A 114,441-nucleotide genomic window follows, 5' to 3' on the forward strand; every position below is an offset into this window, starting at 1 on the left:
ACACTACGGCACCGCCATCAACTGGAACGAGTTCCACACACCAGTCAGATACCCCAACACCACACTCTGACCAACACACAACCAAACCCACACACAGAACCTAAAACAACGCGTTTAGTTCCTATAGGCCTATTTCATGCATCTATCGTTCAGGACAACTGTCTGGCCACCCAGTCGACGATGTAGGGCGCAGTGTGCTCGATCTGATCGATGGCCACCTCGAACTCATGGGGGCCGCCATACCAAGGGTCAACCAGGTCGATTTGGCTCTCCCGTCCCGGTGCCGGCTTGGGCAGGTCCGGGTCGAAGCTGCGGTACAGGTGAACAGCGGATCGCTTGCCGGAGGGCAGCAGACGGAGAAGGGCTCGCATATGGTCGGCCGTCATGGGCAGCAGCAGGTCGGCATCTTCGGCCTCCTCCCGGGTGATCCGGTGGGCGAAGTGGTCAGCCGGCACCTCATAGCCCCGCTCGCGCAGAACTTTCTGAGCACGTCGATCTATGGGGTTGCCGAACTCCTCGTCACTGACTCCGCTGGATTCCACCCTGACCTGATCCTCATCCAGTCCGCGATCTTGGAAGAACTTGCGCAGGATGACCTCAGCCATGGGCGACCGGCAGATGTTGCCGGTGCAGACGGTTATGACGTTGTAGGGACCCCGTGAGGCCTTTCCTTCAGAATCCTGGCCCATCAACGCACCTTCCCATAGGTGATGTACCGGAACCGCGGGATGGCAGCCGCCTGGTCTGGTTTGGCAGGGTTCATCCACTGGCTCTCGTCGCGCACCTGCCAGAACCGCTTGCTGACCAGCTCCTCCATATCGGGCACAAAGACATCAGCTGGAGTCCGCAGATCCAGGTCGGTCACATAGGCGGCATCAGCCAGCGGAAAGAAGGTGCTGAAGACCCCTGCGCCGCCGATGACCCAGATTTCGCTGCGATCCATCCCATCGTCGGGAATGGCTTCCTGCCTGGCCAGCTCCAGAGCATCGTCAGCCGCAGATACCACCGTGGCGCCTGGTGCCCGAAACCCTGGATCACTGGACAGAACGATGTTGTCCCTCTTGGGCAGGGGCCGCTCCCCCATGGAGACCCAGGTCCGCCTCCCCATGATGACAGGATGGGATACGGTCAGTTCCTTGAAGTGCCGCATATCCTCGCTCAGATGCCAAGGCAGCGCATTGTGGTAACCGATGGCGCCACGCCGACCGTCAGTGGCCTGCGCCTGCGCCCAAATCATATTGACCGATGAGCGGCGGCCTATCTCTTCTTCCTGATGCCGCCAATCCTCATCGCCTAGAAGCCCGGCCTGACCGGGCTCGGGTTCGTGATAGCCGCTTCGACTATTGTCATGCTCCATCTGTTGCGTTCACTCCTCATAGTGAGTAGATATACCAGAACATTCTAATCTTCGGATTCGACGGTGCCCGTATTCGGCTCAGCGCACCATCAGACAGCCACTGGGGCCTTGATGGCGGGGTGGCATTGATAGTCCACCACCTCGAAGTCTTCGTACTGATAGGAGAAGATGGAATCGGCCTTGCGTATGCGCATGGTCGGATAAGGATAGGGTTTGCGCGACAGCTGCTCCAGAACCTGCTCCACATGATTGTCGTAGATATGGCAGTCGCCGCCGGTCCAGACGAACTCCCCCGGCTCAAGATCAGCCTGCTGGGCCATCATCAGGGTCAGCAGGGCATAGGAGGCGATGTTGAAAGGCACCCCCAGGAACATGTCACAAGAGCGCTGGTAGAGCTGGCAGCTCAGCCTCCCATCGGCCACATAGAACTGGAAGAGCGCATGGCAGGGTGGCAGAGCCATGCTGTCAATCTGGGCTGGATTCCAAGCAGTGACGATCATTCGACGGGAGTCCGGATGGGTTCGTATCAGATCCAGCACCTTGGCGATCTGGTCGATGGTGTGATGGGGGTCCTCTGGCGTCGGTGCGGGCCAGCTGCGCCACTGGACCCCATAAACCGGGCCCAGATCCCCGGTTTCCGGGTCGGCCCATTCGTCCCAAATATGCACGCGATTCTCCTGTAGCCAGCGCACATTCTGCGACCCCTTCAGGAACCAAAGCAGCTCGTAAGCAATGCCACGGAAGAAGACCTTCTTGGTGGTGATCAGGGGGAAGGAATGCGACAGGTCGAAGCGCATCTGCTGCCCGAACAGAGATATGGTTCCGGTGCCCGTCCTGTCGGACTTCAAAGTGCCCCCGCGCAGGATGGTGCGCACCAAGTCCTCGTAGGGAGTGGGAATGTCCGAGTCGGGACGATCAGGGATACGTGTACGAATACGCTGCAGTTCTTCGGGAGTCAAGGCCATGCGGCCATACTATCAAGTCCTCGGTCAGCTGAGCGCGCCCCGGTGACGAATCGCACAGTCCGGGTTAGATTGGAGGAACAGGTCCGGCCACAGGGTCGGATCCGGATGACGCACCCGGCTGGGTGTGGACAAGGAGGAACAGATGGGCAAGAGACTTTGGGTCGAACGCGACAAGGATGGCACCTGGAACGCCTATGGCGACAATGGGGCCCACATCAGCTTCGGCAAGGGCGAGGATCAGTTCAACCCCGGCGATCTGATGAAGATCGCTCTGGCCGCCTGCGGAGCCCTCTCCAGCCAATTCGCCGTGGAGAGCGCCCTGGGCAAGGGCAAGGGGGCGAAAATCGTAGTGGACGGCACCTATGACTCCGACGACGACGCCTACCTGAGCTTCGACGAACAGGTGGATGTCGATGCCACCTCGGCCAGGCTGGCCCAGGAGGATGCGGACAAGCTGGAGGAACGGATCCGCCGCCATATTGCCAAGTCCTGCACCGTAGCGCATACCTATCAGCGGGAGACCCCGGTCAGGGTCTCCGTCAAAGTTCGCCACTGATCTGACGGCGATAAAGGAGCGGGGATCCCCAGGTTCATTGAACTTCGGAAATCCCCGCTCTTCGTCGATGTTGCCGTTGAATCGACCGCCTTACTCCTTATGCTCGGGATCGATGGTCGACTCCAGATCAGCCAGCTGCTCGGGCTTGGCCAAATCCACAGAGATCTGCTCCACTCCGGTGATATCGGCCACATCCTTGCTTTCAGCCGCGTCGGCTGCGGCTTTGAGACCGGACTCCTCGGCCTCCACGTACTTGCGCGGCACCACGTAAACGGGGCTGACCGCATGCTGCAGGAGACCCTGGCTGGTAGATCCCAGCAGGAGCCCGGTGAAGCCACCACGGCCACGCGAGCCGACTACTACCACGTCATGGGTCTTGCTGGCCTGAGTCAAGGCTTCTACGGCAGACCCTGGCACTACGGTCTTGTTGATGCGCAGATCCGGGTAAGTCTTCATAAGCGGAGCGATTCTGGTATTGAGGTCATCCAGATAGGAGTCCATGACGCTGCGCTCCTCAGCCGAACCTGTGCCAGTCAGTCCGGAGATGTTCGGCACTGCGGACATAACATCAAGTTCAGCATTCCAGCTATCGGCGAAGGCCGCGGCGATCTGCAGTGCCTTAAGACCCCACTTGGACTCGTCGGAACCCACGGCAACACGCTTGATATCGTTGCTCAGATGCATCAGATTGCCATCGTCGTCGGTGTAGGGAACGACCACGATAGGGCAGTAGGCATAGGCAGGCAGGCTGGAGCTGGTGGTCCCCAGCAGACGCTCAGCCAGGCCGCCCTTGCCACGGTTGCCGATGACTATCAGCCGGTAATTGCGGCTTAGCTCTACGAAAACCGACGAAGGATCCCCTGTCACAATCAGCGTGGCTGCCCCCACACCCTGCTCATCGGCGATTGCTTTGGCCTTGGAGAGTATCTCCTGGGCATCGTTGTGAGCCGCTACGTCGTCTCCCATGGTGGTATAGGTCGCATCGAAGGAAACGGCCGCATACGAGGGAAGTGAATAGGCGCAGACGATTTGCAGGGTCAACCCTGCATGCTTAGCGTAGTTGGCGGCCCACCACGCCGCCTTGTAGCTGGCGTCCGAGCCATCGACGCCTACCAGAACAGCCTTGTCGTTGCTCATCCGACGACCTCCTTTAAACTTGGCGATGACAAACCGACACCGCTCTTTCTGTCAGAATATCGCATGCAGACCTGATCAATAAGTTGGCAAGGGCCAACACGCGAGGAACTTCAACTCTGAATATGCAAAACGCCCCCGTAGGGGCGTTAAGTCTGCATAAAACTCTGCCTCAGACCAGACGGCGATAGTTGAAGGTCTGGTAGACAGCCTGAACCTTGACGCTCTGGCCGGGGGACGGGGCGTGGATCATGCGTCCGCCGCCAACGTAGATTCCCACATGGCTGCCATCTGGGGCCACCATCAGGTCGCCAGGGGCTGGATCCGTAACCGGCACGCCAGTCGAACCCTGGGCAGCGGCTATGCGGGGCAGACCGATGCCGAAGTGGGCGAACACATACTGGGTGAATCCAGAGCAGTCGAAGCCCGTGGCGGGATCGGTCCCTCCAAACACATAAGGAATCCCCTGGAACTGAAGGGCGTAGTTGACCACATCTGCACCCGTTCCGGAGACCGGCACATCGGTAACTGTGTTGGGGGTGCTGGCACGAGCAGACGAACGACTGACCTGCTGTGCGGACTGACGCCGACTGGCTGCAGCCTGAGCCTGTTCCTGAGCCTGCTGGGCTCTGGCTTCAGCATCTTTCTCGGCTTGAGACTTAGTGGCAGGAACGTTCAAAGACTCGATACCACCCCAGCTGCTGTCCTTTTCGACGGTGGTAGCCGTCGACTCAGTCAGCAGGTCGGCACGAACCTTGCTGCCAGGAGTGAATGAACGCGACGAAGTGACTGCGGCTTCACTGCCGTCACTGGCCTGGGCCACGGCGGGTATACCGATGGAAAGCATGCCACTGATTGTGGCCGCTGCCATCATGCTCACATACTTGCGTGTTTTTTTCATCGGGCACAATTCTATCACGTATTGGGAACAAGAACCAAGTACAAGAGGACACGATCCGCGCAGTCAAGGATCAGTAGTGGATGTAGTTCAAAGCGTGCACATTGGACAAGGTGCGAGAGTAAGTCTTTCCGTTCATGATGGCACCACACTCGGAGGTGACGATGGAACCGTCGGGATTGATTTTCTCGACGATGGCCACATGGCCATAAGTGGGATCCGAACCTTCCTGGCCGGCCTGGAAGACCACGATATCGCCGACATTGCGTGGCGTGTTGTCCACCCAATAGCCCAGGGAGCGAGCAGAACCGGACCAATCCTTGGCATTGCCCATGTGTGAACCCACCGGCAGACCCAGCTGGTGACGACGGACATAGGCCCACCAGGTGCACTGGCTGAACTCGTAGGCATTGCCCGCATCTCCAGTGACATGGTTGGGATTGAATCCTGCCGGCAGCACTGATCGGTTGGCATCCATCAGCACAGCCACGACCGGATTGTTGGCCGGGGATTTGGACATCTGTCCGGCATCGGGTTCGGATTCGCCCAGCTCCCAGCTGCCCTCGTTGCGTTGTGAAGCCGTTGCCAGGGGCTGACGGTAATCAGAACGAGAGACCCTTGCGCCACCATTTGCTCCAGAGGAGCCAGCGGAGGATGAGGGAGTAACCAAATTGATGGCGACACTGTCGGCCAAGGGAAGGGACCAGTCGCCCCGAGCCTGGCTGACAGCCATGGAGGAAGCGGCAGCACCAACCAGGACGGTCAGAGCAGAACCGGTCATGATATGAGAGCGACGAGCTGAGGCCTTGGCCGCTAGACGGATGGAACGACGGGTCCGAGGGGCTACCTCGTTGAGCTTGGCTGTCAAGGCACCATCAAGACCCTCAATGCCTGCTGCCTGGGTTATGCCCGACGATCGGCCAGTCGACCGACTGCCGACACCTGCGCCCCGCCTGGCCGAAGCCCTGTGCGCAGCATGCTTCATCTAGAATCACTCCCGTTTATGTTCCGACGCGACTTTCGTGCCGTACCACGAACCATCACAAGGGAACACCATAACGCAAACGAAGACCCGGGCCAAATGACCTGAATCGTCCATACTGGTGTACTCAAGCATGGCTTCGGTGGTCGCTCATCTTCGACAACCACGGAATACGCTAGGATTATACGGACATATGGCGGACATGAGCAAACCCGCATGCGTGCCGTCCGCCACGGCGTGTCCCACAGTTTTGACCCCTGCATTGTCCACCCTAAGCGAACCGCACTCATACGAGGTCAGACCGGAGTGGAGGCCAGGAGGAAAGATCCGCCGGCATCGTTGGAATCTTGGGGCATGGTGATGTCGACACGGCCATCCTCGGAGGGAATAAAGAGTGCCCGCCCCTGGTCCAGTACACAGGACTGTTCAGCGGCCGTGCAACGGATCCGGCCATCAGTACAGACGATGATGCGTGGTCCACGGCGGGGAATCATCAGGTGGCGCGGCCCCAGACGCTCTATCAGATCCCCGTAGCGCTGCTGAAGCCTATTGAGTAGGGGCCAAGTGGCTCCACCCTCCTCCACGTGCCCGTAGACAAGCATGTATTCATTGATCTTGGGCCGGTAGGTCACCATATTGTGCATGATCAGGGTGGCGATCATGGAGCTTGATGGGTCAATGGGGACCGAAGGCTGGCAGTCCAGACTGTGCAGGAGGTTGGGAATGTCCCGATGCTTAGGTGTCATGCCGGCCCTGAGCACATTGTCGGAGTTGGTCATGATCTCTGCCGCGGTGCCGTGGATGTATGCGTGAGGGGTCCCGGCCGGGATATAGACCGAATCGCCCTCCTCCAGGTCCACAGGGTTGAGCATAAGCAAGCAGAGCACAGCGGGGTCATCCGGAAAGGCTCGAGCGGCACACAGGGCATGGTCCAGCACAGATCCCGCCCGCTTGGATCGCAGCCGCCCAGCAGCAGCCTCCAAGGCTTCCTCCAGACCTCGGGCCGCCTCTGGTTCAGCAGTAACAGCGGCGTGGAAGGCCCGGAAAATACGTCGGCGGGAGTCCGGCCAGATCAGAGAGGAGACCGGCATCATGGCATCAGCCGCGGCAAAGCGGGCCGGGGGAACCCCCAGGTGGAAGGTGCGGGCGGTCAACGCCTCGGTCATCAGCTCGGCCAGAGGGTGGTCCACGGCGCGTAGGAGAGTCAGCTGCGTAGAGATGGTCGCGAAGCCTACACAGGCCTGGAAGGGCTCCAAGGCCACCACCATCTCGTTCTTGGCCAGACTGTCGTGAAAGGAGCGGCTGGGATCGTCGTCAGGTACCCCCAGGGCATTCTCACGGTTGAAACCGGCACGGGCCTCGAAATCCAGGGGATGCACCTGCAAAGACAGAGGAATGCGGGCCGAGATGATCTTGAACAGGTAGGGCAGGGTGGGGCCGAAGAGGCGGGAGTCCCGCTCCCCTAGCATGGCCATGGGATTGCGGCGAATGGCCACAGTCAGAGGCAGCAGCGAGCCATCGGGCAGGGTCAGGGGCGAGGGGGATTCGGTGTGTCCGCTGAACCACATCTCCGCCAAGGTGTCCCCCTGGCGTTCGTCTGACTCATGCAGATGGAACATGCGCTGCAGTCGGTCATGTGAGCCCCAGGCGTAGTGCTTCTCCACAGCTTGGATCGGATACACGCACTCCCCTTTCCACGGGAAATCCCTCCATGGGCCGGTGCATACGAACCCACCAATCCCCGTCATGATAAGACAAGGGCCAAGGCCTGGGCAAGGCGCGGGGGTCGCCGCATGTCATCGCGAACGGTACAGTAGGGGTATGAAGCTGGCTCCCATTTTCGACCCGGCCGCCCGCAGACCATCGCCTCGGCCCGTGCAGGTGGACCTGCGACGCATCTTCCTGCTCGGCACTGTTGCATGGATTCTGGCGCTGGTTGTGGTAGGCATTCTGGCCTTGACTGGAATGACGATCACCAAGCCTTTGATTGTCTGCCTGTCCGGGGTTGGGGTGGGCATCCTGCTGATGATCTGGGAGCATTTCAATCGCTGGGATTATCGCCGTCTTGCCCAGCAACCGGATCCTGAGCCAGAGGAAGCATCAGCGTAAAGGTGCTCCCCTCTCCCGGCGCACTCCACACAGTGACCGAGCCATGGTGGGTCAGGGCCACATGCTTAACGATTGCCAGCCCTAGGCCGATGCCCACAGCAGTTTCCTCGTTCTGATTGTCGGCGCGGTAGAAGCGCTCAAAGATCCTGCCCTGGTCGGCCTTGGATATGCCTCGGCCGTGATCGACCACTCTGATTTTTGCGTAGTGCCCATCCTTGGAGGCCTGAGCCGCCAGGGAGACGGTAGAGCCTGAAGGCGAATAGGAGATAGCGTTCTCCACCAGCTTGGCCAGAGCCACTCTGATCTGTTGCCCGTCGCCATGAATCGTCAGCGGCTGGTCGCATCGCCATCGCAGGGTCACATGGGCCTGATCCGCTCCATTCTGCTCATCCTGCACCACTGCCCTTATCTGCTCAGCCACGTCAAGCACGTTCTCCCTGCTGGGCTTGATCCGCTCCTGAGCCCGGATCAGCAAAAGAAGATCCTTGAGCACGTGCCCCAGATAGGCGCTGTAGCGCTGGACCGAAGAGGCATCCTTGGAAACGCTACGCAGGTGACTGCGAAGAAGCTCTGGGTCATCCCCTTCCAGATGGGAGGTGGTTTTGAGCTGTGCCGCCAGCTCCTCCAGGGCCTGGACCGGCTTGAGCATCTGCTCGGATACATTGGTCATGAAAGCGTCCCTGGTCCGAACAAACCTGACCGAATCGCTCACATCATCGATAAGCACCACCACCAAGGACTGGTCGATGCGCCCTAGCGTGACCTTGAGCCAGTTCCTTCTGGAAACCGCCTGGGCCTGAACATGGGTCTCGTCCCCAGGATCCTCGGCCTCGTCAATATCCCAATTATCGGATTCAGTGCTCTCAGCTGTGACATCCAAAGCGAATTCGGTAGGCGTTCGCGTGATCAGATTAAAGCTGCGTCGACCGCCCGAACGCCGTACCTGCACGATGGCCTCGATGATCTTCGGATTGGAGATCTCGTCGTTGCTGACGATTCCCAGCCTGTAGGCATCCGGGCTGGAGCGAACAACCTCGCCATCGCCATCGACCACAACCGTGGCGGCGGGGATGAGTGCCAGCAAGGCCTGGGTCGAGCCCTCCAAAGCCTCGCCATCGGCCTGTTCACCATCCTTGCTCCGGTTGCCCATAAGGCTGCGTAGGCGGTTCATGAACCGTCTCATAAGGACTTCCCTCCAGTCCGGCGCCGACCCCGGACACTGCGACATCAACCAAGTCTCGTCGGCCGTTCCGGCTTTATTCTCGCATATCCGACATTGATTGCCGCTCCAATGGCCCGACATTGTTCGGAGATGGCTTTTTCTTGCCACCCTGGTCACATAGACTGTAGTCATATCGTTGACCGAGGCCGAAAGGGAAGAACAATGCGCGTGATTTTCAACGAGGAGCTGGGGCTGGTGGCCGACGATCTCGATCGGATGGCTGCCAAGGTTCGCGATGCCATCAAAAAAGCCGGACGATCCCTGATGGACTGCGACGTAGAGACGGCCCAGGAAGTCATCGACGGGGATGCCGATATAGACAACCTCCAAGCCAGCATCATCGATCAATGCATCAGGCTCCTGGCCAAGCAGAGCCCTGTGGCCACTGATCTACGGGTGGTGGTCTCCACGCTGAGCCTGTCAGCAACCTTTGAACGTATGGGGGACCTGGCCAGGCACATTGCTGAGACTGCAAGGCGCTCTTACCCCGAACCGACCCTGCCTGCCGAGGTCATCCCCCTGTTCAAACAGATGCAGGACTTTCTGGATGTCATGGCAGACCGTCTGGTCGAGATGCTCTCCGACAGGGACACGACCATAGCCGAGCAGATCATTGTCAGCGATGACCAGATGGACAGGCTCCACCAACAGACATTCGGCTATGCCCTCTCAGACGACTGGAAGGGAACCAGGCAGCAGTTAATCGACCTGGTCTTGGTGGCACGATTTATGGAGCGTCTGGGAGACCATGGCGTCTCGGCAGCCCGGCGCGTGGTCTACATCGTCTCAGGCTTCGACCCTTCCAAGGATCCCAAGGATCTCGACCTCGATCTGGACTGACCGGACAACAAAGAGGCGGCCCGTCACCTGACAGCTGGTCGGGTGGCGGGCCGTTCCTCTTCTACGTAACGGTATTGAACCCAGATTCGCCTACTTTACAGAGCCGCGCACTACTCCGGAGATGACCCACCGCTGAGAAAATATATAGACGATCAACAAGGGAGCCATAGCCATCAGATAGGAAGCAAAGGCCACGGTGTAGTTGGTGTTGTATTGTCCCTGGAATACGTATTGGGCCAAAGGCAGAGTCCTGGCACCGGGGTCAGTAAGCACCACCAGAGGCATGATGAAGTCGTTCCATGCCCATACGCAGGTAAGTATTCCCACGGTTGCATTCATCGGCATCAAAAGCGGGAAAATAATCTGCCAGAACACCCTCCAGGTCGATGCCCCATCAACCCGGGCGGCCTCTTCCAGCTCCATGGGGATGGAATGCAAGTAAGTCGTGTACAGAAAGATGTTCATCGAGAACCCGTATAACGTATACAGCACAATCAGTCCTGCCTGATTATCAAGACCAAGCAATCCCGTTTCCTTGACGACCGGGAGCATCACGATAGGGAATGGAATGAACATGGCTGCCAAGAAGTAGTAATAAGCAATCTTAAAGAAGGGCCTGTGCATGTTCCGGGCTAGTGCGTAGGCCAAGACCGAACTGGTCAACAGAGTCAGCACAACTGAGCACACCGTAATCATGGCCGTGTTCATAAGCGCTCTGGGAAAATTGGTCCGGGCCCAGGCCTCTGCAAAATTGCCCCAATGCACTGGATTAGGCCATTCAAAGCCTGTCCCTTTAGCCAGCTGTTCAGGACTCTTAAGCGCGACCGCCACTGCAAAATACAGCGGTACAAGAACAGTTAATGAGCATACTGCCACCAGGGCTGTCAACCACCAATTGACCCTATGGAGACGCCTTCCATGACCTTGTTGTGTATGTGGATTCATGCCTGAAGGCTTTGTCGGAATGGCATTCATAACTTGACTGGAGGTCATAGCGCTTAATCCTCCTTCGGATTAAGGTAACGAAGCTGTATAACTGAAAGAGCCGTAATGATAAGGAAGAGAATGGCTGCATCGGCAGACTGGTAGGCGAATTCGCCGCCTGTAAATCCACCTTGATAAATCTGCAGAGTCACCGATTCAGTAGCCATTCCTGGCCCACCATCGGTCAAGGCCACTATCTGATCGAAGGCCTGCATGAAGTTCTTGATATTGAGCACCACGTTTATGGTCACGTAACCCATGATCAAAGGCAAAGTGATGGATTTGAACGCCTTGAACCCTGTGGCTCCGTCGAGCGAAGCCGCCTCATAGATATCGGCAGGAATAGTCTGTAGGCCAGCAAGATAAATGATGATCGCAAAAGCGCAAGCCTGCCATACCGTCACGATAACGATAGGCACCCAGGCCCAGTGCTCATTGGTCAGGATATTGTCCCTGAGCAGAGGAACCGCTGAGAAGATCTTCGGCACTGACTTGGAAAAGAAGAATTGGAAGACATACCCGATGATCAGCATGGACAGCACATAAGGAATGAAGAAGATGCCCCTGAACAGATTCCTGGCCTTGATCCTGGCATTCAAAGCCAGGGCGATCGCCAAGGAAATGACATTGGTCAGGATTGTAGCTACCAGTGAAAAGAAGATGGTGAACAAGTATGAGTGGAGAACCCTGTCATCCCCAAAGAGATTGACGTAGTTCGACAAGCCCACCATGTGCCATTTTCCGTAACCGGCATAGTTGGTGAAGCTGAAGAAGATACCTGCCAGCATGGGAATGGTGTGGAAGATAGCAAAAAGGATGATAAAAGGCCATACCATCCAGTAATAAGTGGCTTCAGCAAATCGACGATGCTTGTGAGTGCCCGCAGCCACTGTTGTCTGTGTCGTAGTCATGCGTTTGCCTCCGATCACTCGATGGTCCTGGCTGCAACCTTGCCCCACTCTTTGTCGAGTGTGGTGAGGGCCGAATCCAGGTCGCCGTCCAGCATTGCTTTGTTCAATATCGGGTTGTAGCTGATGCTGGAGGGTATCTGGTGATCCGCATATCCCTGGATCCTGCCAGAATCTATCCAGTATTTGGCCGGCTTCATGGCCGGATTCTCGTCAACAGGAATTGACGAGAGTGAAGGAATGAGCTGCTGCGACTTTACAAAGCGACGTTGAACCTCGTCCGAGTACAGATAGTTGATAAAGGCCATGGATTCCTTCTTGTGCTTGGGATGCGCACCCATGGTGATCGCCACATCTCCACCAGAGACGAGAATGGCCTTGTCGGCCTCGTCCGTCGGATATGGGAAGAAGCCTATATGCATTTTGGGGTTGATCTGCAGGACCGGCGCCATAGACCAGTTCCCCGCCAAGAGCATGGCTCCCTCACCCCGTGCGAAAGCGGAAGTTCCGTCCTCATAGGTCATGGTTCTCACGTCTTTGGTCGAGTGCTGATAAATCCAATAGAGCCGTTCCATCAGTGGTTTAAAGTTTTTCTGGAAAGAAACGGGCGAATCCGGCCCTACCTTTTTACCTTCAGCACGCATTTTGTCCCAGAACCCGTTGCTGTCGTAGTAAGGAGCCAGACCATCGAAAGGCGTTGAAACACGATTGGGGTCGCCCAATGTGCCAATGAAAGGGGCAACGCCGTCAGCTTCCAGAGTGGCAACTGCCTGCTCAAGATCCTTCCAGGTCTTGGGCACCTTGATGCCATGCTGCTTGAACAAATCAATGTTATAAGTGATGCCGCATACGTTGCCGGCATAAGGCACAATATTTATCTGCTTGCCATCTCGTCCCAACCCATTGATCACGGATTGCATGACCGGGCGGATCCTATGGCTTATAGGCGTGTTGCTGAAGTCATAAAATACCCCTGCCTTGGCCATCTTTCCCATGCTTCCGTTGGGATTCAGCGCTATGACATCAGGCGTGCGATCTTTGACCAGAAGAGCCCTCAAGGCTGTGTCGGCTGAAGAGACCTGATTCTGTACCACTTTGATGTTCGGATGCAGTCTCTCAAAATCCGCGATAATTCTGGAGTAGTCTTCTACCGCCTCTGGTTTGGTCTGGAAGAAGCTGAGCGTCGTCACATTGGCGCCTCCGGATCCACCGCATGCCGACAGAGGTGCCAGAGCCGCGGCAGTAAGAACTGCCGCAAGCACGCGCACAAATTTGTTTTTCGTCATCTTCATTGACGTTTCTCCTCTGCCCCGTTCAAGCCGCCACGCTGCAATAAGACGGCTCGACCTGTGGTTAGACCAGCCGAAATGGAATATATAGAAACCATCATTGGCATTCCGACCAGCTGATGTAAACGTTAGCACGCAAGTTATCGCCCTGCAAGTTCTTTAATAGCCAGTCATTCAGTCAATTTTCTGTATATTAGCTTTAACCCGCGCTTATAGACCCAGTTCAAAAAACAAGTGTCTCTTGTAAAGAATAAATATATGATGTATACGTATCCATTATTTGAGCAGCCGTGATAAGATTTTGCAGGCAAAAGCCCCAAGGAAAACAGGAGGGCATTGTGGGTGCATCCATTCAAGACGTTGCAGATCGTGCCGGGGTTTCAATAGCAACGGTGTCCCGTACTTTTACCCTCCCCGACAAGGTTCTCCCGCGGACAAGGGAAAAAGTCCTTAAAGTCGCACAAGACCTGGACTACACCATTTCACGATCTGCTTCAGCATTGAAATCGGGCAAGTCGGCACGAATCGCCTTCCTGACTGGCGGAGAATTGGACTCCTGGTATGACTCGCATGTTCTGGCTGGCCTCAATTCCGTCCTCCATGACGCAGGGTATGACATCGCTCTATACGCCGTTTCAGATGAGCAGGAACGCCATGCATTCTTTTCGGATATGTCCATTAAACGGAATGCTGATGCCGTGCTTGTGGTATCTTTCCAAATACCCTGCACAGAGGCCGACAAATTAGCCACGACAGGCATCCCGCTTATCGGGATCAACACTGAGCCAATTTCTGAATTTTCGGCAACCATAGGCATAGATGAAACCAGTTGCATGGAATTGGTCATCAACCATCTGGTCAACCTTGGGCATCGCAAAATCGCCTATGTCTGTCTGGACCCAGAGACTGAACATTTCAAATGGAACGGTCAGGCGCGTCTGCAGGCATTTCGCTCTATATGCTCCAAACTAGGAGATCGGGTGAACCCCACAGTAGTATACGCTCCCAAGGACGATACCCGAGCGGACTTCGCCCTATCCCAGTTGGTCAGGTTGGACCAGCACCCAACAGCCATAATCTGCATGAATGATGAATACGCCCTTCCTCTGCTTTTCTGCATGCAGCGTTCGGGATACACAATCCCCCGAGACGTATCGGTTGCAGGTTTCGACGATTCGACTTACGCTCATGAAATCGGGTTGACCACTATTCATCAGGATCCCTACGAGATGGGAAAGTCATCCGCTCAGACGCTTCTCAAATTGCTAGAGGGCGAAAACCCTGACATGAACATGCAAATTCAGCCATCCTTCCTGGCCGTGCGCAATACAACCGCCCCTCCAGAACACTGACACTCAGCCGCCATATCAAAAGTTGAGTTTTCATAGGACCAGTGCTCACAATTCCAATCCATCCGAAACACATGATGCGGCAGCTGGTTCATAAGGTCTTTGGCCTTTGCTGATGTATACGTTATCATGTGCTTAGAAGCATGGATATAACCATGTGGACTCCATGACCATGGATGGGCCATCGAGCATGCTGTGAAGCGATACCCGCGTCCCACAAACTTGCTGAAAGGAGCAGTTGATGCCGTCGCCAACCTCGGATCAACAAGAAAATAAAACGGAGAAAACCTTGATGGGATTCAATGCGAAAGGTGCCGCTGGCAATCGTGCTAGCTTCTTTGCCGCAGCAGGCCTCGAATGGCCTGACGACATGGTCATGGAATACGATCTTGGCAGATACACTGATTATCCTTTCAGTGTCGATATATCCAACAATCGCCTTTTGGCCGCCCTAGACAGAACTGGACAGGTACGACGCGCAGTTGTAGCAATAGGACGCGAGGACGTGCGAGGCAAGACCATTCCTGGTGTCTACGTGTACAAGAAGCTGGCTTTCTGCCAAGGACACATTGGAATGCAGATTAATTGCATGAACCGTCAATGTCCATCACCTGCGCTCAGTTTCATCGACGATCTCATACCTGTCTTCGATGCCTCGATAGGCAATCTGCACAGCCAGACCATCGTCTTCGTGCCCCAAGAAGGCGCCAGCAGACCTTTGTGCCTTATTCAGCTTTGCCAGCTCGCCAATCGGGGGACCACGCCTTTAGACGTAAACGTATCGATTTTGTCGTCAACACGGGGCAAGGATGGGACAGTTGCTCTGCCCTTGAAATTCAATCTTTTGAGCGAATCAGACAGCCCTATCACAAGCGGCACATCCAAGACTATGCTCAGGCTTGATCCAGGAGAAAGTCGGAGCGTGGCCAGTGTCTTCGATTTTTCAGAGCAAGAGGATGGCCTTCAGATATTTAACACCATTCATGGATGCCGGACAGCTCTGAAAGCGACCTTGAAAGCCCGTAAGGGCAGCTTGGGCAAGGTCCAGATTCCGGAAGACCCATGGTACGGTGATCTCATCACCCGGTCGGCTGAACTAGCCCGACAAAGTCTTCTCCTGCAAGCAGACGGCAAGGCAGCTGGTTCATTCTGGGGATCCAACGCCAATCCACTCCCCGACGTATGGACCAGAGACTTCGGCTACTGCGCCATGGGGCTGGTCGACAGCAATCCTGACCTGGCCAATCCCATGATCGAATTTCTTGCGCAGTATGGCATTCCTGACCAGGCTTGGGAACGCGAGGCCCGAATGCATCCAGAAGCAAGCGGATTCGAACACTCCTTAGGCAATTCCTGTCTCGCCGTAGTTCTGGCTTCTATGTTGGTTCACCGGCATGGCCGCACAGCATTCGCTGTGAACCAAAAAATATTCGCCCAATACGTCCGTAGGCTGGCCGCCAATCTTATCGCTGAACGACCTGAGCAAGGGCAGCTTTATGAGACTCTTTACATTTCGGACGGGCCGTCACGCGGCGACTACCATACCGGGTCCAACATACTAGCCTGGAAGGCAGCCACGGTCATGGCCGAGGACTTTTCGGATCTTCTGGATGCCGATCAGACGAGACAGCTGAAACAGATCGCTGAAGAACTTCACCAGTCGCTTGGTCAGAAATGCGTCCGCAGCATTGATGGCAAGCCCATGTATGTGGAAGGAACCAACAGGGATGGGAGCATCATCGGCGTCCATGACGGAGAGGAAAGCGACCTGACACTGGCCTCCGTTTACGGATTCACCAGCCGTGACGACGAACTCATCCGCAATCACGCCAGATGGGCCCACAGCACCAGAGACCCGTATTATGCGCCGATCACAGGAGGGATCGACTTCTGGGATTTTGACGACAGCAACGGAATTACCTATCCTGGCCATATCCATGGGCTCTGCAGGGCAAATACGCGGGAAGAACTCAAAGATGCCCTGCTTGAGCTCCGCAGAACCACTGATCTGGATGGATCCTTCTGGTGGTGGCCATTCGAGCATGCTGAGCAGGAACCCACCAAGGTCAAACGAGGTCTGGGCAAGTGCGGCTGGTGCGCGGGTGAGTTTGTCAGTTTCTTCCTGCATGACATCATGGGAGTCGAACGCGATCAAGAGGCACGAAGCATCAGAATCGCTCCTTATACGCCCTGGCGTCATTTCAGCTGGAAAGGACTGGCCTTCTGTGGTGGTCAGGTGGACTTCGAGCAAGTAGACGACACACTTCACTTCACCAACAGGACCGATGAGACCCTGCATGCCTATTTGCAAATCTCCATGCAGCCGGACACAATGTTGGAAGATGTGACACTCAATGGTCAAAGTAGACGATACCAAGCCAGCGTCATCCATCTTCACGATGGATCCGCAGTCGGCGTAGAGGAAGAGGTCGAGCCCGGACAAAGTGTCGCCTTGACCATCCGGACCAGATAGGCAGCAAGATTATCAGGGGTGAGAGCATCGTTTTTTGCTCTCACCCCCGGCTCAAAAGGCATCAGGAATATGAAAGGTGGCGCCCACCACAAAAGTAGAGGGCACCACCTCTAATGACTTTGGACACTCTGCGCCCAAAGTCCGATTCACATCATCGGATAAATTATCTATAGAATTTCACTTCTGGCCCTGGGCCGCCACAGCAGCGGCACCGGCGGCGGCTGCCTCCGGATCCAGATACTCGCCACGAGGCTTGATGGGCTTGAAGTTCTCATCAAGCTCGTAGACCAGAGGAATGGCCGTGGGAATGTTGACCTTGGCAATCTCATCCTCAGTCAGGTTGTCGAGCATCTTGACGATGGCCCTCAGCGAGTTGCCGTGAGCGGCAATCAGAACGGTCTTGCCAGTCTTGAGCTCCGGGACAATGTCGCTCTCCCAGTAAGGGGTGACGCGCTTGACCACGTTGGCCAGTGCCTCGGCGCGAGGCACTGGGGCTCCGGCATACCGGGGATCATGGGACTGCGAATATTCGTCGTCAGGGTCGATCTCGGGCGGCGGGGTGGCATAGGAGCGGCGCCAGAGCATGAACTTCTCGTCACCGTACTTCTCACGGATCTCAGTCTTGTTCTTGCCCTGCAATGCTCCGTAGTGACGCTCGTTCAGCCTCCAGTCGCGCTTGACGGGGATCCAAAGGCGGTCAGCCTCATCCAAGGCGATGTTGGCGGTGTTGATGGCGCGGCGCAGCAGCGAGGTGAAGACGATGTCCGGCAGAACACCCTTATCCTTGAGCAGCTTGCCGCCCTTGCGGGCCTCCTGCTCGCCCTGCTCGGTCAGCGGGACGTCCACCCAGCCGGTGAACTGATTGGTGTTGTTCCATGCGCTCTGGCCGTGCCTGAGCAATACTAGTTTGTAGGTCATACTGAAAATTCTAAGACCTGAGAGGGACTGTTTCGCGGACCTACAGCTCCCCCTATAGAACAGTCTCTTAAAGCAGGCAGACACCCAGCCAGCAGAACCCTGTCAGCAGATCCGTATAGCCCGAGAGCGCGAATGCCCTGCTGAAGCGATTCCGACAGCTGGCCACAGTAGTGGCAATGGCCAGCGCCACGACAGGCAACAGGCAGAGCAGGCGCGGCCAGACGTCCGCAAAGGAGCCGTCAGACAGGGACCATGACTCGACCGCACCCAGGGTCACAGCCAGGGCATAGCAGGACCCCATCAGAATCAGTGTGCCTTTGGCTCCGATGAATGAAGACAGCGTGTACTTGCCGGCCAGCGGGTCTGCATCAATGTCTCGATAGTTGTTGATCTCCAGAACTGGAATGCAGATAAGACCGCCGACCAAGGCACCGATAAACCCGTGACGGTCGATACCGCCAGTCTCCAGGTACTGGGTGGCCAGCACGCCCACCAGGCCGAAGAAGATCATGATGCTCAGCTCACCCATGGCTCTATAGCCATAAGGATGTTTGCCTCCCGTGTAAAACCAGGCTCCCAGCAGACAGAAGATGCCGATTAGGATCATCCACCAGTGGCCAGTAACCCAGCAGAGGATCAGACCGGACAGGCAGGCCATAAATATATTGAGATAGGCGGAAAGCAGGACCTTGCGAGGCTCCACGCCACCGGCCACGCCTCTTCTGGGCAGATCAGGCACCGAACCGTCGGCACCGGCGCTGGAGAGGCTGCTCCGGCCCTCGTCGGTACCCCTGATTCCGTCAAAGTAGTCATTGGCAAGATTACAGGTGCTGTGAATGAACACAGCCGTCAGACAGCATAAAAGAGCGATTAGCCAGAAACGAACATCTGGCCCCAGCCCTTGGTTGAACAGCTGCCTGAGAGCCACCGCCGTGCCAATCAGAACCGGCGTGGGTGAGCAGAGCAATGCCGAGGGTCGCAACGCGTCCTTGTATTCCCGAAGTGTGATGAACATAATTGCCTGATTATCCACCAAATCGCTTGAAGGTCGGACTGCTCTCTTATGAGAGTATCAAGATTTTCATAGCTGCAGGAGCAGGCCCGCCGACCAACACAGGGCGGAGACCAGGGTGCCTTTACCCGCCATGCCAAAAGCCTTGGGCACCTGGCCACGAGCAAAGTCTCGACAGATCAGCAGAAAGACAACGGCCACTGGCAGGAGGATCAGCACAAGAGGGAAACCGGGCAGGCCATGTCGCATGACAGCAGGAACGAACTGAATCAGGCCCAGAATCAGGCTCAGGATGTAGACCAGGTAAATGGAGATCGCCGCTGCGCGCGCCCCCACAAGAACTGCATATGTGTGCTTGCCGGCAAGGCGGTCGTCGTCCAGGTCACGGTAATTGTTGAGCATGAGCAGGCCCACGGCATTGAGCCCGCATGCGCAGGCACCCAGGATGCCGGCGGCATCGACCCTATTAATAAGGAAGTACTCGGTACCCAGGGTGGCCACCAGACCGAAGAAGATGAAGACGCTGACCTCGCCCAGCCCGTGGTAGCCATATGGGTGCGGGCCGCCCACGTAACACCAGCCAGCGATCAGGCAGCAGACCCCGACCAGGATCATCCACCAGTGACCGGTCAGTGCCATGACGGCCAGACCCATCAAGCAGGTGAAGGCCGCCGAGATCATGGTGGCGTAAAGCACCTTCCTGGGCGGCACTCCGGCAGCCACAAGACGTCTGGGTCTGCCGGAGGTGGCCTCCTCGCCGCCACGGCCGGAATCAGTGCCGCGAACACCATCGGCATAGTCATTGGCGAAGTTGGCTGCGATCTGCATAGACAGGGCAAGCAGGACCAGCAAGACCACGATCAAGGCCAGTCGTCCCGGTGTGGCCGCTTTCAGGGCAGGGTCGACAGGCGTGGGCGAGCAGGAACTGGTGCACTGTTCCAAGAGCCGTGACCGCTCCAAGAGTGCAGCCGAAGCGCCCACGCAGACAGGTGCCACCGAGGCAGGCAGCGTCCGGGGACGCATGCCATCCATCCACAGCCTGATATTCATGACCGTCCCTCCCCTCTTATCATTTCAGACCAGCGGCTTGACCAGGGGGAAGGTGATGGTCTCGCGGATGGATGCACCGGTAAGGGCGATCAACAGACGATCGATGCCCATGCCCATGCCACCAGCCGGAGGCATGCCTACACCCAAGGCCTCCAGGAAGTCCTCGTCAATGTCCATGGCCTCGACATCGCCGCGGCTTGCCATCTTGGCCTGCTCGACGAACCGCTGCCGCTGGACCACCGGATCATTGAGCTCGGAGTAGCCCGTGGCCAGCTCGAACCCGCGAACGTAGAGGTCCCACTTCTCAACAACGCCCGGCTTGGTGCGGTGGGCCTTGACCAGGGGCGAGGTCTCGACCGGGAAATCACGAACAAAGGTCGGCTCATACAGCTTGTCCTGCCAGAAGTGCTCCCAGAGGTGTTCGACCAGCTTGCCGTGGTTTTCGGCCGGCTCCTCCTCCAGACCCAGCCTGTCAGCGATGGTCCGCAGATGGTCCACGCTGGTTTGCGGGGTGATCTCCTCGCCCAAGGACTCGGAAAGCGACTCATACATGCTGATCTGGCGCCAATCACCGCCGAAGTCATACTGGCTGCCATCCTGCAGGGTCACCTTCAACGATCCAGCCGTGGCCATGGCCGCCTTCTGGATCAGTTCCTTGGTCAGTTCCCCGATGGTGTCATAGGTGCCGTAGGCCTGATAGGCCTCCAGCATGGTGAACTCCGGGGCATGGGTGGCATCCACGCCCTCATTGCGGAAGTCGCGATTGATCTCGAAGACCCGCTCAATGCCGCCCACCAGGCAACGCTTGAGGAAGAGCTCAGGGGCGATGCGTAGGTAAAGGTCGATGTCGAAGGCGTTCATATGCGTCGTGAACGGCCGGGCCGCAGCGCCGCCATGCACGGTCTGAAGCATGGGCGTCTCGACCTCCATGAAGTCGTGGTCCTCGAAGGTGCGCCTCAGCGAGGAGACGGCCTTTGAACGGCGGCGGACCATGGCCCGCACATCCTCATCGGCGATCATGGCCAGGTAGGGCTTGCGGGTGCGCTGCTCCTCACTCAGTTCCTTATGCAGGGCTGGCAGTGGCTGCAGGGCCTTGGCCGCGATGTTCCACTCAGTGGCGAAGACGGAGAGCTCTCCGGTCTTGGAGGCAACCACGCGGCCGCGCAGGTAGAGGTGGTCGCCCAAGTCGACCAGCTGCTTGAATCGCTTCAGAGAATCAGCACCTATCTCACGCTTGGAGATCATGCCCTGGATGCGGGTGCCGTCGCCCGCCGCCAGCTGGACGAAGCAAAGACCGCCGCCGTTGCGCAGGAAAAGGACTCGGCCGGCGATGCCAACTACATCCTCGGTCTCCTGACCCGGCTCAAGGCGGTCCTGATACTTGCGGCGCACATCCTCGATGCGGTCAGTCACATCCAGATGGACCGGGTAGGGTTCGATGCCCTCCTTGAGCATGAGCGCCCTCTTGGCCACACGCATGCGCACCTGTTCGGGATGGCCTTCAGCGCCGTCCGTCAGGTTGCCGGGATCGATGGCGTCATCCAACTGGGCGCCCTGATCAATCTTCTCCGTGATGGCCATATCCTGCTCGAGCAGTGCCTGAGCGCGCTCGACCGTCGTCAGACGAGGGGTTTCTTCCGATGAGTCATTCATAAATCGCTATTTTACGCATGAGCCGGTACTTGGCCCTTGTACCGCCGAGCGGCAAGCAGTTGGGGCTCCGCGCCGCGCAGTCGATGGCGTTTGGCCGACGGTACGTGTACTATATAGAACGTTGTCACGGGGTATAGCGCAGCTTGGTAGCGCGCTTCGTTCGGGACGAAGAGGCCGGGGGTTCAAATCCCCCTACCCCGACAATTATTCCGGTCTCTATGGGCCGGAATTTCTGTTTCTCGCAGCTGTTAGATGCCAATGCATATGTTAACAAGAGCTCCGCGCTTGTTTCCTAAACATTGTTGACGATCCTTATCCGCATTGTCCAGCGTTTATATTTGAACCGACCGTTTTCATCGATTACATAATCGATGGCTGCGCTAGTTTTTGCGTTTATTATTCTGGTTTCGATAGCGTTTGGAAACGATCCGAACTCGTGTTGCACATAAAGTAAATACGTTCTTCAGAAGTAGTCCTTTTCAAGGCAATAACACTAGATGTGACCTAGGTGACATCCCCGACTGAAATCCATCAAAAGCCATCAGTCTAGACTGGTGATAGTAGCAACTAGGACGTTAGGGCTCCACGAGGAACCCGTACCTTCAGATACCCTGACAGCAAGGGAGCCAAATGAGCCAGGACCAGATACCGATCACAGGCAGCAAGCAGAAAGAGCCTCAACAGTCCTACATGCAACCGGACGGCAGCTTCGACACCCAAGCTTTCCTGGACGGACTGGATGCCATCTTCAACGCCGGCAAGGCCCGCGATCAGGCCGAACCATACTTGCAGCAGGCGCTGGTGGATGCGGAGAATGCAGGAGACGATGCCGGACTGCTGGCCGTGCTCAACGAAACCATGGGCTTCTACCGGTCCCAGGGTCGCCACCAAGAAAATATGTGGATGATTCAGCGGGCCATAGAGCTGGCCTCACGAATGCGCATCGAAGGGTCCGAGGCCTGGACGACCACCCTGATCAATGCGGCCACAGGTCTGCGGGCAGCCAAAAAGTACGACCAGGCTGAGGACCTCTACCGTCAGGCGCTTGCTTCTGCAGCCAAGACCCTTGGGCCCAAGGACCGGCGGCTGGCGGCCCTGCACAACAACCTGTCCATGCTCTACAGCGAAACCGACCGGCCCGACCAGGCCGAGCAGGAGCTGCGCCAGGCCATGGACATACTGGAAAATTCCAGCACCGATCCTTCCCGGGATCTGGACCTGGCCTCCACCCACACCAATCTGGCCCTCCTGCTCATGCAGCGCAACGACAATCCGCAGGCTCTGCAAGAAGCTTGGGACCAGGCTCGCACAGCCTTGGACATCTATCGAACCGGCCATCTGGAGAACAGTGCACACTATGCCTCGGCCCTTGCAGGCTTTGCCCAGGTCTGCTATATGACCGGCCGCTTCAGGCAGTCGGCAGACACCTACCGCAAGGCCCTAGCCATCATTGAGGACCGGTACGGCAAAGGCAGCGACTACTACCAGATCACCAAGGCCAATCTGGACCAGGCCCAAGCCGCTGCTGAGAAAAACGCGGACGAGGACCAACCCGATCAGACTGACGAAATAGCACCCAACCAGCCGAAGATCAGCTCAATCCAAACCTCAACCAGGAATCAGAACGATGACAACGATCAACATGACTCCCGCTCGGATATTCAAGGGCTGAGCCTGGCCAGGGCTTATTGGGAACAGGTGGGCCGCCCCATGCTGGAGGACCGTTATCCCCAGTATCGCAACCGGATCGCCGTGGGCCTGATGGGCCATGGATCGGACTGCTACGGCTTTGACGATGTCATCTCCCGGGATCACGATTTCGGCCCCGGCTTCTGCCTGTGGTTGACCAGCGAGGATTACCAGACCATCGGCGACCAGCTGCAGAAGGACTATGAGGCCTTACCTACTGAGTTCATGGGATTCGGTTCGCGGACCGACAGCGTCAGGGCAAAGGGAGCCAACCGCCGCGTGGGCGTCTTCGAGATCGGCGCCTTCTTCGAATCTCTGACCGGCTACCGGCAGGCGCCCCCGGAAGATCACCCCCACGAGTGGCTGCTCCTTGACGAGGCCACGCTGGCGGCAGCCACTAATGGCAAGATTTTCGCGGATCCTCTGGGACAGATGCTGGCCACCCGGCAGGGGTTCAAGGCCATGCCCGACGATGTGCGCCTCTGTCTGATCTCCCGCCGGCTGGGCATGATCGCCCAGGCGGGCCAGTACAACCTGCCGCGGAGTCTGCATCGGGGCGATGGGGCCGCAGCTATGCTGTCGATTAACGAATTCGTCAAAGCCTGCGCCTCACTGATCTTCCTGATCAACAATCCACTGACAGTCGGTTATTTGCCCTATTACAAGTGGACATTCGCGGCCCTTCGCCGACTGAGCGGACGAATGGCTACCAGGCTGGCTGACCTGACCGAGCAGCTGGAGGACATCCTGCGCCTGGCTTCGGCTGCCTGCTACGGGGGGCAAGGCTTTGGCGAAGGCGGCAAGGGAGCTCGGCCAGCTGTCGAACGCATTACCAAGCTTGTGGAATCCATCTGCGCAAGAATCGTAGAAGAGCTGCAAGCGGAAGGCTTGACCAACAGCCCGGAAACCTTCCTGGAATGGCAGCGCCCCTATGTCGAGGCCCACATTTCCAGCGACGATCCGGTTCTGCACAGCATCTGAAAGGAGCCAAGGATGGCTAACGACGAGCAATGTCAGGATGAGGAATCCCTGCGCGAGCGGATCGTCCGCCACGAATGGGAGCAGTTCCAGCAGGTCAACAACGAGGGTGGTCCGGCCAACTGTCAGGGCAACTGGCCCATGTTCCACCAGATGCGCCTGAGCCAGTTTCTGACCTGGCCACACCCCCTGCTGACCAGCTATGCGGACGACCTGGATCAGGCCGACAAGGTGGGACGCAACCTGCTGACCGAGAAGTACGGGCGGATGATGGAGTCCACAGCCCCGGACCAGTACCACAGCAGCATCGCCCCCTACCTGCCCAGGCTGGGTCTGGATCGCCAGGAGCGCCAGGAGCGCATCATCGACAGACAGGTGGCCTGGGCCAAGGACTTCCGCGAGCGCTACCCCCGTCTAGGTCAGGAGATGCGAGTCCTGCGCACCAGTGAAGACACTCCGGAGGCCACCTCCTTCGAAACCTATCTGCGTGGCGAACTGGGCACCTATTCGGCCAGGACGCTGGATCTCTACCAATCCATGGTGGACCAGATCGAGGCCCGGGGCGGCAACCTGACCGAGGAAACCATCCTGGCCACGGTGCAGATGAACGGCTTTGAAACCCTCGACGAAGCCGAACAGGCCCAGAACTGACCACCTGAACCACAATCATGAGGTTCTTCTCTGCAACCAGTCGCGCGGTCGGGTAGAGTTGACGGGTGCAAAAGCTGAAACGGGCGGGTTCCACCGCAGCCTTCTTTATCGTCATTCTGCTTGTCATGCTCCTTTTGGGCCAAGCCATGACGCCGGACTGGCAGGTGGAACCCTATCGCGACCATCTGCAGGTCTCGACTCGGTCTACTGCCGTCGCTTCAAAACTGGGCCCCACCACTCCTGAGGGCACCCACCCAGTCAGGGAGCAGAAAATCAGCATCACTTTGGCTGGCGGAGTTCGCATCCAGGCCATTGTCAGAGAGCCGAGTGACCGCAAGGGCACAGGACCAGCCTGCCTGTTCATCCATGGCGCCGGAACAGGCAAATCCTCCGAAGTATTTGGCGACCTGGCTTCAGCCATGGCCTCAGCTGGCATCACCACACTGGTGCCCGACAAGCGTTTGGACACCTACACCACCTTCCACCGCGACTATCAGGCCATGGCCGCCGACTACGGGCGTTCCCTTGACCGTCTGCGATCCTGGCCGGGCGTGGATCCAAACAAGGTGGGCTTGTACGCCGAGTCCGAGGGCACCTGGATATCGTCCATCATGACCGCCAAGGACCCCAGCATCGCCTTCTCCATCCTGACTTCACCTCCCGTCTACCCGGGACGACGGCAGATGGCCATGGCGGCCACCAGCTATTTGGACTTGATTGGCACGCCTAAGGGGATTCGCAACGTTATACCGCGTCTCATGGGCATGGACCTGTCCCTGCTGGGCCTGGAGTACGCCGACTTCCCCTCTCTGCCCTATCTGGATCAGCTGCGGATGCCGGTCATGATCAACTTCGGCACCATGGATGTTTCCATGCCGGTAGAGCAGGGTGCGCGCGAGATCATCCGCAGAACACATGCGATCGGCAATGACAACGTGACCCTGCGCTACTACCCTACCAACCATCAGATCCGCACCGGCAGCCGGCTGGCCAAGGCCGGGTTGCCCCTTGAACCCAGATATACCCATAATCTGGAAGACTGGATCAACGCCGTGGCTATGGGCACCAAAGCCGATCAATGGTCAACGCCTATGATTGCCGGCAGCCAGCCCCATCAGCTCAATCAAGTGCCCAAGCACACGAATATAGGGTTGATACCTTCGCTGACCGCCCTGTTGACTCTGATGGCCAGTGGTCCCATTCTGCTGGCTGTCGCCCTTCTATCTGCCTTGATTGGAGCCTTGAGCTCACATCTGCGGGCTCGAGGCAAAGACCACCGACAGTCAGGTTTCAGCAAAGGCCTGACCGGACGGCTCTGGTCGCTAGGCCTGCTAGCCGCAGGACTTATGGCTGCCCTGCTGGCCTATGCCTTTACTGTGGTCCGCCAGGCGCTTGGCCTTATGCATCTGTCCTCGATGATGGCATCATGCTGGTCCCTGTTGTCCGTCCTGTGCCTGGTACTCATCCTGCTCTTGGCGAGCACCCTGACCTCTATCTTCAGTCGATCTGACGGCAAGCCAGCTGTTGTCGGGGCTGGCCACTGGTTGACCCTGGCCCTGACCCTGCTGGGGTCTCTGGCCATCCTTGGCAGCCTGATCTTCTGGAATATCCTGGTCTTTTAAGACAGATCGGGTGCGCCTTGCTGATGCCAGCCAGGCTAATACAGACGCGCCAATCAGCACCACGCCCAGGCCGGCAAAAATCAATGGAATAATCCGCTGCCAGGGTATGACTATGGTCAGATCCGTACCGTAACGCAGAAAGACCAATCCTAAAGCCAACATGGTCAGAGCCAAAAGTCCAACCAGGGCGCCAAAAATGATGGTCGGCAGGCTGGGGCCGCTAGGACGGACCGGCTCCGGCGGCTGCATCCGAACCTGATATATCGGAGGTGCCTGCGATTCAACCGGCATGACCTTGGTGGTGCGCTCCTGACGATCCAGCGGCTGGGGCTGGCCTCCTTCTGGTTGCTGCATATCAGTCATCTTCCTGATCCTCCCCAAACTGCCATGGATTGTAGCTATAATCCCAATATTCATTGATCGAGCCGCTGTAGAGCTGCGCCCGCTTCGGCTGGGTAGCACTCCCCTGGGCTTGCACGGTGACCCGTGCACCGTCCATGAGATTGGCTTCGACGATCAATTCGGGATCGTCGGGCATATGCCACTGATCCTCCTTGGATGCTCGCAGGGCTTCCTCCCAATTGCGTCGTTCAGCTGCTGACGACGTATTGCCCCACCACATCCGGTTTCCCTGTTCCGTCTCGGTTATCCAGTCAGCCGCGCCTGATCCCAAGACCCTGTAGAGGTCGGCGTGCTCCCTGTAGGACAAACTGCATCCCTTAGGAATGAGCAGGCGAACGTCAGCATAGGCCACAGCCAGGCGGACGGTGCCCGTCGGGCAGCCTGAGACTGTGCTCACCGCATCATCCATAATCTGAACACGATGGGTGCCGTGTTCCCGCTCATAACCAGTCAGGTCAATGACGGCACTTCCCTGATCCTGTGGGTCTCCGACCAGCGCGGTGCCACGGCGATAACGCCTCATGTCCGCACTGCTCGCCCCCAACGAGCGCCCATAGTTGCTGCCGTTAACTTGAACTGTGGCGTAGTCGGCCAAGATCCTGCGGTTCTGGGTTTGCTCAATGCCTGGTATGGCCGAACCGGTAGCCAGAATCAGGACAACCAGGCAGGCCATCAAGGCAATGGGAGTCAATCCTCCTGACCTGCGGCCCATCAAGCCCAGGATCAGTATGACCACGCCAAGTGTCAGCGTGACGCCTCCAGCCCAGATTAGAGCGTAGGCCAAGGTCGCATTCAATCCGCGATAGGGGTTCGTGGCCATCCACCAGACACCTGCTCCGGAGACCAGGATCAGTCCCGACAGAAGACTGACCAGCATAGGTCCGGCGGGACGACGCCTCAGCCGGGGCGGAACAGACGGACCCTGACGGGCTATTCCCGGCCCTGTCGAGAATGACCCGGCTGTGCCATAGCCCGGCCAGGCACTGAATCCATACGACTGATTCTTGTTCCCAGCAGGGTCTGCAGGGCCTTCTGCCCCTGTCCAACCTCCGGGAGCTGCACCAGCGCTGGGATTGCCCCCATCTTGCGTATTATTCGAATCGCTGCCGGCGTTTGCCGAATCCTCTGCCTCAGAGATGGGTCCAGGAGAGGCTACCCCCCCTTGTTGCTCCGAAGTTCCATACGAATCGGAATGCTCTGGCTGATCCTTACGTTCTTCCGAACTCGCATCACTTGCTGTCTGTGCATTGCTTCGCGTCCCTGTGTAATCCTGGTATCCCTCATACCCTGAAAAGCTCGGATACTCAGGCTGATTCGAATACCACTGCGAACCTGCACCACTCGGCCGTTCCGAATACTGCGGTCCCATCACCCAAGGATCGCCCGAAACCGGCCTGCCGGCATCCGGTCCAGCCCAGTACCCTCTCTGGTACTCCAGGGCCTTATTGCGACTCCACCGGATAAGGAGATACAAAATCAACGCACCCAAAGCCAGGGAAACGATTCCGACTCCAGGAATCAGGATGGCCAGCAGCCAGTAAATGATGATACCCACCATGGAAGCATGCCAAATCCCGTGAATCAGCTCCTGGGCAATAATGACCCCACGCTGATCCGGCAAGACGAACCAGGCAAAACCATAGAAGGCGGCACCAGTGCCGAAGAGAAAGACCGCCAAAATCATCAGAGCTCTGACCAGGGTTACGCTCCAGCCCAGCCGACGGGCCAAGGCTACGCAGACGCCGCCGATCCATCCCTGGTCGCGGATCAGATAGGACTCCCTGCAGGCGCGGAAGAACTTGTCGGACTTCCACCGCCAGCCGTTATCAGGGCCATTGCCGTTCATGTCGCTACTCATGTCTTCATTACAACACCCAGCGAGCGCAAATCTTATGGGGGAACACCCTGATTCGACCCTGATTTCTTCCGTTTATCGCCTTATCGGCACCATCCGAAAACGATAATGGAAGCATGAACGCACCCATGCAGGAACAGCGAATGCTGAAGGAACCACCTCCTCTGCACCCTGCGCGCATGCCCCTGATGAGGCCGCGCAAGGGCAGGATCCTGTGCGGAGTCTGCAAGGGCATCAGTTTGCACCTGGGTATTCCCGTCTTCTGGATACGCCTGGTCATGGTGCTCCTGGCCCCCAAAATGATCACCTGCGTGGTCTACTGCTTCCTTTGGTTGATACTGCCCCAGGGCGATCCCACCCAGGCGGTCCAACCGAATGACCCGCGGTCGGCTCCGCTGGCACCCAGCATTCTTACTGGGCAATCGGGTCAAAAGGAGGACCACAACATCACCCCCGGGCGGATAACCAGACTGCTGGCAGGCCTGGGCATCATCCTCCTGCTGACCACGGTTTTTCTGCTCAACAGTGGTATGCGTCCCGCCTTTGTCGTCCCCTGTCTGCTTTTCTGCGCCGGACTGGTTCTGGCCTGGCTGAGGCCGGAAAACCAAGGAACCGGCTACCACCTGCCGGCCCTGATCGGCAGCCTGGTCCTGATTCTGTCTGCTGCGATAATCTTCCTGCTCTCCACACAGGAATTGCATTGGGCCCTGACCCTGATAGTCCTGGCCGGACTGCTGCTTGTGGGCGTGACAGCAGTGGTTGTACCCTGGGTCGGCTCAATTATTAGCCAGCTGGGCGATGAACGAGCCATGAAGGAACGCGAGGAGGAACGGGCCGATATGGCAGCCCATCTGCACGATGGCGTCCTGCAGACCCTGGCTCTGATTCAGCTGCATGCCGATGACCCGCATACCGTCTTCACCCTGGCCCGATCCCAGGAGCGCGATCTGCGCAACTGGCTCTATCAGGAACGCACTCCCTCAGACCGGTCCGTCAGCACTGGGCTGAGCCAGATAGCCGCACAGGTGGAGGATGATTCAGGCAAGCCGATCGAGGTGGTCACCGTGGGCGATGCCATGCCCTGCGCGCAGACTGATGCCCTGCTCAACGCGGCCCAGCAGGCCCTGGTCAATGCGGTCACCCACGGTGGCGAACCCATATCCGTATATTGCGAGGCCCGCAGGAATCAGGTTGAAGTCTACGTGCGTGACCACGGCTCGGGCTTTGATATGGATGCGGTTCCAGCTGACCGTCTCGGAATCCGAGAGTCCATCATAGGTAGGATTCGTCGGCGTGGCGGCAGGGTCGAAATCGTCTCCCGCCCGGGTTGGGGCACCGAGGTCAGGATGCACATGCCGCTGTCCGAGGCCAGCCAGCATCAGGAGGGCGAGGTTGATCAGGCTGAAAAAGGGACTGAGGCACAGCAATGATAGGATACGTGGTGAACCATTCATTCATAGACGCATGCCGGTCCGATTCCACCAACACTTGAGGACCCGCGTCGGGAAAGGCGGGCTGAACCACGCCCATGACCACGACTGCAGCAGAGCCCCATCAAGCCGAGGATGGGCCCGCAAGCATCCGCGTAGCCGTCGTCGACGACCATGAGATGTTCCGTACCGGCGTCATCACCACCCTGCAGCCACATTTCCACGTCGTGGGCCAGGCGGCAGACGTGGAGTCCTCGATTCTCATGGTCGAGCAGACCCGTCCCGATGTGGTTCTGCTGGATGTTCACGTGCCTGGCGGCCAGGGCGGCGGAGGCGCCGAAATTCTGAGCCGTTCCCATCCACTCTCCCCCCGGTCGGTCTTTCTGGCTCTTTCCGTATCCGACTCGCCCAGGGACGTGGGTTCGGTCATCCGCGCCGGAGCCCGTGGCTACGTGACCAAGACCATCTCCGCCAAGGATCTGGTCTCCTCAATCCGCCAAGTTCACGAGGGGTATGCAGTCTTCTCCCCCAAGCTGGCAGGATTCGTGCTTTCCGCCTTCCAGGAGGACGAGGCCGCAGATGCCGGTCGGGTCGAAGACGACGAACTGGATCGACTCTCCGCGCGCGAGCAGGAGGTCATGCGCCTGATCGCCCGGGGCTACACCTACCGCGAGGTGGCCTCCGAGCTTTTCATCTCCATCAAGACGGTTGAGACCCACGTATCCAACGTCCTGCGCAAGCTTCAGCTTTCCAACCGAACCGAACTGACCCGCTGGGCCGCAGACCGCCGCATCGTCTGAACGTCCGCTCAGCAGTCAATGCCCCGCTGGCGAAGGAGCTGACGCAGACTGCTGATGTCACGGGCAACAATCCCCTTCATACCCAGTCTGTCTGCCATAGCCACATGCTCAGGATCCACATCGACGAAAATCGTATGCCCGGGGCTGATGGCGAAACGACGCAGAGCCAGACGATAGAAGAGCGGATCGGAAAGATCCAGATGCTCCTCGGATGAAATCAAAACACCTTTCAGAGCAGAGAGGGGCGAGAGGGCCTCTGACACCGCTTTGGTCAGCTGACTGGTCGTTGCCGCCAGGCCCCAAAGGGTCAGGCCAGCTCGCCGCAGATACCCCAGCAGATCCGATGCTCCAGGGAGCAGGCCCTTAACCGCCAAGGTGTAGTTTTCCAGACAGACGCGAACCACCCAAGCGACCGCAGGTCCGTGAGTGGTTTCATAATCGGCCAATGCCTGCTGTGGATCCACACCCAGATTGATCTGTCTTCTGACACAAGCGAAGCCCCATTGGTCCTCCGGGTCCAGAACCATATCGATCACCCCGTCAGGATAATGCCCGACCAAGGCTCGGCGCGGGTCCCAGTCCACCAGGGTCCCAGGTAGAGCGAAGAGGATGCTGCCACCTGGGGCTGCTGGGTCGGGGCGGTCATCGCTGAATATATCCTCACCTGCCAGGTTGCCCGATACGCCTTGGCTTAATTCCTGCTGGAACTCCCGATGCTGCCTTGCCATGCCCCCAGAATAAACATCTGGACCTACAGAACCTGCGGCAGAATCCAGAAGGCACGTGGTCAATCACTAGGTGAAGGCCACCGAATGGATATATTGAAGCCAGCAATGGTCGAATCTTACGTTTTGCGACCTGCCCAGGGCGGAAGTCCCGCCGGGCACGAAAGGAGCCGTTATGCGTCGGCTGCTGCTCACATCCTCATTCTCCGCTACCGCTGACAGGCTGCCCGCTTTCCTCGAAGGCTCGCCCGAAAATCATACGGTGGCCTTCATCCCCACGGCCAACCTTCCACAACGTTCAGATAGTTATGTCCAGGAAGCTCGCCAGGCTTTCAACGACATGGGCTGCCGAATCGACGACTTGGAAGTCTCGACCGCCGATCCGGAGACCATGCGTCGCAGTCTGGAGAAGGACGACCTGATCTATCTGTCCGGCGGCAACACCTTCTTCCTGCTGCAGGAGCTGCGTCGCTCAGGAGCTGCTGATCTGATCAGACAACAGGTGGATAAAGGCAAACCCTATATCGGCGAATCGGCCGGCGCAGTGGTGACCGGTCCCGATACCGGCTTCCTGGATGCCATGGATCCGCGCTCAGCCGCCCCGGATCTGGACTCCACCGCAGGGCTGGGCCTGGTGGACTTCCGCCTCCTGCCCCATCTTGATTCCGAGCCCTTCGCCGAGGTGACCAGAAAAATTCTGGACCGCTACGGCGACGATGAGCCCATGGTGGCCATCAGCAACACCCAAGCCGTGGCGGTTCGCGGGCAGTGCCTGACCATTCTTTAGAGAATGCCAGTCAGCGACAGAGACCTTCCATGACCTGGCGGGCCTGATCCAGACGATCACCCGGACAGAGCAGGATGACACCATCCCCAGCGAGCAGCCGAAGATCACCAGCGGGAATTAGCCTATGCTCGCCCCGGCGAAGACCGATTACGGCGCATCCGTGCGGCCAGGGAACCTGTCCCAGCAAACGACCAGCCGCTGGACTGCCATGCTCTATGGGAAACTCCACAGTGACCCTGTCAGGAGCCTGGGCATCGGGAGCACGTCCGCGTCGATAACGCTCCAGCAGAGCCTCGTAAATGGGTTCAACACGCAGCAAATCGGACACCATCAGGGCCGTGAAGGCGCATAAAGCCACGGGAAGCATATGAACCAGGGATCCAGACATCTCCACCGTCAGCAGGATGGATGTTATGGGAGCCTTGACCGAGGCCGTCAGGGTGCCTGCCATGGCGCAGACCGCGCATACCGGAATGATCCGGACGGGCATTCCGAGGGCGGCTGCACCCATACCGCACAGGGACCCAGTCAGCGTCCCGACTGCCAGGATGGGCATAAAGATGCCGCCGGGGGCGCCGCTGCCGAAGGAACTGGCCGTGAAGAGCATCTTGACCAGAAGCAGGACCAGCAGGTTGATGGCCACCGACCAGGCCAGCTCATGAACAGACTCCGCCTTGCCGATCAGGTCCTCGCCGCCACCCAGGACGGCAGGCAGCAGCAATCCGACCGGCAGAGCCAGGAAGAGGGAGATCACCGGTCCCAGCTTTGAGGGCAGGTGACTGTAAAGACTCTGAGCACCCAGAAGCAGGCGGTTCATGGCAGCTCCCACCAGACCTGCCACCAGCCCAAGGGGAATCATCAGCAGATACTGGCCGATGGTCAGCTGTGGCATAGCAGTGAAGTCCAGGACCGGACGCAGGCCGAAGCGGTTCTTGGCGATGAAATCAGCACTCAGGCAGGCCATGGCCGCCGAAAGAAGAATCATGGGAGAAAAAGACCTGTGGATCTCCTCCAGAGCGAAGACCATCCCCGAAAGCGGCGCATTGAATGCTGCAGACAGACCGGCCGCCGCACCGGAGGTCACCAGGCAGGTCTCCTCCACACGGTCTCGGCGCAACCCACGGGAAACCAGTTGGGAACCGGCCGCGCCAATCTGCACCGAGGGTCCCTCGCGCCCCAGAGACAGGCCAAACATGCCGCAGGCCAGGCCGCCCAGGAATCGTACGCCAAGCACGGGCAGAGCAGGCATGCGCATGCCGTGGATGACCACTCCCTCCACTTGTGGAATGCCGGAGCCGGAGGCCATGGGAACCCGGCCGACCATCCAGGCCAGGGCCAGCCCGACCAGCAGGGCGGCCAGCAGCCAAGGAAGGATCATCAGAGGCTGATCACGCATCTGCCCGTAGGCCCATCGAGCGAACCGGGTGCCATAGCCGATGCCTTGCCGGTAGAGCACCACCAGTACTCCCACCAGCAGTCCGCAACAGGCGGCCCTGAACGCTACCAGCCACCGGCTGGCTCGACCGGGCCTGGTCGCCTGGACCGGGTCGGAACGATGGTCCTGATCCATCTCATCCGCCGACGGCCCTTTCCTCCAAGACAGATTCAGCCTCACCGGCCTGCTCCTTCCCTCCTTCGCGCACAACGGTTTCCAGCTTCTCCCAGGGCAGAGACCAGGAGCAATGACTGGGCCGACAGCCTCAACTTTCTGGCAGTATGAACACCTGGGATGCCAGCTTTCGAGCAAGCAGACAGACACGTCGTCAGAGCCTAACGGCAGTGCTGTCTGTTCGTCAGTTGCCGTCAGATTACCGTCCAAGACAACGGTGTCCACCTGGCCACGATGACCCACCAGATCCAGCAGCGAGACCCTACCTGGCACCGTACCCAGGCACTCGCTCAGGGTGGAAGCTGAGGCCATGTGCAGCCTCCGGCAACCGACCACTGCTCGCACCTGGCGCAAATCCGGTCGCCTTATGCCCCTGGCCACCAGGAGTATCAGCAGACCTCCAGCATCCTCCAGCAACAGGAACTTGGAGAGGTTTTCCACAGAGAGCCCCAGCAGGTCAGCAATGCCCAGCTCCATGCCTTGGTCGATGGTATCCAAGGGCGGGTGTTGAACGACACGCCAATTTGTTCTCAAACTATCCAGAAGCTCTCGCACCGGCAGGGAAACCATCCTGTCCCCCGAGTCTGATGACCTCTTATCCATACCGACCTGGGCATCAAGGCCTACTCTGGCTGCAGGATCAGCGCTGCCATTGCCTGGTCTCATGGGTGCCTCGTCAATCGTTGGCCACCTCAGAGTCGGGCTTCAGTTCCTCCTCCTTCTGGCCTATACGCTTCCTGTCTATGCGATAGTAGGCGTTGAAGAGACCACCGGAGGTCAGCAGAACGATCAGAAGAACCAACAGCCATATGTTCTCTTTGGCTTCGTATGTTTCAAGCAATTCATAAGAGGAGGAAACCATCTTCAGCCAGCCTGCGACCGACACGAAGTACCAGGCCGTTGCCTGATCGAGGAAGCTTAGCGCCCGTCGACGTTCTGATCTGGTCCTGGTAGCCTGACGGAGAATTTCGTGCCCGCGTTTGCGCTCCAGTTGAATCTTGACGATGGGCACCAGCCACCACCAGGGCGAGACCTCATCCCAATTCTTGCTGAGCTGATCAAAGTCGTCCAGAAGCTCCTGATATTCCTGCAGCTCCATCAGCCCCTGGAAGAGCGGGAATGTGAAAAGCAGCCAATCCCCGATCAGAGAGACAATGGCGATGAATTGATCCACGACCCGACCTTTCCCTTGCAGAGTCGGCGCCCAAGGGTCGGCTCTCGTGATTAAGCATGGCTACCATCCATCATTGTAGACACCAAGTTCCAGCCCAAACCGCTGTCTCAACCGCTGACCTCAGTACTGGGAACATTGGATTCAGCGAATACAAGAATGCCCCGGAGATAGATCCGGGGCGTCAACCAGGCGGACAGGGCGGGATTCGAACCCGCGGTGGCTTGCGCCACAACGGTTTTCAAGACCGTCTCTTTCGGCCGCTCAGACACCTGTCCAAAAGACGTGCCAATCAGGCACGTCACTCATCATACGACATCAAGGTTGGTCTAACCAGCAACGGAATGTCGGTCGCTTCCAATAGTGGCGGCTCAGGCCTCCCAGGTCTGGGGCTCGATGACTTCTTTTCCACCCACGTAAGAGCGCATGGCCTCGGGGATGACAATGGAGCCATCGGCATTCTGGTGGTTCTCCAGGATGGCGACCAGCCAACGGGTAGTGGCCAAGGTCCCGTTCAGGGTGCTGACAGGACGCGTGGAGCCGTCCTCCAGCCGCTCGCGCTCATTGAGGCGGCGGGCCTGGTACTCGGTGCAGTTGGAAGTTGACGTCAACTCGCGGTAGCGACCCTGGGTGGGCACCCAGGCCTCGCAATCGAACTTGCGCGCAGCCGAGGATCCCAGGTCTCCTGCGGCTGTGTCGATGATCCGGTAGGGCACGTCCACCTTGGCCAGCATCTCCTGCTCCATAGCCAACAGCTGCTGGTGCTGGTCGCGGGAGTCCTCCTGCTTGCAGTAGACGAACATCTCCACCTTGTCAAACTGGTGGACGCGGATGATGCCCATGGTGTCTTTGCCGGCAGAACCAGCCTCTCGCCGGTAGCAGCTGGACCAACCGCAGTAACGCAGCGGACCCTTGCTCAAATCCAGAATCTCGTCCTCGTGCATACCAGCCAGGGAGACCTCGGAGGTGCCCACCAGATACTGATCGTCAGGCTCACGCAGACGATAGATCTCGTCGGCATGGGCGTTCAGGAAGCCGGTGCCGGCCATGACCTCGGGCCGGACCAAAGTGGGTGTGATCGTAGGAATGAACCCATGCTCCATGGCCTGGTCCACAGCCATGGTCAGCATGGCAATCTCCAGCCGGGCCACATCACCGCGCAGGAAGTAGAATCTGGATCCGGAGACCTTGACGCCCCTGCGCATGTCGATACCAGCCACGCCAACGCCCAGGTCCAGGTGGTTCTTAGGCTCGAAACCCTCCTTGGCGAAGTCGCGCGGAGTACCGACCTTCTTGACCACCACGTAATCATCCTCGCCGCCCTCGGGCGCCTCAGGCTCCACTACGTTGCTGAACTTCCACATCAGATCGGTGTATCTGGCGTTGGCCTCGTCAGAGGCTGCCTTGCAGGCGTTCACCTTGTCCGACAGACTCTTGGTCTGGGCCAGAAGGTCGGCTTTCTCATCAGGAGAGGCCGAACCCATGCGCTTGCCGAGCGACTTCTGCTCGGCCCTGCGGCTTTCGTAATCCTGGAGCGCCGCCCTGCGCTCGCTGTCCGCCTTCAGCACTTCGTCGACGAGTTCGACCGATTCGCCGCGTTTGCGCTGTGATTCACGGACAACATCCGGATGTTCCTGAATGAACCTGATATCTAACATATCTGAATTCTATGACTTTCGGGGGACACGAAAACCGGCCCCGCACAACTCTTCCCAAGCCTTATGGCCTCTGTCGCAACCGGCCCGACCGGCCGCCGACCAGCCAGGAAGAGCAGCCGAGGCAGGAAGGCGGACGGGAACCATCCGTCTTTTATATACATCTGCCCCGCATCACTTGCCGAATACGGTCTTGCGGAACCGTTTGCCGGTGGGAGTACCCGCAAGCCCGCCAATGCCGGTCTCCCTAAGTGACGATGGCATGCTCTCGCCGATGGACTTCATGGCTGCGATGACCTCATCGGGCGGGATTCTGCTGACGCCACCCGATAAGGCAATATCAGCAGCAATCAAAGCGTTGGCAGTGCCGATGGCGTTGCGGTTTACGCAAGGCACCTCCACCAGGCCGGCCACGGGATCGCAGACAAGGCCCAGCAGATTGCTCATGGCTATGGCGAAGGCCTGGGCGCAGGCATCAGGATCGCCTCCAGCACCCTCAACCGCTGCAGCGGCAGCCATGCCGGATGCGCTGCCCACCTCGGCCTGACAGCCGCCTGTAGCTCCGGAGATCATCGCCTTATTGGCCGTAACCAGTCCGAAAGCCCCTGCCGTGAACAGGCAGCGAATCAGCCCATCGTCATCCAGCCCCATTCGATTCCTGAGCACTGTGAGCACTCCGGGCAGAGTGCCCGAAGAACCGGCGGTAGGAGTCGCACAAATGATGCCCATGGCCGCGTTGACCTCATTGGTAGCCATGGCGGCCTCAACGGCCTGCAGCATGGCATCGCCGCTCAGGCTGGTTCGCGTCTTCCGATAATGCTCCAGCAGAGCCGCCTGGCCACCACTCAGCCCAGTCTTGGAAAACACGCCATCGCCCTGGGACCCCCTGGCAACAGCAGCCTGCATGACCTGCAGATTCCTGGCCATTCTTGCCCAGATCTGCTCACGGGTCTGGTGCGAACGTCGCACCTCCTCGTCGATGGCCACTTCAGATATCGACGATCCGCGCTCTTCGGCCATACTCACGAGTTCAGCGATCGAAGTGAACATGCGTCATGCCTCCTAGTCGATATACATCATCCGGGACGAGTGACCCGCGATCTGCTTCTGCCGCTGCGCGGACAGCGGATTGTCCAAATCGAACTCGTACACCGCCGTGCCGGCCGGACCCTCAGGCTCATACCTGGTCTGCTTGGTCACGCCCTCTTCCCGAAGCAGATCGCGTATGCGCTCCAATCGCCGACCTGCACCCTTTTCGGATTCATCCAATTCCACCAGCAGGATGGGCAGAAGCCCAGGAGGAGTGATCAGGCAGCCATCCAAGTTGATACGCCGTACTTCAATGGTCCCGCCCCCGATGGAACAAGCCGCGTATATCACCCGACCGGCTGGTCCCCGCAAGTCCAGGACAGCAGTATTCGGGTGGTCGATGGGGCTTGGTTCGTCCTCCTCGTGGAAGGTCAGATCCATGCCCTGCCTGCGCGCGATGCCAATGGCATCAGGCACCCGGGGGTCATCCGGCGCAAAACCCAGCAGGCCGCTGATGATGGCGTAATCGGTACCGTGGCCGCTGTGCGTGCGAGCGAAAGAATCATAATAATGAACATCAGCACGGCTCGGAACACCTCCGGCAAGGATGTGGCCAACCCGACCAATGGCCACTGCCCCGGCTGTGTGCGAGCTGGAGGGTCCAATCATGATGGGACCTATGATGTCGAACACGCTCTTATATTTATCCATGCCCGCCTCCTCTTCCCATACCCCCGGGCTTTCCCAGACTTCCAGCGCGCGAAGCCGTTGCAACTCCAGACCGAAGGGACCACATGGACCGAGTGCCATCTTAACTTTACGGTTCTCACTACTCAATCAGCTCATACTGTCAGCGTGATTGCTGTAGAGGGTTCGTTCACGTCGGACACACCCAGAGATATCGGGTCGGCACGGTGCGCAAAATAGAGTCATGCCAATTCCAGCGGTCGTCATCTTCGGCATCCTGGCTGTGGCGGCCATCGTCGTCACGGCGGTGGTGCTAATTGTCCGTGCCCAAAGGCGGCATAGGTTCGCCATGCAGATCTTGGCTCGGGACGACGACCAGCTCAGCTACGCTTTCGTCATCAACCCCTCCAAACCCCAGGCCGCCGCCGCCCGCGAGCGCATCCAGCAATACTGCCGAGACAAAGGCATCCGCGAATTCAGCTTCATCGAAACCCAATTGGATCGAGACGGCAGGTCCTGCGCCCGCATGGCACTGGAGCGTGGGGCAAATGTAGTCGTTGCTGTAGGCGGGGACGGGACTGTACGCACCGTAGCTAGCGCCATGGCTTCCAGCGACCACGTCATGGGCATCATCCCAATCGGGACCGGAAACCTCTTCGCACGGAACATGGGCATCCCTGTAGGTGATCTTGACGCCGCCCTAGCCGTAGCCACCTCGCACGGGTCCACCCAGGTGGATGTGGGCCGCATGGCCCTTCTTGACGCAGACAACCAAGAGCAAGACCATGGCCATGCCTTCCTGATCATCGCCGGCATTGGCTTCGATGCCCTGATGATTGACGACACCGACCCTAATCTGAAGAAGACGGTCAGCTGGCTGGCCTACTTCATCAGTGGCGCCAAGCATCTGTTTGCACCCAAGTACACGGCCGACATCTCTATCACCCGGCCCGACCAAGTCACGCAGACCAACACCTCAGTGACCTTCCGCACCTTCATGGCCGGCAACTGCGGGGAGATTCCAGGATTCTCCCTAATGCCCGATGCCTCCTACGATGACGGCATCCTGGACTTCGAGATCATCGACACCTCCGCCGGCCTGATCGGCTGGGCCAACCTCTTCGGAGACGTAATGCATCAGACCATCACCCGCAAGTCCAGCCAGAGCCCCCTGTCGACCAACTCCACCATCGTCCAGCTGCAGGGGACCAAGGCGGAGATCCGCCTGGAGAAGCCCGCCCTGGCCCAGGTGGACGGCGACATTCTGGGCGAGACCTGCCACATCGCACTCAGCGTGGAGCGCCAGGCCCTGAACGTGCGGGTACCCCAGTCCGACTGAGACCGAAGGAGCCTGCTGCCCCTCTGTCCGTCTTTTCATGCCGGGGTGGCATGATAGGAGCCATGACAGCACAGAATGCGGGCAAGCCTGCCAGCCCAGAAGATCTGATCAACGTTGACGATCTGATCGGTAGGTACTACGATTTCATCCCCGATCCTTCCATCCCCTCCCAGCGGGTGTCCTTCGGCACCTCCGGGCATCGCGGCTCCGCCCTGACCACCTCCTTCAACGAAGCCCACATCGTAGCCATCAGCCAGGCTATAGCCGAACAGCGTGCCAAGGACGGGATCACTGGACCGCTCTACCTGGGCCGTGACACCCACGCTCTCTCCCTGCCCGCCTGGAAGACGGCCATCGAGGTTCTGACCGCAAACGGAGTACGGGTGCGCATCGATGCTAATGATGACTACACTCCCACTCCCACCGTCTCACAGGCCATCCTGACACACAACCAGGCGGCCGACGGCACACAGCGCTTCTCCGGCAAGGACCTGGCTGACGGCATCGTGGTCACTCCCTCCCATAACCCGCCCACCGATGGCGGATTCAAGTATGACCCGCCCACGGGCGGTCCGGCTCCGGCCGAAACCACCAACGCCATCGCCCAACGGGCCAACGAGCTCCTGGGCGACTACAGGCAGGTCAAGCGGATTCCTTTTGAGGATGCCATCAAATCCGACCTGGTGGAGCGCTTCGACTACCGGGAGCATTACGTGACCGACCTGGGAAATGTCATCGACTTTGATCTGATCAGATCCTCCGGAGTCCGTCTGGGCATCGACCCGCTGGGCGGCGCCTCAATCAACTACTGGCCGCTGATCAATGAAAAGTACGGCCTGAACATTGGTGTCGTCAACCCGGAGGTGGATCCGACCTGGCGGTTCATGACCATCGATCACGATGGGAAGATCCGCATGGATCCCAGCTCCCCCTATGCCATGAAAGGGCTGGTGGATCGCCTCAACGCCGGAGCCTGGAACTCCTACGACCTGGTGGGGGGCACCGATCCGGACGCCGACCGGCATGGCATCGTCTGTCCAGGAACGGGGGTCATGAATCCCAACCACTACATCGCCGTCTGTGTGGAATACCTCTTCTCAGGCAATCGTCCCGGATGGCCCCATGGTGCCGGTATCGGCAAGACCCTGGTCTCCTCCTCCCTGATCGACCGCGTGGCCGCATCCATCGACGCCAGGCTGATCGAGGTACCTGTGGGCTTCAAGTGGTTTGTCGACCCCCTCTTCAAGGGCGAGGTGGCCTTCGGCGGCGAGGAGAGCTCCGGAATGAGCTTCCTGCGCAGGGACGGCCATGTCTGGACAACCGACAAGGACGGGCTGATCCCCGACCTCTTGGCTGCCGAAATCACAGCCAAGACCGGCAAGAATCCAGCCCAGCTCCACCAGGAGCAGGTGGAGCGCTTCGGCCAAAGCTGGTACAAGCGAGTGGACACCCCGACCACATTGGAGCAGAAGCAGAAGTTCGCCCAGCTGAACGGCGACGATGTGACGGCCTCCACACTGGCCGGCGAACCCATCACTGCCAAGCTGACCGAGGCTCCGGGCAACAGGGCCAAAATCGGGGGCATCAAGGTGACTACCCAGAACAACTGGTTCGCCGCCCGCCCCTCTGGCACCGAGAACATCTACAAGGTCTACGCCGAATCCTTCGTTTCCCACGAAGCCCTGGAACAGGTTCTGGACGATGCCGACCAGGTGGTCGCCAAGGCCCTAGGCTGATTGCAGACAAGACCTCCTGCCTTCCCTCCCCCCCGTCAGTCATCGCTGGCGCGGGGGTTCTCTATCTCTCTGTCTAGGCTGGGAGCCATGTCCAATGGCAACAATCTGGTCGTCTCAACCGACGGCAGCGCACTGAGCAACCCCAATGGCCCTATGGGCTGGGCCTGGGCCGATCACGAGGGCGGCGACGCAGATGCAGGCGGCGCCAGCAACGGCACCAATCAGATTGGCGAGCTATGTGCCGTGCTGCAGGCGTTGCGCGCCCACCCAGGCGAGCGCCCGCTAGTCATCGAAACCGACTCCCAATACGCCATCAACTGCTCCACCACCTGGGTGCCCGGATGGAAGAAGAAGGGCTGGAAGAACTCCCAGGGCAAGCTGGTCAAGAACCGCCCCCTGATCGAAGCCATCGACAGAGAGATTCAAGCACGGCCAGGATCGGTCAAGTTTGTTTGGGTCAAGGGCCACGCCGGCGACACCTTTAACGAAAAAGTGGATACTTTGGCACGCGGCTACGCCACAGCTGCAGGCAAGGACGAACGGGAAGGCTGTCTGCCTATCGAGGGTTGGCGTTCGCTGCTGGCCTCTCCCTATGCCAAGGGCACGCAGGTGCCGCCCGCAGTCAAGGCTGAACTGGACGGAGGAGCCCAAGTTCTAGACAAACTTGGCCGCAAGAAGGATCGCCTGGACCAGAAAGAGCAGAAAGACCTGGCTGAAACCGCCGTCGCATCCGCAGCTGTGGATGCCGAGCAGGCCCAATCTGTGGCAGCAACAGCTGACACAGGCAATGGCACACCCGACCCCGACATAGCCGATGGTCAGGAAGACGAACTCGCGCCGGCTTTCAAGGACACCTCAGATACCGACACGGCTGACCAAGAGACCAAGAGCTCCGGCGCCCGGGGACTGAGAGCCAGCGGTCGCATCCGCATCACGCCGCCCCCATCCGGCAGCAGCATGTTCACGGGACAAGATCTGCATATCGTCGGGAGCATCGATATAGATACAGACATTGATCCTGACGGCTATATGACCATTCAGGGGTCGCCTTTCCGCCTGCACGCCATCGAAGTGGAGGATTGAACGGCTCATGGACCGTCAGGGGCCATCGTCTACACTGAAGTGAACCTGAATCAACAAGACCCGCAGACATCAGCCGTTGAGTGCATGCGGGCATGAAGGAGCGTGTATGGACAAGACCGAGCAGGACAGACTGAAGAAAGCCGCCGGCATCGAGGCGGCCAAGCTGGTCGAGAACGGCATGACCGCCGGACTGGGCACCGGATCCACAGTCCGGTTCTTCGTGGATGAACTGGGACGGCGCGTGAAGGAAGAGGGCTTGGAGTTCACCGGTGTGACCACCTCCCGACGGACGAAGGAACAGGCTGAAGGCTACGGAATCCGCATCGTCGACATCGACCAGGTGGATCACATCGATGTCACCATCGACGGGGCCGACGAGGTCGACAAGGACTTCAACGGCATCAAGGGCGGCGGCGCAGCCCTGCTCTGGGAGAAGATTGTGGCCGTCAACTCTCGAAGGATCGTCTGGATCGTGGATGAGTCCAAGGTGGTCGACACCATTGGCCGCTTCCCGCTGCCAGTGGAGGTTATCCCCTTCGGCGAGCGCCATGTCCTGGATCGTTTCAAGGAGCGCGGCTATAACCCAGTGCTGCGACTGGACGGCCAGGGGCAGCCGGTTCTGACCGACGAGCACAACCACATCATCGATCTGCACCTGGAACGGATTGATCACCCACAGGATCTGGCCCAGGACCTGATCACCACCGTGGGTGTCGTGGAACACGGCCTCTTCCTCAACATGGTCGACACAGTCATCGTGGGCGACCCCAACGGGCCCCGGGTCATGACCAACGCCAACAAGTGAGCGTCAGCAATCATCCCCCCCCCCTACTGGTTGGAGGAATCCGGCTGGCCACGCTGACCGGCGATGATATACACGAAGCCCCCCGCGTCCATTCGATGCAGGGGGCTTCGTTGACCCTGATGGGCCATAAGTCATAAAGCTACTTGCGCTGGTGACGAGTCTTGCGCAGCAGTTTGCGGTGCTTCTTCTTGCTCATCCGCTTGCGGCGCTTCTTGATGACAGAACCCATCCGAGCCTCCGATCCTTAGTTACCTGGAAGTGTCCAACTTGCTTATCGTACACCGCTTGCGGGACGATTAGAGCGGGAAGGCCTTGTAAAAAGACTCCAGTGCAGTCCGCTGGCCCTGGGCTCGAAAGACCACGGTATCATTCTGCCAGATGACAAGTGCCTTGTGCTCGTCGTCGCCATCCGCCTTCTCTAGATAGGATCCGGTGACCGTGCCGCCGCTGCGAACATTGCCCGAGGCCAGCTCCTTGCCGGACATGCCCGTGGACTGGCTGTCATAGAGCGCCTTAGCATCCTCGCTCCTCGACCACTGAGCCAAGTGGAGGGTCACATCCCCGCCTGACTTGCCGGATGAGTAGACCAAGTTGTACTCCTCTATAGGCGTACGGGTGCTCCACTCGCTGTCGGAATCCGCTTTGACACGGGCGAACCCGCCCACCGTATCAGGCATGGCCTTGAGCAGCTCGGAAGCCGAATCGGGCAGGGGAACCGCCTTGACCTTGGGGCTGCTGGCCTGCGAGGGCTGTGAGGAGGCGGAAGCCGAGGCCTCGGCGACGGGCTCTTGGCCGCGCACCGCCCAGTGAGGCCAGACAAAGGCCGATAGGAGCACCAGGACCACCACTGCCGCCAGGGCGATGACCAGACCGATCCGTCGACGGCGCTGCTTGGCATGCGCGGAGGAGTCAGGGGAAGAGGACAGGGGTGCAGAAGGATTGTCAGCCATGCCTCCATTCTCTCATGGGCATGGTGTCGGCACTGCGAAGATGACGTAAAAGGCCAGCTTCTCGTCACTGAATCCCGATAGCGTGCAGGTATGGCCAAGACGACGACGCAATACGTGTGCACTGAGTGCGGCTGGACCGGCGGCAAGTGGTTCGGACGCTGCCCGGAATGCGGCCAGTGGGGAACCATCGAAGAGTTTCATGAAGCCCGTGTCGTAGGTGCAGGCGGTGGTCTGTCCTCCTCTGGCGGCAGTCATACGGCACCTGCGCCCCCAAAGACCGGCCTGGCCCGGCCCATCACCCGTGTAGGCACGGACCAGGTAAAGCGGATTCCCACGGGATTCAAGGAGTTCGACCGAGTTCTGGGCGGGGGTATCGTACCCGGGTCGGTCATTCTCTTGGCCGGCGAGCCGGGCATCGGCAAGTCCACCCTCCTGCTGGAGACCGCTGGCCGCGTGGCCGACCGGGGCGACCAGGGAGGCAAGGTGCTCTACATATCCGGCGAGGAGTCCCAGGCCCAGGTGCGAATGCGGGCCAGTCGCGTGGGAGCGCTCAAGGATTCACTGCTGCTGGCTTCGACGACCGACCTGGCCACGGTACTGGGGCTGATCGAGCGCGAGAAGCCGGCTCTGGCCATTGTAGACTCCGCCCAGACCATCGTCTCCAGTCAGGTCGACGGCATCTCCGGGGGCTCAACTCAGGTGCGAGAGGTGGCCATCAGCCTGATCGACATGGCCAAGTCGCACGATATCCCAATCCTCTTGGTAGGCCACGTGACCAAAGACGGATCCATAGCCGGGCCACGGACCCTGGAGCATCTGGTCGACGTCGTCTGCCAGTTCGAGGGCGATTCCCAGACCGCTTTACGCCTGCTGAGAGCCGTCAAGAATCGGTTCGGCCCCACCGACGAAGTGGGCTGCTTCGACATGGGCGAGCAGGGCATCGAGGAGGTCAGTGATCCTACGGGGCTCTTCCTGTCCACGGCCGGGCAGAAGGTGGAAGGCACCTGCGTGACCTTTACCTTGGACGGCCACCGCAGCCTACCCATCGAAATCCAAGCTCTGGTCACCTCCTCGGTTCTGCCCACTCCCCGTCGCAACACCAACGGAATCGATGCCAACCGCCTGGCCATGCTGGCCGCGGTGCTCTACCGCCACGGCCGAGTCAACCTGCTGACACGGGACCTGTATGTGTCCACCATCGCCGGCGGGCTGGCCAAGGAACCCGGATGCGATCTGGCCATCGTGGCCGCCCTGGCCAGTGCAGCCAAGTCCCGGCCCATCCTGCGCACCACCTGTGCCATGGGCGAGATATCCCTGACCGGACAGGTCAGGCCTGTGCCGCAGCTCAACCACCGACTGCAAGAGGCCGCTCGCCTGGGATTTACGCGAGCACTGGTCCCGCCTGATCGTCACTCAGGAGGTCGAAAGCCCATTCAGGGATTGGAAGTGGTCGAAGTCACTTATCTGGCCGAGGCTCTGGAGGCTCTGGGATTGGTCTGAAAAGTGGCCGGTGGTCCCCCTTTCACACCTTATGGCATTCACCTGCCGACTCGTTAACCTGCCGGGCTAGGATGGAGTCGCCGGAAGATCGACACCCATCATCATCGCGAGGAGCAGATCAGCATGACCATCTTGACCAGGAAAACCATACGCAGGCTGACGGCGGCCGCACTCACGACAGTCACGCTCATGGCCGGCGCGGCCTGCGGCTCCTCATCGAGCAACAGCGGGCAGTCAGCAGCCAAGCAGGACGTCACCCAGCAGACCATCAAGCCCGGCACATTGACCATTGCCACCGGAGACCCGGCCTATGCCCCTTACGTGCAGGACAACAAGCCCGAATCCGGCAAAGGCTACGAGGCAGCCGTGGCCTATGCAGTAGCAGAGAAAATGGGCTTCGACAAGGCGCACGTCACCTGGACCAGGACCACCTTTGATGCCGCCATCGCCCCAGGAAGCAAGGACTACGACCTGAACATCCAGCAATTCTCCATCACCCCGGAACGTCGGCAGGCCGTGGACTTCACTCCCAGCTACTACAACTCCACCCAGTCGCTGGTGGTCAGAAACAGCTCTCCATATGCTTCCGCCACCTCCCTGGCCCAGATCAAGGACGCCAAGATAGGAGCCATGGTCGGCTCCACCTCCTACGAGATGGCCCACAAGCTGGTCAAGCCCGACATCGACACCTTCAACGACGACGTGGCCTCATCCCAGGCCTTAGACGCCAATCAGATCGACGCGCTTGTCGTGGACACCCCCTCGGCCGTGACCATGGTCGATTCCGGGCAGGTCAAGAACGCCAAGATCCTCGGGCAGATCAAGGGCTCGCAGGATCCTGAGGGCATGGGCATAGTCCTGCCCAAGGGCTCCAAGCTGACCCCGGCCGCTTCCAAGGCCGTCACCGCCCTGAAGAAGGATGGGACCTTGGACAAGCTGCAGAAGCAGTGGCTGCACGTCTACACCTCCCTGCCTACCCTGGGCTGAGGGAAGAAAGGAAACCTTGTCGTTCATGGCCACCTCGGCACAGGACGCGGTCAGCGATATTCAACGGGAACGGGAACGCTACGGCCGTCGACAGAATCTGCGCTCAGTGGGGATCAGCATCGCCAGTACCCTGGTGTTGGCCCTGCTGATCGCTCTGGGGCTGCACGCCTCACCCGGCTGGCCGCGAGTCAAGCAGTCGTTTTTCTCCGGCGCCTACTTCGCCCAAGCCTTTCCCAAGGTCCTCCAGGGGCTCTGGCTCAATCTGGAGGTCCTCTTCTTCGCGGTCATCGGTGTGGCCCTGCTCGGCACCCTGCTGGCAATGATCCGCACCAGCCGCAACCCGCTGCTCTTCCCCCTGCGGGTGCTGGCCCAGGTCTACACCACGATCATGAGGGGCATCCCCATGATCGTGGTCCTCTACCTGATCGGCTTCGGCATTCCCGGACTGGCCATCTTCAACCGGATTCCGGCAGCCCTGTTGGGCACCGTAGCTGTCATCCTCTCCTATTCGGCCTACATCGCCGAGGTACTGAGGGCAGGCTTCCAGGACGTCGGCCCCTCCCAGAGAGCATCGGCACGCTCACTAGGCCTGACCTCAGGGCAGACCATGCGTCTGGTCGTCATTCCCCAGGCCCTGCGCAAGGTGGCTCCGGCACTGATGAACGACTTCATCTCCATGCAGAAGGACGTGGGGCTGATCTCGGTTCTGGGAGCCGTCGACGCGGTCAGGGCAGCCCAGATCATCGTGGCCACCTCCTACAACTTCACCCCCTACGTGGTGGCCTCGGTGCTCTTCATCGCCACCTCGGTCCCCTTCATCCTTCTCAACGACTGGTATTCCAACCGACTGCGCAAGCGCGAACAGAGCGGAGGCATGGTATGAGCAAACAGGCAGACGCCGATCAGAACCAACCGGTGCTCCGTTTGGAGGACGTGCGAAAGACCTACCCTGGGGGCAACAAGGTCCTACGCGGCATTTCCATGACCATCATGCCTCATGAAACCGTGGCCCTGCTAGGTCCCTCCGGGTCGGGCAAGTCCACCCTGATGAAGTGCATCAACCTGCTGGAGACCGTCAACGACGGACGGATATGGCTGGGCGGCACCGACATCACCGATCCCAGGATCAACCAGGATGCCTGCCGGGCCAGAATCGGCGTGGTTTTCCAGCAGTTCAATCTCTTTCCCCACATGAACGTCCTGAAAAACGTGACTCTGGGAGCCATCAAGGTTCACGGCATGCCTAAGGATCAGGCCAGGGAGCGGGCCCTGGATCTGCTGGATCGAATCGGCATGAAGAAGAAAGCCGGAGCCTACCCCGACCAACTCTCCGGCGGCCAGCAGCAGCGGGTGGCCATCGTCCGAGCCCTGATGACCGACCCGGAACTGCTCCTACTGGATGAGATCACCTCAGCTCTGGACCCCATGTTGGTAGGCGAGGTCCTGGCCATGGTCTCGGAGCTGACCGCCGGAGGCACCACTATTCTCATGGCCACCCACGAGATGAGTTTCGCCCATCATGCAGCCAACCGGGTTGTCCTGCTGCTGGACGGTGTCATCGCCGAGAACGGAACACCGCAAGAGGTCATGGACGAGTCTGAGAATCCGCGAACCAGGGAGTTTTTTAGCCACTTCCGAGGACTGTGAGTTCCAAAGTCCATACAATCTTCAGTTGACGGAAAACACTCTTCCTGCAGTCTTGGTCAGCTCCAGGGTGCGATCGGCATCCAGGGCCAGCTGTTGTTTGAGGGGCTCCTCGCCCGCATACCGTTTCTGACCGCGCAGACGGCTGAGGAATTCCACCCGGATCCTGTGACCGTACAGGTCCACCCAATCCGGCCTGACAGCGTTAGCCTCCAGGATTCTTGGCATCTGCTGGCCAGGGGCCAGAAAGGTCTCCTTGGTGCCAATGGAAATGGCGGCAGGCATCCGCCAAGGCGAGCCCTGAGCCAGCCGCCCCTCCTGTCCCTCCGACGTCGCCATAGGATCCGTAGGCAGACCCAGGTCAACCAGCCAGCCTGCATAGACTCCATCTGCGGGCATCATCCCCTGGCTGTCGGGAGCAAGATTGGCAGTCGGAAATCCCAAGCGACGGCCCCGTTGCTCCCCATGGACCACCGTTCCTTGAACCATGTGCGGTCGGCCCAGAATATCCAGTGCCGCATCCACATCGCCATCCAGGATCAACTGCCGAAGGTGAGAACTGCTCCAGGCTCTTACCTGATGTCGCTCCAGGCCGTCAGAGCCAGGTAGGTTGCAGACTCCAGGGCCCTGGTCGTCCACTACTTCCAAGTCGAACAATCCAGTGTCCGCCAAGTCGCCAATCGCCTTGATATCGCCAACCCGCCCTGCGCCCATATGCGCATCGCGGCCCAAGACCAGAGCTCGCATGGTCAGCTGTTCGGTAAGCTGCTTGAGGAAGAACCGATAAGACTTGGCTGCAAAGGCCAGGGTGTATCGCACCACCACAACCTGATCCAGGCCCAGCTGAGCCATCAGCCGCATGCGCTCCTCCAGAGGCATGATCTGATCAGGGTCATGGCGAATCAGGTCCGGGGACGGTTCAGTCATGTCATGACTGTCAGCAAAGCTATGGACCAGTTTGGGACTGGGGTCGAAGACCAGGGCCATGGGCCGATCCCGATTCTTGGCTGCGAGCTCGACCACTCGGCGCAGGATGGCCTGATGGCCCCGGTGCATGCCATCGAAGACACCGATGGTGACCACGCTCGACCGGGCCCCCAAGGTTCCCGGCCACTTGACAATGCCCGACTCGTCCGGGCTGACATGGCTGACCTTCATCCGCTTCCCATCACTTAATTATGGCGGCCCCGAACCCGGGCACCGAAAATTCCTCAAGCACTGTATTCCCACCATCGCACCCTGGCAAGACCCTCGTGCTAAACACGAACCTACGCACTCAAGCCTCAGGGCGGAAGACCACATCCGGCTTGGCCCCGCCTCGTGGACTGGGCACCAGGATAGCAGCTAGCCGCTGCCTGCCCTCAGGTCCGGCCAGAGCAGCCGTGGGCCCGGTGACAGACAGATCCAAGAATCCGCCGTTGGCCACTCTGGCGGCCTGCTCGGCATCCAGATTCAGGACGGGCATTGTCATGCGTGCCGCCTGCACAAGACTCAGAGAGCCATCCAACATCGCCTGCCGGTCGCGGTCCAGGACCATGCGACTGCGAACGACCGTCTGACCCTGGCGATTCCGGTAGGTGTGAGGGACCGCATGACCGCCCAGAACCCTGGATGCCAGGTCGGAATTCTCCAGGTCGAATGAACCCACTCGAATCCTTCTTAGGGCCGTCAAGTGGCCGCCCAGATCCAGGTGTTCGCCTAGATCACGAGCCAGGGCGCGGATGTAGGTGCCGCTGGAGCAAGTCACCTCCACGTCCGCATCGACCACCTTGACTCCCAGATCAGGCAAATCCACGCGACGAAAGTCAAGCAGACGGAAGGATGCAATCCGAATGCGTCGAGGCTCCAGCTTGACCTTCTGGCCCGCGCGAGCCAGGTCATAGGCCCGTCTGCCGTTGACCTTGATGGCGGAGAAGGCATCGGGCACCTGCTCGATCCAGCCGGTGAAACAGCCATCAATCAGATCCTGCAGACCCTGGGCTGTAAGCTCGTCCACCCTCTGCGCAGCTCCAGGACGCACCGGTAGCAAATCCCCATCCGCATCGTCCGTGGTAGTGCCCAGTCCCAGACGAATAGTGGCTTTATAGGTTTTGTCGTGGCCGACGATAACCGTCAGCAAGCGCGTGGCCTGGCCGAACCCTACGACCAGCAGGCCAGTGGCCATGGGATCCAGGGTCCCGGCATGGCCTACGCGACGCATGCTGAGGCCAGAACGAACGGCAGCCACCACGTCATGGCTGGTCACACCGCTCGGCTTGTCAACAAGGATGATGCCCGAGGTCGGTTCACCAGTGCCTGACTCCATACCATCCGACGACTCGGAAGCCTTTGCTCCATCGTTGCCTTCACCGGTCGGTTTCATCCGCATCCTCTGCCGCAGGTTCATCCGGGACGGAGTCCGACCCATCGGTCTCTTCCTCGTCGTCATGCCTGTATGGATCGGGGTCGCCGGCATAGCTGGCATTGACCCGGGCTTTGGCCATGGCCTCGTCCCGCTGACGAGCAATGGTCAGCACATCCTCAATCTCGGTCGCCTCGGCAGGCACCTCATCGTAGATGAAGCGCAGCGTAGGCGTCAGCCGCAGACCGGCCCGGGCACCAACCAGGGTGCGCAGCCTGCCAGAGGCCTGCCGCAGGGCTTGCTGGGCGCGCTTGCGCTCCCCGGCCTCATGGCCCGACCGACCCAGCTGGGTCCAATAGATTTTGGCTATCTGCAGGTCGTTGGTGACCCGAACCTCAGTGACGGTGACCCCTGCCAGGCGCTTGTCGTGCATCTGGGACTCCAGCGCAGAGGCTACGACCCGTTGTATCAGGGCCGCTATGCGTACAGCGCGGGGATTTCCAGCCATCATGATTCCTTTCTCGAACCGTCCATGACCAATCTTCGCATTCATGGACATCCGCCCCGGCCAGGGAGTACCCAGACCGGGGCGGATCGCCACGGACCCTCCGACATGTGGTCGGAGGGTCGACAGGCTCTACTTGCGTTCCACTTCCTGCATCTCGTAGGTCTCGATGATGTCGCCCACCTCGATGTCGTTGAAGGAGCCCAGGTTGATGCCAGCCTCGTAGCCTTCGGACACCTCGTTGACATCGTCCTTGAACCGGCGCAGGGAGGAGATCTCCAGGTCATTGACAGTGACCACCCCGTTGCGGGCGATTCGAGCCTTGGTGCCCCGCTTGACGGTGCCATCCTGGACCATGACGCCCGCGATGTTGCCGAACTTGGAGGAGCGGAAGATCTCGCGGATCTCGGAGTGGGAGGTGGTGACCTCCTCGTACTCCGGCTTGAGCATGCCTTTGAGCGCGGCCTCGATGTCCTCGATGGCGTTGTAGATGACCGAGTAGTACTTAATCTCCACGCCCTCGCGGTCTGCCAGATCCTGGACCTGCCGGTTGGGTCGAACGTTGAAGCCGATGATGACGGCCTTGTCGACCGTGGCCAGGTTGACATCGTTCTGAGTAATGGCGCCCACGCCCCGGTGGATGACCTGAATCCCGACCTCGTCGGAGACCGCGATCTTCATCAGAGAATCTTCCAGGGCCTCGACCGAGCCGGAAGAGTCGCCCTTGATGACGATGTTGAGCATGTCCACCTCGGACTTGGCGAACTGCTCCTTCAGGCTCTCCAAGGAGACCACCTTACGGCGCTTGGCTAGCTGAGCTGCGCGGGCCGAAGCCTCGCGCTTCTCGGCGATCTGACGGGCGGTGCGATCGTCGGGCGCGACCAGGAAGAGGTCGCCGGCGGTAGGCACCGAGGTAAGCCCCAGCACCTGCACGGGTGTGGAGGGGCCGGCAGCATCCATCTGCCGACCGTTCTCGTCCAGCATGGCACGCACACGGCCATAGGCCGATCCAGCCACAATGGCATCGCCCACATGCAGGGTCCCCTGCTGAACCAGCACAGTGGCCACAGCTCCACGGCCCTTGTCCAGCCGGGCCTCGACTGTGGCGCCGCGAGCGTCCATGTCGGGGTTGGCCCGAAGGTCAAGGTCGGCATCGGCAGTCAGCAGGACGGCTTCCAGGAGCTTGTCCACATTGGTGCCCAGCTTGGCGGAGATGTCGACAAACATGGTGTCGCCGCCGTACTCTTCGGATACCAGGCCGAACTCGGTCAGCTGGCCACGCACCTTCTGGGGGTTGGCTCCCTCGACATCGATCTTGTTGACAGCCACCACAATGGGCACATGAGCTGCCTGCGCGTGATTGATGGCCTCCACGGTCTGCGGCATGACGCCGTCATCCGCGGCCACTACCAGGATGGCCACATCGGTCAGTTCGGCACCGCGGGCACGCATGGCCGTAAAGGCCTCGTGACCAGGGGTATCCAGGAAGGTAATCTTGCGATCCTCACCGTCCAGGGTGACCGTGGCCTGGTAGGCCCCGATGCGCTGGGTGATACCGCCAGCTTCCTGGGTGGTCGTGTTGGTCTTCCGGATGGTGTCCAGCAGCCGGGTCTTGCCGTGGTCGACATGGCCCATGACCGTGACCACTGGAGGCCTGGGCTGCAGGTTCTTGTCATCCTGGTCCTCACGTTCTTCGTCCAGGTTGATGTCGAACTGCTGAAGGAGCTCCTTGTCCTCCTCCTCGGCAGAAACGATGCGGATCTTCCATCCAATCTCGTCGCCCAAGATCTGGAAAGTGGCCTCATCCAGGGACTGAGTGGCTGTGGCCATCTCGCCCAGGTGGAAGAGCACCGTGACCAGGGCAGCAGGGTTGACGTTGATCTTGTCGGCCAGATCAGCCAGGGTAGCACCCTGACGAAGCTGAACGGTACGACCGTTTCCTGCAGGAATGCGCACACCGCCGATGACGGGTGCTTTCATCTCCTGGAATTCATGCCTCTTCGCCATCCGGTTCTTACGAGCCTTGGAGGACTTGCCTCCCTGGCGGCCGAAAGCTCCAGCAGCACCGCCGCGGCCGCGACCGCCGCGGCCCGACCCGCTACGGAATCCGCCTGAAGGTGCCGACGAAGCGCCGCCAAAACGGCTGCCGCCACCTTGGTGGGTCTGCTGGCCTGGACGGCTATGGCCCCACTGCCCTGGACGGGCAGCCTGTCCGGTACGACCGCCACGACCGTTGCGGAATCCGCCCCGGCCTCTGCGTGAGTCGTTGACGGTAGGCCTGGCCATGGGGTGCGGCCTGGGAATGTCTGAAGGCATGGGGGCCTTCATCCCCTGCTTGCGGCTGAAAGGATTGTTGCCTGGACGAGGCGTGGATGCTCCCGGACGTGCGCCATGACGCGCTGGCGAAGCCCCGGAGCCACCGGAACGACCGTTGTTGTGCGAGCCCTGGGGGCCGGGCTTGCCCATGGCTGAGGGCTTGGGCCCACGGGACTGGTTGTGCTGCTCATGCTCGTTGCGGTTACCGTGGGGAGCACCAGGCTTGGGGAAGTGACCACCGGGACGCTGCTGACCCCGCGGCGCCTCGACACCAGCCGAAGGCCGACGGTTCTGTCCGGGCTTGGGCCCAGGTGTGGATTGCTGCTTGGTGCCGCCGGACTGCGAGCGGCCATGCTGACCCTGGCCGCTTCCATGATTAGGGTTGCCTGGGCGGGCATTTCGTGCAGCGGCCTGGCCAGCGTCGCCCTGACCCTTCTGAGGGAAAGCATTCTTGAGTCGACGGACCACAGGGGCCTCGACAGTGGAGGATGCGGACTTGACGAACTCGCCCATGTCCTTCAATTTCGCCAGAACAGTCTTGCTGTCTACGCCAAATTCCTTGGCCAGCTCATACACGCGTGCTTTGGGCACTTACTTTCTCCTTACCGGACCGCGCATATGACCGGCGCGATCACTCTTTCATGACGGCGAACATATCCTGTCTCATCGTGCGACCATGATCGTGTTACCTCGTCTCTGTGCCGGGGCCGACGGCATGAACCACCGGACTCGGGATACCGGGTCCAGCATACTCGCGTCCTCGGATGTTTGCTCTCATGCGTCTTCACCAGCAGCCGAAGGGGATTGCGCCTGCAGCTCACGCAATTTTTGCTGGTGGGTCTCCTCGGACTCGATGCCGATCTTCCAGCCCGTTAGCTTGGCAGCCAGACGGGCGTTCTGGCCCTCTTTGCCGATGGCCAGAGAAAGCTGGGCATCCTTGATGAAGGCAATGGCGGTACGGTTGGACTCGCTGACGATCTGCACTTGGCGGACCACAGCTGGAGACAGGGCCGCAGCCACGAATTCAGCTGGATCCTTGGACCAGTCCACAATGTCGATCTTCTCAGGGCCCAGATTCTCCATGACGGCACGAACGCGAGCACCGCCAGGGCCGATCAGGGCACCCTTGGGATTGACCCCCTTGCTGTTGGCCCGGACCGCAATCTTGGTTCTGGCCCCGGCCTCACGGGCGATGGCCATGATGGAGACTGCACCGGAAACCAGCTCAGGCACCTCCCGCTCAAAGAGACGGCGAACCAGCTCCGGATGGGAACGCGACACGATGATTTCCGGCCCCTTGAGCCCACGGGAGACATTGACCACGTAGACACGGATCCGCTGGCCATGCCGGTAATGCTCTCCAGGCACCTGCTCGCGGCGGGGCAGAATGGCCTCGACATTATCCACGGCCACATGCACATTGCCGGGGTCACTGGCATCCTGCTGCACGATTCCGGTGATCAGGTGACCCTTCTGACCCGAGAAAGCTCCGAAGACTCGCTCATCATCGGCCTCACGGAAGAGCTGGCGGATAACCTGGCGGGCGGTGGAGGCCGCCAGCCGATCGAAGTCCTTTGGTGTGTCGTCGTATTCCTCACCCAGGTCGTATCCCGGTTCAGGCTCTTCAGGCGTGGGTTCTCGAGCGATCTCATCCTGTGCCCAGATGGTGAAAGTCCCCGCACGTTCGTCAAGCTCCACCCGTGCGTGTTTGGCTGCGTGAGGCGACTTCTGGTAGGCCAGAAGAAGGGCCTCGCTCAGTGCTTGATCCAAGGTCTCGGCATCAATCCCTTGTTCGTGTGCCAGCTGATGAATTTCAGCCAGGTCCAGTTCCATGTCAAGACCTCCTATGAAGTTATTCAGACTGCGCTTCTTTTAGTCTGCAATGCCTACTATTCTAGCCTTTCATGCAGACACTGCCGGTTCTTGAATACCACGGGTGGGCGAGTCATCGGCCGTCGATTCTAGCACGACGGACGAGGACCGGCATCGCAGTACTTCTGGTGGCTGTCACCCTATCAGGATGCGCACCTTCAGCGGTGCATGTCAGTCAGCACGATCCCGATAATCTCCGCCCCACTGCCTGCGAACAGGCATGGACGCGAGCCCGGCAGTCGGAACAGCTTCACAAGCATCAGTCAGACAACCGAGCCCAGGCCTGGACCCAAGCGGCCCGCGAATGCCCTGCCAGGCTGGATGAAGCCACAGTGCACGCAGCCCAGGCTTTGACGGCCTCCCAGGGCGGGCAGACCAATCGTCAAACGGCTACACTCAGATTGGTCCAGGCTGCACAGCGGTTGGATCCGCTGGCCAAGGCGCTGCCCGTCGAATTGGCCGATCAGGCCATCACAGGCGAAGACCGTTCCGGATTCGAACTCTCGGTCCTCGCGGCCCGCAAGACCGATGCCGCATGGATGCTGACCCTAGCCGATGCGCACACTGCAGCCGCCCAGATTCTGGCCGGTCACTCCAAGCACGATCCCAGGCAGGGAGTCTATCCCACCACTGATCTGCTGGCGCACCCCGACGAGTCCACCGACCCTGCCAACGGAATACAGACTCCTACTCCTGCCCTGATTGAAATGGATACGGCCCGGTCCCTTCTGGCCGTGGGGAGAAAACTGAACGGCTCCGCAGGCACCATACGAACTGATGTCAGCAAGAACGCGAAAAGCCACCAAGAGGCCACATCTGCCCTGATCGACATGGTTGTAGCCCACTTGTCCATGGCCATGAACCTCGGTTACCCTGCCACATCGTCAGCCCTGTTGCAGACACCAAAGCATTGACGGCAACGGCGGACCATCGACCTGCCGGTTCCGCCGATCGTTCACTCATAAGTTTCCGCATTCGTATATGCAGGCAATCCCTGCCCATGCATGACCAAAACCTGACCAATCGCGATCAAAGATCATCAAGCAAACGAATCAATTAGTACTTATCTACAGATTTCACGAAACTTTGCGGTGGCGACATCGGTTCAGACAGTGATATTATAGAACGTGTTCCATAGGAGCATTCCATAGGAACGCGGGGGGTATGAACCCGTGCAATGTAGGAGGCGACCCGGTGTTGACCATCGCATCGCCTTCTGCATTGGACGGTCTTTTATTTGCCTAAGATCAAGAATCAGGGCCATGTCAGCCCGGATAACCAAAGCGGGCACAAGGAAGACCAATTCCGGCTGAAAATCAGCCAATCCATCTGTTGCCATGCTCAGTTATCATGCAAAACCAATCTTCCGTGGACTGCATATCAGCAACAATAACGAAACTCGACTCCACGGGTTAGCCACTGCAACTTGGGAATGCGGCAACAGTATTTACATACCAAAAAGCCCCGACCGTCGGGTCAGGGCCAATGGGGGCGGTTGAGGCGAGATTCGAACTCGCGGAGGGAGTTGCCCTCACACGCTTTCGAGGCGTGCTCCTTAGACCGCTCGGACACTCAACCATGGTCGTTGCCCGACACTGCCGAACAACAACTTTTCTATTATGCCACAGAGTCCCTACCTGGCAAACGGCGTGGCGCAGTCAACGGTCGCTACAAAACAGCCCGGTGCGTCATAGTGTACGGCGGGCACGGATGGCCTGCGCTCGTTCAGCAAGCTGGTCATCAGGCGGGTAGGCTACTTGCTCCAGGGTCAGGCCCCGAGCAGCTATGGGACCAGTGGAACCTTCACGCAAGGGGTGGGCGATCTTGTCGGCAAACCATTGCACGGACCGGCGCCCCAGGCCCACCTGAATGCAGGCCGCGACCAACGAGCGGACCATGTTATGGGCAAATGCATCGGCTACGATCCGGAAGACGGTCAGCCCGGACTCCATGAAAGGCGGAAGGTATCCGACGGCACTCTGCTCCGGGGCAACACCGAACAGATTCACAGTCGGAACCAGGTCCCAGTGTGCTGCCTTGACCTTGCGGATGGTCGTGCCCCCAGGGTTCGGCCTGGCGAAAGATCCGAAGTCATGCAAACCGATGCACTCCACTGCAGCCTCGTTCATAGCTTCCAGATCCAGGCTCCCCTCCAGGTCCAGCACATAACCCCGCATGCGTGGATCCCCCGGCCGACCCCCCTGGCTGACCCGATACAGGTAAGTGCGTTCCAAGGCAGAGAAGCGGGCATCGAAACCCATGGGAGCAGCTCGGAGCCCTAGCAGCACGATGTCAGCAGGCAACAGGTGGCGGAGACGGCGTTCCAGGGCCAAAACACCATCAACCCCCATATGTCCCCTGCAGGCCTCGAGCACAACTTCAGGAATGTCCAGGTGCGCCACCTGATGAGATGCGTGGACCCCAGTGTCGGTCCTGCCAGCCACGACCAGCCTTGGTTCCCAGACGACTTGACTATGGGAAACCTCGCCATCTGATTTGCGGGCCCCAGTTATCAGAGACAGGGCATGCTCGATGCAGCCTTGGACCGTGCGAAGCCCAGGCTGCCGGGCCCAACCGTGGAAGCCGCCGCCGTCGTAAGCCAGATCCATGCGCAGCCTGACAAGGGACATGTTCTTTTCCTGATGCTCCATCGAGACCTCCCTGGCACCAATGACAAACGGGGCCGGAGAGCCATGCTCCCCGACCCCGTCATCAGAATAAAGACCGATTACTCAGCGGCCTTCTCGGCATCCTCAGCCACGTCGGCGTCTTCCTCAGCCTGGGCTGCTGCCTGATCCGCCTTGTCAGCGGTCTGCTCCAGATCCTCTGCAGCCTGGTCGGCCTGTGCCACGTCCTGATCGGACTCGTTGGCTTCGACGGCCTGGTCGACAGCATCCTTGGCTGCGCCTTCGGCGACGGCAGCATCAGTGGCGGCAGCCACCTCGGCGTTGTCGTCCTTGGCGGCCACCTTGGCTGCGGACTCAGCCTCCTTGACCACGGCCTTCTTGGCGGACAGAGGCTCGGTGACCAGCTCGATCACGGCCTGCGGGGAGTTGTCTCCACGGCGGGGCGCTATCTTGGTGATTCGTGTGTAGCCACCCTCACGCTGCTGCATTTGCTCAGCGATCTGCGTGAACAAGATGTGGACCACAGACTTGTCGCGGATGACGCGCATGACGCGGCGGCGGGCAGGCAGATCCCCGCGCTTTGCGAAGGTGATCAGCCGCTCAGCCAGCGGACGCAGGCGCTTGGCCTTGGGCAGGGTGGTCGTGATACGGCCGTTGGCGAAGAGGCTGGTGGCCATGTTTGCCAGCATCAACCGCTCGTGCGCCGGGCTGGAGGCCAGACGTGGGCCCTTGCTAGGTTTTGGCATTGGATTATCTCCTTACGGCCCGGGAGGACAGGTGGGCATACGCCCGAACATCCGACTTCCCGGAATTTCTGTCAGCAGGCGACGGAACCCTTCCCCCTCGCCCGCTCATACGAAGGTTGCAATCCCTCACTCGTCGTCAGGCGAGAAGAAGGTGCCTCCCTCGAGATTATTAGTGTCGAAGCCCAGCGGGGAGGCCTTCAGCGACAGCCCCATGCCCTCAAGCTTCTCCTTGACCTCGTCGATGGACTTCATGCCGAAGTTGCGGATGTCCAGCAGATCCTGCTCGGTATGCGAAACCAGCTCGCCGATGGTATGGATTCCTTCGCGCTTGAGGCAGTTGTAGGAACGCTGCGTCAGGTTCAGGTCCTCAATCGGCACGGACATCTGCGGATCCGCCTCTTCCACCACAGGCTCGGGTCCGACTTCCACGCCCTCGGCCTGGGTGTTGAGCTCGCGGCAGAGGCCGAAGAGCTCGACCAGGGTCGACCCGGCGGACGCCACCGCGTCACGCGGCGAGATGGCGGGCTTGGTCTCCACGTCCAGGATCAGCTTGTCGAAATCCGTGCGCTGCTCGACACGGGTGGCCTCGACCTTGTAGCTGACCTTGAGCACAGGAGAGTAGATGGAATCGACCGGGATGCGGCCGATCTCATCGTTGTCCTGCTTGTTGAGCTGGGCCTGGACGTATCCACGCCCACGCTCCACCGTAAACTCGATCTCCAGCTCGCCATCCTCGGCAAGGGTCGCGATATGCAGATCAGGATTGGCCACGGTGACGCCGGCCGGCGGAGTAATATCTCCGGCGGTGGCCTCGCCCTTGCCGCTCTTGCGCAAATACATGACCACGGGCTCGTCGTACTCGCTGGTCAGCACGATGCCTTTGATGTTGAGCAGGATCTCAGTGACGTCCTCCTCCACACCTGGCAGCGTGGTGAACTCGTGCAGGGCACCCGAGATGCGGACCGAGGTCACAGCCGCACCAGGTATGGAGCTCAGCAGGGTACGACGCAGGGAGTTGCCCAGGGTGTACCCGAATCCGGGCTCCAAGGGCTCGATGGTGAAACGGGAGCGCTGGGCATTGACGACTTCTTCAGTAAGAGTCGGACGCTGTGCAATAAGCACTGTTGCTATCCTTTCAGCTCCGACCGGTGGTGCACTCACCGGTCTTCGCGGGTGGATTCATGGGTTTTCTAGTGCTCAGACGCGACGGCGCTTGGGAGGACGAACGCCATTGTGTGCCTGTGGGGTCACATCGGAGATGGAACCGACCTCCAGGCCTGCGGACTGCAGGGAGCGGATGGCGGTCTCACGGCCCGAACCCGGGCCCTTGACGAAGACATCCACCTTCTTGACCCCATGCTCCATGGCCTTGCGGGCGGCGGATTCGGCAGCCATGCCCGCTGCGTAGGGGGTGGACTTGCGGGAGCCCTTGAAGCCTACATCGCCGCCCGAAGCCCAGGCCACTACAGCACCGGAAGGATCGGTGATGGAGATGATGGTGTTGTTAAATGTTGACTTGATATGCGCCTGCCCGACCGGAACCGACTTGCGATCCCGACGACGAGGCTTGCGCGCGGCCTGCTTTGCTGCTGCCATTGATCCTCGTTTCCTTGTCACGAATAACGAATAACTGATTGCTGTGCGAACTATCGGGGACCCTTATCCCCGCTTCGCATTCGGCCTTACTTGGTCGCCTTCTTCTTTCCGGCGACGGTGCGCTTGGGTCCCTTGCGGGTGCGGGCGTTGGTCTTGGTCCGCTGGCCGCGCACGGGCAGGCCCCGGCGGTGGCGCTGGCCCTGATAGCAATTGATCTGGATCTTACGGCGAATATCGGCGTCGATCTCACGACGCAGATCACCCTCGATCTTGTAGTTTCCCTCGAGGTAATCACGCAGCGTAATGAGCTGCTCGTCCGTGAGATCCTTGACGCGGGTGTCCGGATTCACTCCGGTCGCGGCAAGTGTTTCCTTGGCGCGAGTACGCCCCACACCGAAGATGTAGGTGAGGGCTATCTCTATGCGCTTCTCGTTGGGGATGTCGACTCCGGCAAGACGTGCCATTGCGATTCCTTTTTGCTCTACGCAGGTCGTGCACCGAGTCTTCCGGTCTCCCGGCCCGGGCCTGCGCACCCGGGGTTCAGCCTGTTGGCTGTGACTCAGCGCCTTTGGTGTTCGTTGCCGCTGGGAATCCGCTCAGCCCTGGCGCTGCTTGTGGCGTGGGTTTTTGCAGATCACCATGACGCGGCCGTGACGACGAATCACGCGGCAGTTCTCGCAGATTCTCTTCACACTAGGGCTGACCTTCATGGTTTTCCTTTGCTTGTGTACCTTGTTACTTGTACCGGTACGTAATCCGTCCGCGGTTCAGATCGTAGGGACTCATTTCGAGCACCACCCGATCCTGGGGCAGAATGCGGATGTAGTTCTTGCGCATCTTGCCGGAAATGGTGGCCAGCACCAGGTGCTTGTTCTCGAGCTCGACGCGGAACATCGCATTCGGGAGGGCCTCGACCACACGCCCTTCCACCTCGATCACACCATCTTTTGCCATAAGCCTTCTATCCGATCCTCGGCCGGTTACACAGCGCGCCGAAAGACACGCCAAATGGTAAGTATAGCATTAATGGACCCAAAATTGGGCAATAGCGTGTTGACACGACAAAAGGACCGTCTGAACGGCTGTCGCTCAATCAGTATAGCAGTCGTGCAGGCGGTCCGATAGGGACCTGAATCCCTCAGTCCTCGATGGCGATGTTCTGCGTGTTGTCAGCCGGCTCGATGCTGGTCTTGGGCAGGGTCACCTCCAGGGTGCCGTTGGCATAGTGGGCATGAATGTCCTCCTGGCGGACCTTGTCACCTACATAGAAGCTGCGGGAGCAGGACCCGGTGTAGCGCTCACGCCGAATCCACCGGCCCTGGTCATCCTTGTCGCCCTGGTCACTGTTCTTCTGGGCGGAGACAATCAGGTAGCCATCCTCCAGACGCAGACCGATGTCCTTCTTGTCGAAGCCGGGCATGTCGATGGAGAGCTGGTACTGTCCATCCTTCTCACGTACATCCGTGTTCATCAGGGGGCTGTTCAGCGCGTTCTTGGCGCCCTGACCCTGCCGACGCCCGTCACGCCAGTTGTTGAAGAAGGGATCATCGAAGAAGTCGCCGAAGATCGAATTGTTCATCAATGCGGGAAACATAGCCATAATCGCATCTCCTGATTCTGTAAGTCAATAGTTTTCGCAGACCGGAATCTCAGGCGGACATCCTGACCTGTCCTCCCGGGCTCCCTGCCCTTCACTTTGTCCAAACCGCGGGCTGGGGGTTCCATGCCCGATGTTCACCCAAGGAATAAAAAGTTGAGTCATAGAGACTCAACTTTCGCTAGCAGCCTTGATTGCTCATCCTTGCTCTCTCATTCTTCGGGCCTTGAACGACCACATGTCAGACATTACGGGCCAAAATTCTTGTGACGTAACTTTGAGGCATTTACCATAGGATAAGATTCCGCCAGCCCCCGTAGGCTCTTGAGGGCGGACCCAATCGTGTGTGGACCGGACGGACCGGCCATTCCTAGTCAAAGGAGCTCAGATGCTCACCAACGAATACATCAAGCGCGTCTACCAGCAGGTTGAGAAGCGCGACGGCGACCAGCCGGAATTCCTGCAGGCTGTGCGTGAAGTTTTCTCCAGCCTGGAGCCCGTGGTGGAGCGGCATCCCGAGTATGAGGCCAACGGCGTTCTGGAGCGCCTGGTCGAGCCCGAGCGTGCGGTCAAGTTCCGCGTGGCCTGGACCGATGACCAGGGCCATGTCCAGGTCAACCGCGGCTACCGGATCCAATTCAATTCGGCCATCGGCCCATACAAGGGCGGCCTGCGCTTCCACCCGACCGTGACCGAGTCGGTCATCAAGTTCCTGGGCTTCGAACAGATTCTGAAGAATTCGCTGACCGGGCTGCCCATGGGCGGCGCCAAGGGCGGATCCGACTTCGACCCCAAGGGCCGTTCGGATGCCGAGGTCATGCGTTTCTGCCAGGCCTTCATGACCGAGCTGCAGCGCCACATCGGGCAATTCACCGATGTGCCGGCCGGCGACATCAACGTGGGATCGCGCGAGATCGGCTACCTGTTCGGCCAGTACAAGAGAATACGCGACGAGTACTCGGGCGTGCTGACCGGCAAGGACCTGACCTTCGGCGGCTCCCTGGCCAGGACCGAGGCCACGGGATACGGCCTGTGCTACTACACCCAGGAAGCCCTGCAGACGCTGCGCAAGGATTCCTTCCAGGGCAAGACCGTCGTCATCTCCGGTTCGGGCAACGTGGCCATCTTCGCCACCGAAAAGGCCCAGCAGTTGGGCGCCAAGGTGGTGACGGCATCCGATTCCAACGGATACGTCTACGATCCCAACGGGATCGACCTCGAGGTCGTCAAGGACATCAAGCTGGGTCACCGCGGCCGAATTCGCGAGTATGCGGACCGCGTGGACTCCGCTGAGTACCACGAGGGCTGCAAGGGCGTTTGGACTGTGCCCTGCGACATCGCCCTGCCCAGCGCCACACAGAACGAGATCGACGAAGAATCCGCAAAGACCCTGGTCGCCAATGGATGCACCGTGGTCTGCGAGGGCGCCAACATGCCATCCACCCCGGAAGCCATCCAGGTCTATCAGGATAACAAGGTGCTCTACGGGCCTGCCAAGGCCGCCAATGCCGGCGGCGTGGCAGTCTCCGGTCTGGAGATGAGCCAGAACTCGCTGCGCCTGCAGTGGACCTTCGACGAGGTGGACCAGCGGCTCAAGGACATTATGACTGGAATCTTCCAAAAGTCCTACCAGGCTTCCAAGGAATATGGTCATGAGGGCGACCTGATGCTGGGCGCCAATGTGGCCGGCTTCACCAAGGTGGCCGATGCCATGGTGGCCCAGGGCATCCTCTGAGATAGGCTCTAGATAGCGCAATAAGGGGTTCGACCCGCTGAAATTGCAGGTCGGACCCCTCTTATTGTGCTTTAGCGGACAGCAGGACTCAGGCGACCAGCTGGTCGATGACCTCGGGATCAATCCTCTGACGCGGGTTGAAGTCCTTGGAGCCAAGATACCGATAGATGCTGGTCTGAAGGGCCCGAGCCTCCGGATATTCAGTCAGATTCTGCAGGCCCATGGAGGAGAGCAGAAGCCGGCCCTTACCGCAGCGGCATTCCAGCAGCTGTGTCATAGGTCGCAAGTAAGCGTAGCTGTCCATCTCAGTGATGATGGATTGGTAGCGATCAGGCAGGATGATGGCCCGCTGGGTGGCCATGGGCCACCACTGCCAGTCAGTATGCCAGTCGGTCGGAAAATCGGCAAAAACAGGGTGGTCGGCTTGAATGAACTGCCCCATGGTGCCGCTCTGGTCCTTGAATGTCCCCACTGACCAGAAGTCCGTGGAGAAATGGGCCTGAACGGATCTGGGCAGGGACTTGGCCGTGGAGTCAGGACTCAGATAGACTGTGCCTCCCTGGTCCAGGACCCGACGCGCCTGTTGGTCAAACCTCCTGGCCTCGTACAGACCGCCTGGCCGTTCAGGCTTGCTGTCCCGGTAGACCCAGACCGGATAGACATTGGTCACGCCGTCGATCTCCAAACTCAGACGGCAGCGTTGGTTGCCTTCAACGCCGTCCAGAGGCAGTTCGAAGGCTCCAAGATCGGTCAGCTTGCCCACCGGACAGGCGACCTGACGGAAGACACGCTCCAGATCAACCCCCTGGCCCTGCAACCGCAGCCGAAGATCACCCTGCAGCGTGCGTCGGCCGTAGTTGGCCACTTTGACCGTCCCTGAGAGCTTCTCCTGGCTGGTATAGGCATAGCGATCCATGACTGCCAGCGGCAACTGGTCGGTAAAGAAGGACCGGAAGCGTTCAGGACGGGCGAAGGGAAACCGCTTGGGGTGCAGATGGGCATCCATCATGCCCACCAGAGCCGTGCCCTGTCCGGGAAAGTCCTGCAGACCCAGCAGCGAAAGTCCCGACATGGAGGGGGTCCGCAGCACGGACTCCACCTCCTCCCGGTAGCAGATCCGCGACAGTTCTCCTGTAGCGGCCACCCAGTCCAGCCAAGTGCTCTGATCCAGGCCCGATTCATGGACCCTGTCACGAATCATTGCGTAATTGTCAGGACGGGTGACCCCGGTGAATTCTTCAATCTCTCGGAAATCTGGCAGCACTTCATACTGGCCGACCTCGAAGCCATAGACCGGCACTGAGCACTCTTCGCGGACTGCCCGCACGGAGTCCTCGAAATTGTGGGCAGTGCCCGGATGAACCGCGTTGGTGGACCCGCGCATGTTTGCGAAGCAGCAGCGCAGGTCATGGCCCTTGTAGGACTCTGAGGTGTAGACCTCATTGCAGTTGTCACTGCCCAGCTGACCATAGTGGGGGTTGGAGGAATTGGCATAGAGCCGGGTGTCGTCAATGCTCCGGGCATCCTCGACCAGCTGAGCCATGCGCTGGTGGCCGGTCACATCCGCAGACAGCTCATTGCCCAGGGTGAGCATGACAAAGGAGGGGTGGTTGGCCAGGAAGAGCAGCGTCTGCTCCAGTTCGGTGCGATAGTAGCGGTAACTTTCATCCTCCTGGAAGGCGTGTTGGTGGTCCCAGTGGGAGAGCTCGGGCTGCATCATCATCCCCATCCGGTCCGCCGCGATGAAGGCTGCTTCGGGCGGGCAGTGTGAATGGAAGCGGACCATATTTACTCCGTATGACCGGTAGGCCTCCAAAATACGAATCCAAGAGCCCACGTCCATGGGCGGGAAGCCGGTCTGCGGAAATTCAGCGCAATTGGCCTCGCCCCGCAGGAAGAAGGCCCTGCCGTTCAGAGCCAGTCTCCCCTGCTCATCAGCTGCGAAGTCGCGGATGCCGAAGTCCGTACTTACCCGCGAGAGCACCCTGGATCCGTCTGGCGCCAGAAGTTCAACTGTTATGCCGTGCAGACAGCCCTGGTATTCGTCCCAACGATCCGCATGGACATCAAGCGGCAGATCGGGCCAGGTCAGTGTTCGCCGCCCAGATTCCAGGTCTACAGCGACCTCCAGAGGCTGGGCCAGCGCATCGGAAGAGATCCGCAAGCGACCATGGAATCCTTGTCCCGAATCCACATCAGCTTCTACCGTCAGCGCATCGCCATGGGGATAGGCACGAACGCTATCTACAAAGGTGTCCTCCTCCACACGCAGGCTAATGTTTCCCAGAAGCCCGTTCCAGTTGGTCTGGGTGTGGTCAGTGGCGGTCGAGGAATCCACGATGGCGTCATGAGGCATACCCTGGTAGGCGTTATCGGAATCCACTTGCAGCAGGTCATCGCCCGTTAGCAGTCCGGTCAGCTCGAAGACATGCGGCGTATTCAAGGTCTGAGGATGATAGGGCTCAACCAGGCGTTCTCCCACCCTGACCTCCAGGCGGCGAGCGCGCTCCACCTCGAAGAAGACCCTCCGCCCCGGCTGTGGAGACCATCTAATCTGTCGGGACAGCCTGACCGTCCCCTCAAAGGTGTGCCGCCTGGTCAGCCGAGAGCCGATGGGGCCGGTCTTGCCGCTGCCATAGTCAGCAGACAGCTCCTGATCATCGTGTCCGAGTCCGTTGGTGTCCAGCGTGCCCGGCAACAGGACGGTTCCCTGCAGCTCAGATGGGGACTGAACCTGCCAGGCTCCAGTCAATGCAACCTTGATCATGCTTTCCTCCCGGTGAGAATTGCCCTGTGGTCCAATTCATCAGTGAACAACCCGGCCTGAATATGGCCGGCATCCAGTTCCAGCACCTGCTTCAGGCACTCCCGAGCCTGGTCGATCTGCCCTATGCCGATGCGTGCCAGTGCCATCAGGTAGAGGCAATGAACCCGGTTCATACGGGTATAGTCCGCATCAAAAGTCAGGAAGTCGGGAAGGGAGACTGCGAAGTAGTCCTTCTCCACATGATCGTCCAAATGCTGCTCGCCAAAGTCCAGCAGCCGGTAGTAGCAGGCGTTGGCCGGACCCTGCTCGCCAAGAGCCTGGTGGGCCAGCCCCTGGAAAAGGACCATCTCAGCAGGCTGGTCGTTGTAATAGAGCGACTCCCCCACCTGCCCGGAGCCCAGGCAGGCCAGACGGAACTCCTGATCCGCAGCTTCCTTGTCACCTGCTGCTCGTCTGGCCAGCCCCAGATAGTAGTGAAGATCGTTGTCCTTCTGGCCTTCCAGTTTGCCTTCGCCCAGGTTCTCCGGATAGGTCATGGCTCGCTCCAGCAGGTCCGCAGCACGGTCCCAGTCCTGGGCCGCCATGGCATCCTTGGCCATTAGCTTCAGCGAGATTCGGTATTGGGCGGTGATTTTGCCCTCGCCGCCCTCCCAAGGATGGAAGCGCCGACTGCTCATGAGCTGATAGGCCCGTTCGTAGCTACCGGTCTGGTTGAGCAGACTTAGGTATTCGATATAGAGATCGTCCCTGCGGGCCACAACCTCCGGATGCTTTTCAAATTCCGTCAGTCGACGGGCAAAGCTCCAGCCCATCAGCCTATGAAGCTGATCCCGCTCCAGAAAGACCCGGGCATCTTCAGAATCCAACCGCCAGGCGGTCTCGATTTCCTGGTCGGCGGCCTGCCAATCGTGTCGCTTGTTGCCGTAGGCAATGGCCAAGTTGCGGTGAACAGTGGCGAAGTCGGGGTCCAGTTGCCGGGAATGCTCCCAAAGCTTGATGGCCCGGTCCGTCAGAGACTTGTCGTAGTAGAGGCATCCCAGATAATATGCAGCCTTGGGACCATCGACCGTGTCCATGGCCATCCGCAGCGGGGCGATATCATCCAGGGAATTGGGGAAGCAGTAGTCCGAAGGCGCCGCCTCAGCTGCCTGAAAGGCTTCAAGGGCCTGATCTTTCCGACCCAGCAGGTGCAGGTACCAGCCTTGGTAATAACGGACCATGGGCTGATGCTGATCGGCCTGGCCCAGCAGTTGCAGCGCCTCCTCATAGGCGCCGAATGCCGCGTAGCCACGGGCCGCTCGCAGGAGGTTGAGGTAATCCCCGCGCATCAGTCTGGATAGTTCGTCCGGATCACCGCCTGCCAAGACGCGCTCGTATCCGGATACGAAGTCGAACCGATCCAGGGCCAGGTTTTCGCGGACCACTTGGTCCGCCTGATCCTGCCTGCCCAGCCGACGCAGCAGATAGGCCTTGAGCCCGCGAGCCCGAATATTGTCGGTGTTGCGGGTCAAAGAGCGCTGGACGAAGTCCAATGCCTGCTCCAACTGGCCGCGACATGCAGCGATGCAGGACAGGCAGAAGAAGGCCCCTTCCTTTTGGGCATCATCCCAGGTGGCCTTGTAAAAGGCATCATAGGCCTCATCCGTTCGTCCTTGATAGTTCAAAGCGAGACCCAGATTGTAATGGGCCTCGGAATCATAAGGCTGGCTGTTGCGCCAGGTCAGCCGCTTGATGGCGGCGCGGAAGTGCTGCTCGGCTCCGGCGAAGTCGCCGCGTCGAAGCAGAAGTCGACCATAGGCGTTGTTGATGCGCGCATCACCGGGGTCACGCTTAAGCCCCTCCAGGTAGTAAGGATCAGGCCGGTAGGTGGCATGGCGGTACTGTTCCAGGTGCAGTCCGGTCAGCAGCAGCTCCTCGTTGGTGGCGATACGCTCCGGCTGATCGGCGGCCTGCGCCGGCTCGGGAATCTTGCCTCCGGCGGGTGGCTGCGGACGATAGCTGACCAGGAGCCGTCCTTGAGCGTCCTCCACTCGAGCTGTCAATGCAGTGGCCGGACGATTGCCTGTCTCGAATTCGGCCCTGACTTGATTGTCGGGTCCAAGTGTGCCCTGCCACTGGTAAAGGACGGATCCGTCATCGGCAGCGACCTGGACGCGCGCATCCTTTTGAACCCGTGTGGCATAGACGGTGACTCGCCCTTGCCCGGCCTTCAGCCCCTGGGCCTCAATCCCCTCATGCTCGCCAGCGGCTCCGAAGGTCAGCTCGGGGCCAACTTCCAGGTTGAGGGCCGCATCCACGCTGGCGTTCTTGACCAGCCCAACCTGTTTGTAGGGCATGAAGTACTGGGTGAAGGCCTTGCCCTCGTAGGGCTTGAGCCAGGTGAAGTCAGGCTGGTTGTCGGTGAAGACCCCGGTCATCAGCTCCACGTAGGGGCCGTCGGCATCGGTCAGATTGCGATCCCAGGCGTGGCCGAAGTCCCCGCAGCCCCAGGTCCACTGCTTCTTGCCCGGGGAGATGTGATGGTCAGCCACATGCAGAATGCCCGCTTGCCGGGAAAAATCGTAGCCGCCGACGAAGTCATAGTCCGAATGGGCAGCCATATAGGAAGTGGGCACCGGCACGTTCTTGTAGCGGCTGATATCCACTCCCTGGGAATAGTCGTGCTTGTAGTAGGTTCCCGTGGCGATGGGATAGCGGGAGACGTCGCGCTTGCCGTGGTCCATGACTGCGGTGACATCGGGCGGCATGACGGTCCTGGTGTGCTCGTTGACCGCCACGGCCGGGTTGGCCCACCAGAGGAAGGATTGAGGCAGGGGCGTGCCGTTGTAGAGCCGGGCCGAGATTTCGATGACGCTGACCCCGGGATGCAGGGCGATGGTGGTGGTGACCTGGGTGCCGTATATGCGGTCGGTATCATGGCAGACCACCGCCTTGCCACCGTCCGGCAGATCCTTCAGCGTACAGTCCACCGGAAGGAAGGTACTGGGCCGGTGGTGCTGCGGCCAGTTGAACTCGATGCCCCCGGAGATCCAAGGGCCGGTCAGGCCTACCAGAGCAGGCTTGATGACCCGGTTGCGGTAGACGAAGTCATAGTCGTTGGTCTTGTCCCGAGCATACTGAATGCGTCCGCCCAGCTCAGGCAAGACGGTCACCTCCAGGTATTCATTCTCCAGGATGACCGCCTTGTAGTCCTGATCCTTGCATTCATCCGAGATGGTCTCGATGACCGGGTAAGGATAGACCCGTCCCGAAGAGCCCTGATAGACTCGATTTTCGATAAATTGCGGATTCTTGTCCGGTTTTCCGATCCCGTAGGTTGGAATAGTAAGCTCTGTGACTTTCACTGTGACGCCCATGGTCATCAGCCCCTTGTCTGCTCAGCAAAACTGTATATATTTGCTCTCAGTCTATAGTCGGAATCGGCCCTCGGAACTGCATAAATTGTTTGAAAATATTAAAAAATTGCTACTAAACAGTATGGCTGACCAGCACTTGTTGAACTCGGGACGATTGCAGAAAATGGCCGAATGCATATACATGTAGGGGATCGGCCCATCACGGACCGACCCCCTACACTGGCGTTCGCTTAATGCCTGATCATGCCTTTCTGCAATCCTGGAGAGCCCTACTCCAGTTCCAAGGCTCCGGTGTAGAGCTGGTAGTACTCGCCGTGCCTGGCTATCAGCTCATCGTGATTGCCGCGCTCGATAATTCGTCCGTGGTCCAAGACCATGATCACATCGGAGTTGCGGACCGTGGAGAGCCTATGGGCGATGACAAAGACCGTCCGGCCACGCATCAATGCATCCATGCCCTGCTGGACCACCTCCTCGGTCCTGGTATCGATTGAGGAAGTAGCTTCGTCCAGGATCATAGCCGGGGGATCCGCCACAGCCGCCCTGGCAATGGAGATCAGCTGGCGCTGACCCTGGGACAGTCCGCTTCCATCCCCCTCAAGAACGGTCTGGTAACCCTGTGGAAGCATGCGGATGAAGCTGTCGGCGTTGGTCATCCTGGCAGCTTCGATGCACTCCTGGTCCGTGGCATCCAAGCGCCCGTAGCGGATGTTGTCAAGGACGGTGCCGGTGAAGAGGTTGACATCCTGAAGGACGATGCCCAGGGAGCGGCGGAGGTCAGGCTTACGGATGTTCCTCACATCGATCCCGTCATAGAGAATCTGCCCCTGCTGGATGTCGTAGAAGCGGTTGATCAGGTTGGTGATCGTGGTCTTGCCAGCACCAGTGGCGCCAACCAGAGCAACCTTCTGCCCGGGCTTGGCGAACCAGGTGATGTCGTGCAGGACAGGCTTGCTCGGGTCATAGCCGAAACTGACGTCGGTGAATCGCACATCCCCTTGGAGGAGGGTGTATCGCCCATCAGGAGAGGTGATTGCCTGATCCTTGGCCTTCAGGGCCACATCTCGGGCGTCGCCGGGAAGCTTCATGGCGGCCTCCAGCGAGCGCCTGCCATCGTCATCGGCCTCGCGCTTCCAGGCCCAGTGCCCTGTTTCGTGGTCGACGGGGGTCATGGTCCGGCCGTCCGAAGCCAGTTCGACGCTGACCAATCTGACCGTACCCTGGTCTGATTCAACAGGTTGGTCCATCAGGTCGAAGATCCGCGAGGCGCCGGCCAGGGCCATCATGACCATGTTGAACTGCATGGAGACCTGGCCGATGGGGTTGATGAAGGAGCGGGAGAGGGTCAGGAGGGAGACGATGGTTCCCAGGGTCAACGGCCCTGCCCCTGTCAGTCCTACATTGCCCATGCCCGCGATGCCTGCCAGCCCGCCGACGATGGCCAGTATGACATAGAGCAGGTAGCCCATGTTGCCCACGACCGGCATGGTGACGTTGCCGTAGGTGTTGGCCTGGGCCGAGGCGTGGAAGAGCTCCTCGTTCCTCTCCTCGAAGACCTTGGCAGTAGCATCCTCGTGGTTGAAGACCTTGATGACCTTCTGTCCGTTGACAGCCTCTTCAACGAAGGCGTTCACCTGGCCCAGATAACGCTGCTGATGAACGAAGTAACGGCCGCTTCGGGTAACCAGAACCCGGACCACCACAATCAGGACCGCCGCGAAGACCAGGGTCAGGACGGTGAAGGGAATGGAAAGCCAGAGCATGGAGATCAGGGCTGCCAGGGCGGACAGCACCGAGGAGACCATCTGCGGGAAGGACTGGGAGATGGCCTGGCGGAGGGTATCCGTATCGTTGGTGTAGCGGCTCATGGTGTCGCCGTGCTCATGGGTGTCGAAGAAGCCGATGGGCAGCTCCTGCTGGTGGGCGAACATCTGGTCGCGGATGGTTTTCAATGTGCCCTGCTCCACCTTGACAATCAGCCAGTTCCAGAACCAGGAGCAGAAAGTCCCCACTGCATAGAGGCAGCCCATCAGGATCAGGGTCCTCATCAGCGGTCCCCAGTCAGGGTTGGCGGCCCCGACCAGCGGCAGGATGTAGTGGTCGATCAGTGGCTGAAGGAAGAAGGCCGATGCGGCTTGGGCCCCGGCGCTGATGATGATGCAGACTACGATCACCGCCAGCTGCCAGCGGTAAGCCAGCAAGTAGCTAAAGATGCGACGGGTCGTCCCCGGCGCGGCCTTGTCCAAGCGAGGCTTGCGGTCCTTGAATGATCCGTCACTCATGGTCCTTGTCCTCCTCGCTTTGGTTCCTGGTCTGTGATTCGTAGATGGATCGGTACTCCTGACATGTTCGCAGGAGCTCCTGGTGGGTGCCCTTGTCGAGAATCCTGCCCTCTTCCAGGACCACGATCATGTCAGCGTCCTCCACAGAGGCCAGACGCTGGGAGATGATGATCTTGGTGGTGTCGGGAATCTCCTGGCTGAAGGCCCGGCGGATCAGCTGGTCGGTCTTGGTGTCCACGGCGCTGGTTGAGTCATCCAGAATCAGGATGTCAGGTTTCTTCAGAAGGGCCCGTGCTATGCACAAACGCTGTCGCTGGCCGCCAGAGAGGTTGGTGCCGCCCTCGTCCAGGTAGGTCTGATACCCATCGGGAAACTCCCGCACGAAACTGTCAGCCTGGGCCAAAGTGCAGGCGCGCACCAGCTCTTCGTCCGAAGCATCAGGATTGCCCCAGCGCAGGTTCTCGGCGATGGTCCCGGTGAAGAGGACATTCTTCTGAAGCACCATGGCCACCTGGTCGCGCAGGACGGTCAGGTCGTACTGGCGCACATCCACCCCGCCCACCTGGAGGGACCCCTCGGTCACGTCGTAGAGACGGGGTATGAGCTGGACCAGGCTGGATTTGGAGGAGCCGGTCCCGCCCACGATGCCCAGGGTCGAGCCCGAGGGAACGTCCAGATTGATATGGCTCAGAACGGGACGTTCGGACCGATCCGAGTAGCGGAAGGTCACATCCTGGAAGCTTATGGAGCCATCGGCCACCTTCATAACCGGCTTGGCGGGATCGTGCACGGTGCTGACTTCGTCCAGCACCTGGCAAATGCGCTCCGCCGAGGCCTGGGAGATGACGACCATGACCACGATCATGGAGACCATGTTCATGGCCATCATGATTTGGATGGCATAGGTGACCAAGGCAGTCAAATCGCCCGTAGTCAGCCCCAAGGCTGCATTGTTCCCGGATGCCACGATCTGGGAGGCGCCCATCCAGGATATGACCAGCAGAGAGGCGTAGATACAGAAATTCAACAGCGCCGGGTTCAGGCTCATGATCCTCTCGGCCTTGCAGAAGGCCCGGTAGATGGCCAAAGAAATGCCGTTGAATTTGCGCTCCTCGTAGTCCTCCCGGTTGTAGGATTTGACCACTCTGATGCCCTGAAGGTTCTCGTCCACCACGTTGTTGAGGTGGTCGTAGGTGTGGAAGACCCGCTCGAAGATGGGGTGCACCAGCAGGGACAGACCGATCAGCCCGAAGCCCAGGATGGGGATGGCGATCAGGAAGACCAGGGATATGGGCCTGGAGATCTTATAAGAAAAGAGCCAGGCCACGATGACCATGATCGGCGCCCTGACCCCGACCCTGATGACCATCTGATAAGCGTTCTGCAAATTGGTCACGTCGGTGGTCAGCCTGGTGATGATGGATCCGGTTGAGAAGCGGTCGATGTTGGTAAAGCTGAAGGACTGCACCTTGGCGAAGAGGTCGCTGCGGACATTCTTGGCCAGGCCGGAAGAGGCAATGGCCGCGTACCGCCCGGACATGAACCCAGAGAACAGGGAGACTGCCGAGCAGGCCAGCAATATCAGCCCGAACTTGAAAATGGCCGGCATGGACCTCCCCGAAACCCCCTGGTCAATCAGGGAGGCCATGATGGTCGGAATCACAATCTCAAGGACGCTCTCAAGAAACACGAAGGCCGGAGCCAGAAAACTGGCCTTCCGGTATTCGAGCAGCGAGCGCAGAATGGTTCGGATGGTGTGCTTCGGACGTGTTGGTTCCTTTTTATCCGATCTGACCACTAATGCCGTAGACCCCTTCAAGTGGACCTCTTCTGTTTCCGTATTGGTTTCTATGTCTTTTGCGGCCAATCACCGACACGCATTACCCCTCGCAAGAGAGCATGGATGCACCTAGGCTATCATCCTGTCCGCCAGTGCTTGGCGAACGCGCGGAAATTTCCGCCCTCCACAAAAAGAAGCTGTCACGCCCTTTGCGGTCATGCAGCTTCTATGCTTTAGTTAGTCCTACAAGCGGTTCTGAACAAGGCATTCTTGGTCTTGCTCATTATCTCAGCAGTTGATTGAAACGGCGACAAGTCTCTCGCCTGACAGGCTATGAATTAGCGCTTGTCCAGCTGCGCGATAATCTCCTTGGAAATCTGGTCGACCTCACCCTGGCCGTCCACTTCGACCAGAAGGCCACGGGACTTATAGGTATTCAGCAGAGGGGCAGTCTCCTTGGCATAGATATCCAAACGCTTGGCGATGGCCTCAGGGGTATCGTCTGCTCGCCCCTCTTCCTTGGCCCGCTTGGCGATGCGCTGCATGAGCACGTCATGGTCGGCGTCCAAGGCCACCACGGCAGTCAGCGGAGTGCCCAGCTCTTTGAGCATCTTGTCCAGCGCCTCGACCTGGGAAGCCGAACGTGGGTAGCCGTCCAAAATCCAGCCCTGGGCGGCATCGTCAATGCCGAGACGGTCTTTGACGATCTTATTGGTCAGCTCATCTGGAACCAGCTCACCCTTGTCGGTGTAGGCCTTGGCCTGCTTGCCCAGCTCGGTTCCGTTCTTCAGATTGTAGCGGAAAATGTCGCCGGTGGAGATGGCCGGAATCCCGTAATGCTTGCTGAGCAAAGCCGCTTGCGTGCCCTTGCCAACACCTTGAGGTCCCATGATCAACAGTCGCTGTGCCATTCCCTATCCTTTGCTCGATGTTCGATATTCTTGACTCTCCGGTCCCGGCCGGTTTTAGCTATCTTTGCCGCGCAGAACCCTCATTTACGTATGCTAGCGGTTACCCGACCCAATACAGGTTCCACTCACTAAACCCATGCAAACTGTCTTCCAGACACAAAAAGAATCCGGCCCCTTGCCACCAAGGGCCAGGGCCGGACCTTCACTATTTTAGTCTGACACCACTTGTAGATGCCTAAATTAGGGTCAGCCTTCCTTGTGGTCACCCTCCAGCAGGAAGCCTGTGTATTGGAACTGCTCGGTCTGAGCCCTTGCCTGACGCAGAGTGTCCAAGCCGACGCCGGCGATAATCAGGATGGTGGTGCCGCCGAAGGGCAACTTGGAATTAATCTTCAGCAACATAATTAGCACTGTGGGTATCAGTGCCACGAAAAGCAGATAGATGGCGCCGACTGTATTCAGCCGATTCATCACGTATGACAGGTACCGGCTGGTGGCCCGTCCGGCCCTGATGCCGGGGATGAAACCGCCGTACTCCTTCATGTTGTCGGCCGTCTCATCGGGGTTGAAGGTGATGGAAGTGTAGAAGAAGCAGAAGAAGACGATCATGACCGAGTAGAGCACGATGTACCACACTGAGGTGGTGTTGGCCATGTTGGCATCGATCCACTTGACCCAGCTCTGTTCAGGCTTGCCGAACTGGGCGATGAGGGTTGGAATAGCCAGAATGGAGGAGGCGAAGATGGGGGGAATCACGCCTGACATATTGATCTTGAGCGGCAGATAAGTTGAGGATCCGCCGTACATCTTGCGGCCGATCATCCGGCGTGTGTACTGGACGGGTATCCGGCGCTGAGCCAGCTCAACATAGTCCACAAGTATCAGAATGACCACCAAGACAGTCACAACGATGCCAAACTTGACCCAGTCGCCGTTCTTGCCGTTGGTGCCCCAGCCGATATTCCAGAGCTGAGGCAGGAAGCCAGAGCAGATGGAGATGAAAATCAGGACGGACATGCCATTGCCAATGCCCTTGTCGGTAATCAGCTCGGCCATCCACATGATCAGGCCCGTGCCGCCGGTCATGATCAGGACCATGACCACCAGGTTCCAGACCGAACTGTCAGGAATGACCTGCTGCTGGCATGCCCCGTTGAAGAGCGCACCGTTGCGGGCCGTGACCAGAATAGTCGTGGACTGCAGCACCGCGAGGCCAATGGTCAGATACCTGGTGTACTCGGTCAGCTTAGCCTCGCCAGACTGGCCCTCCTTATGCAGGGCCTCAAAGCGCGGAATGACCACACGCAGCAGCTGCACCACGATGGATGCGGTGATGTAGGGCATGATACCTAGTGCGAAGATGGACAGCTGCAGCAGAGCCCCGCCCGAGAACAAGTTGACCAGGCCGATGAAGTCCTCATTGCCGGCTGTGGTGATGCACTTCTGCACGGCAGGATAATCCACACCTGGAGTAGGTATGAATGACCCGATGCGATAGATGATGATGATACCAAGAACAAAGAGGATTTTCTTCCTCAACTCCTTGGTCTTGAAGGCCTGGATTAACGTCCTCACCTAAGTTCCCTCCCTACGCGCCCGCGCGTTGGTCCCGGTGCATCGCACCTTCTTGCTCCGACCAGCTTAACCGATGGCTCCGTCAAATCACGACGGCAACCTGGCCGGAAACGAATTCCGGCCCTCGCCCGCTTGGAGCGGGGAGGGCCGGAATCATCTGCCTTGCGGTCTGTCCCCTATGAGTGTCAGTCCTCAGAGACGGTCCCGCCTGCGGCTTCTATCTTGCTTTTGGCCGAGGTCGAGGCCTTTACACCCTTGAGGGTGAAAGCAGCCTTGACATCGCCATCACCCAAGACCTTGACGGGGTGGCCCTTACGGACCGCTCCCTTGTTGACTAGATCTTCGACAGTGACCTCGCCGCCATTGGGGAAGAGCCCTTCCAGAGCACCCAGGTTGACCACCTGGTACTCCTTCTTGAAGGGGCTCCTGAACCCACGCAGCTTGGGCAACCGCATGTACAGGGGCAGCTGGCCGCCTTCAAAGCCCGGACGGACCTGGTAGCGTGCCTTGGTGCCCTTGGTGCCACGACCGGAGGTCTTGCCCTTGGACCCCTCGCCACGACCCACACGGATGCGGTCGCGCTTGGCACCCGGAGCAGGACGCAGGTCATGCATCTGCAGGATGGTAGGCTCTTGCTTCTCGCTGGCCATAATCAGTCTGCCTCCTCTACGTTCACCAGGTGGCGGACCTTGTCGGCCATCCCCCGGTAGACGGGGGTGTCCTCACGCAGGACTGACTGGCCGATCTTGTGAAGGCCCAGAGACCTGACGTTCTCCTTCTGGCGGTCCGTGGCATGAGCCACGCCCTTGACCAGTGTGATCTTGATCTGATTGGTCATCACTCACCTGCCTTCGACTGCTCGTCAGCCTTGGCCTTAGCCTCTTCGCGCTCCTTGCGCTCGTCGGCGATGCCGGCGGCACGTGCACGCAGGAGGGAGTCAGGGGCGACCTCCTCCAGGGGCAGACCGCGACGTGCGGCGATCTCCTCGGGCTCCTCCAGCTGCTTCAAAGCAGCCACAGTGGCACGCACCATGTTGACGGCGGTTGCCGACCCCATGGACTTACTCAGAATGTCGGTGATGCCGGCGCACTCCAGGACTGCGCGGACCGGACCACCGGCGATGACGCCGGTGCCTGGTGCGGCAGGCCGTAGAAGAACAGTGCCGGCCGCATCGTGGCCAATCACCGGGTGGGTGACGGTGCCGCGGATGCGGGGAACAGTGAACATGTGCTTCTTGGCGTCCAGCTGACCCTTGGAGATAGCTGCGGGGACCTCACGGGACTTGCCGTAGCCAACACCCACGGTGCCCTTGCCGTCGCCTACGACCACCAGAGCCGCGAAGCTGAAGGTTCGGCCGCCCTTGTGAACCTTGGACACTCGGTTGATGGTCACGACCCTATCAAGCATGTCGTCACGCTCGTCGCGGTCGCGACGGCCACGACGGCCATCCCTGCGGCCGTCACGGGAGCCGCCACGACGACCGCCGCGGCGATCATCGTTCCGGTCGTTCCGGTCCCTTCTGCCACCCTGGCTGGACTGAGCGTTTGTGGAATCTTCAGTCACCTGGGTTGTTTCCTTTGTCGTTTCGTTGTCGCTCACAGTGCCAAACCTCCCTCACGGGCGCCTTCCGCAACCGCTGCGACCCTTCCGTGGTACTTGTTGCCACCACGGTCGAAGACCACGGTGGTGATGCCGGCCTTCTTGGCCTTGGCCGCAATCTGCTCGCCCACCTTATGGGCGGCCTCGGTCTTGGTGCCCTTAAAGGAGCCGTAGTCCGAAGCCATGGTCGACTCGCTGACCAGAGTGACGCCCCTGGTGTCGTCGACGATCTGGGCGATCATGTTGCGGTTGGTCCGTGTGACCACCAGACGGGGACGCTCTGCCGTGCCGGAGACGTGCTTGCGCAGACGGGCATGGCGGCGCAGACGGGCGATCTTCTTGCCTTTGCCTTGTATCGAGACCGTCATATCACTTACCAGCCTTTCCAGCCTTGCGCAGGATGTGCTCGTCGGCGTACTTGATGCCCTTGCCCTTGTAAGGCTCGGGAGCACGCAGGGCGCGGATGTTGGCCGCAGCCTGGCCGACAGCCTGCTTGTCGATGCCGGAGACGACCACCTCGTTGGCGTTCGGCGTCTCGAAGGTGATGCCCTCCGGGGGGTCGACAGTGATGGTATGCGAGTAGCCCAGCGAGAACTCCAGGGACTTACCCTTGGCGACCACGCGGTAACCGGTGCCGACGATCTGCAGGTGCTTGCTGTAGCCCTTGGAGACGCCCTCGACCATGGATGCCACAATGGAGCGGCTCAGGCCATGCTTGGCCTTGGTTGTGCGGTCCTCGTCGGCAGGGGTCATGATAATCTCATTGCCCTCGACTTTGCCGGTGATGCCCTCGGGCAGCGTGTACCCGTCTGAGCCCTTGGGACCCTTGGCGGTGAATTCCTGGCCCTTGAAGGCCACCTCCACACCTGCCGGAACGGCGATGGGGAGCTTACCAATATGCGATGCCATGTTCAGCTCTCCTCTCTCACCATACATAGGCGACGATTTCGCCGCCGATGCCCCTATCGAGGCATTCCTTCTGTGTCATCAGTCCCGAGCTGGTCGAGATGATGGCGATTCCCAGCCCGCCCAGGGGCATGGGCAGGGAATCCGACTTGGCATAGCGGCGCAGACCGGGCTTGGAGACACGCTTGATTCCCTGAATGGACTGGCGTCCATCGGGACCGTACTTGAGCGTGATCTCCAGATCCTGCCCGACGCGCGCCTCCTTGGCGCGGTAATCGGCGATAAAGCCTTCGCGCTTGAGAATCTGCGCGATGTTCGCCTTGAACTTGGAGTACGGCATGTCGACTGTTTCATGCTTGGCCGCACTCGCATTACGCAGACGTGTCAGCATGTCTGCGATGGGATCTGTCATTGTCATGTGGGCTTATGCCCTTCCTCGCCGTGGTTTCCGCCGCCGGGCAGCAATCTGCCGCGACCGCGGACCTTCAGCGTCGATCTTTACCAACTGGACTTCGTCACACCCGGCAGCTCGCCGCGATGAGCCTTCTCACGAAGGCAGATGCGGCACAGGCCGAACTTGCGATAGACGGAATGAGGACGACCGCAGACCTGGCAGCGCGTGTAGCCACGCACCTTGAACTTCGGCTTGCGTGCCGCCTTGTTTCTCAGAGCGGTTTTTGCCATATCAGTTCTCCTTGAAGGGGAAGCCCAGCTGCTTGAGCAGCGCCCGGGCCTCCTGATCGTTCTTGGTGGAGGTCACCACTGTGATATCCATACCACGCTGGTGATCGATCTGATCAGGATCGATCTCGTGGAACATGGACTGCTCCGTGAGACCGAAGTTGTAGTTGCCCTGGCCGTCAAACTGACGGTCGCTGATGCCGCGGAAGTCGCGGATGCGGGGCAGAGCCAGGGTCAGCAGTCGATCCAGGAACTCCCACATGCGCACGCCACGCAGAGTGGCGAAAGCGCCGATGGCCTGTCCCTCACGCAGGTGGAACTGCGCCACGGACTTCTTGGCCTTGGTGATCTTGGGCTTCTGGCCGGTGATGGCCGTCAGGTCCTTGACCGCGCCCTCGATCAGCTTGGAGTCTCGTGCCGCGGCACCCACTCCCATGGAGACCACGACCTTTTCGATCCTAGGCACCTGCATGGGGTTGGAGAACTTGAACTCCTTCTCCAGCTCGGGCACGATGCCCTCGCGGTACTGCTGCAGCAAACGAGGGACTGCCGGTGCTTCAACGGTGGTATCGCTCATGACAGCTCCTTGCCTGACTTCTTGGCGAAGCGGGTGCGCACGACCTTGACCTTGCCATCACGCGCCTCCTCCTTGATGTTCACGCCGATGCGGGTCGGCTTCTTGGTCTCCGGGTCGATGACCATCACGTTGGAGCGATGGATGGGCGCCTCGGTCGGGACGATGCCCGACTCCTGACCCCGCTGTGTGGCCCGCACATGCTTCTTGACGATCTGAATACCCTCAACGATCAGGCGGTCGTTGGGCAGAATCCGCAGAACCTTGCCCTCCTTGCCGCGATCCTTGCCGCGGATGACCTTGACCTGGTCGCCTGTCTTGATCTTGGCTACCACTTCAGATCACCTCCGGTGCCAGGGACACGATCTTCATGAAGCGCTTGTCGCGCAGCTCACGACCGACCGGTCCGAAGATACGAGTGCCGCGGGGCTCACGACCGGTGCCGAGGATGACCGCCGCGTTCTCGTCGAACTTGATGTAGGAGCCGTCGTGACGACGATGCTCCTTGACCGTACGGACGACGACCGCCTTGACGACCTCGCCCTTCTTGACCGACCCGCCGGGAATGGCATCCTTGACGGTGGCGACGATCACGTCGCCAATGCCGGCATAGCGTCGCTTCGACCCGCCGAGCACGCGGATGGCCAGGATCTCCTTGGCACCCGTGTTGTCGGCGACCTGAAGCCGCGATTCCTGCTGAATCATTGATTCTCCTTAGCCGCGCTGGTTCTCCGCAGACACCCCGCACCAGGCGGGATGAAATGCGGAGCCTGGCCGAACTTGTTACTTGGCGCGCTCGACGATGGAGTCGAGACGCCAGCGCTTGGTCTTGCTCAGAGGACGGGTCTCCATGATACTCACGAAGTCGCCCACATGGGCCTCGTTCTTCTCATCATGGGCCTTGACCTTGCGGTTGCTGCGGACGACCTTGCCGTACAGGGGGTGGGTCGAACGCTGCTCCAGCTCAACGGTGATGGTCTTGTCCATCTTGTCGGACACGACGTAGCCGCTGCGAACCTTGCGGAAGTTGCGCTCCTGCTTGTCAGCCATGCTTACTTCTCCTCAGCTTTGCTCTCGGCCTTTGCTTCGGCGGGCTCCTGGCTGATGCCCAGCTCGCGCTCACGCAGAACGGTGTACATCCTGGCGATGTCGTGCTTGACGGCCTTGAGGCGGGAGGTGTTCTCCAGCTGACCGGTGGCCGACTGGAAGCGCAGGTTGAACAGCTCCTCCTTGGACTTCTTCAGGAAATCCTCGATCTCCGCATTGGTCTTTTCATTCAGATTCTTGATGGAATACTCGGCTGTTCCGACTGACATCAGATGTCACCGCCTTCACGTGCAATAATCCGGCACTTCATGGGAAGCTTGTCAGTAGCGCGGCGAAGGGCCTCGCGGGCCACATCCTCGCTCACGCCGCCGATCTCGAAGAGCACCCGGCCGGGACGGACATTGGCCACCCAGAACTCGGGCGCACCCTTGCCGGAACCCATTCGGGATCCCAGGGCGTGCTTGGTCAGGGGGCGATCCGGGAAGACCGTGATCCAGACGCGGCCGCCACGCTTGATGTACCGGGTCATGGCGATACGGGCCGCCTCAATCTGGCGGTTGGTCAGGTAAGCCGGAGCCAAGGCCTGTATGCCGTAATCGCCGAAAGCGATCTCGTTGCCGCCCTTGGACATGCCCGAACGACCCGGACGATGCTGCTTGCGGTATTTAGTCCTCTTTGGGATAAGCACGGCTCACTCCTTTGCTTCGGTTGCGACGGGGGCCGAGGCGGTCTGCTCCTGAGCTGCCGCCGGCGGCGCGGCCACACCGCTGTTCTGCTTGGCTGCATCCTGCTCACGGCGGGTGCGTCCCTCGGAGGGACGGACGCCACGACGGGGACGACGATCGCCGCGCCGACCGGGGCGGTTGTTCTGCTGAGCCTGCTGCTCCTCGAACTGACGCTCGGTCATATCGCCCTTGTAGATCCAGACCTTGACGCCGATGCGACCGTAGGTGGTTCTGGCCTCGAAGAAGCCGTAGTCGATCAGAGCGCGCAGAGTCTGCAGGGGCACACGGCCCTCGCGGTAGAACTCCGAACGGCTCATCTCGGCTCCGCCCAGACGACCTGACAGCTTGATTCTGATGCCCTTGGCGCCTGCGCGCATGGCATCCTGCTGAGCCTTGCGCATGGCCCGGCGGAAGGTGACGCGGTTGGTCAGCTGCTCGGCGATGCCCTGAGCCACCAGCTGGGCATCGATGGAGGCGTTCTTGACCTCGAAGATGTTCAGCTGGACCTGCTTGCCGGTGATCTTCTCCAGCTTGGCGCGCACGCGCTCGGCCTCTGCTCCACGACGACCAATGACGATGCCCGGCCGGGCGGTGTGGATGTCGACGCGCACACGGTCGCGGGTCCGCTCGATGACAATCTTGGAGACGCCTGCGCGCTCCAGGTCCTTGTTCATCTCCTTGCGGATCTTGTCATCCTCAAGCACGAAGTCGCTGTAACGCTCCCCCGCCTTGTTGGAGTCGGAGTACCACTTGCTGCGGTGCTCCTCGGTGATGCCGAGTCGGTACCCAAACGGGTTGATCTTCTGCCCCATTATCGGGCTCCTTCCTTGTCGGCCACCACGACGGTGATGTGGCTGGTCCGCTTGTTGATGCGGGCCGCACGACCCTGGGCGCGGGCGCGGAACCGCTTCAGGGTGGTTCCCTCGTCCACGTAGGTCTCACGAACCACCAGCTCATTCTCGCGGAAGGGCTGGTTGGCCTTGTCCGCCTTGACGCGCGCGTTGGCGATGGCGCTCTCCAGGCACTTGCGGACCGGAACGGCCGCATCCTGGGGGGCGAACTTCAGAATGGTCACGGCCTCGGTCGCCTGCTTGCCTCGGATGAGGTCGACGACGCGGCGAGCCTTGCGAGGCGTCACGCGAACGTGACGTGCAATTGCCTTAGCTTCCATGTGTCTCTACTCTCCCTCGCCTCAGCGGCGTGCTTTCTTGTCGTCCTTCACATGACCCCTGAAGGTCCTGGTGGGGGCGAACTCGCCGAGCTTGTGGCCGACCATGGCCTCGGTGACGAAGACCGGGACATGCTTGCGGCCATCGTGCACAGCGAAAGTGTGCCCGATGAAGTCCGGGGTGATCATGGAACGACGGGACCAGGTCTTGATGACGTTCTTGGTGCCCTTCTCGTTCTGCTCGTCGACTTTCTTCTGCAAGTGGGCGTCGACGAATGGGCCCTTCTTGATGCTACGAGTCATCTTTCCGACACTCCCTTACTTGCGGTTCTTACCATTTGGACGACGACGCACGATCATCTTGTTGGAGGCCTTCTTGGGCCTGCGGGTGCGGACCTCGCCCTTGCCCCAGGGAGACACTGGCGGCTTGCCGCCACGAGTGCGTCCGCCATGCGGGTGGTCGACCGGGTTCATGGATTCACCACGGGTGATGGGCCTGCGACCCATCCAGCGGGCACGTCCTGCCTTGCCGAGCTGGACGTTGGCGTGGTCGTTGTTGCCGACCTCGCCCACCGTTGCGCGGCAGCGTGAATCAACGTTGCGAATCTCGCCGGAGGGCATACGCAGCTGGGCGTAGGCCCCGTCCTTGGCCACCAGCTGGACGGCAGCGCCTGCCGAGCGGGCGATCTTGGCGCCGCCCAGGGGCCGCAGCTCGATGGCGTGGACGATGGTGCCGGTGGGGATGTTGCGCAGGGGCAGGTTGTTGCCGGGCTTGATGTCGGCCTGGGGACCGGTCTCGATGACATCACCCTGCTTGATGCCCTGCGGGGCGATGATGTAGCGCTTCTCGCCATCTGCAAAGTGCAGAAGGGCGATGCGGGCCGAGCGGTTGGGATCGTATTCGATCTCAGCAACCTTGGCGGGCACGCCGTCCTTGTCCCAGCGACGGAAGTCGATGAGGCGGTACTGGCGCTTGTGTCCGCCGCCCCGATGGCGGCTGGTGACGCGACCATAGGAGTTGCGTCCGCCAGTCTTGCTCAGCTTGCGAACCAGCGACTTCTCAGGCTTGGAGCGCGTGATTTCGGCGAAGTCCGAAACCGAGGCGTTGCGACGGCCCGCGGTCGTCGGCTTGTATGTACGGATAGCCATAATCTAGTTCTTCCTTAACTTTTCTCGGCTAGCCTTCAGTTGTTGGTACCGAAGACATCGATCGACTGGCCCTCGGCCACCTTGACGATGGCACGCTTCTCAGCGGCGCGACGACCCCAGCCCGTACGGGTCCGGGTCCGCTTGCCCTGCCGATTGAGGGTGTTGACCGATGTGACCTTCACGTTGAAGATCTGCTCGATGGCCTGCTTGATGGCGACCTTGTTGGCATCAGGGTCAACCACGAATGTGTACTGGCCGCGGTCCGAGTTGGCGTAGCTCTTCTCGGAGACGACCGGGCGCAGAATGATGTCGTGTGCTGGCTTGTGAATAGCTGCCATGAAAATCAGGCCTCCTTGACGGTCTCGGACTTGACGCCGCTCTTGACAGCCAGGAAGGCATCGAAGCCATCCTTGCTGAAGACGACATCCTCGGCCGTGACCACATCGTAGGTGTTGAGCTGATCGGCGAAGAGGACATGGACGGTGGGCAGGTTCCTCACGGAGAGCCACTCGTTGATGTTCTCACGGGACAGCACGACGGTGGTGAATCTGTTGTCGACAAGGGGCAGCAGGGCTGCCTTGGCTGCCTTGGTGGACGGAGTCTCGCCAATGCCGAAGTCGACCACGTGCACGCGCCCGGCATTGACCCGGTCGGACAGAACGTAGCGCAATGCTGCGGCCTTCATCTTCTTGGGGGTGCGCTGGGAGTAGTCGCGCGGCTGCGGGCCGTGGACAATGGCGCCACCGGTCCACTGGGGAGCACGGATGGAGCCCTGGCGAGCACGTCCGGTGCCCTTCTGCTTCCAGGGCTTGCGGCCGCCGCCGGAGACGGTTGAACGGGTCTTGACCGAATGCGTGCCCTGACGGGCTGCAGCCAGCTGGGCGACAACCACCTGGTGGATCAGCGGCACATGCGAGCGGACATCCTCCTCGGCAATGCCGAAGATCTGCTCGGGTGCATCCACGGTCCCTGTGTTCTTGCCCTGGGCGTCGGTGATGTTCAGAGTCAAATTAGCCATGGTTTCAGGCTCCCTTCACTGCCGAACGAACCAGGACGATGGCGCCGCGGGGCCCGGGCAGGGCACCCTTGATGGCGATGACGCCCTTCTCGGCATCTGCGGAGACGATGGTCAGATTCTGGACGGTCGAGGTGTCGTGACCCATGCGGCCGGCCATCCGCTTGCCCTTGAGGATGCGGCTTGGCGTTGCGCAGGCGCCCACTGAGCCGGGACGACGCTCGTTCTTGTGCGAGCCGTGGGTGCGGCGGTAGGACTTGAAGCCCCAGCGCTTGATGGTGCCGGCAAAGCCCTTGCCCTTGGTGGTGCCGGTTACGTCGACCTCGCTGCCCTCGGGCAGCAGGTCCAGGCCCAGCTCCTGGCCGGGCTGATAGCTGTCGGCATCGGCGGTGCGGACCTCGACCAGGTGGCGACGCGGGGTCACTCCGGCCTTGGCGAAGTGCCCAGCCAGCGGCTTGGTCACCTTGGTGGGGTCGATCTGCCCGTAGCCGATCTGGATGGCCTGGTAGCCGTCCTTCTCCTGGTTCTTGACCGCGGTCACCACGTTGGTGGACACGTCCACCAGGGTCACCGGGACGAAGAAGCCGTTCTCGTCCCAGACCTGGGACATGCCCAGCTTGCGGCCCAGGAGAGCCTTGCGGTTCCTCTGCTCTTCAGCCATGCGGTTTCCTCCTCCCCTACAGCTTGATCTCAATGTTGACGTCCGCCGGCAGATCGATGTGCATCAGCGAATCCACAGCCTTGGGCGTGGGATCCACGATGTCGATCAGGCGCTTGTGGGTGCGCATCTCGAAGTGCTCGCGGGAGTCCTTGTACTTATGAGGAGAACGGATGACGACATACACGTTCTTCTCAGTCGGCAGCGGAACGGGGCCAACCACAGTTGCGCCCGCGTTCGTCACCGTCTCGACGATCTTCTTCGCCGATTGGTCGATGACCTCATGGTCATAGGACTTTAGCCTGATGCGGATTTTCTGTCCCGCCATTGCCGTCCGCCCTTTCTAGCGATCTATGAACTGATTACCCAGTCTGTTTCGAGGGCACGGAACGACAGCCACAGGAGACATTCCTCCCGACAGGCCTCAGCCGGATCCATGCGCAGCCGTGGAGAATCCCGTGGGGATGGGACTCCTCGCTGCACCCGCTATTGTGATTGACAAAATGCGAGCCCAAAACAGGCAACTTTCTTATTAAAGCACGAGGGTTCCCCTAGAAGAATCCGGGCGTGTCGCGCCGCTTCCAGAGGAACCCTCGGTTCAATTCTGGCCTCGTCAGACCCCTTGTGAGGCCTCCTGGACCACATCCTTGCCCTGGCGGGCAACCCTCATCCGGTGGCCCTCCTCCTGGCTGACCCCATAGTAGGCGGCCACGGCGATGTCCTTCATGTCCTCAATCAGCGGAATGCGCGGGTTAGCCGGCGTGCACTGGTCCTCATAGGCTCGCATGCCGATCTGATCCAGGGACTGCCAGAAGAGGTCCTCGTCCACTCCGGCCGCCTGGAAGGAGTCATCCATGCCCAGGCGCTCGTCCCTGTAGGATTCCACAGCACGGGCCAAGAGCTCCACACCCTCCTCGGGAGTAGCGGATTCGATGCCCAGTACGTGCGCCATCTGCCGGTAGCGCTCCGGGGCCACATACTCGCTGTACTTGGGCCAGCTGGTCGGCTCGTCCGGGATCCGCCCGTTGTAGCGGATCACATAGGGCAGAAGGATGGCGTTGGCCCGCCCATGGGCCACATGGCAGAGTGCTCCGATGGTATGCGCCATGCCGTGGCACATGCCCAGGAAGGCCGAACCGAAAGCCATGCCTGCCATGGTCGCCGCATTGTGCATCTTCTCCTGCGCGCGTGTCTTGTCCTCACCGCCGGCAGTGCCCACGGCAGGCTCCAGGTTGTCCCAGATCAGCTTGGCGGCGTGCAGGGCCATGGCGTCGGTGTAGTCATTGGCATAGACCGAAACGAAGGCCTCCATGCAGTGGGTCAGAGCATCGAAGCCCGAGTCACAGGCCAGCCTCTTGGGCTGTGTACGGGCCAGAACCGGATCCACGATGGCCACGCTGGGGGTCAGGGCGTAGTCGGTGATGGGGTACTTGTATCCTGTCTTATGGTCGGTGATGACCGCAAATGGGGTGACCTCCGAACCCGTCCCCGAAGAGGTGGGAATGCAGACCAGCTTGGCCTTGGTGCCCAGGGGCGGAATCTTGAAGGCCCGTTTGCGGATGTCGAAGAACTTCTCTCGAACATCGGCAAAGGAGATCTCCGGGTGCTCATAGAGCAGCCACATGATCTTGGCTGCGTCCATGGGGCTGCCGCCGCCCACGGCGATGATGGTGTCGGGGCCGAACTCATCGCGCATCATGGCCGCGCCGCGCTCCACCGTCTCGACGCTAGGCTCCGGCTCTACGTAGTCAATGATGCGGAAGGTGACCGGCTCGGACCGGGCGCGGAGCTGATCGATGATCTTGTCGACGATCCCCAGCTGCTCCATAACCTTATCGCATACGATGACGGCCCGGCGGATGCCGAACATGTCACGCAGGTAGCGAACGGAGTTGGGCTCGAAGTAGGTTTTGGCCGGCACCTTGAACCACTGCATGTTGTTGTTCCTCCGCGCAATCCGCTTAACATTGATCAGATTGACCGCCTGGACGTTGCCCGAGACCGAATTGCCCCCGTAGGAGCCGCAACCCAGGGTCAGGGAGGGGGCAATGGCATTGTAGATGTCGCCGATGCCGCCCAGGGAGCTCGGCTGATTCCATACAATCCGGCAGGCGTGCATGCGCTGGCCATACTCGCGCACCAGCCTTTCGTCATCGGTGTGGATCGCGGCCGTGTGCCCGGCACCGTAGCGCAGCATCTGCTCGCAGAAAGTGAAGCCCTCTTCCTTGTTGCTCGCCTTGAGCACAGCCTGAACCGGAGCCAGCTTCTCCAGGGTCAACGGTTCCATGGGCCCGACTTGGTCGCATTGGGCAGCCAGAATAGTCGCATCCTCGGGTATCTCGAAGCCGGCCTGACGAGCGATGAACTGGGGGGACTTGCCCGGAACCTCAGAGTTGAGCCTGGGAGCGGGCGCATCGGCACCGGCATGAGCACGCACGCCGAACATGTACTCCTCCAGCTTGACCTTCTCCTCAGGGCTGACGAAGTAAGCCTTGCGCCGCTTCATCTCCTCGATCACCCGGTCATACACATCCTGATGAGCGATGATGGCCTGCTCTGTAGCGCAGATCATGCCGTAGTCGAAATGCTTGGACAGGATCAGGTCGTTGACGGCCCGGGAAACGTTGACCCTGCGGTCCACATATGCCGGTGCATTGCCGGCTCCTACGCCCAGGGCAGGCTTGCCCGAGGAGTAGGCGGCCTTGACCATGCCGGTGCCTCCTGTGGCCAGAATGGTGGCAACGCCGGGGTGCTGCATCAGGGCGCCGGTGGCTTCGACTGAGGGGTGCTCGATCCATTGGATGCAATCCTGTGGAGCACCTGCCTCGATGGCGGCATCACGGACGATCCGGGCCGCCTCCACCGAACAGCGCTGGGCGTAGGGGTGGAATCCGAAGACGATGGGGCAGCGGGTCTTCAGGGCCAGCAGCGACTTGAAAATGGCAGTCGAGGTGGGGTTGGTGACCGGAGTCACGCCGGCCACGACTCCCACCGGCTCGGCCACCTCGATGATGCCGTCCACATCGTTCTCGCTGATGATGCCCACGGTGCGCTGCCTGGCCAGGTAGTTGGTCACGTGCTCGCAGGCGAAGATGTTCTTGGTGGCCTTGTCTTCCACCAGGCCGCGTCCTGTCTCCTCCACGGCCATCTGAGCCAGGGACAGATGCTTGTTCAGGGCCGCAATCGAGGCCTTGGCCACAATCCGATCCACTTGGCTCTGGTCGAGCTCCTCAAAGGCGCGTAAAGCCGCCTGCGCGCGGACGACCAGGGCATCCACCTCCATGCGGGCCAGCTCACTGCCGTCGGCCTGGCCGCCTTCCCTGCCAGCTGTCGGCTCCTTCACTTGATGGTCATGCTTATGCTTCTGCGTTCCAGCCAAGGTATTGGCCCTCCTCATGTTCCGCGGATGCCGATGAGGGCCGGCAGAAGGTCTCATACAGTCTCAGACCGTGGCGGTCCACGAAAGACATCCGTCATAACGTGACGAAAGTCACAATATAGACCCAAGGGGGCACCATTGAGCCCCCGGATGAGCGAACGTTCGCTTGAAGCGTGTCGTGTGGGAATTCGTGGTTTTCCTGGTCATTTTCCGCACCCCAACGTGCGCTTTGTCGTTCGCTTGGAACTGGGCTGTCCAGGCACGGATCCAAGCATGAAAAATCCCCAAGGTCCGTGAGAACCTCGGGGATGAAGGAAACCGCGAACGTCAGCGCTTGGAGAACTGCGGGGCGCGACGGGCCTTGTGCAGACCGGCCTTCTTGCGCTCCACCACGCGGGCGTCACGGGTCAGGAACCCGGCCTTCTTCAGGGCAGGACGGTTGGCGTCCCGATCGATGGCGTTCAGGGCGCGTGCGACGCCCAGACGGACTGCGCCGGCCTGGCCGGTCACACCGCCGCCCTCGACGCGCACAACCACGTCGAACTTGTTCTCGAGCTTGAGCAGCACGATAGGCGAGTTGACCTCGCGCTGGTGCAGCTTGCTGGGGAAGTACTCCTCCAGGGTGTGCCCGTTGATGCTCCACTTGCCGGAGCCCGGAATCAGACGGACGCGGGCGACTGCCTCCTTGCGGCGGCCGGTGCCATAGCCCGGCTCGATGGCGGAGGTGCCGGTGCCTGCACCGGCATTGGTCTCGGAAGTGTAGGAAGCGCTGGTCTCCTCGGCCTCAAGAACCGCGGAGCTGTTGTTGTTGTCAGCCATGATGATTATCTCCTCTGGTCCTACTTGGCCTGCTGAGCGACCTGATGGATCTTGTACTCAATGGGCTGCTGGGAGGTGTGAGGATGCTCCTCGCCTGCGAAGACCCGCAGCCTGGTCAGCTGGACCTTGGCCAGTTTGTTCTTGGGCAGCATGCCCTTGACCGCCGTCATGATGATGCGCTCGGGATTGTGCTCCATCAACTGCCCGTAGGAGTCGCGACGCAGACCGCCGGGACGGCCGGAGTGGGTGTAGAGCACCTTGTCGCTCTTGTTGCCCGTCAGCACCATCTTGGAGGCGTTGATGACAATGACGTTGTTGCCGGAGTCGGCGTAGGGCGCATAGGTGGGCTTGTTCTTGCCACGCAGCAGATCGGCCACCTGGGCTGCCAGACGCCCCAGCACCACACCGGAGGCGTCGACGATATACCAGTCATGTGTCAGATCGGCTGGTTTCGGGGTGAAAGTCTTCACGATTCAACCTTTTCCTTGCATTGTGTTTCGGGCTCTCCGCGCCGCATGCTGCCATGCTGGCCGAAAGCCGTGTATTCCGTGGGCTCCCTTAAAGTCCTAGACGGCGAGTGGGAAAAGCGCTTTGAGGACCCCTTAGGGAAACACAACAATCCATTATTGTAACGCCTGTATGCCGTTCGTCAAAATTTGTGTCTGCTCCGGTTTCAGCGGGAGGCAGCCGCCCGTGCCACCTGACCATCCGGGTCCTTGCTCAGGGCATCAAGGGTCGCCTGTCCCGTGTTGGGATTCAGGGCCACGGCCCGGCGCACCATGGCGGCCAGCACATGGGGGGCATCCTGCTCCTCGCGAGTGCCCAAGGCTCCCAGGAAGTCTAGTGTCTCGGCATCGGTTCGTTCATCCTGGGCGCCTTCCAGACGCATCTTCCAGGAGGTCATAGGGTTGGTCAGCGCGGCAGCTCTGACTCCGGCGTCCTCGTCCTTGGTAAGCAAACCGGCCAGCCAGTTCTTATCGTCCTTGTTGGCGGCTACCGCCCGGCGGACCTCGGAGCTGGAATCCTGGGAGAGCTTGACCAGAATGTTAGGAAAGGGCATGGTCTGCGCCAGGTAGACCCTGTCCTCCACCGGTGTGTGTTCATTGCCAGCCACCGCCTCCAGCAATGCCGTGAAGCGGGAGAAGGCAGCCTGGTCTGACCTGTCGGGCAGTGGGCTGCGGGCGAATCCGTGCAGCTCAGCCGTATCCGTGGAGTGCCTGAGCCTTTCATAGAAAACGGTCAGGGCCTCGTGGGGCTTGCCGGCTGACGGAGGTTCGGTTTCCGGTTGGTCCTGAGGATTGGTCATGCGGCCAGCTTAGGTCGTCTCCTTGATATCAGACTCGGCCCGGAATCCCCTCTAGCATGGAGATAGCGCAGGAACCGAGGAGACGATAGGAATAGGAGGCAAGCCGATTTGCTCACCATATTGGATACGCCGCAGAAACCAGCCACAGGCTCTCTGACCGACCGGAAGTCCGAGTTTATCGGCCAGGCCTGCCATGTGGAAGACCGAGATGCGGCCATGGCCTTCGTCCAAGAGGTCCGCTTACAGCACCCCAAAGCCCGGCACGTCTGCCACTGCGCGATCTGGGGACCTGAGGGCCGCACCAGCGAGCGCATGAGCGATGACGGAGAGCCCTCCGGAACGGCCGGCAAGCCCATACTTGAGGTCATGCGTCGGCAGGGACTGACCGATTGCGTCCTGACTGTGACCCGATACTTCGGGGGGATCCTTCTAGGGTCAGGAGGGTTGATCCGAGCCTATTCCTCAGCAGCCTCCCTAACACTCAAGGCGGCAAGATCGGCACGCGTGCTCCCGACGCAGCGCTTCACGATCACCGTGGACTACCCGGAATATGACTCCCTCCGCCGTCTGATCCGTACCACTGGGGGATACATGGAAAGCGAGGACTTCACTGACCGGGTGCGGCTGATCTACGACCTTGAGCCCGCAGCGGTGCCAGCCTTTCATGGTCGGCTGGACGACCTTCTGCAGGGCCGTGTCCAGCCCAGTGCACTGGGCGAAGGCCACAGGCTGATTCCCCTGTCCGGGGACCAAGCTCCATCTACCACATGATCGGCGGGACAGGCCACGCAGCCTTTGCCCAGCTTTGATCTGCACTGCCAGACAGGCTCATGTCATGCACCATCGGTCCGCCACTTACAGATTTGAATCCGCCCTAGCTGCAGCACTGCAAAGGCCAAGGAAAATGGATACCAATGGCAATAAATAAGGCCGGTGATCGTGCGAAATCAGCGATCACCGGCCTTCAGGCGGAGACGAGGAGATTCGAACTCCTGGACCGCTTGCGCAGTCAACACCTTAGCAGGGTGCCCCTTTCGGCCACTCAGGCACGTCTCCATGCTTGCTCCCGATCTGGGACCTTGATCCCAGGGTTTTCAAGAACAAAACAATAGAATACCATGATTGACTGACCTGACTCGCCGGAGCGGCAGGATCGGATGGAATAGGGACAGGTTTGTCCATTTTTCATGGATAAAAACCAGAAAAGTGAATCTTTTCTAAGAATTTACATTCGAGAATAATTTATCGTATGTTCCTCCGGGGCTCCCTTCTATCATGGAGCCATGAGTACCGCACCAAGGCTTGCAGCCGCCAAGAAGGACTGGGGACATGACGAGACCGGCTGCACGGTGCTGCATATTGACATGGATGCTTTCTACGCCTCTTGTGAAGTCGCTCGACACCCGCAATTGCAGGGAAGGCCGGTCATTATCGGCACCGGACAGCGTTCGGTGGTCTCCGCGGCCAGCTATGAGGCCAGAGCCTTCGGCATCAACTCGGCCATGCCTCTGGCACGTGCCAAGCGACTATGCCCTCAAGGGGTCTTCCTCCCGGTCGATATGACCTATTACCGGGGCATTTCACGACGGATATTTGATACGGTTTTCTCACAAATCACCGATCAGATCGAGCAGGTCTCCGTAGACGAGTGCTACATGGATGTGTCCGGGGCGCTCATGCGCTGGGGCATGCCCACAGCCATAGCCCGGTGGATTCGAGCCAGCGTGGCCCGCCAATTCCACGTGACCTGCTCGGTGGGCATCGCCACCAACAAGCTGGTAGCCAAAATGGCTTCCACCAATGCCAAGCCTGACGGCATGCTGCTGATTCCCAAGGCCCGGCAGGCCGAGTTCGTCCAGCTGATGCCCCTGCGCGGGGTCCCCGGCATCGGACCGGCCCTGGAAAAGCGGCTCAACGCCTGGGCCATCAAGGATGTGGCCGACTTGGCCACCATGAGCGAACGGGATCTGACTCGGGCCACAGGTTCGACCGTTACAGCCCGGATGCTGGCACAGGCCTCCCACGGCCTGGACGACGATCCGGTCAAACCACGAGCACCTGAGAAATCCCTGGGCGCGGAACGCACCTTCCTGCACGACACCACCAGCATGAAGCAGGTCTGCGACCTCCTGCGCGCCTGCAGCGACGAGGTGGCCACCGGACTGCGAGCGCATGACCTGATCGCCCGGACCATCACTGTCAAACTGCGCTTTGATGATCTGCGCTATATGACCAAGGCCCATACCCTGGAGACTCCGGTCAACTCAGCCAATCGCATCTATCCGCAGGCGGTCGGACTGCTCAAGGCCATGCTGGGGCTGCCAGAGGGCGTGCCCATGGACACCCCCCTGCCCCGGCTGATCCGCCTAGCCGGTGTCAGCGCATCCGGTCTGAGCCGGGTGGAAGATACCCCCATCCAGCCGTCCTTGGACGACATCATGCGCGAGAGCAAACGACACACCGGTAGTGAGTCCCAGCGCCTGGATCAGGCAGAGGCCACCATGGACTCCATCAGGAACCGCTACGGCAAGGGTTCAGTCAGCATGGGTCTTTAAGCACCTGCACGCAACCGCTCCAGTGCCAGCTCCAGCTGGTCGTCAGATATGGTGGATGAGAATCGCAAACGGTGACCATCCCCGTAAAACTCCCCAGGACTGGCCAGTATCCCTATACGGGCCAGGTCAGTCATATCGGCCCAGCAATCGCCCGAACGGGCTTGCGCCCAAATATAAAGTCCACCCTGTGGCATGACGGCATCGTATCCGTAAGCTGTCAGAGTTTGAGCCAAGGCCTGCAGACGACGTGCGTAGATCTTGCGCTGGGCCATCACAGCTTCTCCGTCCTCCAGAGCGGCTCGCATGGCCCGCTGTATCGGACCGGGCACAATCAGTCCCACCTGCTTGCGGTAGGCAGTCATGGGCTTCACCAGATGAGCATCGCCGGCCACGAGGGCTGCCCTGTACCCGGCCATGTTGGACTGTTTGCTCATCGAGTACAGGCAGAGTATCCCGCTGGCATCGCCGCCGCAGACTTTAGACTCCAAGATACAAGGTGAGGCCGGGATCGGCGCATTCTGCCCGACTTGAGTAGGTCCTGACCAATCCAGCATGGCATAGCACTCGTCGCTCAGGACCGTAGCCCCAATCGAACGAGCCGCCCGGACGATCTTAGCCAACGCCGTTCGGTCTATGACCTGACCACTGGGGTTGCCTGGCGAATTGATCCATACTGCTCGCACGCCAGGCAGATCCACCCATGAATCTGTATCAGCCGGATCATCAACGGTTGTCACCTGAGCCCCGGCCAGCTGGGTTCCGATGGCATAGGTGGGATAGGATACCGTCGGCTGTACCACCCGATCCCCCGGGCCCAGATGCAGGAGGGAGGCCATGAGTGCCACCGCCTCCTTGGACCCGACCGTAGGCACCAGGTCCGCGCCCAAGGCATCCAGATCGACACCGCGACGGCGACGGAACCAGCCGGCCACGGCCTGCCTCAGGAGATCATCACCGGCAGTTTTCGGATATCCTCGCGCCTGGTCATCATCCGCAGCCGCCGCCAGGGCATCCCTGACCGACCTGGGTACAGGATCCACCGGCGAACCGACCGAGAGGTCGACCAGACCGCCGGGGCACTGCTCAGCACGCCGCCGGTAGGGGTCAATCCTTGACCAGTCGTAGGGGGATCGGAAAGAGTGAAAACCCATGGCCCGCCTTTCTCTTATGAATAAGCCGCGGTGGGTTGGCTCCCATCCGCGGCTCGTCAGCCTTAATCGACTACTTGTTGGGCGGCAGTGCTGCCACACCCTCCGGATCGTGATCGTAGGGGCCGACCGCAGCAGCGCCGCCGGCATCCCCCACCTGGGCGAAGAAATCAGTCGCCGCGTCCTTATACCAAGTCCACTCCTCGGGCAGGTCGTCCTCGTAGAAGATGGCCTCCACCGGGCAGACCGGCTCGCAGGCGCCACAGTCCACGCACTCGTTGGGGTTGATGTAGAGCGAACGGACGCCCTCGTAGATGCAGTCCACCGGGCATTCGTCCACGCAGGCCTTGTCCTTGACGTCCACGCAAGGCTGAGCGATGACGTAGGTCATGGGTTACCTCCTGAGTATGCGAGTATTCACTCTACACTGCAGCGCCGACGCTCCAGGTCAGTCCAGACCGGCCTGGGTGGCCTCGGATATCTTCCCGCTGAGCTGATGCCGACCGAGCAGGGAGTGCCGGTAGGAATAGCAAAAGTAAATGGCCAGGCCTGCTGCCAACCAGACCACGAATCGAATCCAGGTCAGCACGGTCAGGTTGAGCATGAGCCAGAGGCAGGCCAGGGCGATCAGAATGGGAACCCAAGGGTTGCCGGGCATCTTGAAGGACCGGGGCAGGTCCGGCCGGCGCTTGCGCATGATAGGCAGGGAGATCGCCACCAGCAGGAAGGCCGAGAGCGTGCCGATGTTGACCATGTCGGACAGGACGTCTATGGGGAAGCAGGAGGCCACCACGGCCACCACGATGCCGCCCAGGATCTGGATGCGGGCAGGCGTGCCATGCCGGCCAGTGCGGGACAGGGCACGGGGAAGAAGCCCGTCGCGGCTCATGGCGAAGACAATGCGGGTCAGCCCCAGCAGGAGCACCATGACCACGGTGGTCAGCCCCACCACGATGCCGAAGGAGATGATCTTGGCAGCCCAGGGAGCGCCGACCATCTCGAAGCCGGTGGCCAGGGAGGGGTTCTTGGCCTTGGCCAGATCCTTGTAGGAGACCATGCCGGTGGTGACGATGGCTACAAGGATGTACAGGGTGATGACGATCAACATGCCCAGGCCGATTCCGCGGGGAATGGTCTTGTGGGGCTCCTTGGCCTCCTCTGAGGTTGTGGCGACGATATCGAAGCCCACGAAGGCGAAGAAGACCAGGGCTGCGCCTGAGAGGATGCCGGGGACACCGTAGATGGTGGGCTGCATGCCGGAAACCCACTGCCAGAGCGGCTGGCCCATGATTCCTGGCACGCTGGCTCCCGGAACGGCCGAAGCGGGCTCGGAAGGCGGGATGAAGGGCCGGTAGTTGTCCAACTTGACGTAGAAGAAGCCCACCACGATAACGAAGACCACGATGCCGATCTTGAGGACGGTCAAGGCCCCGTCGAACCGGGCAGAAAGTTTGGTGCCCAGGACCAGAAGAACCGTGAAGAGGGTGACGACCACCAGTGGGGCCAGGTCAACATCCATGCCTCCCACATGGAAGCTGGAGCTGAACGAGGTGCCCCCCATCAGATGGATGAAGTCATTCAGGTAGACGCCCCAGTACTTGGAGATGACCGAGGCGGCCATGAGCATTTCCAGAATCAGGTCCCAGCCGATGATCCAGGCCACCAGTTCGCCCATGGTGTTGTAGGTGAAGGTGTAGGCCGAGCCTGAAACCGGGATCATTGAGGCGAATTCCGCGTAACACATAACGGCTGCCGCGCAGACAATGCCTGCGATGACAAAGGAGATGATGACGGCCGGCCCTGCATGGAAGGCCGCCGCCTGGGCCCCCACCGAGAAGATGCCGGCACCCACGGCCACTGCGACTGCCATGATGGCCAGGTCCCAGGTGGTCAGCGTCCGCTTGAGCGACCTGCCCTCCTCCCCGGTCTCCGCCAGGGTCTGTTCAACCGATTTCTTCCTGAATAATTCCATCCTGCTCCCAATCGTGACTTATTGTGCCGCAAGCTCCTCCGGCCCATCACTATAGGAGATGGGGATACACAAGTCCGGACTTTGCCCATTTCGGGATACTACCCGATGGGGAGCACGACCGGAACCGTCAAATCAAACAGGGATCGAATCCCCCCTGATGCAGAGCGCCCAGGCCTTTGCGGCCCTGGCGCCGCATTCTCGCTGAGCCGTCAGAGCTGTCGCACGAAGCGACTTTCTGGCCATGGGGGTCAGCCAGCCTGCACATCAGCTCTTAAAAAGGGCCAGTGCGTTCTCATAGGAGACCGCGCGGACCAGAGGGGCAAGATACTCCTCGTCATCAGGAATGACGCCTTGGCTCGCCCAATCGCCCAGGAGCCCGCAGAGCACCCTGCGGAAGAGCTCGTGCCTGGGGAAGGACAGGAAGCTGCGGGAGTCCGTGGTCATTCCTACCGCATTGCCCAAGAGAGAGGTTTCTGCCAGAACCTCAAGCTGGCGGCGCATCCCGGTGATGGTGTCGTTGAACCACCAGGCGTTGCCCAGTTGAAGCTGGCCCCGATCATCGCCGCCGAAGCAGCCCAGGTCAGTGGCTATGGCCATGTAGTCGTTGGGATTGAGGGAATAGACGATGGTTCTGGGCAGGATGTTCGAGCTTTGCGCCTGGTCAAGAAGGGCCGCAAGGGGGGCGGCCACCGAACCGTCCGCCAGGGCATCGTAACCCGTGTCCGCTCCCAACCGCTGGAAGGCTGTCGAATTGTTGTCGCGACTGGCATGGAGGTGGAGCTGCATGGTCCAGCCCTTATCCTTGTAGATCCGCATGAGCTCAAGGAGGAGACCTGCACGGTATTGGGCCTGCTCCTGCCTGCCAAGGCCCAGTCCGGCCCTGGCCTTGCTGAAGATGGCATCCAGCTGCTCGGCAGTCGCCGGAGCGAACTCCACCACATCGACAGCATGGTCGGAGAGTCTGGAACCATGCTGATGGAAGTAATCCACACGATTGCGCAGAGCTTCGACCAGATCGCTGAAGTCATTGATCGGCTTGCCGCAGACCGACTCCATTGTGCCGATCCACCCGCCATACCCCTTGGCTGTCGGATTCAGGGCCGCATCCGGGCGGAAGGCGGGGACCATCCTGAAGGGCTCCCCCTCCTTGGCGAACCGATCGTGGTACTCCAGACTGTCCTCAGGAGAATCCGTGGTGCAGACCACTTTGACGTTCATGCGACGCAGAAGCGCTCTTCGCGAGAAGTCCGGGGTGGCCAGCAGCTCGTTGGTCTGATCAAAGATGGACCTGGCGGTCTTGGTGGTCAGGGGTTCGCAGATGCCGAAGTACCTCCGCAGTTCCATGTGGGTCCATAGATAGACCGGGCTGCCCACAGCCTGTTCCATGGTCCGGGCGTAAGCCATGAATTTGTCCCAAGGGTCGCCGTCCCCGGTGATCAGCCGTTCCGGAACACCATTGGCCCTCTCCAGTCGCCACTTATAGTGGTCTCCATAATTGCGCCCATCTGTCAGCCAGGCATCGACGATATTATCGAAGTTGGGGTCCTCATAGATCTCCTTGGCGTGCAGATGGCAGTGATAATCCACCAGGGGAAGATTCTCAGCCACGTCATGGAACAACCCTCGAGACAACCGCGTCCCGAGAAGAAAATCGTCATCCAGGAAAGCCACTACAAACTCCTTAGTCGAAAACAGCAAGTCCGGCATCCGAATTTCCGCGATGCCCAAATCCTCCTGTACAGACCAAGGGGCAGGTAAGGCAGTCAGACGATCGGAACTCACACATGCTCTTGATCAGCCTATGCGCACCCGAAAAGGCTCAGCATGATGTTGCCATGACTTGTCGGAAACCTTCCTGATCAGGAACCTGACTCAGCCTTGCCCGTACTCTGCCTGATGACCAGACGGGCCGGAACCGTCGGGGCTACAGACAGGGAGGCTCCGGAAAGACGCTGCATAAGGAGATCGGCAGCCCCATGTCCAAGGGCTGAAAGGGACATATGAATGGTGGTCAGAGGCGGACTGCTCACCATGGACATGATGTCGTTGTCGAACCCGATGACCGAGACATCACGAGGGCACTGGCAACCCAGCCGTCGTAAGGCCACGATCAGACCGATCGCCATCAGATCGTTGTGGGCAATGACCGCTCCCGTAGGATTTGCCAGATATTTCTCTGCAAAGGAATAGCCCCCGTAAAAGGTGGGAGCGCAAGGCAGCGAGCGCTTGACGCTCATCCCCTTGGCGTCGCACTCATTGAGGATGTGCCGCCACCGTATGCCACTTGACCAGGAGGCCGCCGGCCCGTCCAAATAAGTAAGACTCCGGCAACCCAATGAGTGCAGGTAGTCGACCGCCTGGCATGCCCCCTTGGACGAGTCGATGCTGATGCTGGAGACGCCCCGAACATCACGGTTGACGCTGACAAGAGGACGCAGCTGGGCGCACTTGCGGATCATGGCATCGGGCATCCTAGGGGAGACCAGGATGATCCCCGAGACCACGGGGGCGACCGCATCGACGATCCTGTGCTCCCGGGTAATGGACTCCCGGGTATCAAGAATCAGGGTTTCGAAATGGAAACGCTCGCATTCGTCCTGGATATTGCGGATGACCCCGGTGAAAAACTGATTACCCAGGTCGGGCACAATAACCGCCACCAGTCCCCTGCCTTGGGAGTCTGACCTGCTGTCGACCATGTCGCTGTGATAGCCCAGCGAATCAGCGACCTTCTGAACCATCCGAGCGGTCGAAATGCTGACCCGATCCGGGCGTGAAAAGGTGCGCGAGACCGTTGAAGGAGAGACGCCGGCCTGGCGGGCCACATCATATATGGTGGTGCGGCGGTTGCCCTTGGAGGAATCGCCGCCCGAATCTGCTTCGGTCTTCATCTAGCCGTATCAGCCTTCCCTCTGCAGCCCCATAGCGCATGAAACATACGCCAACAAAGCCAAGTACCTCTTAGCGTCCAAGTATAAGTAATTCCACAATGTCCATAGCAGCCGACAGCAGTCTGGTGAGAAACAAACGGCAACTCCGAAGGCAGGCAAGCTCCCACTTGAGTAGGTTCGAAAACAAGTGGGGCCAGTGCGTACGCCTGGTCTCCACGGAATGGCTCTTTTGATAAAGGAAGACACTGATGCTTCACCTGAGCGACGATATACATAATCAGACTGCTGCCTGGCAGAAGGCCGGTGTCACCCTGCCAACCTACGACATCGAGGCCATGCGCCAGGCCACCAAGCGCTCGCCTACCTGGGTCCACTTCGGGGCAGGCAACCTCTTCAGGGCAGTTCACGCCCCCATTGCCCAAAAACTTCTGGATTCAGGCGCCACCGACCGAGGCATATCGGTGGTCGAATCCTTCGACCCGGCCATCATCGACCAGGCCTACTCCCCCTTCGACGACCGCTATCTTCAGGTCATCCTGAAAGCGGACGGATCCGTGAAAACCTCGTTGGCCGCCTCGATCGCAGGTGCCTATCCGCTGGGCGAAGACCCGAAGCCCCTGCGTGATCTGAGGCTGGTCTTCCGCAATCCCAGCCTGCAGATGGTCACCACAACCATCACCGAGAAAGGCTACGCCCTGGTCGACTCCCAAGGCCGGTCGCTGCCATGGATCGCCCCGGAATTCGAGGGCGGACCCGACAAGGCCAAGAGCGCCATCGCAGTCATCACGGCCCTCTTGCTGGAGCGCTACCGGGCCGGTGCCCTTCCCCTGGCCCTGGTCAGCACCGACAACTTCTCACGAAACGGGGAGCGGTTCGGTCAGGTCGTCAGGCGGATGACCGAAGAGTGGATAAAGAGAGGCCTGGCCGAAAAAGGCTTCGGCGACTACCTCAGAGACAAGAACAAAATCACCTTCCCACTGACCATGATCGACAGAATCACTCCAACCCAGAAGCGGAAGTGGGTCGCCGACTCAAGGCTCTGGGCATCGCCGATGCGGAGCCCTTCCGTACCAGGGGCGGAACCGCCATGGCCCCCTATGCCAACACCGAGGAAACCTGGTATTGGGTGGTCGAGGACGACTTCCCTGCAGGACGCCCGCCTCTGGAGAAGGCAGGAGTCTACATGGCCGACAAGGATACAGTCAACGCCGCCGACCAGATGAAGGTCACCACCTGCCTGAACCCCCTGCACACGGCCCTGGCCGTCTTCGGGATGCTCCTAGGGTATCCGACCATGTCGAAAACCATCGCCGACCCGGACCTCAAGGCCTTGGTCACCCGCCTGGGGTATGTGGAAGGACTGCCTGTGGTCGAGGACCCGGGCATCTTCTCCCCCAAGGAGTTCCTCCGCCAGGTCATCGAGATCAGGGTTCCCAATCCCGGCCTGCCCGATACACCGGCGCGTATCTGCGCCGACACCTCCCAGAAGATTCCGGTCAGATACGGAATCACCATCAGCAAGTACATCCGAGCCAAGGACCTTGACACCGCCGATCTGGAAGCCATCCCGCTGATCATCGCCGCCTGGCTGCGGCTGCTGATCGGTTCGGATGGAAACGGTACGGACGATGCCGGGCGGCGGGTCAAGCTCAGCCCAGACCCGCGCCTGGAGGAGCTTCAAAGGATTCTGGTCGACATCCCACTCAAGGGGTCAGTCAGGAAGGAGACTGTGGCGACGACGATCAAGTCCATCCTGGCCGATGCCTCCATCTTCGGAACCGATCTGAACGCCACCCCACTGGCCGACAAAATCGAGACCTTCCTGGCAGCCATGTGCCAGGGCAGTGGTGCCGTCGCAAGCACCCTTCACAAAGCTGCAAGCGCCTGGTGACATGGGTATCTACTGACTGGACAAGACACACAATGACAGGATCCATCCGATCCGAACGTATGGAGAGAGCATCATGCACATGGGATTCCGCTGGTATGGCCAGGGCAACGACACCATCAGCCTGGATGATATTCGTCAGATTCCGGGGGTGGAGACCATTGTCTGGTCCCTGCACCATAAACAGACCGGCGAGGTTTGGCAGCCGGAGGAAATCGAAGAGGCCATGGCCACAATCACCGGGTTGTCTGCCAGGGATCGGGCGGCAGGCATAACCAAGACCTTCAATGCCGACGTGGTTGAGTCGGTCAACGTTCATGAGTCCGTCAAGACCGGTTCGACGGTCCTCGGAATCAGCCGGGACCAGGCCATTGACGCCTACATCGAGACTATAGCCAACCTGGGCAAGGCCGGGGTCAAAGTCGTCGCCTACAACTTCATGCCGGTCTTCGACTGGCTGCGCACGGAGATGTTCCACCCCTGCCCAGACGGATCCACCGCCCTCTACTACAACCAGCACCAGGTGGACCGGCTCAGCCCACAGGGCATCATCGACGAAACCCTGAAGGGGGCCGGGTCCCTGACTGTGCCCGGCTGGGAACCTGAACTGATGGAGGCCTATCAGGGAATGGACCACGAGCAGATGTACGCCAACTTCAAGTACTTCCTGGATGCCGTGATCCCCACCTGCGAGCGCTACGGGGTCAAGCTGGCCGTCCACCCCGACGACCCTGCCTTCGACCTGTTCGGCTGGCCGCGCGTGGTCTCCAGCAAGGAGGGGATCCAACGAGTGCTGGACCTGAATCCCAGCCCCTGCAACGGACTGTGCCTGTGCCTGGGATCCTTCTCATCCAGACGGGGTAACGACGCTGTGGATGCAGTCAAAACCTTCATGGACAGGATCTACTTCAGCCACGTGCGCAACATCCGATTCACCGACGAGCAGGGCTCATTCTACGAGGTGGGTCACCGCGCCAGCGAGGGGAACGTGGACACCGTCGGCATCATGAAAGCCTACGCCGAGGCCGATTACCAGGGCTACATCCGCCCAGATCACGGACGGCATTTGTGGAGCGAGAACACGGAGGCCGGTAGACCGCGGCCAGGTTACGGTCTTTATGACCGCGCCATGGGCATCCAGTATCTGCTTGGAGTCTGGGACGCTTACCGCTACAACCGTTGATGGGGCAAAATCCAGCAAGACCCCCCTTGTCATGCTGTTCGGCAAGGGAGCCTTTATTTCTCATTGCCGCCAATTTCGTAGCTCATTGCCTGTCTCATTCCTCAAGACAAACCTAGCCTGAGGGCGAAGCAGAAGAAATTCCGAAGAATAAGGAAGTGCCTGATGCCGGTCGGGGTCAATCGCAAACCCGACCTGGCATCAGACACTTATTCGGTGTTCCCGCCAGAACCACGCCCTGTGGGAAGTTTCTTTCAACCTTGGAAAACCGACATATTGTAAACGCGAGAATCAAATTGCCTTGAAGCAACTGACCCCTCGTTTGCACTATTGGCTCATGCCAATCGGTCAATCAGGGGCTGGACACCCCGGTCGGCCAAATCGTCCAGGTTCTTCTGTACAGCTTCCGTGAGTCCAGCAATCCTGGTCAGATCATGACCCCAAATGGAAGCATCAGCAAGAATCCGGTCGACAAAATCATCCTGACCGGCAGCCACGCGAAAGGCATCGACGACCTTTTGATCATCCTGAATCTTCACAGCATCAACGGCCTTGCCACCATAAATCCACAACAGGCAGGACAGCGCCAGGACGATCCGCTCCGGAAGCCCACACCCCTGCTCTACGTTGGCCGTAACCAGCGGGAGAAGGCGGGAGACGAATTTGGAGACCGAGTTCAGCCCTATGGAATCCAAGGAATGCTGGACAAAGGGGTTGTCGAACCGCTCACGAACCGCAGCAGCGAAGTTCTCCAGCTCCTCCTTGGGCAGGCTCTGGACGGGGATGATCTCCTCCTCCATCTCACGGGTGATGAATGAGCGCATGGTCTTATCGCCCATGACCTGTCCTACGGTCTCGAATCCAGCCAGCCGAGCCACCTGGGCCATGGTGGTATGAGGACCATTGAGCAGATAGACCTTGCGCTCACGGTAGGGCTGTACAGCATCGCAGGTCACCAGGTCGATTCCGGCCTTCCGCGCGGGAAGCAGCTCATCAACCTTGCGCTGGGCGGTCTGGTCGCCGGCCACGACCCAGAGCAGGAAGGGCTCGGCCTTGACCATGTTCTGGTCCTCGTAGCCCAGCCTCCCCCAAAGCTCCTGGGCATCTTCGCACGGGTAGCCAGGGACTATCCGATCCACGAGGGTGGATACGAACGTGTTCTCCCGATCAAGCCAGTCGATGAAGTCCTTACCCCATCCGAACCGTTCGGCGACCTTTATCAGGGCACGATACAGGGCCGGACCGTTGTCGGCGATAAGCTCGCAGGGCATAATCAGGAAGCCTGGCATGGACCTGTCGAACCTACGCTTGAGCAGATGAGCCAACTTCGCCGGATACCCCGCTGGTGGCTGGTCCGTGACCTTATCCCCGTCGTTGACGGCAATGCCTGCCTCGGTCGTGTTGGAGACGATGATCTGCGTATCAGGATCATCCGCCAGAGCCAGAAACCCCTCCCAGTCCTGGTAAGGGTTGACTGTCTTGCCGATAGAGTCAATCAGCTCATGGCTGCGGACCGGCTGTCCGTCCTTGAGACCGTCCAAAATGACGGTGTAAAGCTCTTCCTGGTCCTCCAAGGCTTGGACCCTGCCGTTTTCCCGGGGTTGGACCACTGCTACGTTCCCCCCAAACACGCCCTTGTTGTTGAGCTGCTGGACTATCCACTCAACAAATCCTCTGAGGAAATTGCCCTCTCCGAACTGGATGATTCTGATGGGCCGTCGAGCTGCCTCTGGATTGGTCAGCCCCAGATGCACGGCCACTGCTTCCTGCAGCCTCTCCACGATGCTTCCTTTCCGTCCGTTTGCCTCCCGCCCGCCGACCGCTATGTCATGGGAACCGCCATGCCATTCCTTCCATGACCAGGACTGATGGATCCGACAGACCTGTCTCAACCCGCGACAAGGCGGTAACCGTCCGATTCGTCCTTTGCTGTTTTCATGCTATGTGATAGAGGGATGGCGGAGGAATATGTTGCCAGCTGTTGCTTGTCCCGGCATTGTTGATGTGTACTTTGTATAAAACAGACCCTCAGATCCTTGCCTCGATCTGAGGGTCGGGAGAAAGGAATCCTCGAGCAGGGCTACCAGGCCAAGTCGATACCCGGGGTGACAGGTTCGGGAATCAGGCGGATGCCGAAGGTGGAATCCACGCCTTTCTGTATGGCACGGGCCAAGGCCACCATGTCGTCGGAGCCGGCGCCTCCCCGGTTGGTCAAGGCCAGCGTGTGCACGTCGGACAGGGCTGCAGCCGACCCCTCCTCCAAGGAGAAGCCCTTGTGGAAGCCTGAATGATCAATCAGCCAGGCTGCTGAGGTCTTGACCAACGCCGAGTCTTCGACAGGATAGCGCGGGGCATCCACCGGCAGAGCATTCGCGGCCTCACGACTGATGATCGGATTGGTGAAGAAACTGCCGCAGCTATGGCGGTCAAGCAGCACCCGCTCGCCCCTGGGGCCATGAAGGTCACCCTGGACTGCCTCCAGAGCCTCTTCCAGGTCGGAGGTCCGACGACATGATCCCATCCAATCGGTCAGGTACCGGTAGGGATCCTCCAGCATCCCCTTGCCTGCCCTGACGGTCAGAACCGCCTGTCGGATCCGCTCCAGGGGAAGCGTTGCCCCGACCTGCACACCCAGGGCCTTGGCAAGCTGGGCCGAATCCACCCGAGCGGCGGACCCATGTCGCAGGACCAGGGTGACCGAAAGGACCACATAGCGGGGCGTGGGGAAGAACCGTGCGTCGGGCACAGCCGGCGCCTGGTACATGGTCTGCTTGAGCAGTGAGGTTCTGTATCCGAAATCCAGATCCGAGGCCCGCAGATAGGCGGTGACCTTGTTCTGGCGGTCCCATACCTCGACCGAGTCGACAAGGCATCCGACCTCCTGGCCGTAGGCGCCGATGTTCTGGACCACCGAGGCCCCGACAGTCCCTGGGATGCCGGATAGGCCCTCCAGCCCGATCAGGTGCATGCGCACGCAGTAGGAGACCAGATCATCCCAGTTGGTCCCAGCCGTGGCGTTGATATGGACGACGGGAACGCCGCCCTCAGGCGGGGCCACCTCGTCAGGCACGCTGATGTCCTGACGGGTATCACGCACAACCACGCCGGGAAAGTCCTGGTCAGAGGCAAGCAGGTTGGATCCCCCACCGATCAGGCAGAGGGGCAGCCCCTTGGAATCCGCGCCCTCCACGGCCTCGATCAGCCCGACCCTGTCGTGTGGCTGAACAAAGGCTGCAATGTGTCCTCCCACACCCATGGTGGTGATATCAGCAAATGTCGGAATGGCGTCTCTGGAGGATACATCAGGCATGCAATTCACTGTATCATCGTCCCCTTATGAGGGCCTCTCCCGAGCAGAAGCCATGCCAGACCTGGAATGCTCCCTGTCGCCCTTGGCGATCATCAATCGGCCATACTCAGATAGCGAAGCTAGGGCGTCCAGGCGGCCGCGAAGTCTGGTCTGCCCCACCCCTATCAGGTTTTCCTATAGCTTTTGCAAGACCCGCGCAGGCCCAGGGGACGATTAGCGGCGATAGATATTACCTATATGCCAGATCGTTGACCGGGCTGCTTACTTGGGGTTTTATGTGACAAGAGCTTTGGAAAGGGGAATCCCCAAAGCCCTGTTCCGAACCAAGAGCACCGGAGATACCTGGACACCTGACCGGGCGTCCATAGGACACGCACCAGGAAACGAGCATGCAATGACAGAAGACAGACGAACCCAGTTCCACCAGATAACCCATGACCAGGGGAAACAAGCCTGGCTGACCTCCGCCTGGCAGCACCACATCGGGCACGAGTACGGTGCCGAGAATTTTGCCGCAGCCACCTTGGACTTCGTTCGCAAGTGGGATTGGGACTGGGTCAAGATCAACCCGAGGGCCATCTACTATGCCGAGGTCTGGGACGCAGTCTACGACAGGGATCACTATGATTGGCTGATCCCGCGCACTGTCCGCACGGCCATCCAGGAGGCAGGGGACATCGCCCGCATCGACTACCGCGATCCTGAAACCAACAGGGTCCTCCAAGAGCAGATCCAGGCCGCCAGGATCATCCGAGACGGCCTGGAGGACCGAGCAGTCATCGACACGGTCTTCTCCCCGCTCTCGGTCCTCCTTCAATTGGCCGATCTCCCCCTCTACCCCGAGGGGCAGGGCTCCGCGCAGGAGGAGGACAGGAATCTGAACAGGCAGACGCTGATCTTCGCCCAGCCCGAGGCAGCCAAGTCAGCGCTGGACAACATCGCCCGGACCCTTGCCGACTACGCAACCCTGCTGGTCAGACCCAAGGAGCAAGGCGGGGCCGGCCTGGACGGCATCTTCTTCGCCGAAACGGGCCTGGCCAGCCATGGCTACTTCAACCAGGCGCAACTGGAGGAATGGGCCAAGCCCTATGACCGGATCGTGCTCCGGGCGGTCAGACAGGCCAATCCGGAAGCCCTGGTCCTGGTGCATACCTGCCGGGAGGATGCGCATCCTGAAGAATTCACCGATCTGAATCCTGATTTTCTTCATTGGGATCAGTTCCGCCCAGGCAATCCTGAAATCAGCACCGACTTTCCTGCTGTACCCGTGGGCGGAGCCGACTTCGAACTCTTCAACCCAGGCGGCGACGTGGACCAGATCCGCAAGGAATTGGATCAGACCATCCAGGCCCGTCAAGGCCGTCCCTTCCTCCTGGCGCCCTCATGCACCATCCCGACGCCCGCCGACGAGGAAGCCCTGCGCCTTCTGAGCGGAACCCGGGCCCCCAAGCAACTCTGAAACCACAAACAACCCTCGACATCAACCGTCAAACTCCAAGGGAGACATCATGGTCATCACATCAAAGCAGCACCAGCCGCATCATGGCACCATCAGGGCAATGGTTGCCCTCATGATCACCATGGCCATGGCCGGAGCGCTGTCGGCCTGCGGATTGGGGGGCGACCAGGGCTCCTCCGCAGGATCGTCGGATCATGTGACCATCGCTGCCATTTACCCTAAGACCGGTCTCTACGCCGAGTACGGCAAGATGTTCCAGCAGGGCTTCGACCTGGCCAAGGACCAGGTCAACAAGAAGGGCGGAATACAGGGCAAGCGCCTGAACATCGACTACTACGACACCCAATCAGACGCCAAACAGGATGCCGCCGTCGCCCCCAAGATCGCCTCCGACAAATCGGTCATCGCCGTTGTGGGAGACTACTCCTCGCCGGCCTCCTCAGCCGCATCGCCCATCTTCCAGCAGGCTGGACTGGTCCATTACGGCTTCAACAACTCCTCGCCGACTTTCACGAATTCAGGTGATCATGTATGGACACCCCAGATCTCACAGAAGATCAACCAGGAAGTCAACGCTGAGGCAGTGTCCAAACGAGCCAAGAAGATCTCCGTCGTCTATCTGGAAAACGACTGGGGGAAGGAATCCTTCCAGTACTTCAAGGAGGCTGCGGAACGGCTCGGGGTGCAGATCGTCTACCAGTCCTCCTATCTGCCAGATTCCACGGACCTGACTCCGATACTGATCCCAGCCAAGAATGCTGCCCCCGATGCCGTGGTGGACATCGGCTACGGACCGGATGGAGCGCTGGTCGCCAACACCCTGCGAGACAAGCTGGACTATAAGGGACCATTCTTCGGCGGTCAGGAGACCAAGGAGTTCCTCTCCCTGACCGGAGCGAACGCCCAAGGGGCCATCATTACCGGCGTCTTTTCTGCGACAGGCACCAAGGATGCGAAGGCCAAGGCTTTCGTCAAGAGCTTCGAGGACCGGTACCACACTGTTCCGGGCAACTTCGAAATCACTGCCTACCAGGCCATTATGGATCTGGCCTACGCGGGCGAGAAGACCAGCCCCACCAGGGAGGGCATCCAGGAGGCCCTAGGCAAGGTCAAGGACTTCCCGCTCTACCAAGGCCGGGGAGGGACCTTCCGGTTCAATACCAAGACCCGACGGGCGGACACGATCAAGCCCATCCTCCTCCAGGTGGATCAGGGCAAATTCAAACAGATCGAGGAGTGAGCAACGATCATGGTCGAGACGCTCTTTTCCGGACTCATCCACGGCGGCGTTTACGCTCTGGCTGCCGTGGGGATGTCCCTGGTCTTCGGAGTGACCAATGTGGCCAATTTCGCACAAGGATCCCTGGTAGCGGTAGGCATGATGACGGCCTGGTGGGTAGGCTCCTCCCTAGGCTGGGGACTCGTTCCCACCATACTGGCCGTCGTCCTGGTCACGGGTCTGGTCGGCCTGGTCACCAACCTCCTGGTCATCACTCCCCTGGAAGGCCGGCAGCCGATCGCCGCGCTCTTGGGCACTGTCGGCCTAGGGCAGGTGCTGGATAACGGGATGCAGCTGATCTTTGGCTCTCAGACCAGGGCCTTCCCCCAGCTGCTGCCCACCCACAACCTGCATGCGTTGGGCATCAGCTTCGGCACCTCCGACCTGGTCATGGGTCTGGTCGCCCTGGCCAGCATGGTTGCGCTCTGGGCCTTCTTGACCTACGGCAGGACCGGACAGGCCATCAGGGCCACCTCGCAGGACTCCCAGGCCGCGTTGCAGATGGGGGTGCCGGTCACCTCCATTCGCACCATAGCTTTCGTCATCGGTTCGATTCTGGCGGGCATCGCCGGAATTTTCATCGGCCTGTTCAAGACGAACATCAACCCCATGGACGGCAACGCCATCGGCATGACAGCCTTTGTGGCCGCCGCCATCGGCGGGCTGGGCTCCATCCCCGGAGCCATCATCGGGGGCCTGGTTCTAGGTTTGGCCGAAGCCGTCGGCGTAGGACTCTTCGGCGATGGCGTGCACGACCTGATCACCTTCGGCACCCTCCTGTTGGTTCTGATTCTCAAGCCCTCGGGATTCCTGGGCCGCAAGGCAGACATGGGCAAGGAACCCATGACCGGAACCCTACCGGAAGCCGCCAGACCCATCCGTCTGCCGCTTTGGGCCAACCTCGGCCTTGCAGCAGCCGCCCTGGCCACCCCCTTCATTTTCTCCGACCATCTGGCCGGCATCGGGACCCAGGTTGCCATATACGCCATTGCCGCAGTGGGCCTGACGCTGATCTCAGGATCAGCCGGTCAGACCATCCTGGGGTTGGCAGGACCTGTGGCCGTGGGAGCCTACGCCTCGGCCCTGCTGACCATGCGTCTGCATTGGCCCTTCACCCTCTCCCTGCTGGGCGCGGCCGTCATCGCCGCCCTGGCCGCATCCCTGCTGACATTCCCGGTATGGAAGCTCAGTGGCCACTATGTGGCTATCGCCACCATAGGCGTGGGAGCAGTCATGGTCGCCATCATCCGCATCTGGGAACCTCTGACCAGGGGCTCGCTAGGTCTGCAAGGCATTCCCCTGCCGACATTCCTGGGCAAGCCGCTCTACACCCAACAGATGCAGTACCTGCTGGATCTGGTCATTCTTCTTCTGGTCCTTGCAGTGACCTCCCGGATCCGGTCCTCACATCTGGGCCACGTCTTCGAGGCCATCGGCGAGGACGGACAAGCGGCCTGGTCCCTGGGGATCAGGACAGGGGCCTACAAGGCGCTGGCCTATGCCCTGGCATGCGGGTCGGCAGGTATCGCAGGAGCCCTGCTGGCACACCAGTACACCTATATCGACCCGACCCTCTTCAATCCGACCATGTCGACCCTGATTCTGACCATCATCGTCCTGGGTGGCATGAAGTCCCCGACCGGAGCTGTGATCGGCTCCCTGATCCTGGTAGGGGCCCCTGAACTGCTGCGTATCCTGCCCGAGGTGAGAATCATGGCCTACGGACTCGTCCTGATCATCTTCATCATCTGCAGACCACAAGGCCTGTTCTCAACCAAAAGGAGGGCATGATGACAGGCAGTCAGCATAGTCCCGAACCCGCACGCGACAATCCCGATCAACCCCTGCTCAGCGTGCGCGATCTGAGCAAGAGCTTCCAGGGACTGCAGGCGGTGGCCGACGTCAACATGGATCTGGCATCCGGCCAGGTGATAGGCATTATCGGCCCCAACGGATCAGGAAAGTCCACGACCATCAACCTGATCTGCGGCTTTCTCAAGCCCGACTCGGGCCAGATCAGCCTGAGGGGACGCACCGTGACCGGCCTGCCCGCTACGGACATGGCCGAGCAGGGGGTGTCACGCACCTTCCAGAACGGTAGGGTCTTCCCGGCCATGAGCGTTGAGGAGAACGTGGCCGTGGGATTCCATAGGCGCCTGGAAGCCCGCAGGCCCTTTCGCCGTCTGGAGAGGTGGCCCATCCTGCGATGGATCCCCCTGCTGACGCAGACCTGGCTGACGCTGGTGCCCGGTCCCGCCTGCGGGAGGGAGGCGGTCGCCGAACGCAAGGCCGTCCAGTCCGAGATCGACAGATTCAGCGAGCGCCTGGAGGAGCATCGCACCCAGGCCGCCTACACCCTGTCCTACGCCAACAGGCGCCGCACCGAAATCGCCAGAGCCCACGTCAGTTCCCCTGACATCCTGGTCTTGGACGAACCCACCGCAGGGATGAACCAGTCGGAGACAGCCGAGGTACTGCAACAGCTCCTGGAGCTCAAGGCCCAAGGTCAGACCATGCTTCTGGTCGAGCACAAGATCGATCTGATCGAAGCGCTTTGCGACCAGGTCATCGCCATGGACGGCGGCCGGATCATCGCCTCCGGACTTCCCAGGCAGGTCAGTGCCGACCCCCGCGTCATCACCGCATACCTGGGCGACCGCAGACCCCGCAACAATGCCCCCATGAACGGGCAGGCGGATGTTCTGGCCCGGCAGAACGCCCTGGCTTCGGTCACCGCTGCGGAACCGATTGATGGCCAGGATCCCGACAGCACAGGAACCAGGCTGAGAGCCAAGGCTGAGGCCTCTGATGATGATGAGGGGAAGCCGACCGCCGAGGGGGCACGAACATTGCTCTCCCTGGATGGCGTCGATGTGAGCTATGGCCCGGTCAAGGCCCTGGATCATGTCAGTCTTCGCATTCCTCAAGGCGGCATCGTCTCCCTCCTGGGCGGGAATGCTTCAGGCAAGTCCACAACCATGAAGACCATCCTGGGCCTGCTGGCTCCAAAGGAGGGGACCATCCGTTTGGATGGACAGGAAATCACCCACACCCCCACCAAGGATCGGGTCCGTTCCGGAATCGCCTCAGTTCCGGAGGCAAGAAGGGTCTTCGCGGCCATGAGCGTGGAGGAGAACCTGCGTATGGGCGCCTACACCCAAAGGGAGCGCAATCAGATCGAGCAGGATCTGGATACCATATATGAGCGCTTCCCCCGCCTGGCCGAACGCCGCGGGCAGCAGGCCGGCACCCTTTCAGGAGGCGAGCAGCAGATGCTGGCCTTCGGCAGGGCCCTGATGAGCCATCCCCGGCTGATATGCATGGACGAGCCGACCATGGGCCTATCGCCCAAGCTGGTCGACCAGGTGCTTGAGCAGATCGCCTCCCTTCGCGACCAGCTGGGCATCTCCATCCTTTTGGTCGAGCAGCAGGCCGAGCTGGCCCTGTCCATCGCCGACTACGGGTACGTGCTGCAGAACGGCCTGATCCGTCTGGAGGGGCCTGCCCGACAGCTCTTGAATGATGAACGTGTCCGCCAGGCATACCTGGGCAAGGCAACCTCCCGATAGCGGGCGATAAGGAACACCTATGGGAGCAACCTTGCCTGAGACTCTGAAAGAAGATTCGATGGTGGGCTAGCAAGGGATTCCCGACCGGACACAAGCAGAGGGGCACAACCGTATGAGCAAAGGATTCGCAACAAGAGCCGTCCATGACGGCTATGACTGTCAAAGCCAGGGCGGGGGCGCAGCCAGCGTCCCCATCTACCAGTCGGCCGCCTTTGACATGGTCACCGCCGACCGGGGAGATGCCCTGGCCGCCGGCGAAATTCAAGGATTCTCATACTCCCGCCTGGCCAACCCCACGGTCAAGGTTCTGGAGGACCGCCTGGCCAGTCTGGAGGGGGGCAAGGGGGCTGTAGCCATGGCCTCGGGGATGGCAGCCGTGTCGTCAGCCCTCATGTGCGCAGCCGAAGGCGGCGGGAGACTAATTTCCCCGGTCGATCTTTATGGGACCTCGGTGGATGCCATGAAGACCTTCTTTCCCAACTTCGGCATCGAAACGGATTTTGTGGGCGACATCAACGACCTTGACGAGGTGGAATCCCTGATCCAGGACAACACCAGGGCCATCTTCGCCGAGTCCGTGGCCAATCCGTCCACAGCCATAGCCGACATCCCCGACCTGGCCGACCTGGCCCATCGGCATGGGCTGGCCCTGATCATCGACAATACGGTGCCCACGCCGTATCTGCTCAACCCTATCGACTTCGGCGCCGACATCGTCGTCCACTCGACCACCAAGGGGATCAGTGGCCACGGCAATGCCCTGGGCGGGGTCATCGTGGATGCGGGGCGATTCGACTGGGGCAACGGCCGCTTTCCGCAAATGAGCCAGCCCGAACTGATCATCAGCGACGAACGACACGGGTCCATGGTCAGCTTTCTGGATGCCTTCGGCAAGATGGCCTTCCTCCACAGGGTCCATACCAAATACCTGCACACCTTCGGGGCCGTCATGAGCCCTTTCACCGCCTACCTGCAGCTGACCGGCCTTGAGACCCTGGCCCAGCGGGTCGCCACCGAGGTAAAGACGGCAGCAATCCTGGCCCGCCACCTGCTGACCATTCCCCAGGTGGAGCAGGTCAACTACTCGGGCATTCCCGAGGGCCGGCGCCAGGGCGATGCGGACCAGCAGAACCGCCTGGCATCAACCCTGCTGCCCAAGGGCGTCGGCACGATCCTCTCCTTCAAGGTCCAGGGAGGCTACGGGCAGGTCAAGCGCATCGTGGACTCGGTGCGTCTCATGAGCTACATGCCCAACATCGGCGACTGCCGCACCCTGATTGTGGACCCGGCCAGGATCACCCACAGGGAGGTTCCAGGCCTCTATC

At 60.0% G+C, this 114,441-nt stretch carries 106 protein-coding genes, 4 tRNA genes and 1 pseudogene (1 of these 111 only partly in view); 32 read left to right on the plus strand and 79 right to left on the minus strand.

Annotated elements, in window-relative coordinates; translation table 11 throughout:
* Positions 1-149 precede the first annotated feature (149 nt).
* The 3 genes from DKK74_RS06335 to DKK74_RS06345 all read right to left on the minus strand — a co-directional run bounded on the left by DKK74_RS06335 (position 150) and on the right by DKK74_RS06345 (position 2,322).
* On the minus strand, positions 150-689 hold the full coding sequence (locus DKK74_RS06335) for a low molecular weight protein-tyrosine-phosphatase (RefSeq protein ID WP_110413324.1): 540 nt from the start codon (positions 687-689) through the stop codon (positions 150-152).
* Positions 689-1,357: a dihydrofolate reductase gene (locus DKK74_RS06340; RefSeq protein ID WP_110413325.1), complete on the minus strand. Its 669-nt coding sequence runs from the start codon at positions 1,355-1,357 to the stop codon at positions 689-691. The genes DKK74_RS06335 and DKK74_RS06340 overlap by 1 nt, the downstream gene beginning before the upstream one ends.
* An 89-nt stretch (positions 1,358-1,446) precedes the next feature.
* Complete coding sequence (locus tag DKK74_RS06345; RefSeq protein ID WP_110413326.1) at positions 1,447-2,322, minus strand: thymidylate synthase; 876 nt, start codon at positions 2,320-2,322, stop codon at positions 1,447-1,449.
* Between the two features lie 142 nt (positions 2,323-2,464).
* On the opposite strand from DKK74_RS06345, the gene DKK74_RS06350 reads away from it, so the two are divergent.
* Complete coding sequence (locus DKK74_RS06350) at positions 2,465-2,878, plus strand: OsmC family protein (protein ID WP_110413327.1); 414 nt, start codon at positions 2,465-2,467, stop codon at positions 2,876-2,878.
* A gap of 90 nt (positions 2,879-2,968) precedes the next feature.
* On the opposite strand, the gene DKK74_RS06355 is transcribed toward DKK74_RS06350, so the two are convergent.
* The 4 genes from DKK74_RS06355 to manA form a co-directional block, all read right to left on the minus strand.
* A complete protein-coding gene (locus tag DKK74_RS06355; protein WP_110413328.1) occupies positions 2,969-4,015 on the minus strand; it encodes a universal stress protein in 1,047 nt (348 codons plus the stop codon).
* Between the two features lie 169 nt (positions 4,016-4,184).
* A complete protein-coding gene (locus tag DKK74_RS06360) occupies positions 4,185-4,913 on the minus strand; it encodes a C40 family peptidase (RefSeq protein ID WP_110413329.1) in 729 nt (242 codons plus the stop codon).
* A 70-nt stretch (positions 4,914-4,983) separates the two neighbouring features.
* Entirely contained in the window at positions 4,984-5,895 is a 912-nt protein-coding gene (locus tag DKK74_RS06365; protein ID WP_110413330.1) for a CHAP domain-containing protein, read from the minus strand.
* A gap of 293 nt (positions 5,896-6,188) precedes the next feature.
* Positions 6,189-7,574 carry a mannose-6-phosphate isomerase, class I gene (gene manA, locus DKK74_RS06370; RefSeq protein WP_110413331.1) on the minus strand — a complete coding sequence of 462 codons (1,386 nt, stop codon included), beginning with the start codon at positions 7,572-7,574 and terminating at the stop codon, positions 6,189-6,191.
* Between the two features lie 139 nt (positions 7,575-7,713).
* Here manA and DKK74_RS06375 point away from each other — a divergent pair, with 139 nt between their 5' ends.
* A complete protein-coding gene (locus DKK74_RS06375; protein ID WP_110413332.1) occupies positions 7,714-8,001 on the plus strand; it encodes a DUF2530 domain-containing protein in 288 nt (95 codons plus the stop codon).
* On the opposite strand, the gene DKK74_RS06380 is transcribed toward DKK74_RS06375, so the two are convergent.
* Positions 7,934-9,184 (minus strand): sensor histidine kinase, encoded by a 1,251-nt coding sequence (locus DKK74_RS06380; protein ID WP_258334483.1) that lies wholly within the window; start codon positions 9,182-9,184, stop codon positions 7,934-7,936. The two genes, DKK74_RS06375 and DKK74_RS06380, sit on opposite strands and share 68 nt — an antisense overlap.
* A gap of 201 nt (positions 9,185-9,385) precedes the next feature.
* On the opposite strand from DKK74_RS06380, the gene phoU reads away from it, so the two are divergent.
* A complete protein-coding gene (gene phoU / locus DKK74_RS06385; RefSeq protein WP_110413333.1) occupies positions 9,386-10,063 on the plus strand; it encodes a phosphate signaling complex protein PhoU in 678 nt (225 codons plus the stop codon).
* Positions 10,064-10,153: 90 nt separating this feature from the next.
* On the opposite strand, the gene DKK74_RS06390 is transcribed toward phoU, so the two are convergent.
* The 3 genes from DKK74_RS06390 to DKK74_RS06400 are packed head-to-tail and all read right to left on the minus strand — an operon-like array spanning position 10,154 to position 13,247.
* Positions 10,154-11,008 carry a carbohydrate ABC transporter permease gene (locus DKK74_RS06390; protein WP_211120958.1) on the minus strand — a complete coding sequence of 285 codons (855 nt, stop codon included), beginning with the start codon at positions 11,006-11,008 and terminating at the stop codon, positions 10,154-10,156.
* Positions 11,009-11,061: 53 nt separating this feature from the next.
* Positions 11,062-11,958, minus strand: a complete 897-nt coding sequence (locus DKK74_RS06395) for a carbohydrate ABC transporter permease (protein WP_110413661.1) — start codon at positions 11,956-11,958, stop codon at positions 11,062-11,064.
* Between the two features lie 14 nt (positions 11,959-11,972).
* Positions 11,973-13,247 (minus strand): ABC transporter substrate-binding protein, encoded by a 1,275-nt coding sequence (locus DKK74_RS06400; RefSeq protein ID WP_110413334.1) that lies wholly within the window; start codon positions 13,245-13,247, stop codon positions 11,973-11,975.
* A gap of 335 nt (positions 13,248-13,582) precedes the next feature.
* Between DKK74_RS06400 and DKK74_RS06405 the strand changes: the two genes are divergently transcribed.
* Together DKK74_RS06405 and DKK74_RS06410 are read left to right on the plus strand one after the other, a co-directional pair.
* Positions 13,583-14,596, plus strand: coding sequence for a LacI family DNA-binding transcriptional regulator (locus DKK74_RS06405; RefSeq protein WP_181414948.1), 1,014 nt, complete (start codon positions 13,583-13,585; stop codon positions 14,594-14,596).
* 919 nt (positions 14,597-15,515) lie between these two features.
* A complete protein-coding gene (locus DKK74_RS06410) occupies positions 15,516-17,066 on the plus strand; it encodes a hypothetical protein (protein WP_146210555.1) in 1,551 nt (516 codons plus the stop codon).
* A 177-nt stretch (positions 17,067-17,243) separates the two neighbouring features.
* Here the strand turns inward: DKK74_RS06410 and DKK74_RS06415 are convergent, their stop codons facing one another.
* From DKK74_RS06415 to lysS, 4 genes are all read right to left on the minus strand, one after another.
* Positions 17,244-17,984, minus strand: a complete 741-nt coding sequence (locus DKK74_RS06415) for a phosphoglyceromutase (RefSeq protein WP_024626731.1) — start codon at positions 17,982-17,984, stop codon at positions 17,244-17,246.
* Positions 17,985-18,051: 67 nt separating this feature from the next.
* Positions 18,052-18,999 (minus strand): 1,4-dihydroxy-2-naphthoate octaprenyltransferase, encoded by a 948-nt coding sequence (gene menA, locus DKK74_RS06420; RefSeq protein WP_110413337.1) that lies wholly within the window; start codon positions 18,997-18,999, stop codon positions 18,052-18,054.
* A gap of 66 nt (positions 19,000-19,065) precedes the next feature.
* The gene (gene menA, locus DKK74_RS06425; RefSeq protein WP_110413338.1) at positions 19,066-20,046 is read right to left on the minus strand and encodes a 1,4-dihydroxy-2-naphthoate octaprenyltransferase; all 981 of its coding nucleotides are present in this window, start codon (positions 20,044-20,046) and stop codon (positions 19,066-19,068) included.
* Between the two features lie 24 nt (positions 20,047-20,070).
* The gene (lysS, locus tag DKK74_RS06430) at positions 20,071-21,699 is read right to left on the minus strand and encodes a lysine--tRNA ligase (protein ID WP_110413339.1); all 1,629 of its coding nucleotides are present in this window, start codon (positions 21,697-21,699) and stop codon (positions 20,071-20,073) included.
* Positions 21,700-21,826: 127 nt separating this feature from the next.
* Here lysS and DKK74_RS06435 point away from each other — a divergent pair.
* The 4 genes from DKK74_RS06435 (at position 21,827) to DKK74_RS06450 (ending at position 26,639) form a co-directional block, all read left to right on the plus strand.
* Positions 21,827-21,900 (plus strand) — tRNA-Pro (locus DKK74_RS06435).
* 489 nt (positions 21,901-22,389) lie between these two features.
* Positions 22,390-24,369: a DUF4037 domain-containing protein gene (locus DKK74_RS06440; protein ID WP_258334502.1), complete on the plus strand. Its 1,980-nt coding sequence runs from the start codon at positions 22,390-22,392 to the stop codon at positions 24,367-24,369.
* Between the two features lie 12 nt (positions 24,370-24,381).
* Positions 24,382-25,017, plus strand: a complete 636-nt coding sequence (locus DKK74_RS06445; protein WP_110413341.1) for a DUF4125 family protein — start codon at positions 24,382-24,384, stop codon at positions 25,015-25,017.
* A gap of 65 nt (positions 25,018-25,082) precedes the next feature.
* Positions 25,083-26,639 carry an alpha/beta hydrolase family protein gene (locus DKK74_RS06450; RefSeq protein WP_110413342.1) on the plus strand — a complete coding sequence of 519 codons (1,557 nt, stop codon included), beginning with the start codon at positions 25,083-25,085 and terminating at the stop codon, positions 26,637-26,639.
* Between the two features lie 355 nt (positions 26,640-26,994).
* Here DKK74_RS06450 and DKK74_RS06455 read toward each other — a convergent pair whose 3' ends face one another.
* Positions 26,995-28,899, minus strand: coding sequence for a PspC domain-containing protein (locus DKK74_RS06455; RefSeq protein WP_110413343.1), 1,905 nt, complete (start codon positions 28,897-28,899; stop codon positions 26,995-26,997).
* 140 nt (positions 28,900-29,039) lie between these two features.
* Here DKK74_RS06455 and DKK74_RS06460 point away from each other — a divergent pair, with 140 nt between their 5' ends.
* Together DKK74_RS06460 and DKK74_RS06465 are read left to right on the plus strand one after the other, a co-directional pair.
* The gene (locus DKK74_RS06460; RefSeq protein ID WP_110413662.1) at positions 29,040-30,326 is read left to right on the plus strand and encodes an ATP-binding protein; all 1,287 of its coding nucleotides are present in this window, start codon (positions 29,040-29,042) and stop codon (positions 30,324-30,326) included.
* Positions 30,327-30,424: 98 nt separating this feature from the next.
* Positions 30,425-31,126, plus strand: a complete 702-nt coding sequence (locus DKK74_RS06465; protein ID WP_046323273.1) for a LuxR C-terminal-related transcriptional regulator — start codon at positions 30,425-30,427, stop codon at positions 31,124-31,126.
* Between the two features lie 8 nt (positions 31,127-31,134).
* Here the strand turns inward: DKK74_RS06465 and DKK74_RS06470 are convergent, their stop codons facing one another.
* Positions 31,135-31,854, minus strand: coding sequence for a hypothetical protein (locus tag DKK74_RS06470; protein ID WP_110413344.1), 720 nt, complete (start codon positions 31,852-31,854; stop codon positions 31,135-31,137).
* A gap of 172 nt (positions 31,855-32,026) precedes the next feature.
* On the opposite strand from DKK74_RS06470, the gene DKK74_RS06475 reads away from it, so the two are divergent.
* The gene (locus DKK74_RS06475) at positions 32,027-32,638 is read left to right on the plus strand and encodes a Type 1 glutamine amidotransferase-like domain-containing protein (RefSeq protein ID WP_110413345.1); all 612 of its coding nucleotides are present in this window, start codon (positions 32,027-32,029) and stop codon (positions 32,636-32,638) included.
* Between the two features lie 10 nt (positions 32,639-32,648).
* On the opposite strand, the gene DKK74_RS06480 is transcribed toward DKK74_RS06475, so the two are convergent.
* The 7 genes and pseudogenes from DKK74_RS06480 to DKK74_RS06505 all read right to left on the minus strand — a co-directional run bounded on the left by DKK74_RS06480 (position 32,649) and on the right by DKK74_RS06505 (position 38,813).
* The gene (locus DKK74_RS06480) at positions 32,649-34,208 is read right to left on the minus strand and encodes a ClC family H(+)/Cl(-) exchange transporter (protein WP_375537561.1); all 1,560 of its coding nucleotides are present in this window, start codon (positions 34,206-34,208) and stop codon (positions 32,649-32,651) included.
* A 198-nt stretch (positions 34,209-34,406) separates the two neighbouring features.
* Positions 34,407-34,913, minus strand: a pseudogene (locus tag DKK74_RS08935) (YbaK/EbsC family protein); the annotation flags it as partial.
* A gap of 10 nt (positions 34,914-34,923) precedes the next feature.
* On the minus strand, positions 34,924-35,421 hold the full coding sequence (locus tag DKK74_RS06485) for a hypothetical protein (protein ID WP_046323277.1): 498 nt from the start codon (positions 35,419-35,421) through the stop codon (positions 34,924-34,926).
* 190 nt (positions 35,422-35,611) lie between these two features.
* Positions 35,612-35,696: transfer RNA gene (locus DKK74_RS06490), tRNA-Ser, on the minus strand.
* A 93-nt stretch (positions 35,697-35,789) separates the two neighbouring features.
* Complete coding sequence (gene serS / locus DKK74_RS06495) at positions 35,790-37,076, minus strand: serine--tRNA ligase (protein WP_110413347.1); 1,287 nt, start codon at positions 37,074-37,076, stop codon at positions 35,790-35,792.
* A 171-nt stretch (positions 37,077-37,247) separates the two neighbouring features.
* Positions 37,248-38,123: an L-serine ammonia-lyase, iron-sulfur-dependent, subunit alpha gene (gene sdaAA, locus DKK74_RS06500; protein WP_110413348.1), complete on the minus strand. Its 876-nt coding sequence runs from the start codon at positions 38,121-38,123 to the stop codon at positions 37,248-37,250.
* A 12-nt stretch (positions 38,124-38,135) separates the two neighbouring features.
* The gene (locus DKK74_RS06505) at positions 38,136-38,813 is read right to left on the minus strand and encodes a serine dehydratase beta chain (protein ID WP_110413349.1); all 678 of its coding nucleotides are present in this window, start codon (positions 38,811-38,813) and stop codon (positions 38,136-38,138) included.
* Between the two features lie 220 nt (positions 38,814-39,033).
* On the opposite strand from DKK74_RS06505, the gene DKK74_RS06510 reads away from it, so the two are divergent.
* The 4 genes from DKK74_RS06510 to rpiA all read left to right on the plus strand — a co-directional run bounded on the left by DKK74_RS06510 (position 39,034) and on the right by rpiA (position 43,752).
* The gene (locus tag DKK74_RS06510; protein WP_110413350.1) at positions 39,034-40,128 is read left to right on the plus strand and encodes a diacylglycerol/lipid kinase family protein; all 1,095 of its coding nucleotides are present in this window, start codon (positions 39,034-39,036) and stop codon (positions 40,126-40,128) included.
* Positions 40,129-40,190: 62 nt separating this feature from the next.
* Positions 40,191-41,864 carry a phosphoglucomutase (alpha-D-glucose-1,6-bisphosphate-dependent) gene (pgm, locus tag DKK74_RS06515; RefSeq protein ID WP_110413351.1) on the plus strand — a complete coding sequence of 558 codons (1,674 nt, stop codon included), beginning with the start codon at positions 40,191-40,193 and terminating at the stop codon, positions 41,862-41,864.
* A gap of 87 nt (positions 41,865-41,951) precedes the next feature.
* Positions 41,952-42,947: a ribonuclease H family protein gene (locus DKK74_RS06520; RefSeq protein ID WP_110413352.1), complete on the plus strand. Its 996-nt coding sequence runs from the start codon at positions 41,952-41,954 to the stop codon at positions 42,945-42,947.
* Between the two features lie 106 nt (positions 42,948-43,053).
* Positions 43,054-43,752 carry a ribose-5-phosphate isomerase RpiA gene (gene rpiA / locus DKK74_RS06525; protein ID WP_110413353.1) on the plus strand — a complete coding sequence of 233 codons (699 nt, stop codon included), beginning with the start codon at positions 43,054-43,056 and terminating at the stop codon, positions 43,750-43,752.
* 139 nt (positions 43,753-43,891) lie between these two features.
* Here the strand turns inward: rpiA and DKK74_RS06530 are convergent, their stop codons facing one another.
* Positions 43,892-43,981: a 30S ribosomal protein bS22 gene (locus tag DKK74_RS06530; RefSeq protein WP_004268639.1), complete on the minus strand. Its 90-nt coding sequence runs from the start codon at positions 43,979-43,981 to the stop codon at positions 43,892-43,894.
* Between the two features lie 67 nt (positions 43,982-44,048).
* Positions 44,049-44,702, minus strand: coding sequence for a hypothetical protein (locus DKK74_RS06535; protein WP_110413354.1), 654 nt, complete (start codon positions 44,700-44,702; stop codon positions 44,049-44,051).
* A 90-nt stretch (positions 44,703-44,792) separates the two neighbouring features.
* On the opposite strand from DKK74_RS06535, the gene radA reads away from it, so the two are divergent.
* From radA to DKK74_RS06555, 4 genes are all read left to right on the plus strand, one after another.
* On the plus strand, positions 44,793-46,202 hold the full coding sequence (gene radA / locus DKK74_RS06540; protein ID WP_110413355.1) for a DNA repair protein RadA: 1,410 nt from the start codon (positions 44,793-44,795) through the stop codon (positions 46,200-46,202).
* A 123-nt stretch (positions 46,203-46,325) separates the two neighbouring features.
* Positions 46,326-47,189, plus strand: a complete 864-nt coding sequence (locus DKK74_RS06545; protein ID WP_110413356.1) for an ABC transporter substrate-binding protein — start codon at positions 46,326-46,328, stop codon at positions 47,187-47,189.
* Between the two features lie 25 nt (positions 47,190-47,214).
* Positions 47,215-48,072, plus strand: a complete 858-nt coding sequence (locus DKK74_RS06550; protein WP_045935696.1) for an amino acid ABC transporter permease — start codon at positions 47,215-47,217, stop codon at positions 48,070-48,072.
* Positions 48,069-48,836 carry an amino acid ABC transporter ATP-binding protein gene (locus DKK74_RS06555; RefSeq protein WP_110413357.1) on the plus strand — a complete coding sequence of 256 codons (768 nt, stop codon included), beginning with the start codon at positions 48,069-48,071 and terminating at the stop codon, positions 48,834-48,836. The genes DKK74_RS06550 and DKK74_RS06555 overlap by 4 nt, the downstream gene beginning before the upstream one ends.
* Positions 48,837-48,857: 21 nt before the next feature.
* On the opposite strand, the gene ribF is transcribed toward DKK74_RS06555, so the two are convergent.
* The 5 genes from ribF to nusA form a co-directional block, all read right to left on the minus strand.
* Positions 48,858-49,991, minus strand: coding sequence for a bifunctional riboflavin kinase/FMN adenylyltransferase (ribF, locus tag DKK74_RS06560; RefSeq protein WP_110413358.1), 1,134 nt, complete (start codon positions 49,989-49,991; stop codon positions 48,858-48,860).
* A 118-nt stretch (positions 49,992-50,109) separates the two neighbouring features.
* Complete coding sequence (truB, locus tag DKK74_RS06565; RefSeq protein ID WP_258334485.1) at positions 50,110-51,195, minus strand: tRNA pseudouridine(55) synthase TruB; 1,086 nt, start codon at positions 51,193-51,195, stop codon at positions 50,110-50,112.
* On the minus strand, positions 51,179-51,682 hold the full coding sequence (rbfA, locus tag DKK74_RS06570) for a 30S ribosome-binding factor RbfA (RefSeq protein WP_110413664.1): 504 nt from the start codon (positions 51,680-51,682) through the stop codon (positions 51,179-51,181). The genes truB and rbfA overlap by 17 nt, the downstream gene beginning before the upstream one ends.
* Before the next feature lie 129 nt (positions 51,683-51,811).
* Positions 51,812-54,586: a translation initiation factor IF-2 gene (infB, locus tag DKK74_RS06575; RefSeq protein WP_110413359.1), complete on the minus strand. Its 2,775-nt coding sequence runs from the start codon at positions 54,584-54,586 to the stop codon at positions 51,812-51,814.
* A 183-nt stretch (positions 54,587-54,769) separates the two neighbouring features.
* Positions 54,770-55,828, minus strand: coding sequence for a transcription termination factor NusA (gene nusA, locus DKK74_RS06580; protein ID WP_046323291.1), 1,059 nt, complete (start codon positions 55,826-55,828; stop codon positions 54,770-54,772).
* A 371-nt stretch (positions 55,829-56,199) separates the two neighbouring features.
* Between nusA and DKK74_RS06585 the strand changes: the two genes are divergently transcribed.
* Complete coding sequence (locus tag DKK74_RS06585) at positions 56,200-56,781, plus strand: hypothetical protein (RefSeq protein WP_181414949.1); 582 nt, start codon at positions 56,200-56,202, stop codon at positions 56,779-56,781.
* 578 nt (positions 56,782-57,359) lie between these two features.
* Here DKK74_RS06585 and DKK74_RS06590 read toward each other — a convergent pair.
* The 9 genes from DKK74_RS06590 to DKK74_RS06630 form a co-directional block, all read right to left on the minus strand.
* A tRNA-Ser gene (locus DKK74_RS06590) sits at positions 57,360-57,445 on the minus strand.
* Positions 57,446-57,555: 110 nt separating this feature from the next.
* Positions 57,556-58,518, minus strand: a complete 963-nt coding sequence (locus tag DKK74_RS06595) for a tRNA pseudouridine synthase A (protein ID WP_110413361.1) — start codon at positions 58,516-58,518, stop codon at positions 57,556-57,558.
* Between the two features lie 77 nt (positions 58,519-58,595).
* On the minus strand, positions 58,596-59,240 hold the full coding sequence (gene rplQ / locus DKK74_RS06600; RefSeq protein ID WP_110413362.1) for a 50S ribosomal protein L17: 645 nt from the start codon (positions 59,238-59,240) through the stop codon (positions 58,596-58,598).
* Positions 59,241-59,366: 126 nt separating this feature from the next.
* Positions 59,367-60,362: a DNA-directed RNA polymerase subunit alpha gene (locus DKK74_RS06605; RefSeq protein ID WP_015022327.1), complete on the minus strand. Its 996-nt coding sequence runs from the start codon at positions 60,360-60,362 to the stop codon at positions 59,367-59,369.
* Positions 60,363-60,437: 75 nt separating this feature from the next.
* Positions 60,438-60,836, minus strand: coding sequence for a 30S ribosomal protein S11 (rpsK, locus tag DKK74_RS06610; protein ID WP_015022328.1), 399 nt, complete (start codon positions 60,834-60,836; stop codon positions 60,438-60,440).
* 86 nt (positions 60,837-60,922) lie between these two features.
* On the minus strand, positions 60,923-61,300 hold the full coding sequence (gene rpsM / locus DKK74_RS06615; protein WP_015022329.1) for a 30S ribosomal protein S13: 378 nt from the start codon (positions 61,298-61,300) through the stop codon (positions 60,923-60,925).
* Between the two features lie 132 nt (positions 61,301-61,432).
* Positions 61,433-61,546, minus strand: a complete 114-nt coding sequence (rpmJ, locus tag DKK74_RS06620) for a 50S ribosomal protein L36 (protein ID WP_015022330.1) — start codon at positions 61,544-61,546, stop codon at positions 61,433-61,435.
* A gap of 25 nt (positions 61,547-61,571) precedes the next feature.
* Positions 61,572-61,790, minus strand: a complete 219-nt coding sequence (gene infA, locus DKK74_RS06625) for a translation initiation factor IF-1 (RefSeq protein ID WP_015022331.1) — start codon at positions 61,788-61,790, stop codon at positions 61,572-61,574.
* A 184-nt stretch (positions 61,791-61,974) separates the two neighbouring features.
* The gene (locus DKK74_RS06630; protein WP_045935704.1) at positions 61,975-62,436 is read right to left on the minus strand and encodes an Hsp20/alpha crystallin family protein; all 462 of its coding nucleotides are present in this window, start codon (positions 62,434-62,436) and stop codon (positions 61,975-61,977) included.
* A gap of 385 nt (positions 62,437-62,821) precedes the next feature.
* Here DKK74_RS06630 and gdhA point away from each other — a divergent pair, with 385 nt between their 5' ends.
* On the plus strand, positions 62,822-64,168 hold the full coding sequence (gdhA, locus tag DKK74_RS06635) for an NADP-specific glutamate dehydrogenase (protein ID WP_110413363.1): 1,347 nt from the start codon (positions 62,822-62,824) through the stop codon (positions 64,166-64,168).
* Between the two features lie 88 nt (positions 64,169-64,256).
* On the opposite strand, the gene DKK74_RS06640 is transcribed toward gdhA, so the two are convergent.
* From DKK74_RS06640 to DKK74_RS06790, 31 genes are all read right to left on the minus strand, one after another.
* The gene (locus tag DKK74_RS06640; protein WP_110413364.1) at positions 64,257-66,935 is read right to left on the minus strand and encodes a glycoside hydrolase family 2 TIM barrel-domain containing protein; all 2,679 of its coding nucleotides are present in this window, start codon (positions 66,933-66,935) and stop codon (positions 64,257-64,259) included.
* Positions 66,932-70,297 carry a DUF5107 domain-containing protein gene (locus DKK74_RS06645; protein WP_110413365.1) on the minus strand — a complete coding sequence of 1,122 codons (3,366 nt, stop codon included), beginning with the start codon at positions 70,295-70,297 and terminating at the stop codon, positions 66,932-66,934. Before DKK74_RS06645 ends, DKK74_RS06640 begins: the two co-directional genes overlap by 4 nt.
* Positions 70,298-70,560: 263 nt before the next feature.
* Entirely contained in the window at positions 70,561-72,573 is a 2,013-nt protein-coding gene (locus DKK74_RS06650) for an ABC transporter ATP-binding protein (RefSeq protein WP_110413366.1), read from the minus strand.
* The gene (locus DKK74_RS06655) at positions 72,566-74,371 is read right to left on the minus strand and encodes an ABC transporter ATP-binding protein (protein ID WP_181414950.1); all 1,806 of its coding nucleotides are present in this window, start codon (positions 74,369-74,371) and stop codon (positions 72,566-72,568) included. The genes DKK74_RS06650 and DKK74_RS06655 overlap by 8 nt, the downstream gene beginning before the upstream one ends.
* 320 nt (positions 74,372-74,691) lie before the next feature.
* On the minus strand, positions 74,692-75,264 hold the full coding sequence (locus tag DKK74_RS06660) for an adenylate kinase (protein WP_110413368.1): 573 nt from the start codon (positions 75,262-75,264) through the stop codon (positions 74,692-74,694).
* 246 nt (positions 75,265-75,510) lie between these two features.
* Positions 75,511-76,839 (minus strand): preprotein translocase subunit SecY, encoded by a 1,329-nt coding sequence (secY, locus tag DKK74_RS06665; protein WP_110413369.1) that lies wholly within the window; start codon positions 76,837-76,839, stop codon positions 75,511-75,513.
* Between the two features lie 185 nt (positions 76,840-77,024).
* Positions 77,025-77,489 (minus strand): 50S ribosomal protein L15, encoded by a 465-nt coding sequence (rplO, locus tag DKK74_RS06670; protein WP_110413370.1) that lies wholly within the window; start codon positions 77,487-77,489, stop codon positions 77,025-77,027.
* A 2-nt stretch (positions 77,490-77,491) separates the two neighbouring features.
* Positions 77,492-77,677, minus strand: a complete 186-nt coding sequence (gene rpmD / locus DKK74_RS06675) for a 50S ribosomal protein L30 (RefSeq protein ID WP_110413371.1) — start codon at positions 77,675-77,677, stop codon at positions 77,492-77,494.
* Positions 77,677-78,438, minus strand: coding sequence for a 30S ribosomal protein S5 (gene rpsE / locus DKK74_RS06680; protein WP_024626785.1), 762 nt, complete (start codon positions 78,436-78,438; stop codon positions 77,677-77,679). The genes rpmD and rpsE overlap by 1 nt, the downstream gene beginning before the upstream one ends.
* On the minus strand, positions 78,435-78,806 hold the full coding sequence (gene rplR / locus DKK74_RS06685) for a 50S ribosomal protein L18 (protein WP_110413372.1): 372 nt from the start codon (positions 78,804-78,806) through the stop codon (positions 78,435-78,437). Before rplR ends, rpsE begins: the two co-directional genes overlap by 4 nt.
* A 1-nt stretch (position 78,807) precedes the next feature.
* Complete coding sequence (rplF, locus tag DKK74_RS06690; RefSeq protein WP_015022344.1) at positions 78,808-79,347, minus strand: 50S ribosomal protein L6; 540 nt, start codon at positions 79,345-79,347, stop codon at positions 78,808-78,810.
* 16 nt (positions 79,348-79,363) lie between these two features.
* The gene (gene rpsH / locus DKK74_RS06695) at positions 79,364-79,762 is read right to left on the minus strand and encodes a 30S ribosomal protein S8 (protein ID WP_024626787.1); all 399 of its coding nucleotides are present in this window, start codon (positions 79,760-79,762) and stop codon (positions 79,364-79,366) included.
* Positions 79,763-79,842: 80 nt separating this feature from the next.
* Positions 79,843-80,028, minus strand: coding sequence for a type Z 30S ribosomal protein S14 (locus DKK74_RS06700; RefSeq protein ID WP_015022346.1), 186 nt, complete (start codon positions 80,026-80,028; stop codon positions 79,843-79,845).
* Between the two features lies 1 nt (position 80,029).
* On the minus strand, positions 80,030-80,602 hold the full coding sequence (gene rplE / locus DKK74_RS06705) for a 50S ribosomal protein L5 (protein ID WP_110413373.1): 573 nt from the start codon (positions 80,600-80,602) through the stop codon (positions 80,030-80,032).
* On the minus strand, positions 80,599-80,934 hold the full coding sequence (gene rplX / locus DKK74_RS06710; RefSeq protein WP_110413374.1) for a 50S ribosomal protein L24: 336 nt from the start codon (positions 80,932-80,934) through the stop codon (positions 80,599-80,601). The genes rplE and rplX overlap by 4 nt, the downstream gene beginning before the upstream one ends.
* Position 80,935: 1 nt before the next feature.
* Positions 80,936-81,304 (minus strand): 50S ribosomal protein L14, encoded by a 369-nt coding sequence (gene rplN / locus DKK74_RS06715; protein WP_015022349.1) that lies wholly within the window; start codon positions 81,302-81,304, stop codon positions 80,936-80,938.
* Between the two features lie 78 nt (positions 81,305-81,382).
* Entirely contained in the window at positions 81,383-81,649 is a 267-nt protein-coding gene (gene rpsQ / locus DKK74_RS06720; RefSeq protein ID WP_015022350.1) for a 30S ribosomal protein S17, read from the minus strand.
* A 2-nt stretch (positions 81,650-81,651) separates the two neighbouring features.
* Positions 81,652-81,915, minus strand: a complete 264-nt coding sequence (rpmC, locus tag DKK74_RS06725) for a 50S ribosomal protein L29 (protein ID WP_015022351.1) — start codon at positions 81,913-81,915, stop codon at positions 81,652-81,654.
* Positions 81,915-82,334, minus strand: a complete 420-nt coding sequence (rplP, locus tag DKK74_RS06730) for a 50S ribosomal protein L16 (protein ID WP_015022352.1) — start codon at positions 82,332-82,334, stop codon at positions 81,915-81,917. The genes rpmC and rplP overlap by 1 nt, the downstream gene beginning before the upstream one ends.
* A gap of 3 nt (positions 82,335-82,337) precedes the next feature.
* The gene (rpsC, locus tag DKK74_RS06735) at positions 82,338-83,183 is read right to left on the minus strand and encodes a 30S ribosomal protein S3 (RefSeq protein ID WP_029678066.1); all 846 of its coding nucleotides are present in this window, start codon (positions 83,181-83,183) and stop codon (positions 82,338-82,340) included.
* Positions 83,183-83,542 carry a 50S ribosomal protein L22 gene (gene rplV / locus DKK74_RS06740; RefSeq protein WP_015022354.1) on the minus strand — a complete coding sequence of 120 codons (360 nt, stop codon included), beginning with the start codon at positions 83,540-83,542 and terminating at the stop codon, positions 83,183-83,185. The genes rpsC and rplV overlap by 1 nt, the downstream gene beginning before the upstream one ends.
* Before the next feature lie 21 nt (positions 83,543-83,563).
* Positions 83,564-83,842: a 30S ribosomal protein S19 gene (gene rpsS, locus DKK74_RS06745; protein ID WP_015022355.1), complete on the minus strand. Its 279-nt coding sequence runs from the start codon at positions 83,840-83,842 to the stop codon at positions 83,564-83,566.
* A 15-nt stretch (positions 83,843-83,857) separates the two neighbouring features.
* A complete protein-coding gene (gene rplB, locus DKK74_RS06750) occupies positions 83,858-84,688 on the minus strand; it encodes a 50S ribosomal protein L2 (RefSeq protein ID WP_015022356.1) in 831 nt (276 codons plus the stop codon).
* A gap of 35 nt (positions 84,689-84,723) precedes the next feature.
* Positions 84,724-85,026, minus strand: coding sequence for a 50S ribosomal protein L23 (gene rplW / locus DKK74_RS06755; protein ID WP_015022357.1), 303 nt, complete (start codon positions 85,024-85,026; stop codon positions 84,724-84,726).
* Between the two features lie 5 nt (positions 85,027-85,031).
* The gene (gene rplD, locus DKK74_RS06760) at positions 85,032-85,706 is read right to left on the minus strand and encodes a 50S ribosomal protein L4 (RefSeq protein ID WP_110413375.1); all 675 of its coding nucleotides are present in this window, start codon (positions 85,704-85,706) and stop codon (positions 85,032-85,034) included.
* 4 nt (positions 85,707-85,710) lie between these two features.
* Complete coding sequence (rplC, locus tag DKK74_RS06765; RefSeq protein ID WP_015022359.1) at positions 85,711-86,364, minus strand: 50S ribosomal protein L3; 654 nt, start codon at positions 86,362-86,364, stop codon at positions 85,711-85,713.
* Between the two features lie 16 nt (positions 86,365-86,380).
* Entirely contained in the window at positions 86,381-86,689 is a 309-nt protein-coding gene (rpsJ, locus tag DKK74_RS06770; RefSeq protein WP_006295278.1) for a 30S ribosomal protein S10, read from the minus strand.
* Positions 86,690-86,974: 285 nt separating this feature from the next.
* Positions 86,975-89,704, minus strand: coding sequence for a bifunctional acetaldehyde-CoA/alcohol dehydrogenase (adhE, locus tag DKK74_RS06775; RefSeq protein WP_181414972.1), 2,730 nt, complete (start codon positions 89,702-89,704; stop codon positions 86,975-86,977).
* Positions 89,705-90,067: 363 nt separating this feature from the next.
* A complete protein-coding gene (rpsI, locus tag DKK74_RS06780) occupies positions 90,068-90,559 on the minus strand; it encodes a 30S ribosomal protein S9 (protein WP_015022361.1) in 492 nt (163 codons plus the stop codon).
* Positions 90,560-90,579: 20 nt separating this feature from the next.
* Positions 90,580-91,029: a 50S ribosomal protein L13 gene (gene rplM / locus DKK74_RS06785; protein WP_045935716.1), complete on the minus strand. Its 450-nt coding sequence runs from the start codon at positions 91,027-91,029 to the stop codon at positions 90,580-90,582.
* A 203-nt stretch (positions 91,030-91,232) separates the two neighbouring features.
* A complete protein-coding gene (locus DKK74_RS06790) occupies positions 91,233-91,865 on the minus strand; it encodes an AbrB family transcriptional regulator (RefSeq protein ID WP_110413377.1) in 633 nt (210 codons plus the stop codon).
* Positions 91,866-91,973: 108 nt separating this feature from the next.
* Here DKK74_RS06790 and DKK74_RS06795 point away from each other — a divergent pair, with 108 nt between their 5' ends.
* Positions 91,974-92,636 (plus strand): IMPACT family protein, encoded by a 663-nt coding sequence (locus DKK74_RS06795; RefSeq protein ID WP_110413378.1) that lies wholly within the window; start codon positions 91,974-91,976, stop codon positions 92,634-92,636.
* Between the two features lie 198 nt (positions 92,637-92,834).
* Here the strand turns inward: DKK74_RS06795 and DKK74_RS06800 are convergent.
* A tRNA-Ser gene (locus DKK74_RS06800) sits at positions 92,835-92,921 on the minus strand.
* A 227-nt stretch (positions 92,922-93,148) separates the two neighbouring features.
* On the opposite strand from DKK74_RS06800, the gene dinB reads away from it, so the two are divergent.
* Positions 93,149-94,420 carry a DNA polymerase IV gene (gene dinB / locus DKK74_RS06805; RefSeq protein WP_110413379.1) on the plus strand — a complete coding sequence of 424 codons (1,272 nt, stop codon included), beginning with the start codon at positions 93,149-93,151 and terminating at the stop codon, positions 94,418-94,420.
* Here the strand turns inward: dinB and dapC are convergent.
* From dapC to DKK74_RS06830, 5 genes are all read right to left on the minus strand, one after another.
* Entirely contained in the window at positions 94,417-95,571 is a 1,155-nt protein-coding gene (dapC, locus tag DKK74_RS06810) for a succinyldiaminopimelate transaminase (RefSeq protein ID WP_110413380.1), read from the minus strand. The two genes, dinB and dapC, sit on opposite strands and share 4 nt — an antisense overlap.
* A 70-nt stretch (positions 95,572-95,641) precedes the next feature.
* Positions 95,642-95,959: a ferredoxin gene (gene fdxA / locus DKK74_RS06815; protein ID WP_015022367.1), complete on the minus strand. Its 318-nt coding sequence runs from the start codon at positions 95,957-95,959 to the stop codon at positions 95,642-95,644.
* 57 nt (positions 95,960-96,016) lie between these two features.
* Positions 96,017-97,540: an amino acid permease gene (locus DKK74_RS06820; protein ID WP_110413381.1), complete on the minus strand. Its 1,524-nt coding sequence runs from the start codon at positions 97,538-97,540 to the stop codon at positions 96,017-96,019.
* Between the two features lie 264 nt (positions 97,541-97,804).
* Entirely contained in the window at positions 97,805-99,247 is a 1,443-nt protein-coding gene (gene uxaC / locus DKK74_RS06825) for a glucuronate isomerase (protein ID WP_181414973.1), read from the minus strand.
* Between the two features lie 152 nt (positions 99,248-99,399).
* Positions 99,400-100,431, minus strand: a complete 1,032-nt coding sequence (locus DKK74_RS06830) for a LacI family DNA-binding transcriptional regulator (protein ID WP_110413383.1) — start codon at positions 100,429-100,431, stop codon at positions 99,400-99,402.
* 248 nt (positions 100,432-100,679) lie between these two features.
* Between DKK74_RS06830 and DKK74_RS06835 the strand changes: the two genes are divergently transcribed.
* The 3 genes from DKK74_RS06835 (at position 100,680) to uxuA (ending at position 103,502) form a co-directional block, all read left to right on the plus strand.
* Positions 100,680-101,654 (plus strand): hypothetical protein, encoded by a 975-nt coding sequence (locus tag DKK74_RS06835; protein ID WP_110413384.1) that lies wholly within the window; start codon positions 100,680-100,682, stop codon positions 101,652-101,654.
* Complete coding sequence (locus DKK74_RS06840) at positions 101,615-102,322, plus strand: mannitol dehydrogenase family protein (RefSeq protein WP_375537559.1); 708 nt, start codon at positions 101,615-101,617, stop codon at positions 102,320-102,322. Before DKK74_RS06835 ends, DKK74_RS06840 begins: the two co-directional genes overlap by 40 nt.
* A 73-nt stretch (positions 102,323-102,395) precedes the next feature.
* Complete coding sequence (gene uxuA, locus DKK74_RS06845; protein ID WP_110413386.1) at positions 102,396-103,502, plus strand: mannonate dehydratase; 1,107 nt, start codon at positions 102,396-102,398, stop codon at positions 103,500-103,502.
* Between the two features lie 332 nt (positions 103,503-103,834).
* On the opposite strand, the gene DKK74_RS06850 is transcribed toward uxuA, so the two are convergent.
* Complete coding sequence (locus tag DKK74_RS06850; RefSeq protein ID WP_110413665.1) at positions 103,835-105,280, minus strand: tagaturonate reductase; 1,446 nt, start codon at positions 105,278-105,280, stop codon at positions 103,835-103,837.
* 299 nt (positions 105,281-105,579) lie between these two features.
* Positions 105,580-106,782, minus strand: coding sequence for an FAD-binding protein (locus DKK74_RS06855; RefSeq protein WP_181414974.1), 1,203 nt, complete (start codon positions 106,780-106,782; stop codon positions 105,580-105,582).
* A gap of 421 nt (positions 106,783-107,203) precedes the next feature.
* On the opposite strand from DKK74_RS06855, the gene DKK74_RS06860 reads away from it, so the two are divergent.
* The 5 genes from DKK74_RS06860 to DKK74_RS06880 form a co-directional block, all read left to right on the plus strand.
* Positions 107,204-108,268 (plus strand): uroporphyrinogen decarboxylase family protein, encoded by a 1,065-nt coding sequence (locus DKK74_RS06860; protein WP_110413388.1) that lies wholly within the window; start codon positions 107,204-107,206, stop codon positions 108,266-108,268.
* A 49-nt stretch (positions 108,269-108,317) separates the two neighbouring features.
* Positions 108,318-109,508: an ABC transporter substrate-binding protein gene (locus tag DKK74_RS06865; protein ID WP_258334486.1), complete on the plus strand. Its 1,191-nt coding sequence runs from the start codon at positions 108,318-108,320 to the stop codon at positions 109,506-109,508.
* Positions 109,509-109,517: 9 nt separating this feature from the next.
* Complete coding sequence (locus DKK74_RS06870; protein ID WP_110413389.1) at positions 109,518-111,338, plus strand: ABC transporter permease; 1,821 nt, start codon at positions 109,518-109,520, stop codon at positions 111,336-111,338.
* Positions 111,335-113,116 (plus strand): ATP-binding cassette domain-containing protein, encoded by a 1,782-nt coding sequence (locus DKK74_RS06875; protein WP_110413390.1) that lies wholly within the window; start codon positions 111,335-111,337, stop codon positions 113,114-113,116. The genes DKK74_RS06870 and DKK74_RS06875 overlap by 4 nt, the downstream gene beginning before the upstream one ends.
* Positions 113,117-113,228: 112 nt before the next feature.
* A protein-coding gene (locus tag DKK74_RS06880) for an O-acetylhomoserine aminocarboxypropyltransferase/cysteine synthase family protein (RefSeq protein ID WP_110413391.1) crosses the window boundary here: on the plus strand, positions 113,229-114,441 show its 5' portion. The gene runs 119 nt beyond the window's last position; 1,213 of the gene's 1,332 nt are visible here — the first part of the coding sequence; it begins with the start codon at positions 113,229-113,231; its stop codon lies off the right edge, out of view.

It is taken from the genome of Bifidobacterium asteroides, assembly GCF_003202755.1.
Lineage (GTDB): Bacteria > Actinomycetota > Actinomycetes > Actinomycetales > Bifidobacteriaceae > Bombiscardovia > Bombiscardovia asteroides_F.

What these genes read in the sequence shown, in the direction of transcription:
- rplR (WP_110413372.1), bottom strand. Translation starts at nt 78,806, where the DNA reads ATGACGGTCTCGATACAAGGCAAAGGCAAGAAGATCGCCCGTCTGCGC.
- DKK74_RS06630 (WP_045935704.1), bottom strand. Translation starts at nt 62,436, where the DNA reads ATGGCTATGTTTCCCGCATTGATGAACAATTCGATCTTCGGCGACTTC.
- DKK74_RS06870 (WP_110413389.1), top strand. Translation starts at nt 109,518, where the DNA reads ATGGTCGAGACGCTCTTTTCCGGACTCATCCACGGCGGCGTTTACGCT.
- DKK74_RS06375 (WP_110413332.1), top strand. Translation starts at nt 7,714, where the DNA reads ATGAAGCTGGCTCCCATTTTCGACCCGGCCGCCCGCAGACCATCGCCT.
- DKK74_RS06360 (WP_110413329.1), bottom strand. Translation starts at nt 4,913, where the DNA reads ATGAAAAAAACACGCAAGTATGTGAGCATGATGGCAGCGGCCACAATC.
- rplD (WP_110413375.1), bottom strand. Translation starts at nt 85,706, where the DNA reads ATGGCTAATTTGACTCTGAACATCACCGACGCCCAGGGCAAGAACACA.
- DKK74_RS06355 (WP_110413328.1), bottom strand. Translation starts at nt 4,015, where the DNA reads ATGAGCAACGACAAGGCTGTTCTGGTAGGCGTCGATGGCTCGGACGCC.
- DKK74_RS06475 (WP_110413345.1), top strand. Translation starts at nt 32,027, where the DNA reads ATGCGTCGGCTGCTGCTCACATCCTCATTCTCCGCTACCGCTGACAGG.
- DKK74_RS06875 (WP_110413390.1), top strand. Translation starts at nt 111,335, where the DNA reads ATGATGACAGGCAGTCAGCATAGTCCCGAACCCGCACGCGACAATCCC.
- DKK74_RS06340 (WP_110413325.1), bottom strand. Translation starts at nt 1,357, where the DNA reads ATGGAGCATGACAATAGTCGAAGCGGCTATCACGAACCCGAGCCCGGT.
- DKK74_RS06470 (WP_110413344.1), bottom strand. Translation starts at nt 31,854, where the DNA reads ATGGCAAGGCAGCATCGGGAGTTCCAGCAGGAATTAAGCCAAGGCGTA.
- DKK74_RS06545 (WP_110413356.1), top strand. Translation starts at nt 46,326, where the DNA reads ATGACCATCTTGACCAGGAAAACCATACGCAGGCTGACGGCGGCCGCA.
- DKK74_RS06460 (WP_110413662.1), top strand. Translation starts at nt 29,040, where the DNA reads ATGCTGAAGGAACCACCTCCTCTGCACCCTGCGCGCATGCCCCTGATG.
- ribF (WP_110413358.1), bottom strand. Translation starts at nt 49,991, where the DNA reads ATGAAGGTCAGCCATGTCAGCCCGGACGAGTCGGGCATTGTCAAGTGG.
- nusA (WP_046323291.1), bottom strand. Translation starts at nt 55,828, where the DNA reads ATGGAACTGGACCTGGCTGAAATTCATCAGCTGGCACACGAACAAGGG.
- rpsC (WP_029678066.1), bottom strand. Translation starts at nt 83,183, where the DNA reads ATGGGGCAGAAGATCAACCCGTTTGGGTACCGACTCGGCATCACCGAG.
- DKK74_RS06520 (WP_110413352.1), top strand. Translation starts at nt 41,952, where the DNA reads ATGTCCAATGGCAACAATCTGGTCGTCTCAACCGACGGCAGCGCACTG.
- rplO (WP_110413370.1), bottom strand. Translation starts at nt 77,489, where the DNA reads ATGGCCAGCGAGAAGCAAGAGCCTACCATCCTGCAGATGCATGACCTG.
- DKK74_RS06365 (WP_110413330.1), bottom strand. Translation starts at nt 5,895, where the DNA reads ATGAAGCATGCTGCGCACAGGGCTTCGGCCAGGCGGGGCGCAGGTGTC.
- DKK74_RS06465 (WP_046323273.1), top strand. Translation starts at nt 30,425, where the DNA reads ATGACCACGACTGCAGCAGAGCCCCATCAAGCCGAGGATGGGCCCGCA.
- rplV (WP_015022354.1), bottom strand. Translation starts at nt 83,542, where the DNA reads ATGGAAGCTAAGGCAATTGCACGTCACGTTCGCGTGACGCCTCGCAAG.
- rplW (WP_015022357.1), bottom strand. Translation starts at nt 85,026, where the DNA reads ATGGCAGCTATTCACAAGCCAGCACACGACATCATTCTGCGCCCGGTC.
- radA (WP_110413355.1), top strand. Translation starts at nt 44,793, where the DNA reads ATGGCCAAGACGACGACGCAATACGTGTGCACTGAGTGCGGCTGGACC.
- truB (WP_258334485.1), bottom strand. Translation starts at nt 51,195, where the DNA reads ATGAAACCGACCGGTGAAGGCAACGATGGAGCAAAGGCTTCCGAGTCG.
- DKK74_RS06550 (WP_045935696.1), top strand. Translation starts at nt 47,215, where the DNA reads ATGGCCACCTCGGCACAGGACGCGGTCAGCGATATTCAACGGGAACGG.
- rpmD (WP_110413371.1), bottom strand. Translation starts at nt 77,677, where the DNA reads ATGACCAATCAGATCAAGATCACACTGGTCAAGGGCGTGGCTCATGCC.
- rbfA (WP_110413664.1), bottom strand. Translation starts at nt 51,682, where the DNA reads ATGGCTGGAAATCCCCGCGCTGTACGCATAGCGGCCCTGATACAACGG.
- DKK74_RS06650 (WP_110413366.1), bottom strand. Translation starts at nt 72,573, where the DNA reads ATGAGTGACGGATCATTCAAGGACCGCAAGCCTCGCTTGGACAAGGCC.
- rpsM (WP_015022329.1), bottom strand. Translation starts at nt 61,300, where the DNA reads ATGGCACGTCTTGCCGGAGTCGACATCCCCAACGAGAAGCGCATAGAG.
- gdhA (WP_110413363.1), top strand. Translation starts at nt 62,822, where the DNA reads ATGCTCACCAACGAATACATCAAGCGCGTCTACCAGCAGGTTGAGAAG.
- rplB (WP_015022356.1), bottom strand. Translation starts at nt 84,688, where the DNA reads ATGGCTATCCGTACATACAAGCCGACGACCGCGGGCCGTCGCAACGCC.
- DKK74_RS06455 (WP_110413343.1), bottom strand. Translation starts at nt 28,899, where the DNA reads ATGAGTAGCGACATGAACGGCAATGGCCCTGATAACGGCTGGCGGTGG.
- dapC (WP_110413380.1), bottom strand. Translation starts at nt 95,571, where the DNA reads ATGGGTTTTCACTCTTTCCGATCCCCCTACGACTGGTCAAGGATTGAC.
- pgm (WP_110413351.1), top strand. Translation starts at nt 40,191, where the DNA reads ATGACAGCACAGAATGCGGGCAAGCCTGCCAGCCCAGAAGATCTGATC.
- DKK74_RS06555 (WP_110413357.1), top strand. Translation starts at nt 48,069, where the DNA reads ATGAGCAAACAGGCAGACGCCGATCAGAACCAACCGGTGCTCCGTTTG.
- DKK74_RS06790 (WP_110413377.1), bottom strand. Translation starts at nt 91,865, where the DNA reads ATGACCAATCCTCAGGACCAACCGGAAACCGAACCTCCGTCAGCCGGC.
- rplQ (WP_110413362.1), bottom strand. Translation starts at nt 59,240, where the DNA reads ATGCCAAAACCTAGCAAGGGCCCACGTCTGGCCTCCAGCCCGGCGCAC.
- DKK74_RS06660 (WP_110413368.1), bottom strand. Translation starts at nt 75,264, where the DNA reads ATGGCACAGCGACTGTTGATCATGGGACCTCAAGGTGTTGGCAAGGGC.
- DKK74_RS06530 (WP_004268639.1), bottom strand. Translation starts at nt 43,981, where the DNA reads ATGGGTTCTGTCATCAAGAAGCGCCGCAAGCGGATGAGCAAGAAGAAG.
- DKK74_RS06440 (WP_258334502.1), top strand. Translation starts at nt 22,390, where the DNA reads ATGCAACCGGACGGCAGCTTCGACACCCAAGCTTTCCTGGACGGACTG.
- DKK74_RS06645 (WP_110413365.1), bottom strand. Translation starts at nt 70,297, where the DNA reads ATGACCATGGGCGTCACAGTGAAAGTCACAGAGCTTACTATTCCAACC.
- rplF (WP_015022344.1), bottom strand. Translation starts at nt 79,347, where the DNA reads ATGGCATCGCATATTGGTAAGCTCCCCATCGCCGTTCCGGCAGGTGTG.
- rpsH (WP_024626787.1), bottom strand. Translation starts at nt 79,762, where the DNA reads ATGACAATGACAGATCCCATCGCAGACATGCTGACACGTCTGCGTAAT.
- DKK74_RS06865 (WP_258334486.1), top strand. Translation starts at nt 108,318, where the DNA reads ATGGTCATCACATCAAAGCAGCACCAGCCGCATCATGGCACCATCAGG.
- rpsQ (WP_015022350.1), bottom strand. Translation starts at nt 81,649, where the DNA reads ATGGCTGACAAGCAGGAGCGCAACTTCCGCAAGGTTCGCAGCGGCTAC.
- DKK74_RS06415 (WP_024626731.1), bottom strand. Translation starts at nt 17,984, where the DNA reads ATGACCTACAAACTAGTATTGCTCAGGCACGGCCAGAGCGCATGGAAC.
- DKK74_RS06840 (WP_375537559.1), top strand. Translation starts at nt 101,615, where the DNA reads ATGGCCGACAAGGATACAGTCAACGCCGCCGACCAGATGAAGGTCACC.
- DKK74_RS06505 (WP_110413349.1), bottom strand. Translation starts at nt 38,813, where the DNA reads ATGGATAAATATAAGAGCGTGTTCGACATCATAGGTCCCATCATGATT.
- uxaC (WP_181414973.1), bottom strand. Translation starts at nt 99,247, where the DNA reads ATGCCGGACTTGCTGTTTTCGACTAAGGAGTTTGTAGTGGCTTTCCTG.
- DKK74_RS06510 (WP_110413350.1), top strand. Translation starts at nt 39,034, where the DNA reads ATGCCAATTCCAGCGGTCGTCATCTTCGGCATCCTGGCTGTGGCGGCC.
- rpiA (WP_110413353.1), top strand. Translation starts at nt 43,054, where the DNA reads ATGGACAAGACCGAGCAGGACAGACTGAAGAAAGCCGCCGGCATCGAG.
- sdaAA (WP_110413348.1), bottom strand. Translation starts at nt 38,123, where the DNA reads ATGTTCACTTCGATCGCTGAACTCGTGAGTATGGCCGAAGAGCGCGGA.
- serS (WP_110413347.1), bottom strand. Translation starts at nt 37,076, where the DNA reads ATGTTAGATATCAGGTTCATTCAGGAACATCCGGATGTTGTCCGTGAA.
- DKK74_RS06835 (WP_110413384.1), top strand. Translation starts at nt 100,680, where the DNA reads ATGCTTCACCTGAGCGACGATATACATAATCAGACTGCTGCCTGGCAG.
- DKK74_RS06345 (WP_110413326.1), bottom strand. Translation starts at nt 2,322, where the DNA reads ATGGCCTTGACTCCCGAAGAACTGCAGCGTATTCGTACACGTATCCCT.
- rplN (WP_015022349.1), bottom strand. Translation starts at nt 81,304, where the DNA reads ATGATTCAGCAGGAATCGCGGCTTCAGGTCGCCGACAACACGGGTGCC.
- menA (WP_110413337.1), bottom strand. Translation starts at nt 18,999, where the DNA reads ATGTTCATCACACTTCGGGAATACAAGGACGCGTTGCGACCCTCGGCA.
- DKK74_RS06830 (WP_110413383.1), bottom strand. Translation starts at nt 100,431, where the DNA reads ATGAAGACCGAAGCAGATTCGGGCGGCGATTCCTCCAAGGGCAACCGC.
- DKK74_RS06860 (WP_110413388.1), top strand. Translation starts at nt 107,204, where the DNA reads ATGACAGAAGACAGACGAACCCAGTTCCACCAGATAACCCATGACCAG.
- DKK74_RS06380 (WP_258334483.1), bottom strand. Translation starts at nt 9,184, where the DNA reads ATGAGACGGTTCATGAACCGCCTACGCAGCCTTATGGGCAACCGGAGC.
- DKK74_RS06335 (WP_110413324.1), bottom strand. Translation starts at nt 689, where the DNA reads ATGGGCCAGGATTCTGAAGGAAAGGCCTCACGGGGTCCCTACAACGTC.
- DKK74_RS06350 (WP_110413327.1), top strand. Translation starts at nt 2,465, where the DNA reads ATGGGCAAGAGACTTTGGGTCGAACGCGACAAGGATGGCACCTGGAAC.
- infA (WP_015022331.1), bottom strand. Translation starts at nt 61,790, where the DNA reads ATGGCAAAAGATGGTGTGATCGAGGTGGAAGGGCGTGTGGTCGAGGCC.
- rplC (WP_015022359.1), bottom strand. Translation starts at nt 86,364, where the DNA reads ATGGCTGAAGAGCAGAGGAACCGCAAGGCTCTCCTGGGCCGCAAGCTG.
- rpmJ (WP_015022330.1), bottom strand. Translation starts at nt 61,546, where the DNA reads ATGAAGGTCAGCCCTAGTGTGAAGAGAATCTGCGAGAACTGCCGCGTG.
- rpsI (WP_015022361.1), bottom strand. Translation starts at nt 90,559, where the DNA reads ATGGCTGACAACAACAACAGCTCCGCGGTTCTTGAGGCCGAGGAGACC.
- rpsJ (WP_006295278.1), bottom strand. Translation starts at nt 86,689, where the DNA reads ATGGCGGGACAGAAAATCCGCATCAGGCTAAAGTCCTATGACCATGAG.
- menA (WP_110413338.1), bottom strand. Translation starts at nt 20,046, where the DNA reads ATGAATATCAGGCTGTGGATGGATGGCATGCGTCCCCGGACGCTGCCT.
- DKK74_RS06640 (WP_110413364.1), bottom strand. Translation starts at nt 66,935, where the DNA reads ATGATCAAGGTTGCATTGACTGGAGCCTGGCAGGTTCAGTCCCCATCT.
- rpmC (WP_015022351.1), bottom strand. Translation starts at nt 81,915, where the DNA reads ATGTCAGTCGGAACAGCCGAGTATTCCATCAAGAATCTGAATGAAAAG.
- phoU (WP_110413333.1), top strand. Translation starts at nt 9,386, where the DNA reads ATGCGCGTGATTTTCAACGAGGAGCTGGGGCTGGTGGCCGACGATCTC.
- rpsS (WP_015022355.1), bottom strand. Translation starts at nt 83,842, where the DNA reads ATGACTCGTAGCATCAAGAAGGGCCCATTCGTCGACGCCCACTTGCAG.
- DKK74_RS06595 (WP_110413361.1), bottom strand. Translation starts at nt 58,518, where the DNA reads ATGGAGCATCAGGAAAAGAACATGTCCCTTGTCAGGCTGCGCATGGAT.
- DKK74_RS06400 (WP_110413334.1), bottom strand. Translation starts at nt 13,247, where the DNA reads ATGAAGATGACGAAAAACAAATTTGTGCGCGTGCTTGCGGCAGTTCTT.
- DKK74_RS06445 (WP_110413341.1), top strand. Translation starts at nt 24,382, where the DNA reads ATGGCTAACGACGAGCAATGTCAGGATGAGGAATCCCTGCGCGAGCGG.
- DKK74_RS06700 (WP_015022346.1), bottom strand. Translation starts at nt 80,028, where the DNA reads ATGGCAAAAACCGCTCTGAGAAACAAGGCGGCACGCAAGCCGAAGTTC.
- DKK74_RS06390 (WP_211120958.1), bottom strand. Translation starts at nt 11,008, where the DNA reads ATGAATCCACATACACAACAAGGTCATGGAAGGCGTCTCCATAGGGTC.
- rpsK (WP_015022328.1), bottom strand. Translation starts at nt 60,836, where the DNA reads ATGGCAGCAGCAAAGCAGGCCGCGCGCAAGCCTCGTCGTCGGGATCGC.
- fdxA (WP_015022367.1), bottom strand. Translation starts at nt 95,959, where the DNA reads ATGACCTACGTCATCGCTCAGCCTTGCGTGGACGTCAAGGACAAGGCC.
- DKK74_RS06820 (WP_110413381.1), bottom strand. Translation starts at nt 97,540, where the DNA reads ATGGAATTATTCAGGAAGAAATCGGTTGAACAGACCCTGGCGGAGACC.
- dinB (WP_110413379.1), top strand. Translation starts at nt 93,149, where the DNA reads ATGAGTACCGCACCAAGGCTTGCAGCCGCCAAGAAGGACTGGGGACAT.
- DKK74_RS06535 (WP_110413354.1), bottom strand. Translation starts at nt 44,702, where the DNA reads ATGGCTGACAATCCTTCTGCACCCCTGTCCTCTTCCCCTGACTCCTCC.
- uxuA (WP_110413386.1), top strand. Translation starts at nt 102,396, where the DNA reads ATGCACATGGGATTCCGCTGGTATGGCCAGGGCAACGACACCATCAGC.
- DKK74_RS06480 (WP_375537561.1), bottom strand. Translation starts at nt 34,208, where the DNA reads ATGGATCAGGACCATCGTTCCGACCCGGTCCAGGCGACCAGGCCCGGT.
- rplE (WP_110413373.1), bottom strand. Translation starts at nt 80,602, where the DNA reads ATGAGCGATACCACCGTTGAAGCACCGGCAGTCCCTCGTTTGCTGCAG.
- lysS (WP_110413339.1), bottom strand. Translation starts at nt 21,699, where the DNA reads ATGAATGACTCATCGGAAGAAACCCCTCGTCTGACGACGGTCGAGCGC.
- DKK74_RS06395 (WP_110413661.1), bottom strand. Translation starts at nt 11,958, where the DNA reads ATGACTACGACACAGACAACAGTGGCTGCGGGCACTCACAAGCATCGT.